We start from the raw sequence: 113,497 nt of genomic DNA on the forward strand, positions 1-113,497 counted from the left end.
GGGACACCCCCCCCCACCCCCAAAACACCCAACCAGCCAAAAGACCGCTCCCCCCGTGTGTTCCCCCCCCCCCCGCCCCCCCCCCCCCCCCCCCCCCTCTCCCCCCCCCCCCCCCCCCCCCCCACCGGCGTTCTGTTCCCCCTGGCAAGTAGCCGGCCCGCTCCGCGGCCCCGTGTCCGCGGTGCGGGCCGGCCCGTTCTTCCCCCGCCCCCAGTCTGCTGTTCGCGCAGGTCGGAGCCATCCGTACAGGTACTCATCCGTGCGCCTAGGTACGGATACTCAGTTCTACGCCCCCGCGCCCCACCGACGGCACCGCCGACCGGGGGTCACCGGTTCCCGCTCACCCGCCCCCGCAGCAGCAGCGACAGCGCCGAGTGGACGTCGTCCAGGGACCGCTCGCTCTGGAAGGCCTGCCAGTCGAGCGCGGCCACCAGCACCATCCCGACCAGCGCGGCCGCCGTCAGCGGCACATCGATCTCCGCGCTGAGTTCGCCCCGTTCCACGCCCTCCCGCAGCACCGATTCGACGACCGCGACCGCCTCGCCCCGCACCACCATCAGGGTGGACTGCCAGGCGCGGTTGGTGCGCCAGAGTTCGGCGACGTACAGCTGGGTGAAGGCGGGGTACCGGTCGATGAAGACCAGGCCCGCGCGGATCATCCCGTCGAGGGCCTCGATCCGGCTGCCGCCGCGCGCCTCGGTCTCGTCGGCCGCCGCCCGCAGCGAGGCGGTCAGCAGACCGACCCCGTGCCGCAGCAGCTCCTCGAAGAGCTCCGTCTTGCTGGCGAAGTTGTAGTAGACGGTGCCCTTGGCCACTCCGGCCCGCTCGGCGATCTCGTCGACCGTGGTCGCGGAGAAGCCCTGTTCGGCGATGAGCGTGACGGCCGCCTCGTACAGCTTCTGGCGCGTTGCCTGCCGCCTGGCCCCGCCGGCGGTGGTGCTGCTGCTTTCCATGGCGCTGATTCTCACAGGTCAACAGCCCCTTACAGGCTCAGTTCCGGGTGCAGTCGGTCCATGGTCCACACCTGCTTGCCGCGCGCGGCGAGGGCGGTGAGGGCCAGGGCGCCCGCGGTGAAGGCCACCAGGACGGCGCAGCCCTGCCACACCGGGGTGAGGTCGCCGCCGGTGATGAGGCGGCGCAGGCTCTCGACGATGTACGACATCGGCAGGTACGGGTGGATGTCGTTGAAGAACTCCGGGCTGGTCTGAACGGGGTACGTGCCGCCCGCCGAGGTCAGCTGGAGCATCAGGACGGCGAGGACCAGGATGCGCCCGGCCGCGCCGAACTTGGCGTTCAGCCACTGGATGATCGCCGCGAAGCAGCCGGTGACGAGGAACAGGAACCCGATCGTGAGGGCCGGGTAGGCCATCTTCAGGCCGAGGTCCGGGGCCCAGCGGAGTACGGACATCAGCGCGCCCACCTGCGCGGCGCCGAGGCCGACCACGGGCAGCCAGCCCGCGAGGGCGATCCGCCAGGGCGAGGAGCCCGCGGCCAGGGCCCGCTTGTTCATGGGGGCGATCAGCATGTACGCGACCATCGCGCCGACCCAGAGGGACAGCGGGATGAAGTACGGGGCGAAGCCGGTGCCGTAGTTGGGCGCCTTGTGCAGGGACTGGTTGGCGAGCTGGACCGGGTCGGCCATGACCTGCGTACGGGCGTCGCGCTGCCGCTGGTCGTAGTCCGGGATCTTGCCGACGCCGTCGTGCAGGCCGCCGGCGAGCTGCCCGCTGCCGTCGACCAGCTTGAACATGCCGCCGTTGAGCTGCTGGGCGCCGTCGCCGAGCTTGCCGACGCCCTCGCCCAGCTTGCCGGAGCCGCCGGTGGCGGTGCCGATGCCCTTGTGCAGCTCGACCATGCCGGCGGCGACCTTGTGGGCGCCGTCGTTGAGGGCGTTGGCCTTGGCGACGGCGGCGTCGAGGTCGCCGGCGAGGCCGGGGGCCTTGTCGGCGAGCTCGCGGGCCTTGTTCTCCAGGTCGGTCAGCTGGCCCTGGAGCTTGGTGATGTCGCCCTTGGAGTTGCCGAGGACGGTGTTCGCGTCGGCGGCGAGCAGGGCGGCCTCGGCCGCGCCGTCCTTGAGCTTCTTCTGCGTGTCGCAGAAGCCGGCGGGCAGCTGGGGATCGGGCTTGACGCAGTACTTGGTGTAGGTGGAGTCCGCGAGGGCCGAGACCTGCTTGGTGACCGCGGCGGCGGCCGGGGCCTTCTCGGCGGCCTTGCCGAGGTGGTTGTTGACGACCTTGGCGGTGTCGGCGACCAGCTTGGCGGTGTCCGCGAGGTTCTTGGGGTCCTTGACGAAGGGGCGGGCCTTGGCGGAGGCGCTGTTGGCCAGGTCGACGACCTTCTGGGTGCCCTCGGCGACCTGCCGGGAGCCCGTCTCCAGCTTGCCGGCGGCCTCGTTCAGCTTCTTCAGGCCGCCGGTGAGCTCGCCGGACTTCTCCTTGGCCGTGTCGAGGCCGTCGGCGAGTTCCTTCGCGCCCTGCTGGGCCTTGCCCGCGCCGTCCTTGAGCTTGTCGGCTCCGTCGGCGGCCTCGGCGGTCTTGTCGTGGAGGTCGGAGAAGGAGACGAAGATCTTGTCGAGGAAGCCGCGGGAGGCGTTGGTGGACGCCGCCGCGCGCACCTCGGAGAAGACGGAGCGGGAGATCGAGCCGACGACGTAGTTGTTCGCGTCGTTGGTGCGGACCTGGAGGGCTCCGGTGGTGGGGTCGTCGCCGGCGCTGGAGGCGATCCGCTTGCTGAAGTCGGCGGGCATGGTGAGCGAGAGGTAGTACTTCCCGTCCTCCAGGCCCTTGGCCGCCTCGGCGGCGCCGACCTCGCGCCAGTCGAAGGTCTTGCTGTCGCGCAGCTTGCGGGTGATCTCCGCGCCGGCGTCGAGCCGCTTGCCGTCCACGGTGGTGCCCTGGTCGGCGTTGACGAGGGCGACGGGCACCTTGTCGAGGCGGCTGTACGGGTCCCAGAACGACCAGAGGTACAGGGCCCCGTAGAGCAGGGGCAGCAGGAGCAGCGCGACGAGGGCGGCCCGGGGCAGCTTCCCCCGCCCGAACCGCTTCAGCTCAAGCGCGGCCAGTTTCGGCGAGCGCATCGTCCGCCCCCTTCGTGTCTTCGTCTTCGTCTTCGTCTTTGTCGGTGCCGGTGCCGCTGTCGCTGTCGGCACCCGTGGCGGGGGCGGTCGCGGGGGCCGCCTTGGTGAGCCTGACCGGCTCGGGGGCCGGTTCCGCGTCCTGCGTGGCGGGCTCGACCGGCTCGGCGTCCGGTTCCGCGCCGTCTTCGGGGTCCGTGTCGTTGCCCGGGGTCGCGCCGGCGGAACCGGCGGGGAGGCCCCAGGTGATCTTCGGACCGTCGGAGGGGGCGGCGGCCGGGCGGACGGCGGCCTTCGCGGTGTGCCTACCGGTCCCGGGTTCCGCTTCCGCAGGCTCCGCGGGCTCCGCGGCGTCCGGCCCGGCGGCGCCGGTACGCAGTACCGTCACGCCCTGCGGGGCCTCGCTGCACACCGCGAGGACGGTCGTCCCCCGCTCGGCGAGCGAGCGCAGCAACGCCCAGGCCTCGACGCGTTCGGCGTCGGAGAGCTTGATGTCGAGGTCGTCGAGGGCCAGCAGCCGGGGCCCGCCCAGCAGGGCGATGGCCAGGGACAGCCGTACGGCCTCCAGGCGCTCCAGGTCGCGTACGGAGGTCCGCTCGCCCTTGGGCAGGGTGGCGAGGTCCAGTCCGACGGCGGCCAGGGCCTGGTCGATCCGGGTCCGGGCGGTCGCGCGGCGGTCGCCGCGCGGGCGCAGCAGGGTCCGCAGGGGGGCGTCGTAGCGCCGCTGGAGCATGGCCCCCTCGCGCAGCTGCTCGGCGACGGTGAGGGCCTGGTCGAGGTCGTTGACCCCGGGGACCGGGCCGAGGGCGGTGATCCGGCGGACGGCGGCCATCTTCTTCGGCAGCCGGTGGCGGCCGATCTCGGCGTGGCCCTCGGTGGCCTTCATCCGGCCGGTGAGGGCGAGGAGGAGGCAGGTGCGGCCGCTGCCGGAGGGTCCCTCGATCGCGATGAGCGAACCGGGGGCCGCGTCGATCCCCACCCCCCGGAACACCCAGCCGCGCGGGCCCTTGAGTCCGAAGCCCTCGGCCTTGACGGCGGCGCCGTGCGGGCTGTCCACGCCCTCCCCCTCCTTTTGAACTGACCGGTCAGTTCAAAAGCTAGCAGGTTCGGGACCACCGGACGTGCACGAGCGGACTTCCGGCCCGGTCCCCACAGGCCCTCGGCGCACCCCCGACGGCACGCGGACAAGCCCCCCGAGAGGCCCCCGACAGACCGCCGAGAGGCCACCGAGCGGGCGAATCCGCAGGTCAGCGCGATTGTCAGTGGGGGCCGTCACGATGGACGCACGAACGGAAACACGAGCGGCACCGCCGAGCACCACGCAACGACAGGAGGTTCGTCATGGCCACACCGTCCCCGTCCCCTGTCCACCCCGTCCCGCGCAGGTCGGCCGCACCACCGGCCGCCCTCGACCTGCTCGCCAAGGCCCGCAGCGGCCTGGCCGAGGCGGCCCTGCTGCCCCGGCCCAACGAGCGGTACGCCACCGCCCACCTGGCCGCGCTGCGCGCCGCCGCGGCCGTGCTCGCCGCCCGCGGGCGGCCCGAGCCGGTCAACCCCCGGCGGCGGCCCCGGATCCGCAGCGCGTGGGAGGTCCTGCCGGAGATAGCGCCGGAGCTGACCGAGTGGAGCGCGCTGTTCGCCTCGGGCGCCGGCCGCCGGGCCCGGGCCGAGGCGGGGATACGCGACGCGGCCAGTGTCCGGGAGGCGGACGACCTCGTGCGGGAGGCGGGGATGTTCCTGCGGCTGGTGGAGCGGATGCTCGCGCTCCAGCCCGTGGCGCCTTCGCCGCAGCCGCTGCCGCCGCCCCGCCCGGAGCGTCCGAACGCCGGATGAGCTGCCGGGTCGGCCGAGGCAATAGGGTGGGGCACGCACCGCCCCACCCTTACGCGCCGAGGAGCCATCAGCCGTGTCGGACACTTCCCGCCCCCGCGCCTCCCTCCGCACAGCCGTGGTGTGGGAGGTCCTCAAGGAGGCCCTCGACCGCCGGGTGAAGGCGACCGGGCGGGAGTCGCTCGAGGTGCTCGACACCGGCGGCGGCACCGGAAAGTTCGCCGTGCCGGTGGCCCGGCTGGGCCACCGGGTCACCGTGGTCGACCCCAGCCCGAACGCGCTGTTCGGACTGGAGCGCCGGGTCGCCGAGGCCGGGGTCGCCGATCTGGTGCGCGGGGTCCAGGGCGACGCCCAGGGCCTGCTGGAGGTCGTCGAGCGGGACGCGTACGACGCGGTGCTCTGCCACGGCGTGCTGGAGTACGTGGACGACCCGGCCGAGGGCGTGGCCAACGCCGTCGCCGCCCTGCGCCCCGGCGGCGTCCTGAGCCTGCTCGGCGCCGGCGTCGGCGGGGCCGTGCTGGCGCGGGCCCTCGCCGGGCACTTCACCGAGGCCCGCACCGCCCTCACCGACCCGGCCGGGCGCTGGGGCTCCGGCGACCCGGTGCCGCGCCGCTTCACCGCCGAGCAGCTGAGCGCCCTGGTGAGCGACGCCGGCCTGGAGGTCGGCGCCGTCCACGGCGTACGGATCTTCGCCGATCTGGTCCCCGGCGTGCTCGTGGACACCGAGCCCGGCGCGGTCGAGGCGCTGCTGCGTCTGGAGGAGGCCGCCGCCGAGCTGCCCGCCTTCCACGCGGTGGCCACGCAACTGCACGTCCTGGGCGAGAAGCCCGCCTGATCTGCGGGCTTGCTCGGACGGGCTCCGGCGGATCCCCTCCCTTCCGGCGCGCCGACCCGTATGATCGGGTGCACCGGTCGGCATGGCGGACTGCTCATTGGGGAATAAGCGCCTCAATGGCCGCCTTGGCGACGGTACGTTCGAAGCTGCCGTTCGTTCGGCACCGGCACCGGGGCGTCGTCCGTCCGGACGTCTCTCCAGGCCGGTGGTTTGCAGAATGTGGCGTAGAGGGCGGGTATCACGGGGGCGATTCCCCGCCTATCCTGAAGGGGACCCCTGGTCGCTACCCCCCGCGACCGACGGATGAGGAGGACTCCCGTGCCGCTCTCGGAGCACGAGCAGCGAATGCTCGAGCAGATGGAGCGAGCGCTGTACGCCGAAGACCCCAAGTTCGCGACAGCGCTTGAGGGCAGTGGACTGCGCACGTACACCCGGCGACGGGTCTACCAGGCAGTCGTAGGCATTGTGGTGGGTATCGCGCTCCTCATGACTGGTGTGATCTGGCAGGAAGTGCTCTGGATCAGCGTGGTGGGATTCCTCGTCATGCTGGCCTGTACGGTCCTCGTGGTCACCGGTTGGCGCAAGGCACCCAAGCCCGGCGAGCAGCCCGTCTCCGGAAGTGCAGGCGGTTCGGCCCGTGGCCGAAACCGGCAGCGTCGGTCGATGATGACCCGCATCGAGGAACGGTGGCAGCGCCGCCGTGACGAACAGGGGCAGTAGGCCCCGCACACACTCCGTCGTCGAGGGACGGCCGCACGCCCGCGGCCGTCCCTCGACGTTTCTTCGCACCTGATCGCCCGCGCTGCGGCATGCTGATCAGATGAGTGTGCTCCCCCTGGTCTTCACCAGCGGCTGGGCCAGCGGGATCAACGCCTACGCCGTGGTCCTGCTGCTCGGCGTCTTCGGCGCGACCGGACTGTCCGACGAGGTCCCGGAATCGCTCCAGCGCACCGACGTGCTGATCGTCGCGGGCGTGCTGTTCCTGTGCGAGGCCGTGGCCGACAAGATCCCGTACGTGGACTCCCTCTGGGACACCGTCCACACGGTGATCCGGCCCGTCTCCGGCGCGGTCGTCGGCGCCCTCCTGGCGGGGCAGAGCGGTTCGCTGTCCGACCTCGCCGCCGGAGCCGTCGGCGGCTCCACCGCGCTGGCCAGCCATTTCGTCAAGGCCGGCACCCGGATGGCGGTGAACACCTCCCCCGAACCCTTCAGCAACATCGCCCTGAGCACGGCCGAGGACCTGGGCGTGGGCGGCATCGTCACCTTCGCCATGTTCAACCCGCAGGCCGCCGCGGTCATCGCCGCGGTCCTCCTGCTCATCGGCCTGGTCCTGATCGTCTACCTCTGGAGCCGGATCCGCCGCTTCCGGCGGCGGCGGGCCCAGCGGCGCGAGGAGAAGCGGCTGGCCGCCGCCCGGGCCGTCGGCGGGGCACCGCCCGGCTGACCTGCTGACCTCGCTCGATAGGCTCAGCGCCATGGCAAGAATTGCGGTGATCGGCGCCGGGATGGGCGCGATGGCGACGGCGGCCCGGCTGGCCGTGGCAGGCCACCAGGTGACGGTGTACGAACGCGGGGACACCTACGGGGGCTCCGTCGGCCGGTACGAGCGCGACGGCTTCGCCTTCGACACCGGGCCGGGGCTGCTGCACCTGCCCGCCGTCTACCGCGACCTCTTCGTGAAGACCGGCAAGCGCCCCCTTGAGGACTGCGTCGACATGGTCCAGCTGGACCCGGCCGTCCGGCACGTCCTGGACGGCGCCGCCGTCACCCTGCCCGGCGCCTCCCGGGGCGGGGTCGCCGCCGCCCTCGACGGGGCCTTCGGCGCGGGCGCGGGCGAGCGCTGGAACGCCCTGCTGGGCCGGGCCCGCGACACCTGGGACGCCACCCGCCGCCCCCTGCTGGAGGAGCCCCTGCGCCCCGACTGGCAGGTGCTGGGCCACGACCCCTACCCGGCGCTGCGCGGCAGCGGCCTGCTGCGCCGCCGCACGCCGACGCTGGCCGAGGTGGCCCGGCGCGAGCTCGGCGGCGGGCTCGGGGAGCTGCTGGCCGGCCGGGTCATGGCGTACGGGCTCGACCCGGACGCCGCGCCCGCCGCGGCGGCGGCGCTGCCGTACATGGAGCAGACCTTCGGCAGCTGGTACGTCCGGGGCGGCATGCGCGGGCTGGCCACCGCCGTCTACGAGCGCTGCCGCGAGCGGAAGGTGGAGTTCGTCTTCGGGGCCGCCGTCCGCGCGGTGCTGACCCGGGACGGCAAGGCCTCCGGGGTGCGGCTGGCCGACGGCACCGAGGCCGCCGCCGACCACGTCGTCTGCGGCATCGACCCGAGGCAGCTGCCGAGCGCCTCGGTGCCCCGGCCGCGGGGCGGCGTACCGGCCCAGGGCGCGGAGGTGCCCGGGCGGCTGACCCTGCTGCTGGCCCTGAGCGGGTCCCGCCCGGCGGACGCCGTCCACCGCACGCTGGTGCACTCCCCCGGCTCCGCGGGCGTCCAGCTGGTCACGGTGCTGCGCCCGGACGACCCGGCCACCCGGCCGGACGCGGACCACGAGGCGGTCACCGTGAGCGCCGTGTGCGGCCCCGCGGGCGGTGCGCCGGTGCCGGACCCGGAGAAGCTGCTGGACCTGGCCGCACGGGCCGTCCCGGGGCTGCGCAAGCGGCTGCTGTGGCAGAAGGTGCGCACCCCGGCGGACGTGGAGGCGGCCACGGGTGCGCGCGGCGGCTCGGTGCCGGCGCCCGCGCTGCCGGGCGACGGCGGGCGGCTGCTGTACCCGTCGAACACGACGGCGCTGCCCGGGCTGTACCTCGCGGGCGGCTGGGCGCACCCCGGCGGCGGGCTCGCGCACGCCGGGATGACGGGGGCCCTGGTGGCCGGCCTGATCGTGGAAGGGGCGGGGTTCCGGGGCTCGCAGTGAGCCCCGGACCGCCGGACCGGGCCCCGGACCGCCGGGGCCGGGCCGGGGGTCCCCGTCAGTGGCGGTACTGGCCGCCGTACTCCCCGTTGCCGGGGTACGGGTACGGGTACTCCTGCGGCTGCTGCTGCGGGTCCTGCTCCGGGTAGGGCTGCGCGGCGGCGTCCGTGGCGCGCTGCTGCGGGACCCAGACCCCGCCGGGCGGGGTGTCCATGGAGTACTGCTGCTGGGCGGGGTCCGCGTAGGGCTGGTAGGCCGCGCCGTCGTAGGGCGGGGCCGGGGAGACCTCGCCGCCGGTGCCGATGTACGGGTCCGAGTAGGCGGCGTAGACCTGCTGCTCGCCCCCGGGGTAGTAGCCGCCCTGGCCCTGCTGCTGGTCGTAGTAGGCCGCGTACTGGTGGGCGTCCTGCTCGGCCGTGGTGAACGGCGAGGCGAAGGGGGCCGTGGCACCGGGCTGCTGCTGCGGCGGCTGCTGGGGCTGCGGCTGCTGGGGGGCGAAGCTCTGTATCCCGTAGGTGCCGGTCTCGTCCGGCAGCGGCTGCGGGGTGAACACCGCGGCCCGGGCGCCGGTGTCCCCGGCCGGGTCCTGGTCGCCGTCGGCGTACTCCAGGCCGGTGACCTCCAGCGCGGGCTCCGGGACCGGTGCGCCCCCGGAGCGCCGGCGTCTGCTCTGCGGCTCCTCCGGTGCGGGGCGCCCGCCGCGGCGCAGGGCCCAGCCGGCGACGAAGCCCTTCCGGAAGGAGAGCGTGACCAGGGTCTGGCCCACGGCGAACGCGGTCGCCCCGACGGCGATCACGAGCACCGACGGCAATATCACCCCGGCCACCACCCCGACGAAGCCGGTGAAGGCGAGCAGGCGCCAGCGCAGCCGGGCCTTGTACTGCATCAGGACCTCGGCAAGCAGCCACAACGCGACGATGCCGAACGCGATGTAGAGGACCGTCATTCCCATGCAAGGCCCCTCTCGGTACGGCCGCCCGCGCGGGAAGGTGGAGACGGCCGGTCAGGCCCGCTGGTGCAGGCCCAGGTTCTCGTAGATTTCGAGGGTCGCCGTGGAGTTGTTCAGCGTGATGAAGTGCAGCCCCGGGACACCCTCGGACAGCAGCCTCGCGCAGAACTCCGTGGCGAACTCGATGCCAATGGAGCGTACAGCGGCCGGATCGTCCTTGACGGCGAGCATGCGCTCTTTGACGTCGTCGGGGAAGACCGCGGTGCTCAGTTGCGGGAGCCGGTCGAGCTGCTTGATGCCCACAACAGGCATGACCTCGGGGATGATCGGGGTTTCACAGCCCGCCTTCGCGACGCTGTCGCGCAGCCGCAGATAATTCTCGGGATCGAAGAACATCTGGGTGATGGCGTAGTCCGCTCCGGCGCGGCACTTGTCCACGAAGTGCCGGATGTCCGTGTCCCAGTCCTCCGAGCGGGGGTGCATCTCGGGGAAGGCCGCGACGCCGACGCAGAAGTCGCCGGACTCCTTGAGCAGGCGCACCAGGTCGGCGGCGTAGTCCACGCCCTCGGGGTGCTTGACCCAGGGGCCCATGGGGTCGCCCGGCGGGTCGCCGCGCAGCGCGAGCATGTTGCGGATGCCGGCGTCGGCGAACTGGCCGATGACGTGGCGCAGCTCGGCGACGGAGTGGTCCACCGCGGTCAGGTGCGCGACGGGCGTCAGCGTGGTGTCGGAGGCGATCTGCTGGGTGGCGCGGACGGTGCCGCCCCGGGTCGAGCCGCCGGCTCCGTACGTGACGGAGACGAAGCTCGGGGAGACCGCTTCGATCCGGCGGAGCGCGTTCCAGAGGTTGCGCTCGCCCTTCTCGGTCTTGGGAGCCCAGAACTCGAAGGAGTACGAGGTTCCGGACGCGAGGAGGTCGCGGACGGTGTGTGCACGGTCCGACCAGGTGGAAGCGGTGCCAAGGGCCATACCGGCAGGTTAGACGCGGCCCGGCGGACACCGAAGCGCTGTCCACACCCTGGACAGTTTTTTGGACACCCCTTCGCGGTCAGGTGAGCCGGGCGCGGACCCTCTTGGCGAGTTCGGCGGCCGCCGCACCCGGGTCGGAGGCCTCGGTGATGGCCCGGACGACGACGACGCGGGTGGCTCCGGCGTCCAGGACCTCGTCCAGATTTCCCCCGTCGATGCCGCCGATCGCGAACCACGGGCGGTCCTGGGCGAGGGAGGCCGCGTACCGGACGAGGCCGAGGCCGGGGGCGTAACGGCCGGGCTTGGTGGGGGTGGGCCAGCAGGGGCCCGTGCAGAAGTAGTCCACTCCGGGCTCGGCGGCCGCGGCGTCCACCTCGGACGCTGCGTGGCAGGAGCGGCCGATCAGGACCCGGTCGCCGAGGATGGCGCGGGCGGCGGGGACGGGGATGTCGCCCTGGCCGAGGTGCAGGACGTCGGAGCCGATGGCGTGCGCGACGTCGGCGCGGTCGTTGACGGCGAGGAGCTTGCCGTGGCGGCGGGCGGCCTCGGCGAAGACCTGGAGGTGTTCGAGTTCCTCGCCCGCCTCCATGCCCTTGTCGCGGAGCTGGACGATGTCCACGCCGCCCGCCAGGACGGCGTCGAGGAACTCGGGGAGGTCGCCCTGCCGCTTGCGTGCGTCCGTGCACAGGTAGAGCCGGGCGTCGGACAGCTGCTGCATGGGAGTACCCCCCTGGTGGTGACGGTGTGCGGGCGGGCCGAGGTTACCCGGCCCGCCGCATCCGTGGGTCAGCCGGTCACAGGGCGAGCGCCTGGGCGCGCCGCTTCACCTCCGTGCCGCGGTTCTCCCGCAGCGCCTGCACGGGGGTGCCGGGCAGGGAGGGGTCCTCGGTGAAGAGCCACTCCAGCATCTCCTCGTCGGAGAAGCGGTCGTCCCGCAGGACGGTCAGCAGGCCGACGAGGCCCTTGACGACCTTGTCGCCGTCGATGAACTGGGCCGGAACCTGCAGGGCGCGGTTCTCACCCCGGCGTACGGCGATCAGCTGCCCTTCCTTGACCATCTGGCGGACCCGCGTCACCTCGATGTCGAGCATCTCCGCGATGTCGGGGAGGTACAGCCAGGAGGGGACGAGGGCATCGATCTTTGCGTCAATCTCGGTCACGGGCACAAGCCTGCCACTTCGGACGGGCGGCCGGTACCCGGCCCCGTCCGTCCGGGGCCGGGGCCGGGTCCGGCGGCCCTCGCTCCGGCCCCCCGCAGGCCTCAGACCAGGGCCGACTTCAGCGGAACGGCCGGGTCCGCGACCTTGGCCGGGTCGACCGGCGCGGCGGTCTCGATCAGCTTGCGGCCCTGCGCCAGGTCCCGGGGACGGCCCACGGCCAGGACCGCGGCCAGGGCACCCCCGCGCAGCCAGCACACCGACCAGGCGGCACCGGCCGGGTCGCCGCGCCACACCAGGGTGTCGGCCCCGCCGTGGTGGCCCGCGTACTGGACGAAGCGGCCGAACTGCTCGGACCAGAAGTACGGCACGGGGTCGTAGGGCTGGACGGGCTCCCCGGCCAGGATGTTCGCGGCGACGGCCCGGGGGCCCTGGAGGGCGTTGTCCCAGTGGTGGACGAGCAGCCGCGTCCCGTAGCGGGCCGAGGGGAAGGAGGAGCAGTCGCCGACCGCGTACACGCCAGGCAGCGAGGTGCGCAGGTACGCGTCCGCGGTGACGGAGCCGTCGGCGCCGAGCTCGATCCCGGTGCCGGCGAGCCAGTCGGTGGCGGGCCGGGCCCCGATGCCGACGACGACGGCCCCGGCGGGCAGCTCGCGGCCGTCCGCCAGCAGGACCCGGCCCGCCTCGATCCCGGCGACCTTCGCGCCGGTGAGCAGGGTGGCGCCGGCCTCGGCGTACCACCGGGCCATCGGCTCGGCGACCTCGGCCGGCAGGGCCCCCGCCAGCACCCGGTCGGCCGCCTCGACCACCGTCACCGCGCAGCCGGCCTCACGGGCCGCGGTGGCGAACTCGGCGCCGATCCAGCCGGCCCCGACCACGACGGTCTCGGGGGCGGCGGCCAGGACCGGGCGCAGCCGGGCGGCGTCGTCGAGGGTGCGCAGCAGGTGCACGCCCCGGACGCCCTCGGTGCCGGGGAGGGTCAGCGGGAGGGCTCCGGTGGCCAGCACGAGGACCTCGTACGGGACCGGTCCGGCCTCGGTGTCGACCTCGCGGGCGCCGGCCCGCAGCCCGGTGACCTCGGTGCCGAGGCGCAGGTCGATGCGCAGGCCCTCGAAGTCCACCTCGAACGCCGAGTCCTCGGCCTTGCCGAGCAGGACCGCCTTGGACAGCGGGGGCCGGTCGTAGGGCTGGTGGGGTTCGGCTCCCAGCAGGGTCACGGGGCCCTCGTAGCCCTGTTCCCGCAGGGCCACGGCGGTCTGCACGCCCGCCATCCCGGCGCCCACGATCACGACGCCGGGGCTCGTCTGTTCCGTCTGCTGATCCGTCTGTTCCGTCTGCTCGCTCACGCGGCCCAGCCTAGTGAGCTGACACCCCGTCAGGAACAGTGGGCGGAAAGATCGGCAGGCCGGCAGCGGGGAGGCAGCCTTACCGGGCTCCCGGCCCGGGGTTAGTCTGGCCACCGTACCTATCGCGGGAGTCCGGGCGCACCGGGCTGAGAGGGAGGCTGGCCGGCCTCCGACCGTACGAACCTGATCCGGGTCATGCCGGCGAAGGGAGGGGCTGGACGCCCATGCACTCATCTCGGAAGGGATCCGACAAGGGATCCGACGTCCTCGTCATCGGGGGCGGCGTCATCGGCCTGGTCACGGCCTGGCGCGCGGCCCGCCGCGGGCTCACCGCCACCCTGGCCGACCCGGACCCCGGCGGAGGCGCCGCCCGCGTCGCCGCCGGCATGCTCGCCGCCGTCACCGAGCTCCACTACGGCGAGGAGACCCTGCTCGGCCTCAACCTCGCCTCCGCCGCCCGCTACCCCGAGTTCGCCGCCGAGCTCACCGAAGCCAGCGGCGGCATGGACCTCGGCTACCGCGCCTGCGGCACCCTCGCCGTCGCCCTCGACGCCGACGACCGCCTCCACCTGCGGGAACTCCACGCCCTCCAGCGCCGCTGCGGCCTGGAGTCCGAATGGCTCACCGGCCGCGAGTGCCGCCGCCTGGAACCGATGCTGGCCCCCGGGGTCCGCGGCGGGCTCCGCGTCGACGGCGACCACCAGGTCGACCCCCGCCGGCTCGCCGACGCCCTGCTGGCCGCCTGCGAGCGGGCGGGCGTGGTCATCCACCGCGCCCGCGCGCAGCGACTGCTCGTCACCGCCGACCGGGCCGCCGGGGCCCTGCTCGACGACGGCACCGAGCTGCGCGCCGACCAGGTCGTACTGGCCGCGGGCTCGCTCAGCGGCCGGCTGGCCGGCGTACCGGACGAGGTGCTGCCGCCCGTACGGCCGGTGAAGGGGCAGGTGCTGCGCCTGGCCGTACCGCCGGCGTACGCCCCGTTCCTGTCCCGGACCGTACGGGCCGTCGTACGCGGCAGCCACGTCTACCTGGTGCCGCGCGAGAACGGCGAGCTCGTCATCGGCGCCACCAGCGAGGAACTCGGCTGGGACACCACGGTCACCGCCGGAGGGGTGTACGAGCTGCTGCGCGACGCCCACGAACTCGTCCCCGGCATCACCGAGCTGCCGCTCGTCGAAACCCGGGCGGGACTGCGCCCCGGTTCCCCCGACAACGCGCCGCTGCTCGGCCCCACCGACCTCCCCGGCCTGCACCTGGCCACCGGCCACTACCGCAACGGGGTGCTGCTGACCCCGCTCACCGGCGACGTGATGGCGGACCTGCTGACCACCGGCACCATGCCGGAGATCGCCCGCCCCTTCACCCCCCGCCGCTTCTCCACCACGCGTCAGGAGTCGTTCGCATGACCATCTCCGTCAACGGCGAGCCGCGCGAGATCGCGGCCGGCACCACCCTCGACGCGGTGGTCGCCACCCTCACCACCGCCCCCTCCGGCGTGGCCGCCGCCCTCAACGAGACCGTCGTCCCGCGCGGGCAGTGGCCGGCCACACCGGTCGACGAGGGCGACCGGATCGAGATCCTCACCGCGGTCCAGGGAGGCTGAGCACATGGCTGACGACGTCTTCACCCTGGGCGGCCGCACCTTCTCCTCCCGACTGATCATGGGCACCGGCGGGGCGCCGAGCCTGGACGTCCTGGAACGCGCCCTGAGCGCCTCCGGCACCGAGCTGACCACGGTCGCCATGCGCCGCCTGGACCCCACCGTGCAGGGCTCCGTCCTGTCCGTCCTGTCCAAGCTGGACATCGCCGTCCTCCCCAACACGGCGGGCTGCTTCACCGCCGGCGAGGCCGTGCTCACGGCGCGGCTCGCACGGGAGGCGCTCGGCACCGACTGGATCAAGCTGGAGGTCGTCGCGGACGAGCGCACCCTGCTGCCGGACGGCGTCGAGCTGCTGGACGCCGCCGAGGTCCTGGTCGACGAGGGCTTCACGGTCCTCCCGTACACCAACGACGACCCCGTCCTCGCCCGGAAGCTGGAGGACGTGGGCTGCGCGGCGATCATGCCGCTGGGCTCCCCGATCGGCTCCGGCATGGGCATCCGCAACCCGCACAACTTCGAGCTGATCGTGGAACGCGCCGGGGTCCCGGTGATCCTCGACGCCGGGGCCGGGACGGCCTCCGACGTCGCCCTGGCGATGGAACTGGGCTGCGCGGCGGTGATGCTGGCCTCGGCGGTGACCCGCGCACAACAGCCGGTCCTGATGGCGGCGGCCATGCGCGACGCCGTCTCGGCCGGCCGCCTGGCCCACCGCGCGGGCCGCATCCCCCAACGCCGCTTCGCCGAAGCCTCGTCCCCGACGGAAGGCCGCGCAACCCTGGACCCGGAACGCCCGGCGTTCTGAGGGGGGCGGGGGGTACGGGGCTTGCGGCGCGGGCCCGCTATCACCCCCGCGAGGGGGTGGGGGCGGGTCGGTGTTTGCCCACCCGCCCCCGGGTGCGGGTGGGTGGGATGGGAGCCGTACCCCCTGGGGCCGTCTCAGGGAGGTGCTGGGGGCTTCCCGTCAGTCCCATCGTCCTTCCGTGTCGTGCCGGCCTGTCAAGGGCGCTCCCTTCGGTCGCGTCACTTCGTGATCGCCTTCGGCGACCCTTGACAGCCCGACCCGCCCCGGAAAGCCGAAAGACTGCCGGGAAACCCCCAAAAGAACGGTCACGGGGCAAAGGCAGGAGGGACGGGCCTGTCATGGACGAGACGAGAGGCCGGGGCCGGCCCGCCGGGCAGCCGGGCCCTTCGAGCCCCGGTCCAGGGCCGGGGGCCCGGCTACCCGCAGAAAAGGTTGATCAGAGCGACCTGCGGACCACCCAGGCGCAGCAGATCGCTACGCGCTCCTCCCGGCTTGGCGTCCGGCGACCGTCCGGGGCCGATACCCGCACTGGAGGACGAACAGGAGCTCCTCCGGCAGCGGCAGGCGCGGCAGATCGCTACACGCTCCTCTGATCTCGGCGACCGACCGCCGCCTGGGGTTGATCAGACCGAGGCGGGGGTCAGGGCTGTTCGCCCATGGCTGTGCGGAGCCGGTCCAGGGTTCCTTGGGCGAGGAGTTCGTCGGAAAGGCGCTGGCGGTTTCGATGGCCAGTCGGCTACGGCTGGTGTCGATCCAGCGTTGTTCGTTCGCGTAGCCCTGGGCCTTGTATTCGGTTCCTTGGAGCATGCACTCCAGCTTGTCGGCGTCCCGAGCTCAGCAGGAGGGCTCGGCCACGCTCTCGGGATGGTTGACACCAGTCATCCACCAGCCCGTACGGCGTGGGAGGAAGTGCGCCACTGCGGACAGGTCGTGAGCCACGTCTGTCTCCTTCTCATGCCTCAGCGAGGCGTACCAGATGCCTTCGAGCGTTGAGGCCCGCCATAGGCGGGCTGGATGTTATCGACGGCGGTGGTGAATTCGCGTCCGGATGCGTTGCGGATGTAGGCGAGCTCCACCCAGCGTTCGCAGGCGACGGAATCCGAGACGTTCTCGTTGATGACGGCCATCAGCACCCCCTCGGCACCAGAAGCGATGTCGCGGACACGGCGCTGTAGCAGCCGGTGGGGAACGTACTCGTAGCGTTCAGTCACCGGAGGCTCCTTCGAAAGTGCTGAGGAAGTGCTCCCAGCCCGCCTGAGCTCGGTCGAGCAGCTCCGTACTGGGTTCGAACGTGGCAACCCGCCTCTCGGCGGGCGCGTTTGGGGTCTTGGGCAGCTCGCAGACACAGCTGTGCACGATGCGGTCGGTCACGGGGCGGCTCCTCGAGAGGTGAGTGGTGTCACCTCATGAGCCTGGACTCGCACCAGTCACGCGGGAATGACCATTTGTTGCACTTCCGCTGCACTTGTGTCCCCCTCCTCGCTCTGGCGTGGTTCGATGACGGTGAGAAGGGAGCGGCGTGTGGCGACCGTGCACCACTGGACCGGGCTGGAGGCCAAGGCACTCCGGCTCGCGCTGCGGCTGAGCATCCGGGCATTTGCCGAGCACCTCGGCGTCAGCGTGCGGACCATCTCCAAGTGGGAGAAGCTCCAGGCGTCAACCGCGCCCCGCCCGGACACCCAGGCAATCCTCGACACAGCTCTGGCCCGTGCGAACACGGCCGCTCACCTACGGTTCGACACCTTCCTGTCCGAAGCCGGACGCCCCACGCTGGGGCGGGTGACACCCGCAGCTCCACTGGCCTGGGAGTACGAATCCTGGGCCGACGACCTGGACCGGGTCGTGGTGGCCCTCTCCCAGCAGAACTTCACGTTTGCCGACAGCCTGCTCAGCCGGTGGGTGGGCCGCTTCAACACCTCCGAGCTGGACGAGAAGGGTTTGTATCTGCACGCCCGATCGTCCGCCTTGCTCGGCGACCTCACGCGATACCGCGGAACTCTCGTCGGACTGCTGTCCGCCCAGCACTCCTATGCCAGTGCGCGCGCCGTCTTCACGCACCTCGGCATCCCCCGCCGTGTGGCCCAGCTGGATCTGTCTCTCGCGGTCGTGATGGAGATGTCCGGCAAGCTGGAAAGCGCTGCTCGCGCCTACGACAGCCTCGCTGTCGACGACCGGCTTTCGCCTCGCGATCGCGCGAGTGCCCGCTTGTGGGTGGGAACCGCCCTGAGCAAGGACGGTGAGCACGACTACGCGACGCGTGTCATGACGGCCGCGACTCGTGACTTCGAGGACCTCGCCGAACCCGACGACTGGTCGGTCGCGCACCAGAAACTTGCCCTCGCCCGCCGCGACGCGGGAGACCTCACTGCCGCTTTCCGGTTCCTGGACATCGCCTGTAGCACGGGCAGCGTGCGGTCCCCAATGCAACGGGTACAGCTCACCACCGCTCAAGCCCACATCTTGCGCACCGATCCAGCCACCCGTGACGACGGGCTCCGCCTTCTTGACGAAGCCGCGCTGATCGCCGCGCAATCCGACCTAGGTCATCAACTACGTAGCATCGAGGCCATCAGACGGACGTGCGAGGGAGCCTTCAAACCCCTACACCAGCGACCAGGGAGCAGGTAGTGGCAGACGGACGACCGCAGGAAATCACCGAGGATCAGCGGCAGGCCGCACAGTTGATCTGGGACTACCACCACATGCGCCACGAACTCCGCCCATGCGACGCGGCCATTGCGCTGGGCTGCAACGATCTCGGCGTCAGCACCTACGCGGCCGACCTGTACCAGTCCGGGCTTTTCCCCACCCTCGTGTTCACGGGTGGCAACAGCGCGGCCACCAGCAACGTTTTCCCACGTGGCGAAGCCGTGCACTTCCAAGAAAACGCCCTCGCACTCGGCGTCCCCGCCCACGCGATGCTGCTGGAGCCCAAGGCCGCCAACACCGGGCAGAACATCGCGTTCGCCCGTGAGGCGCTCGCCGCCGCCGGAGTCCAACCCCGTTCCGTGCTGCTGATCAGCATGCCGTACATGGAGCGACGTGCCTTCGCCACGTGCCGCGAGCAGTGGCCCGAGGTCGAAGTGGTCTGCGCTTCCGACCCATTGCCGTTCGATGCTTACTGCAAAGGCATGGGCGACGAGGAATCCGTAATCAACATGATGGTCGGCGACCTGCAACGAGTGATCGAGTATCCGAAGCAGGGCTTCGCCATCGCCCAGGACGTACCTGCCGATGTCCTCGCCGCATACGAGTCCCTCATCCGCGCCGGCTTCATCAGCTGCCTTCTCAGCCCTTGAGCAACTTATGGATTCACCCCTGGCGGTCGGTCGCCGAGATCAGAGAAGCGTGTAGCGATCTGTCGCGTCCATGTGCTTCCCGCGCTGCTCTGTTCGTCCTCTACTGCGGGTATCAGCCCCGGACGGTCGCCGGACGCCAAGCCGGGAGGAGCGCGTAGCGATCTGCTGCGTCCGGGTGGGCCGCAGGTCGCTCTGATCAACCTTTTCTGCAGGTAGCCGGGCCCCCGGCCCTGGACCGGGGCTCGAAGGGCCCGGCTGCCCGGCGGGCCGGCCCCCGGCCTCTCGTCTCGTCCATGACAGGCCCGTCCCTCCTGCTTTTGCCCCGTGACCGTTCTTTTGGGGGTTTCCCGGCAGTCTTTCGGCTTTCCGGGGCGGGTCGGGCTGTCAAGGGTCGCCGAAGGCGATCACGAAGTGACGCGAACGCAGTGAGCGCCCTTGACAGGCCGGCACGAACCGGAAGGACGATGGGACTGACGGGAAACCCCCAGCACCTCTCTGAGACGGCCCAAGGGGGTCCGGCTTCCATCCCACCCACCCGCACCCGGGGGCGGGTGGGCAAACACCGACCCGCCCCACCCCCTCGCGGGGGTGATAGCGGGCCCGCGCCGCAAGCCCCGTACCCCCCGCCCCGCCCCCTCATGTCACGGCTGCGCTGCAAGCGTGGACACCCCGAACGGCTCAAAGTCACCGGCTCGTAGAATCGCCGGGTGGATACGACCCTGGATGACCCCCTCGTCGGGCGCGTGCTCGATGGCCGCTACCGTGTCGACGCCCGTATCGCGGCCGGCGGCATGGCCACGGTCTACCGGGCCGTCGACACCCGCCTCGACCGGGTCCTGGCGCTGAAGGTCATGCACCCGGACCTGGCGGCCGATGCCGCCTTCGTCGACCGGTTCATCCGTGAGGCGAAGTCCGTGGCGCGCCTCGCGCACCCGAACGTCGTCGCCGTCTTCGACCAGGGCACCGACGGGCCGTACACGTACCTCGCCATGGAGTACGTGTCCGGCTGCACCCTGCGCGACGTCCTGCGCGAGCGCGGTGCGCTCCAGCCCCGGGCCGCGCTGGACATCCTCGAACCGGTCCTCGCCGCCCTCGGCACCGCGCACCGTGCCGGTTTCGTGCACCGGGACATGAAGCCCGAGAACGTCCTGATCGGCGACGACGGCAGCGTCAAGGTCGCCGACTTCGGTCTGGTCCGCTCCGTGGACGCCGCCACCAGCACCACCGGCTCCGTCCTCGGCACGGTCTCCTACCTCGCTCCCGAGCAGATCGAGGACGGGGTCACCGACACCCGCGCGGACGTCTACGCCTGTGGTGTCGTCCTGTACGAGATGCTCACCGGTTCCAAGCCGCACACGGGCGGAACCCCCGCCCAGGTGCTGTACCAGCACCTCAACGAGGACGTCCCGCCCCCGTCGGCCGCCGTGCCGGGCCTGCCCGTCGCCCTCGACGGGCTGGTGGCGCACGCCGCCGCCCGCAGCCCCGAGCTGCGCCCGTACGACGCCGCCGCGCTGCTCGGGCTGGTCCGGGAGGCCCGGGCGGGGCTGAGCGAGGCCGAGCTGGACGTCGTACCGCCGCAGGCGCGGGCGCAGGAGCGGTCCGCCACCGAGGACCGCACCAGCGTGATCCCGCGGCCGGTCGGGCAGAGCCGGCCCGTGCACCACACCTCGCGGCTGGAGCGTCCGCCGGCCGCCGCGCAGCAGCCTGCGGCTCCGGCGCGGCGGGCGCCGCAGCGGGGGGTGCTCCTGGTCATCGCCGCGGTGCTGCTCGTCCTGGGTGTCGGCGGCGGGGTCTGGTACATCAACTCCGGCCAGTTCACGAAGGTGCCCAACCTCCTCGGCAAGACCGAGGCCCAGGCCCGCGACGATCTCTCGGCCGCAGGTCTCGGCGTCAAGAAGGTCGAGCGGAAGTTCAGCGAGGCCTTCGACCGGGGCACGGTGATGGAGACGAGCCCCGGCGGCGGCAAGCAGATCCGGGGCAACGGGGCGGTGGTCCTCACCGTCTCGCGCGGCCCCGAGGTGGTCAGCGTGCCCGACCTGAAGGGCAGGCCGCTGGAGGAGGCGCAGGCGGAGCTGACGAAGGCGGGGCTGGCGCCCGGCATCGTCACGCACGCCTTCAGCCAGGACGTGGCGCAGGGCTCGGTGATCAGCACCGACCCGGCGGGCGGCCAGAAGCGGGCCCCCGACACGGCGGTCGCGCTCCTCGTCAGCAAGGGCCGTCCAGTGCAGGTCCCGAACGTCACCGGACAGCCGGCCGAGCAGGCACGGGCAGCGCTGGAGGCCGTCGGCCTGAAGGTGGCGACGGCGCCCGAGCAGGTGAATTCCCCCTCGCCCGCCGGTACGGTCGCCAACCAGTCGGCCGCCGCGGGCAGCCAGGCCGCGGCGGGTGACACGGTCACGCTGACCCTGTCCAAGGGGCCCCGTCAGGTCCCGGTTCCCGCGGTCACCGGCCAGGACGTGGACGTGGCCCGCAAGGCCCTGGAGGCCCTGGGCTTCAAGGTGAAGGTGGACCGTCCGTTCCTCTCCTTCAGCAGCACGGTGGAGACCCAGTCGGTACCCGCCGGGCAGAGCGCCCCCGAGGGCTCCACGATCACCATCAAGACCAAGGGGCTCTGACGGCCGTGATGCGCAATCCCGTGGGCGGGCACGTACCCGTCGCCGGCGGGCTGGCTTCGGTCGGCCTCGCCTATGCCCGTGAGATGGGTGCCGAGGCCGTCCAGGTCTTCGTCGCCAACCCGCGCGGCTGGGCCACTCCGACCGGCAATCCGGCGCAGGACGAGTTGTTCCGCGCCCAGTGCGCCGCGGAGTCGATCCCCGCGTACGTGCACGCCCCGTACCTGATCAACTTCGGCTCCCACACCGACGCCACCGTCGAGAAGTCGGTGGAGTCGCTGCGCCACTCGCTGCGCCGGGGCCGGGAGATCGGTGCGCTCGGGGTGGTCGTGCACACCGGTTCGGCCACCGGGGGACGCCCGCGCGAGGAGGCGTACGCGCAGGTCAGGCAGTACATGCTGCCGCTGCTGGACGAGCTGACGCATGACGACGACCCCTTCCTGCTGCTGGAGTCCACGGCCGGGCAGGGTTCCTCGCTGTGCTCGCGCACCTGGGACTTCGGCCCGTACTTCGAGGCGCTCGACCACCACCCGAAGCTCGGGATCTGCCTGGACACCTGCCACGTCTTCGCGGCGGGGCACGACCTGGCCGAGCCCGGCGGCACCAAGCAGACGCTGGACCTGCTGGTGGAGACGGTGGGCGCGGGCCGGCTGAAGCTGGTCCACGCGAACGACTCCAAGGAGGGGGTCGGCGCCCACAAGGACCGCCACGCCAACATCGGCCAGGGCCACATCGGCCGGGACGCCTTCGCCGAGCTGTTCTCGCACCCGGAGATGGACGGCGTGCCGCTGATCATCGAGACGCCGGGCGGCAAGGAGGGGCACGCGGCGGACGTGGCGCTGCTCAAGGAGCTCCGCGACCTCCTCTGACGCCCCTGAAGATCTGTTGAGGAATACCCCAGGGGGGTATACGGTTCTGTCCTGTAGACGGGACCGCTACCCGGCGTTTTCCTCAAGCCTTCAGGGGGTTGCCATGGAGCACGCACACGGGAACCACGAGCACCACCAGCACCACGCAGAGCACGACCCCCACCAGGGGCACGAGAACCACCAGACCCACGCCACGCCCGCGGGGCACACGGCCCACACGGGCCACGGCCAGGACCACCCGGCACACGAAGCCCATGACGCACACGGCGGTCACGGCCACGCCCACGGCGGCAAGGTCAGCTGGGCCATGGCCGCCCGGGCCACCCTGCACTGCCTGACCGGCTGCGCCATCGGCGAGGTGCTCGGCATGGTCATCGGCACCGCGCTGGGCTGGGGGAACGTCCAGACAATGGTCCTCGCGATCGTCCTGGCCTTCTTCTTCGGCTACGCGCTCACCCTGCGCGGGATCCTCGCGGCCGGAGTGGACTTCCGTTCGGCCATCCGGGTGGCGCTGGCCGCCGACACCCTGTCGATCGCCGTGATGGAACTGATCGACAACGGCGTGATCGCCCTGTGGCCGGGTGCGATGGACGCGCACCTGTCGGCTCCGCTGTTCTGGATCGTCCTGGCGATCGCCCTGGTGGCCGCCTTCGTGATCACCACCCCGGTCAACAAGTGGATGATCGGCCGCGGCAAGGGCCACGCCGTCGTCCACCAGTACCACCACTAGAGGGGCCGGCGGCGGCTACAGCTCCGGGCCGTCGCCCGGTTCCTCCTGGTACGAGTAACGCTGCTCGCGCCAGGGGTCGCCGATGTTGTGGTAGCCGCGCTCCTCCCAGAAGCCCCGGCGGTCGGCGGTCATGTACTCGACGCCGCGGACCCACTTGGGGCCCTTCCAGGCGTACAGGTGCGGGACCACGAGCCGCAGCGGGAAGCCGTGCTCGGCCGTCAGCAGTTCGCCGCCCATATGGGTGGCGAAGACGGTGCGCTCGGAGGCGAAATCGGCCAGCCTCATGTTCGAGCTGAAGCCGTACTCGGCCCACACCATCACGTGCGTGACCTGCGGGGCCGGCGGCGCCAGCGCCAGGACGGTACGCGCCAGCACACCGCCCCATTCGGCGCCCAGCATGCTGAACTTGGTGACGCAGTGGAGGTCGGCCACGACCGAGTCGAACGGCAGGGCCGCGAACTCCTCGTGGTTCCAGCAGTGCTTCTCGCCGTCGGCGGTCGCGCCGAATACGCGGAACTCCCAGCGGTCCGGCTTGAACTTGGGCACGGGACCGTAATGGGTGACGGGCCAACCCCTCTGCAACCGCTGCCCCGGAGGGAGCTCGAGCTGCTCTGCTCCCGGAGATTCCCGGCTTTCCGGCTGACCCATGCCTCCATGGTGACAGACGTGGCGGGGTGGTCACGACCAGGTATGACCCGATCCGGGCAACTCCCGGCAACTCCCACTAAGGAGGCACTTACTGGACGCCCCAGGACGGCAGTGCAAGGATGCGCGCACTGCCCAGTCACTAGCTGACATTGCTTGGAAGGAGCCTCTGCGATGCAGGGCGACCCCGAGGTCCTCGAATTCCTCAACGAGCAGCTGACCGGCGAGCTCACGGCCATCAACCAGTACTGGCTGCACTACCGCATCCAGGACAACAAGGGCTGGACCAAGCTCGCCAAGTACACGCGTGAAGAGTCCATCGACGAGATGAAGCACGCGGACAAGATCACCGAGCGCATCCTCATGCTCGACGGTCTGCCGAACTACCAGCGCCTCTTCCACGTGCGCGTCGGACAGACGGTCACGGAGATGTTCCAGGCGGACCGGCAGGTCGAGGTCGAGGCGATCGACCGCCTCAAGCGCGGCATCGAGGTCATGCGCGGCAAGGGTGACATCACCTCCGCCCGCCTCTTCGAGGACATCCTGGAGGACGAGGAGCACCACATCGACTACCTCGACACCCAGCTGGAGCTCATCGAGTCCCTCGGCGAGGCGCTGTACCTCGCGCAGCTCATCGAGCAGCCGAGCTAGCCGACGGCCTCCGGGCGGGCACCCGGGCGGGCGCTCGGCCAGGCCCTCAGGCGGCTTCCGCCAGCTCCGGAGCGGGCGCCGTGCCGGGGTCGGCCGCCAGGACGGCCGTGGCCTCGCCCTTCTCCAGCAGCTCCCGGCGGGGGCACGTCCCGCGGCCGAGTATGCCCTGGATGGTGCGCACGCAGGAGCCGCAGTCGGTGCCGGCCTTGGTGGCCGAGGCGATCTGGCGGGGGGTACAGGCCCCGGCAGCCGCGTGTTCCTTGATCTGCTTGTCGGTGATGCCGAAGCAAGAGCAGACGTACACGCGGTTCACCTCCCTGGAGCGGAACGGTTCGGCAGGCCATCCCCTATTCGGTGAGGCTTACCTAACCGTACCCAAAGTTAGGGTCCCCTAAAAGACCCGGAATCGACGATGGGGCGCGGATCACATGGATCCGCGCCCCATCGTCGTAGGAAGGCACCTACTGATCGCGACTACTGGTCGCGGTACATCTCCGCCACCAGGAACGCCAGGTCCAGGGACTGGCTGCGGTTGAGCCGCGGGTCGCAGGCCGTCTCGTAGCGCTGGTGCAGGTCGTCGACGAAGATCTCGTCGCCGCCGCCCACGCACTCGGTGACGTCGTCACCGGTGAGCTCGACGTGGATGCCGCCCGGGTGGGTGCCCAGCGCCTTGTGGACCTCGAAGAAGCCCTTGACCTCGTCGAGCACGTCGTCGAAACGGCGCGTCTTGTGGCCGGAGGCCGCCTCGAAGGTGTTGCCGTGCATCGGGTCGGTGACCCAGGCGACGGTCGCACCGGACGCCGTGACCTTCTCGACCAGCTCGGGGAGCTTGTCGCGGACCTTGTCGGCGCCCATGCGGACGACGAAGGTCAGCCGGCCCGGCTCACGCTCGGGGTCGAGGCGGTCGATGTACGTCAGCGCCTCGTCGACCGTGGTGGTCGGGCCGAGCTTGATGCCGATCGGGTTGGCGATCTGCGAGCAGAACTCGATGTGCGCGTGGTCCAGCTGGCGGGTGCGCTCACCGATCCAGACCATGTGGCCGGAGGTGTCGTACAGCTTGCCGGTACGCGAGTCCGTACGGGTGAGGGCGCCCTCGTAGTCCAGCAGCAGCGCCTCGTGCGAGGAGTAGAACTCCACCGCCTTGAACTCGGCCGGGTCGGTGCCACAGGCCTTCATGAAGTTCAGGGCGTTGTCGATCTCCCGCGCGAGCTGCTCGTAGCGCTGCCCGGACGGGGAGGACTTCACGAAGTCCTGGTTCCAGGCGTGCACCTGGCGCAGGTCGGCGTAGCCACCGGTGGTGAAGGCGCGCACCAGGTTCAGCGTCGAGGCCGACGCGTGGTACATGCGCTTGAGCCGCTCCGGGTCCGGGACGCGGGCCTCTTCGGTGAAGGCGAAGCCGTTGACGGAGTCGCCGCGGTAGGTCGGCAGGGTGACGCCGTCGCGGGTCTCGGTGTCCTTGGAGCGCGGCTTGGAGTACTGGCCCGCGATGCGGCCGACCTTCACGACGGGCACGGAGGCCGCGTACGTCAGGACGGCGCTCATCTGGAGCAGGGTCTTCAGCTTGGCGCGGATGTGGTCGGCGGAGACGGCGTCGAAGGCCTCGGCGCAGTCGCCGCCCTGCAGCAGGAACGCCTCGCCCTTGGCGACGGCTCCCAGGCGGGCGCGCAGCTGGTCGCACTCGCCCGCGAAGACGAGCGGAGGATACGACTCGAGGTCCGCGACGACAGCGCGCAGGGCCTCGGCATCGGGGTACGAAGGCTGCTGCGCCGCGGGAAGGTCTCGCCAGGTCGCCTTGGCGGCGAGGGCGTGGTTTTCAGCGTTCACGGTCACCTCGTACACATTACGTCGTCATTCGCCGTGTCCGGCCGGACGCCCACCTGGTGAGACGGTGTCGTTCGAAGGTCCGGAGCCCGCGGATGAACGGAATGCAAGGTTCACATGTCGGAAAAGGTCAGATGCAGCGGGACGCGGCCGCCGTGGGCTAGGGTGCCTCCCATGTACGCGCACGCAACCCTGAACTGGTGGTGGTCCGCTCCCGGCGGCCCACCTCTCTCGCGTACCCACTGACACGAGCGAAGCGAAGGCCGCCCCCGAGGGGCGGCCTTTTCCGTACGTGCACACGGGCCGTCCCTCCCCCTCCGACCACCGGAAGGACACCCCGTGACCCACCCCGCACCCCAGCCGGATTTCGACCTCTCCCGGCTCCTCGACGACTCGGCCCCGCCCTTCGCGCTGCTGCGCCGGCGCACCCCGGGCCGCGACCACGACACCGTCGAGGTGCTGCTCGGCCCGGTCCGCGAGGCCGCCCGCCTCGCCGACCTGCCCGTCGGGCCGCTGCCCGCCCTCGCGCTGGTCCCGTTCCGGCAGATCCGCGAGCGCGGGTTCGACGTCCGCGACGACGGCACCCCGCTGGCCGTGCTGGCCGCCGAGGAGGCGTACGAGATCCCGCTCGCCGCCGCGCTGGCCGCCCTCCCGGAGCACCCCGTCCGGGTGACGGGCGGCGGCTTCGACGTCCCCGACGAGGAGTACGCGGCCATCGTCGACCGGGTGATCCGCGAGGAGATCGGCCGCGGCGAGGGCGCGAACTTCGTGATCCGGCGGACCTACGAGGGCCGGATCGACGGCTTCGGCCGGGCCGACGCGCTGGCCCTGTTCCGGCGGCTGCTGGAGGGCGAGCGGGGCGCGTACTGGACGTACGTGGTCCACACCCCGGACCGCACCCTGGTCGGCGCCAGCCCCGAGGTGCACGTGCGGATGTCCGGCGGCACGGTCGTGATGAACCCGATCAGTGGCACGTACCGCTACCCGGCCTCCGGCCCCACCGCCGAGTCCCTCCTCGCCTTCCTCGCCGACCGCAAGGAGACCGAGGAGCTGTCCATGGTGGTCGACGAGGAACTGAAGATGATGTGCACGGTCGGCGACATGGGCGGGGTGGTGGTCGGCCCCCGCCTCAAGGAGATGTCCCACCTCGCGCACACCGAGTACGAGCTCCGCGGACGCTCCTCCCTCGACGTCCGGGAGGTGCTGCGGGAGACCATGTTCGCGGCGACCGTGACGGGCTCGCCCGTACAGAACGCCTGCCGGGTGATCGAGCGGTACGAGAGCGGCGGCCGCGGCTACTACGCGGGCGCGCTGGCGCTGCTCGGCCTGGACGGGGCGGGCGCGCAGACCCTGGACTCCCCCATCCTGATCCGCACCGCCGACATCGCCCCGGACGGCCTGCTGCGGGTGCCCGTCGGGGCCACCCTGGTCCGCCACTCGGACCCGGCGGGCGAGGTCGCCGAGACCCACTCCAAGGCCGCCGGGGTGCTGGCGGCGCTGGGCGTACGGCCGGCCGCGCCCCGGCCGGCCTCCGGCGGGGCGGCCGGACTGGCCGACGACCCCCGGGTGCGGGCGGCCCTCGCGGCGCGCCGGGCGGACCTGGCGCCGTTCTGGCTCCGGATGCAGGAGCGGCCGGCGGACACGGGCGGGCACGCGCTGGTGATCGACGCGGAGGACACCTTCACGGCGATGCTGGCCCACCTGTTGCGGGTGGCCGGGCTGGAGGTGACCGTACGCCGCCACGACGACCCCGGGCTGCGGGCCCTCGCCCTGGCCTGGGACGGCCCGGTCGTCCTCGGCCCGGGGCCCGGGAACCCGGCGGACGCGGCCGATCCCAGGATGCGGATGCTGCGCGGGCTGGCGCGGGAGCTGCTCACCTCCCACCGCGGCGGGCTGCTGGGGGTGTGCCTCGGGCACGAGCTGATCGCGGCGGAGCTGGGGCTGCCGCTGGTGCGGAAGGCCTCGCCGGCCCAGGGGGCGCAGGTGACGGTGGACCTCTTCGGCACGCCGGAGGTGGTGGGCTTCTACAACACGTACACCGCCGCCTGTGACGGGGAGGCGGAGGCGGAGCTCGCCGCGCACGGGGTGGAGGTGTCCCGTGACCCCCTCACGGGCGAGGTCCACGCCCTGCGGTGCGCCGGGCGGGGCTTCGCGGGGGTGCAGTTCCACCCGGAGTCGGTGCTGACCCTGCGGGGGGCGGAGCTGGTGTCCGCCGCTGTCCGCGCGGTGACGGGGGCCGCGGCCGGGCCGGCGTAGCGGGTTGCCCTGCGGGGCCGGTCCCCTACCCGCCCTTCCACCGTTCCCCGGGCTCCGCCCGGACCCGGGCGGAGCCCGTACGGGGTCCGGGGCGGAGCCCCGGTTTCGGGAAGGGGCGGGGTGGGGGAATGCCCGCCGCAGGCGCCCCGCGCCCCGCACGGATCAGTCCCCGGGAGGAACAAGGGTGTTTTCGGACCGGCACCCCGCCAAGTAATCCGCCACGTTCCGGACGGTGGCGTCCACGATCTGCCCCACCGCGTCCAGCGTGTAGTACGCCTGGTGGGACGTGACGACCACGTTCGGGAAGGTGACCAGCCGGGCGAGGGTGTCGTCCTCGACCGCCTCCAGGGAGCGGTCCGTGAAGAAGACCCCGGCCTCCGCCTCGTACACGTCCAGGCCCACCCCCGTGAAGCGGCCCGCCCGCAGCTCCGCGACCAGGGCCTCCGTGTCGATCAGCCCGCCCCGGCTGGAGTTCACCAGGACCGCGTCGTCCCGCATCGCCTTCAGCGCGGCCGCGTCGACGATGTGGTGCGTGGACTCCAGCAGCGGCACGTGCAGGCTGATCAGGTCGGCGGTCGCGAACAGCTCGTCCTTGTCCACGTACGCCATGCCCAGCTCCACGCACGCCGGGTTGGGCGCGAGGTCCCAGCCCAGCAGCTTCATGCCGAAGCCGTGGGCGATCCGGGTGAAGGCCTCGCCGATCCTGCCGGTGCCGCGGACCCCCGCCGTGCGTCCGCGCAGGTCGCGGCCCATCAGCCCGTTGAGGCGGAAGTCGAAGTCCCGGGTGCGGTTGGAGGCGCGGACGATCCGCCGGTTCACGGCCATGGCCAGGGTCCAGGCGAACTCGGCCACCGAGTAGGGGGAGTAGTACGAGACGCGGCTGACGGTCATGTGGAGCTGCCGGGCCACGTCCAGGTCGATGTTGTTGAAGCCGGTGGAGCGCTGCGCGATCATCCGGGTGCCGCCGGCGGCCAGGGTGCGCAGGACCCTGCCGTGCAGCTGGGCGTTGACGCTGGAGGAGACGACCTCGTACCCGGCGGCGATCGGCGCGGTGTCCTCGTCGAGGAAGACGTCGAGGCAGCGGACCTCGTGGCGCCCGTCGAAGTGTTCCTCGAAGGCGCGTTCCAGGAGGGGCTTCTCGTCGGCGGTCACGCCGAAGGCCAGGATCTCCACGCTCGCTCCCCACAGGTCGGCCACGGGTCGTTTCGTCACGATACGACCCGTGGCCCGGGTCCGCTCGGGTCCGCTCGGGTCCGCTCGGGTCCGCTCGGGCGTGCCGGGGGGCGTCAGCCGAAGAAGACCCCGGCCTCCTGGTACAGCGCGGGGTCGACCGTCTTCAGCTTGGCGGTGGCCTCCGCGATCGGGACGCGGACGATGTCCGTCCCCTTGAGGGCGACCATCTTGCCGAAGTCGCCGTCGCGCACCGCGTCGATCGCGTGCAGCCCGAAGCGGGTGGCCAGCCAGCGGTCGAAGGCGCTCGGGGTGCCGCCGCGCTGGATGTGCCCGAGGACCGTCGTACGGGCCTCCTTGCCGGTCCGCGCCTCGATCTCCTTGGCCAGCCATTCGCCGACGCCCGACAGCCGGACGTGCCCGAAGGAGTCACGGGAGACGGAGTCCTTGAGGACCAGGTCGCCGTCCTTGGGCATGGCCCCCTCGGCGACGACCACGATGGGCGCGTAGCTCGCCTTGAAACGGGAGGTCACCCAGGAGCAGACCTGCTCGACGTCGAAGCGCTGCTCGGGGATGAGGATGACGTTGGCGCCGCCGGCCAGCCCCGAGTGCAGGGCGATCCAGCCGGCGTGCCGGCCCATGACCTCGACAACCAGGACCCGCATGTGGGACTCGGCGGTGGTGTGCAGCCGGTCGATGGCCTCGGTCGCGATGCCGACGGCGGTGTCGAAGCCGAAGGTGTAGTCGGTGGCGGAGAGGTCGTTGTCGATGGTCTTCGGCACACCGACGCAGGGGACGCCGTACTCCTCGTAGAGCCGTGCGGCCACGCCGAGGGTGTCCTCGCCGCCGATCGCGACGAGCGCGTCGACCTCGAACTTCGCGAGGTTGTCCTTGATGGCGCGGACGCCGTCCTCGGTCTTGAACGGGTTGGTGCGGGAGGAGCCGAGGATGGTGCCGCCCCGGGGGAGGATGCCCCGGACCGCGGGGATGTCCAGCGGGACGGTGTCCCCCTCGATCGGCCCCCGCCAGCCGTCCTTGAAGCCGACGAACCCGTATCCGTACTCCTGCGTGCCCTTGCGGACGACGCCCCTGATCACCGCGTTGAGTCCGGGGCAGTCGCCGCCGCCGGTGAGCACTCCGACCTTCATGGAATCTCCCTTCGCCATGACCGTCACGCTAGTGGTGACGCAGGTCACGACAAGGGGCCCGGAGGGCTCAATTCCGGTGAAAACACGGGGTGTTGCGTACACCCCGTTCACTCGTACGGGGAACCGGGGTGGAAGTAAGTACGACGTACGAACGGGTTACGCGTCGTCGAGCCCGCGCTCTATCGCGTACCGGACGAGCTCCACCCGGTTGTGCAGCTGGAGCTTGCCCAGGGTGTTCTGCACGTGGTTCTGGACCGTGCGGTGGGAGATGACCAGCCGCTCCGCGATCTGCTTGTACGAGAGCCCCTTGGCCACCAGCCGCAGCACCTCGGTCTCCCGGTCGGTCAGCTGCGGCGCCTTCGGCTCGTCGGCGGCGGCCGGCGCCGGGTCCGTGGCCAGGCGCCGGTACTCGCCGAGGACGAGACCGGCCAGGCCCGGGGTGAACACCGGATCCCCGGCCGCCGTGCGGCGCACCGCGTCGATCAGCTCCTGCGCCCCGGCCGACTTCAGCAGGTAGCCGGTCGCCCCGGACTTCACCGCCTCCAGGACGTCGGCGTGCTCACCGCTGGCCGACAGGACGAGCACGCGCAGCGCGGGATCGGCGCCGACCAGCTCCTTGCACACCTGCACGCCGGGCATCCCCGGCAGGTTGAGGTCGAGGACCAGCACCTGCGGGCCGGCCGCGCGGGCCCGCCGTACCGCCTCCGGGCCGTCACCGGCCGTGGCGACGACGTCGAAGCCGGCGGCGGACAGGTCGCGGGCCACCGCGTCCCGCCACATCGGATGGTCGTCGACGACCATCACCTTGATGTCCCCGAGCTCGCTGCGGTCGTCGTTCACTGGGTCCTCCCCCTCGGTACTTTCAGTTCCACTTCGGTGCCCTGTCCGGGGACGGACACCAGCTCGGCGCTGCCGCCGAGGTCCCGCAGGCGGCCGCGGATGGACAGGGCCACGCCCATGCGGCCCTCGCCCTCCGCCTGGTCGAGCCGGCCGGCCGGGATGCCCGGGCCGTCGTCCCGTACGGTCACGATCACCTCGTCGCCCCAGTCCTCGACCAGGATCCAGGCGCTGGCCCCTTCCCCGGCATGCTTGCGCACGTTGTCCAGGGCCGCGCCGACCGCCGCCGCCAGTTCCCGCGCGGCGGGCGCCGGCAGCACCACCGGGGTGCCCGGCTCGGCGAAGCTCACCCGGGAGCCGGCGTGCGGGGCGAGCAGCGAGCGCAGGTCCAGCTCGGCCTCGTCCGCGCCGGGCTCGTCCACCTCGTACGTGTCCACCAGCGCGCCCAGCGACCCGTCGCGCGAGACCCGGGAGGGCTGGACCAGGCCGCTGGAGACCAGCGTGCGCAGCGCCACCTCCTGCTCGCCCGCCAGCCGGCCGAGTTCGGCGGCCTCGCCGCCCAGCTCGGTGCCGCGCCGCTGGACCATGGCGAGGACCTGGAGGACCCCGTCGTGGATGTCGCGGGCGAGGCGCTCGCGCTCGCGGGTGGCCGCCTCGATCTCCAGGGCGCGGGCGAGGGTGGCCTCACTGGCGCGGGCGACCTCGACGACGTAGCCGATGGCGATGGAGGCGACCCACACCAGCAGGACGTTGTGCAGGGCGTCCCGGGTGGGGTCGCCGCCGTGGACGACGAGGTTGGCGGCGGCCACGAAGGTCGAGGCGAAGCCGGCCCAGCGCCAGCCGCCCTTGAGGGCGAAGGCCAGGACCGAACCGGCGGTCCAGATGCTGGGGAGGGTGGGGCCGCCGTCCGTGATCCGCTCGTGGGTGTCCGCGAGCGGGGTCAGCAGGATGCCCACCAGCGCGACGGCGAGGTCGGCGACGAGGAAGCCCTTGGTGCAGCTGGCCGCGTTCGCCACCCGGCGGTGGGTGGCCAGCGTCCAGACGGCGAGGAGGGCGAGGTAGCCGGCCGCCGTCCAGGGCTGGTCGAACTTGCGGTACGCGGCGGCGAACAGCAGCCCCGCGTAGACCATGGTGAGCAGCCGGTACGCGGTCAGGGCCTGCCACAGCGGCTGCTCGACCGACATCCGTACGACGCGCTCGCGCTTCGCCATCTCCCCCACCCACCCCGTTCTCGCGGGCGATCCGCCCCGCGCGCGCCCTATTCGGCGCCGTTCTCTCTCTTGGCCTTCTCGGCCTCGGCCTGCTCCGCCTTCTCGGCCTTCTCGGCCTCGGCCTTCTCCGCCTTGGCCGCCTTGTCGGCCGCCTTGACGCTCTCCTTGGCGGCCTTCTCGGCCTCCGCGATCTGCCGCTTGGCGGCCGTCGCGTAGATGTCCACGTACTCCTGGCCGGAGAGCTTCATGATCTCGTACATGACCTCGTCGGTCACCGAGCGGAGGATGAAGCGGTCCCCGTCCATGCCCTGGTAGCGGCTGAAGTCCAGCGGCTTGCCGATCCGGATGCCCGGACGCATCAGCTTCGGGACGACCTTGCCGGGGGGCTGGATCTTCTCGGTGTCGATCATCGCGACCGGGATCACGGGGGCGCCGGTGGCGAGCGCCACCCGGGCCAGACCGCCGGGCTTGCCCCGGTACAGGCGGCCGTCGGGTGAACGCGTCCCCTCGGGGTAAATACCGAACAGCTCCCCGCGCTCGATGACCTCGATGCCGCTCTTGATGGCGGCCTCGCCCGCACCGCGCGCGCCGGAGCGGTCCACCGGAAGCTGGCCGACGCCCTTGAAGAAGGCGGCCGTCAGCTTGCCCTTGACGCCCGGGGAGGTGAAGTACTCCGCCTTCGCGATGAAGGTCACCTTCCGGTCCAGTACGGCCGGCAGGAAGAAGGAGTCCGAGAACGACAGGTGGTTGCTCGCGAGGATCGCCGGCCCCTCGGCGGGAATGTTCTCGAGGCCCTCCACCCACGGCCTGAAGGCGAGCTTCAGGGAACCCCCGATGGAGAACTTCATTGCGCCGTAGATCAACTCGAAAGCCTTCCTGTGTCTGTCGAACAGACCTTATCCCCTGGCCCGCTCCGGAGGGCCCGACGGCCCTGGTCGGTGTCATCCCGGTCGCGTACGGTGAAGTCACACAGCGCAACGCACCCCCCACCCTTCGAAGGAGACCCTGGTGCCCGTCCTCCCTGGAGCAGAGCCGTTCCGCCACGAGGGCGGAGAGGTCGGCGTGCTTCTCTGCCACGGCTTCACCGGTTCGCCTCAGTCGCTGCGCCCGTGGGCCGAGTACCTGGCCGAGCGTGGGCTGACCGTCTCGCTGCCGCTGCTGCCCGGGCACGGTACGCGCTGGCAGGACATGCAGCTCACTGGCTGGCAGGACTGGTACGCGGAGGTCGACCGCGCGCTGCGCGAGCTGCTGGAGCGGTGCGAGCAGGTCTTCGTCTTCGGGCTCTCGATGGGCGGCGCGCTGACGCTGCGGCTGGCGGCCAGGCACGGGGACGCGATCAGCGGGATCGTCCTCGTCAACCCGGCCAACAAGGTCCACGACCCGCTGGCCGTCGCCCTTCCGGTGGCCAAGCACTTCGTCCGGTCGACGGCGGGCATCGCCAGCGACATCGCGAAGCCGGGCTCGGTGGAGGTCGGCTACGACCGGGTCCCGACGAAGGCCGCCCACTCGCTGCGGAAGTTCTTCCAGCTGGTGGACACCGAGCTGCCGCAGGTGACGCAGCCCGTACTGCTGCTGCACAGCCCCCAGGACCACGTGGTCCCGCCCGTGGACTCGGCACGGATCCTGGCGCGCGTGTCCTCGACCGACGTCACCGAGACCCTGCTGGAACAGAGCTACCACGTGGCGACGTTGGACCATGACGCGGAGCGGATCTTCGCGGACAGCTACGCGTTCATCGGGCGGCTCGCGAAGAGTGTCGGCAGGGAGGGGGCGGCCAGCGGTGGCTGAGCACGAGGAGTCCTCCGGGGGTGTTCCTCCGCTGGACGAGGAAGCGGCGTGGGCCGCGATCGTCGCCGGGTACGGGCAGGAACCACCGGACCCGCCGGGGGCGAGGCCGTTCCGGCCGATCGAGAACCTGATGCTGCCGGAGGAAGACGTGAAGCCGGAGCCCCCGGCGGCCGAGCCGAAGCCGGAGCCCAAGCCGGAGCCCAAGCCGAAGCCGGACCTGGGCAGCTCGGTGACGTTCGCCCCGGGCGTGGGGGCCGGCGTGCCGGTCCCGGTACCCACGGCGGGCACGGGCCCGAGGGACCACACCCCGGCGGACGAACCGGACGAGGGCCACTTCGTCCCACCGGAACCGGAACTGCCGGAGGCGGACACCACGGCGAAGTTCGCGTGGCTCGCGGTGATCGGCGGGCCGGTACTGCTGCTGCTGGCGGTACTGCTCCAGTGGGACATGACGTGGTGGCTGACCACCCTGGGCATCGGCGGCTTCCTCGGCGGCTTCGCCACCCTGATCGCCCGCATGTCGCACGGCGACGACGAGGACGACGACGACCCGGGGCGCGGCGCGGTGGTGTGAGCCGCTGCCGGCGGGATCACGCCGCGCGGGGGCTGCTGCGGGCCGGTGGTGCGGGGGGCGGTAGCCCCTTGGGCCGTCTCAGAGTGGGGCTGGGGGGTTCCCGTCAGTCCCATCGTCCTTCCGGTTCGTGCCGGCCTGTCAAGGGCGCTCACTGCGTTCGCGTCACTTCGTGATCGCCTTCGGCGACCCTTGACAGCCCGACCCGCCCCGGAAAGCCGAAAGACTGCCGGGAACCCCCCAAAAGAACGGTCACGGGGCAGAAGAGGGAGGGACGGGCCTGTCATGGACGAGACGAGAGGCCGGGGGCCGGCCCGCCGGGCATCCGCGCCCTTCGAGCCCCGGTCCAGGGCCGGGGGCCCGGCTACCCGCAGGAAAGGTTGATCAGAGCGACCTGCGGACCACCCGGACGCGACAGATCGCTACGCGCTCCTCCCGGCTTGGCGTCCGGCGACCGTCCGGGGCTGATACCCGCAGTAGAAGACGAACAGGAGCTCCTCCGGCAGCGGCAGGCGCGGCAGATCGCTACGTGCTGCCCCGGTCTCGGAGACCCATCCGGTCGTCCTCAAGTGCGGGTATCAGCCCCAGGTGGCCTGCGGACGCTGAGAAAAGAGGAGCGCGTAGCGATCTGCTGCGCCTGGGTGGTCCGCAGGGTGCTCCTGTCGTCCTTCCGTGCAGGTAGAGCCCCTGTGGCTCCGGATCATGGCCTCTGGGGGGCCGGATGCCCGGCGGGCCGGCCCCCGGCTCCTCGCCTCATCACTGAGGTGCCGCTCCTGCCTCTCTTGCCCCGTGACCGTTCTTTTGGGGGTTTCCCGGCAGTCTTTCGGCTTTCCGGGGCGGGACGGGCTGTCAAGGGTCGCCGAAGGCGATCACGAAGTGACGCGACCGAAGGGAGCGCCCTTGACAGGCCGGCACGAACCGGAAGGACGATGGGACTGACGGGAAACCCCCAGCACCTCTCTGAGACGGCCCAAGGGGGTCCCGCCCCCCGGCCACCCACCCCCACCCGGGGGCGGGTGGGCAAACACCGACCCGCCCCGGGGGGTCGCGGGGGTGATAGTCGGCCCCCACCGCCCCCGTCAGCCCGCCGGCACCCGCAGTGCCGCCAGGACCGGGAGGTGGTCCGTGGCCGCGCGGAGGTCGGGGGTCGTCACGCCCGGGTGTCCCTCTGGGACGCCGCAGGCCAGCACCTGCACCCCCGGCGAGGCGAAGACGGCGTCGATGCGCCGGTCCGGTGCCGTCGAGGGGAAGGTGTTCCCGCCGCCCCACGGGGACACCGTCCAGCAGTCCTGCAGGGGCCCCGAGAGCCGGCCGAAGGCGGGGCCGCCCGCCGCCTCGTTGACGTCCGCGGCCGCGATCACGTGCGGCGTCCCCAGCGCGGCGGCCCGCTCCAGGAGCAGCTCCGCCTGCGCCCGGCGTTCCCGCCCGTCCAGTGACAGGGTGCGCTGACGACCCCGACGCGGGCCGCGCCGAAGCGGACGACGGCCGTCGCGAAGCCGCGGCGGTGCAGGCCGGGAGTGCGCGGGAGCAGGACGTCCTCGGTGCGTTCCACGAAGGCCCGTAGCGAGCACAGCAGCAGCGGCCCGGCGGCCGTCGCTCCGCCGCTCAGCACCACGAGGTCCGTCTTCGCGGCCAGCCTCGCCGCGTGCTTGCGCCAGCGGAAGAAGCGGGGTGCCTCCTGGACGAACACCAGGTCGGGGGCGCAGGCGCGGATGACGCGGGCCAGTGCCTCCTCGTCGTCGCGCAGCGAGCGGATGTTGTAGCTGAGTGCCCGGATCACGGCTGATCCGTCGGGCTCGGTCACGGACTTCGGCAGCGTGTGCAGCGTGTGCGGCATGCCCTCGAACATACGCAGCTGCCCGCCGCTCCCACAGGGGGCGCGGCGGGCAGTCGCGGCCGAAAGGGGTGGGTGTCAGCCCTGGCGGGCCAGGTCCGCCGCGCCGACGAGTCCGGCCTTGCCGCCGAGCTGCGCGGCGAGTACTTGCGCGTGGGGTCGCCAGGCGCCGCCGACGAGCCAGCGCTTGAAGGACTTGCGGATCGGGTCGAGGACGAGGTCGCCCTCGTCGGAGACGCCGCCGCCGACGATGAAGGCCGACGGGTCGAAGAGGGAGGCGAGGTCGGCGAGGCCCGCGCCGGCCCAGCGGGCGAGTTCGCGGAAGGCGTCGATGGCGACCAGGTCGCCGGCCCGGGCGGCCTCGCTGATGTGCTTGCCCTCGATGCCCTCGGCGGTGCCGTCGCCCAGGCCGAGGAGGATCGCCGCGTTCTCGGGGGTGGCGTTGGCGCGCTGCTTGGCGTACCGGACGAGGGCGCGGCCGGAGGCGTACTGCTCCCAGCAGCCCTGGCTGCCGCAGCCGCACAGCAGGCCGTCGGGGACGACCCGGATGTGCCCGAATTCGGCGGCGACGCCGAAGCGGCCGCGGCGCAGCTTGTTGCCGATGATGATGCCGCCGCCGAGGCCGGTGCCGAGGGTGATGCAGATGACGTCCTCGTGGCCCTGGCCGGCGCCGAAGCGGTATTCGCCCCAGGCGGCGCAGTTCGCGTCGTTCTCGACGACGACGGGCAGGCCGATGCGCTGCTCGACCTTGTCCTTGAGCGGTTCGTGCCGCCAGTTGATGTTCGGCGCGAAGAGCACGGTCGCGCGCTTGTCGTCCACGTATCCGGCGGCGCCGATGCCGACGGCGTCGATGGTGTGGTTGCTGCTGACCTCGGAGACGGCGGCGCAGATCGCCTCCGTCACGCCGTCCGCGGTCGGCGGGGTGGGCACCTTGTACGTCTCAAGGATGGTGCCCTCTTCGTCGACCACGCCGGCCGCGATCTTCGTGCCGCCGATGTCGACGCCGATGGTGAGTCCCATTAGTCCCTCGGTTTCCGGTCAAACCCCGCCACGGCCAACCGTACACGGGCCCGGCAGAGGTTCAGTCGAGATCGATCCGCTCGGCCGGGCCCGTACCGGGGCCTTCGTCGCGCCGGTCGGAGGGCCCTCGCGGGGCGGGCGGCTCGTCCCGGGTCCAGCGGCGTTCGTGGCCTTCGACGGCCGAGCGGTAGGCGGCGAGGAGTTCGGAGCCGGCCGCCGCGAGGTGGCCGAAGACTTCCGGGTTGCGTTCGATGAGGGGTTTGGCGGCGGTCTTCGCCTGGTTGACGAACTGGCGTACGGCGTCCTGGGCGGCGGCGCCGATGAGCGGGTTGTCGAGGGAGGAGACCTTGTCGGCGACAGCCTCGAAGAGCTTGAACAGTTCTTCGGCGGCGGTGCCCGTGCCGGTGCTCGGGCCGGCGTCCTGTCCGGTGCGGCGGTGGCGCTCCTTCTCGGCGGCGAGGTCCTCGGCGCAGGCCCGCGCCCAGGCGTCGTCGTCGGTGGGGTGGTCGGTGGCCTCGCTCATGGCGGACTCTCCTGGCGGCAGCTGCGGTAGGTCTGCCTTCGACGTTACCCGAACGGCGGTACGGGTCTCAGCGCTCCCGGGGCCACAGTCGCGGGTCCGGGGTGAAGCGGACGCGGAGGAAGCCGTCGGCGAGGGCGGCTCCGGAGACGGTGCAGCGGCGCAGGGCCGAGGGCAGCGGAACGATCCTGCGGTGCGGGCCCGCGGCGACGAGCAGCTCGTCCCCGCGCCGGATGAGGTCGAGCTCGCTCTTGCGGGCGCGGGGCAGCGGGATGGCCCAGACGAGCACCCCGTCGGCGGCGAGCCGGTCCTCGACGGTCCAGCCGGGGCCGGGTACGGGCGCGGGCGCGGGGCCGGGGGTGATCCCCCGGGCGGCTCCGAGGACCTCCAGGTCGTCGGTGTCCCGGGGGTCGCGGCCGAGGTGGGCCAGTTCGCGGACGGGGAGGGCCTGGTCCCAGTCGGCGAGGAAGGCCCGCTGCTGGGCGGCGATCCCCGCGGCCCAGGGGCCGGCTTCGGCGGCGGCCGGCGGGACGAGCCGGTTGGCGACGAGGGCTTCGGTCCGCAGCTCGTGCAGGGCCAGTCCGAGCAGCCCGGTGCGCAGGGCGGCGTCGGCGGCGGGGCCGGGTTCGGCGACGAGGCGGACGCGGGTGGTGGGGGCTTCGACGACGGCCTGGACGGCGGCCAGCTCCTCGTCCCAGCGCGCGGTGGTCTCGTACAGCCACTGCGCCGGCATCGGCACCCCGGCGAGCTGGGCCAGTACGGGGCGCAGGGCGCGGGCCGCCTGCCGTTCGGCGGGGAGCAGCCGGGCGAGGTAGCGGCGCAGCTGGGCGGGGAGGGCGAGGGTGGCCACGGCCTGGTGCAGCGGGGGCATGTCCACGACGACGAGGTCGGTGGCGGGTGCGGCGGCGGCCCGGCGCAGGGCGCGGAGCAGGGCGAACTGTTCGGCGCCGGGCAGTTCGGTGAGTTCCTCGGCGCCGAGGGGGCGGCCGCCGAGCATGCCGAGGACGGCGGCGCCGCGTTCCTGGAGGGCGGCGAGTTCGGTGCGGAACTCCTGGCCGGAGTCGACGAGCGCGAGCCGCAGCCGCGGGTCGGGGGCCGCGCCGGCGAAGGGGTCCTCGCCGCACAGCAGCAGCACCCGCTGCCCCTCGCGCGCTGCGGCGAGTGCGGTGGCGGCGGCGACGGTGCTGCGCCCCGCCCCTCCGGGGCCGGTGACGAGGAGGGTCTGCATGTGGTGGTGCCGTTGCCTTTCGATGTCCGACGCGGCTCCTGGTGGGCGCCGCGCGGGCGCCCCGCCAGGGGGGCCGCCGCGTCAGGAGCGGGTTTCGACCCGCTTCTTGAGGCCTGCCAGGGCGCGGTCGATGATGACCTTCTCGGCCTTGCGCTTGATCATGCCCAGCATGGGGATCTTGACGTCCACGGTCAGCTGGTAGGTGACCTCGGTGCGCCCGCCGTCGAGCGGCGCCAGCCGGTAGGAGCCGTCCAGCTGCCGCAGCATCTGGGACTTGTCGAGGGTCCAGCTGACCTCGTCCGCGCCCTTCCAGGTGTACGCGAGCGTGTGGTCGTCCTTGATCGCCCCGGCGTCCAGCAGGAGGCGGACCTTCTCCGCGCGGCCCTCGGCGTCGGTGGCCAGTACCTCGGCCTCCTTCACCTCGCCGGTCCACTCGGGGTAGCGGGCGAAGTCGGCGATCACGGCCATCACGTCGGCCGGGGAGGCGTCGATCGTGATGCTTGAGCTGGTGTGTTCCGCCATCGCGGTTGCTCCTCCGGGGAGTATTCGAGGAAGTGTGCGGCCCGCGGCCGCCGCGTGCAGGCTACCGCGCGTGTGGAGCTCACCACTCCAGGGGAGTCGCTCAGCGGTCACCGCCCGGCCACGCCCACGGTCACCGCCCGGCCACGCCCACGGTCACCGCCCGGCCGCCGAGCGGCGGCCGTCCCGGTCACCGAGTCGCGGCCGTCCCGGTCACCACTCCAGGGCCCAGGGCCTTCCGGTGGCGGCGAAGTGCCCGACGTTCACGCACTCGGTGCCGCCGATCCTGACCCGCCGCGCCAGCGGCTGGTGGACGTGCCCGAAGAGGGCGTACCGCGGTCTGGTCCGGCGGATCGCGGCCAGGAGTGCCTCGCTGCCGCGCTCGAAGCGGCGCGCGACGGTGTCGTAGCAGAGCTCGGGGACTTCCGGCGGGATGTGCGAGCAGAGCACGTCGACCTCGCCGAGGGCCTCCACCTTGGCCGCGTACTCCTCCTCGTCGACCTCGTACGGCGTGCGCATCGGCGACGGCAGCCCGCCGCCGACGAAGCCGAAGACGCGGCCGCCGATCTCCACGCGCTGCCCGTCGAGGACGGTGGTGCCGGGGCCGGCGTACTCGTTCCACAGGCCGGGGACGTCGACGTTGCCGTACGTGGCGTACGTCGGGGTGGGGAAGGCGGCGAACATCTGCGCGTACTGGCGGCGCACCGCTTCCTCGATGAGCCGGTCCCTGTCGAGCCCGTCCCACAGGCGGCGGCCGAATTCGCGTGCTTCGGCGAAGCGGCGCGCCGTGCGCAGTTCGACGATGCGGTGGGCGTTCTCGACGCCGAAGAGGTCGGGGAAGATGCCGCGCGAGTGGTCGGCGTAGTCGAGGAAGAGCACCAGGTCACCGAGGCAGACGAGCGCGTCGGCGCCGTCGCCGGCCCGTGCGAGCGCTTCGGTGTTGCCGTGTACGTCGCTGACGACGTGGACCCGCGTACGCCTCTTCCTGCCACCCATGCCGCTCACCCTAGGGGGGCCCGGCCACGGCCGGGTAGAGGGAGGGTCGCAGGCGGCCGGACCTGCGGTTACTTCCGAGTCGCGAACACGGTCGACTACTGTCGGCAGCGTATTGGCGGGTCCTGCGGCGCATCGCGATGTACAGAATGTGACGCACGGAACATCTGGCCGGTTCCCTCTATCGGGAACCCACTACCGGTGGGTAACGTCCGGTCGGTCCACACGGTGGCGATGGCGCCCAGAGGAGCAGCAGTCTTGCGCGAGTTCAGCCTTCCGGCCCTGTACGAGGTCCCGTCGGACGGGAACCTGACGGATCTCATCCGCCGCAACGCCGCCCAGCACCCAGACACCGCAGTCATCAGCCGCAAGGTCGGCGGCCGGTGGCAGGACGTGACCGCGGTGGAGTTCCTCGCCGAGGTGCGGGCCGCCGCCAAGGGCCTGATCGCGGCGGGCATCCAGCCCGGCGACCGGGTCGCCCTGATCTCCCGCACCCGCTACGAGTGGGTGCTGTTCGACTTCGCGATCTGGACCGCGGGCGGCGTCACCGTCCCCGTGTACGAGACCAGCTCCCCCGAGCAGGTCCAGTGGATCCTCAGCGACTCCGGCGCCGTCGCCGCCATCGTCGAGAGCCCCGGGCACAGCGCCGCCGTGGCCTCCCTGCGGGACCGGCTGCCCGAGCTGCGCGAGGTCTGGGAGATCGAGAAGGACGCCCAGGGCGTGCTGAAGGCCGCCGGCGCGGAGGTCACCGACGCCGAGGTGGACGCCCGCAGCACCCTCGCGGTCGCCGACGACCCGGCCACGATCGTCTACACGTCGGGCACCACCGGCCGCCCCAAGGGCTGCGTGCTGACCCACCGCAACTTCTTCGCCGAGTGCGGCAACGTGGTGGAGCGGCTGAAGCCGCTCTTCCGCACCGGCGAGTGCTCCGTGCTGCTGTTCCTCCCGGCCGCGCACGTCTTCGGCCGCCTGGTGGAGGTGGCGGCGGTGCTGGCGCCGATCCGGCTGGGCTGCGTACCGGACATCAAGAACCTCACCGACGAGCTGCAGTCCTTCCGCCCCACGCTGATCCTGGGCGTGCCGCGCGTCTTCGAGAAGGTCTACAACTCGGCGCGCGCCAAGGCCCAGGCCGACGGCAAGGGCAGGATCTTCGACGCGGCGGCCGACACGGCGATCGCGTACAGCCGGGCGCTGGACACCCCCTCGGGCCCGTCCTTCGGCCTGAAGCTGAAGCACAAGCTGTTCTCGAAGCTCGTCTACTCCAAGCTGCACGCCGTCCTCGGCGGGCGCGGCGAGTACGCGATCTCCGGCGGCGCCCCGCTCGGCGAGCGGCTCGGCCACTTCTTCCGCGGCATCGGCTTCACGGTCCTGGAGGGCTACGGCCTGACGGAGACCTGCGCGGCCACCGCCTTCCTCCCGTGGGACAAGCAGAAGATCGGTACGGTCGGCCAGCCGCTGCCCGGTTCCGTGCTGCGCATCGCGGACGACGGCGAGGTGCTGGTGCACGGCGAGCACGTCTTCAAGGAGTACTGGAAGAACGAGGCGGCCACCGCCGAGGCGATGACGGACGGCTGGTTCCACACCGGTGACGTCGGCACCCTCGACGAGGACGGCTACCTCAGGATCACCGGCCGCAAGAAGGAGCTCATCGTCACGGCCGGCGGCAAGAACGTCGCCCCCGCGGTGATCGAGGACCGGATCCGGGCGCACGCGCTGGTCGCGGAGTGCATGGTGGTCGGCGACGGGCGGCCGTTCGTGGCCGCGCTGGTCACGATCGACGAGGAGTTCCTCGGCCGGTGGGCCGCGGAGAACGGCAAGCCGGCCGGGGTGACGGCGGCGGAGCTGCGCGAGGACGCGGAGCTGCTCGCCGCCGTCCAGAAGGCCGTCGACGACGGCAACGCGGCGGTGTCCAAGGCGGAATCGGTGCGGAAGTTCCGCATCCTGGGCTCCCAGTTCACGGAGGAGTCCGGCCACATCACGCCGTCGCTGAAGCTCAAGCGCAACGTGGTGGCGAAGGACTTCGCGGACGAGATCGAGGCGCTCTACCGGGGCTGACGCCCCGGACTACGGCTGGGCGAGGATCCGGTCCATGTTCCGCTCGGCGAGAGCTGTGATCGTGACGAACGGGTTCACGCCGAGCGAGCCGGGTACCAGTGAGCCGTCCAGCACGTAGAGCCCCTGGTGGCCCTTGACCCGGCCGTAGGCGTCGGTGGCCTCGCCGAGGACGCAGCCGCCGAGCGGGTGGTAGGTGAAGGTGTCGGCGAAGGCCTTGTTCTCGCCGAAGAGGTCGTAGCGGTAGATGGTGACGTTGCGGCGGTTGATCCGGTCGAAGAGGCTCTTGGCGGCCGCGACCGCCGGGGCGTTCTGGTCCCGGGTCCAGTTGAGCCGCGCCGTGTCGCTCGCGGCGTCGTAGGTGAAGCGGCCGCGCTCGGGGTTCTTGGTGATGGCCAGGTACATCGAGATCCAGTGCTCGATGCCCATGGGGAGCGGGGCGATCTCCGCGAAGACGGGGTGGGCCGCGTTGTCCCAGTCGTCGATGCCGAGGGCGGGCATGGTGGCCTGGTTGCAGCCGACCGTGTCCCAGAGGTGGTTGGCGCGGGCGGTCATGACGTTGCCGTTGGGGCCCCAGCCGAGCCCGACCTTCTCGCTGAGCGCGGGCAGTGCGCCGGTCTCGCGGGCGCGCAGCAGGATCTCGGTGGTGCCGAGGCTGCCGGCGCCCAGGAAGAGCTGCTTGCAGCCGAGTTCGCGGACCTGGGTGACGCGGCCGGTGAGGTCGCTGGTCCGCACGGTCAGGACGTAGCCGCCGGCCGGGTCGGGGCGTACGGCGACCACGTGCTGCATGGTCTCGATGGTGACGTTGCCGGTGCCGAGGGCGGCGGCGAGGTAGGTCTTGTCGACGCTCTTCTTGCCGTGGTTGTTGCCGTAGATGACCTCGCCGGCGAGGGCGGATCGGGGGGCGGTGCCGGCGGCCTCGCGCTTCATGTGCTCGAAGTCGTAGACGTTGGGTACGAAGGTGGTCTTCAGGCCCGTGTGGTGGGCGTGTTTCCTGGAGATCCGGGCGAAGCGGTACCACTCGGTGGACTCGAACCAGGCGGGGTCGATGTCGTTGACCCCGAGCATGGAGCGGGCGCGGGGGTAGTAGGTGCCGTACATCTCCCCGGCGTCCACGCCGGGGAACACCTCGGTGAAGTAGGAGCGTCTGGGGGTCGGGGCCATGCCGCCGTTGACGAGCGAGCCCCCGCCGACGCCGCGGCCGACGTAGACGGACATGTCGCCGTGGTTCACGCGGTCGAGGACCCCGGGGTAGGGGCTGATGTCGCGGTTGACGACGTCGAGCCAGAGGAACTGGGCGAGCGGGGCCTCGGTGCGGTTGCGGAACCACATGGAGCGGTGGTCGGGGGCGGAGGTGGAGGGGAACACCTTGCCGTCGGGCCCGGGGGCGTCCCAGAGCCGCCCCATCTCCAGGACGACGGTCCGGACGCCGGCCTGCCCGAGGCGCAGCGCGGCGACGGCGGCCCCGTATCCGGAGCCGACGACGATGGCGGGCGCGTACCGGGCGGCGGGGGGTTCGGCCGCGGCGGCGGCGCCGAGGCCGATGCGGGTGATGCCGAGGGCGGCGGCGGCGCGGAGGGCGTTGAGGCCCAGTTGACGGCGCGTCAGGTTGGGTGTCATGGCCGCATCATGAGCGGATTCCGCCCAACCGGCCATAACTCGCACTGCCACGCATGTGAGTAACAGTCAGACATGTGTGGACCGTAGCCGGGCGGGAGGTTTGGGCGACCGTTCTGACGGAGTCCGGCCGGGAATGACCGCACCTGACCGCCCATGCCGCCGTTTGTCGCTCGTTGTCGACACTCCGCTCACGCGGGGCCGGGGCGGTGCCCTTGGCCGGGGGCGGTGGGTCGTCTGCGGGCGGGCTGACCGCTGCGCGGGGCGAGGTCCCCTACCCGCCCTTCCACCGTTCCCAGGGGCTCCGCCCCTGACCCGGTACGGGCGCTACGCGCCCGTCGCCTCAATCGCCGGCGGGGCTGGATTTTCCAGCCCCGCCGGCGATTGAGGCGTGGGGGTCTGGGGGCGGAGCCCCCTGGGAACGGGCGAAGGGCGGGTAGGGGACGGCCCCGCGCAGCGGCCCACCACCCGCACACGACCCACCGCCCCCAGCCCGAGCGACCGGCCCCGCCCCGCACCCGCCGGCCGGAGGCCGGCGCAGCGGCGCGAAGCCGGAGAGGCCGGCCACGGCCGAGCCGCGCGAGCGACGCGTCAAAGAGGCGTGGCCGGCCACGGCCGAGCCGCGCGAGCGGCGCGTCACAAAGGCGTGGCCGGCCACGGCCGATCCGCGCGTCAGGAAGGAGCGCGGAGCGTTCTAAAGGAGGGCGCGGAGCCCCTCGGCCAGGTGGTCCCAGCGCCACTGGCGCTCGACCCACGCCCGGCCCGCTTCGCCCATGCGGGCGCGGAGTTCCGGATCCCGGAGCAGCGCGACGACGCGGTCCGCCGCGTCGTCGGGGTCGCCGCCCCGGACCACCCAGCCGGTCTCACCGTCCAGCACCGCGTCCGGCGCCCCGCCCGAGTCGCCCGCGACCACCGGCAGGCCCGTCGCCGAGGCCTCCAGGTAGACGATGCCGAGCCCCTCCACGTCCAGCCCGCCCCGCCGGGTCCGGCACGGCATCGCGAAGACGTCCCCCGCGCCGTAGTGGGCCGGGAGTTCCTCCCATGGGACCGCTCCCGTGAAGACGACGGAGTCCGCGACCCCCTTCGCGGCGGCCAGCGCGCGCAGGTCCGCCTCGTACGGGCCGCCGCCGACGATCAGCAGCGCCGCGTCCGGCACCGCCGCCAGGATCCGCGGCATCGCCTCGATCAGGGTGTCCTGCCCCTTCCGGGGGACGAGACGGGACACGCAGACCACCACCGGGCGGTCGGACAGGCCCAGCCGTGCCCGGACCTCCGCGCCGCCCGACCCGGGGTGGAAGGTCTTCTCGTCCACCCCCGGCGGGAGCTGGACCATCCGCGCCGCCGCCCGCTCCGTCACCGCCGAGGCGATCCGCGAGCGCGTGTACTCCCCGAGGTACGTCAGCGTGTCCGTGCCCTCGCCGATCCGCCGCAGCAGCTGCCGCGCGGCCGGCAGCTGTGCCCAGCCGGCCTCGTGCCCGTGGGTGGTGGCGACGATCCGCCGCGCGCCCGCCCGGCGCAGCGCCGGGCCCATCAGTCCGAGGGGGGCCGCCGCGCCGAACCACACGGACTCGCAGCCGTGTTCGCGCAGCAGGGACACCGCGCGCCGGGTCACCCGGGGTGTCGGCAGCAGCATCGTCGTGCGGTCGCGCACCACGGGGAACGGCTGCTCCGCGTCGAAGGCGGCCGTCGCCTCGCGGCCCTCTGCGCTGTGCTTCCAGGTGGAGGCGTAGACGACGACCCGCTCGGGGTCCAGCCGCAGCGCCATGTTGTGCAGGAAGGCCTGGATACCGCCCGGGCGCGGCGGGAAGTCGTTCGTCACGATCAGCGTCTTGTGCATCCCCGCCAACGTACCCGACGGTTACCCCAGGTCCGCCCTCAGCGCCTGCCGCCAGGCCTCCGTCAGCCCGGGGAGGTCCGTCCCGAGGGTCTGCTCCAGTGCCGCCGGGAGCGGTTCGCGGCCGGCCGACTCGTAGAGGCGCACCAGGGCGGGCTCGCCCCAGCGGGCGGCGATGAGCCGGCAGGCCAGCCAGGCCCCCTCGTAGGCCCGGGCCGCGGTGCGGGGGTCGGCGCCGAAGGCGAAGTCCCCGTCGGCCGGGAGCGCGCCCGGCAGTTCGCCCCGCCGCACGGCGCGCGCCAGCTCGGGGGCTCCGTCGGCGGGAATGGTGCCGGTCTCCCGGTACGCGGCCCAGTCGGCGAAGCCCTCGGACAGCCACTGCGGGGTCCGGGCCGAGGTGGCGGCGCGGGTCGCGACGTGGGTGACCTCGTGGGTGAGGACGATTCCCCGCCCGGCCTCCGAAAGCTCCGCGTACCCCTCCGGGTTGACCACCACCCGGTCGGCCGGGGCCGGACCGTCGCCGGTGCTGCCGGTGGTGACGGCCCCCAGGCCCCGGTAGGTGTCGGCCGGCCGGCCCAGCAGCGCGGCCATGCCGTCCAGTGTGCCGGGGGCGAGGACCACCACCCGCCGCGCCCACGGCCCCGGCCAGGCGGCGTTCACCGCCGGCACCGCGCGGTCGGCCCCGGCGGCGAGGGCGGACAGTTCCTGCGGGCTCCGGCCGGCCCCGAGGACCAGGCTGTGCGCGCCCCGTACGGCCGCGACCTCGCCCTGGTCCCACAGCTGCGCCGGCGCCCCGGGGGCGGGCCGGTCGGCGGTGACCCGCCAGCCGGTGCCGTCCGGGGCCAGTTCCACCTCGCGGGCCGAGGAGGCGGGGGCGCGGTCGTAGCCGGCGAGCCGGTAGCGCAGCTCCGCGCGCGCGAAGGCCCGTCCGCCCTCGAACCGGACGGAGTCGACCCGGTACGCCCAGTCCGCCAGGGGGATCGCGGCGAGCCGCCCGGGCGGGGCGGCCGCCCAGCCGGCCACGGCCCGCCGCACCGCCGTGTCGTCGGGGGCGGCCGGCTCCGGGCCGGCGCAGCCGGCCGCCGCCGGGAGGGGGCACAGCGCGAGGGCGAGGAGGCGTACGGCGGTGCGGCGGCGGACCGGGATCATCCGCCGATCGTACGCACGGCCGGGTTCAGGGCCGGGTCACCGAGGACACCGGCATCATCCCGACGGGGTCGTACCGCACCCGCGCGCCCGGGTACGGGGCGTGCACCACCTGGCCGTTGCCGACGTACATGCCGACGTGGCTGGCGTCGGAGCGGTACGTCACCAGGTCCCCGGGCTGCGCCTGCGACAGCGGGACCTGCCGGCCCGCGTGCCGCTGGGCCTGCGAGGTGCGCGGCAGGGAGACCCCGGCCTGGCGGTACGACCACACCATCAGCCCGGAGCAGTCGAAGCCGGAGGGGCCGGTGGAGCCCCATACGTACGGCTTCCCGACGGCCGCTCGGGCGGCCATCACGGCGGCCATGGCGCGGCCCGAGGCCCGGCCGCCGGAGGGCGGGTCGGGGAGGACGTCGGCGCGGCCGCCGGAGCGGGAGGCGCGTTCGAAGTCGGCGCGCTCCTCGGAGGGCATGGCGTTGAGCAGCCTGCGCGCGGCGGCGAGCTTGGCGGTGACGGAGCGCTTCTGGGTGGCGACCTCGGTGCGCAGGGCTTCGAGTTCGGCGAGTTTGCGGGAGGCTTCCTGGCGCTGCCGTCCGATGCGCCGCTGTTCCTCGCGGAGTTCGCCCAGCTGCTGGGCCTGGCGCCCGCTGAGCCGGTTGAGGACGGCGGCCTTGTCGAGGTAGGCGCCGGGGTCGTCGGAGAGCATCAGCTCGACGGTGGGGTCGAGGCCGCCGGAGCGGTACTGGGCGCCGGCGAAGGTTCCGAGGACCCCGCGCATGGTGTTGATGCGGTCCTGGCCGCGGGCGACGGCGTCCTGGGCGCGGCTGATCTCGGTGCGCAGCGCGTCGGCCTTCTCGCCGGCCTCGTTGTACCGCTCGGTGGCCTGCTCGGCCTCTTCGAAGAGGCGGTCGACCTGGGCGCGGGTGCCGCCGGGCGGTTCCTGGGGGAGTCCGGGGGAGGCGAGCGCGGGGGCGCCCGTCATGGCCACGGCGGCGCTGGCCGCGGCGGCGGTGAGGACGGTGACCTTGGTGTTCCGGTCGAGGCCGCTGAGCCCGGGCCGGCGGTGGGACGCCATGGGGAACCGCTCCTTCCGCTGCGCGCGGCCCGGGTCCGCCCCCCGTGGACGGCCGTGTTCCGGATTCCGCGCTGGCAGACAGTAGCCGTGCGGCCACGCACCGGCCAACGACCGGCGGCGGGCGCGCGTGCGGGCGCCCGGCCTCAGGCGCAGGTCATGGGCGGGGCGTGCGGTCAGACCCGGTCCGCGCAATTCGCCCGGATGGGCGGTGTACGGCGCGTCTCCCCCGGGTCGCCCCCGGAGGTTCCCCGCCCTCCTCCCCGAGCCCTCGCGGTCAGACGCGGACGCCGAACCGGAACGGCATGTTGTCCATGGACTCGTACTTGACCCCGCCGCGCGGGTTGGAGGCGTGCAGGGTCAGGTTGTTGCCGGCGTACAGGCCGACGTGGTGCAGGTCGTCGTAGAAGAAGACCAGGTCACCGGGCTGGAGCTGGCTGCGTCCGATGCGCGTGCCGTCGTTCGCCTGGGTGTAGGTGGTGCGGCTGATGCCGACGCCGGCCTGGCCGTAGGCCCACTGGGTCAGCCCCGAGCAGTCGTAGGCGCCGGGGCCGGTGGCGCCCATGACGTACGCGCTGCCGAGCTTGGTCTTCGCGGCGGCCAGCGCGGCGCCGGCGCGGCCGGAGGCGCTCACGGCGGGGGCGGCCTTCTCACCGGCCCTGCTCTGCCTGGCCTCCTCCTCCTTGAGCCGGCTGCGTTCCTGTGCGGTCAGCGTGTTGAGGAGGGCCCGGGCCTCGGCGAGCTTGTCCTGGGCGGCCTTCTTCTTCTCGCCGAGCTCCTTGCGGGTGGCGTCGAGGTCGGCGAGCTTGCCGGCGGCCTCCTGCCGCTGCTGGGCGAGGGTGCGCTGCTTGGCCTGGATCCTGGCTGCCGCCTCCAGCTGTCTGCCGCTCAGCCGCTGGAGGGTGGCGGCCTTGTCGAGGTAGGTCTCGGGGTCGCCGGAGAGCAGGAGCGCGACGGAGGGGTCGAGGCCGCCGCCGCGGTACTGGGCCGCCGCCATCGAACCGAGCGTGTTGCGCAGGTCGTTGAGTTCGTCCTGGCCGCGCGCCATCGCGTCCTGGAGCCGGGCGATCTCCTTCTCCAGCTCCTCCTGGCGCTCGCGGGCCCCGTTGGACTTCTCCGCGGCCTGCTCGGCCTCCTCGTAGAGGGCGTCGACCTTGGCCTTGACCCCGTCCTTGTCCGGCGCGCCCGGGGCGGCCGCGGCGGAGTGCGAGGAGAGGGCGACCGCCGCGGCGGCGGTGGCGGTGAGCACGGTCACGCGCGTGCGGGCCGGCTGCTTGGGTCGACGGTGGAACGCCACGGGAGCGAGCTCCTTCTTCCTGGAGCCGCCGGAAGCGGACGGGGACGCGCCGGCGACACCTCCGCCCGCACCCGAACGGGTGATCTGCCGCACGAAGGTTTGGGCAGACCCTAGTGACGTGCCCATGATCACTTCAAACCCCGCGCACCAGAAACCCCCCGGGATTCCGCTTCTTTTACCGAGAGCCCACGCTGCGTGCCGAAGGGCTGACGGTACGTCTTCCGCTTGCACCCCCGGTCCCGGCATTGCGGGCGCCGCTCACGAAACGCGCGAAAGCCTCTTGAGCAGCAGTGCGGACGTCACCGGACGGGCGCCCGCCTTCGCGACCCCGTCGGCCACCTCACGGTCGGTGGAGACCACGACCACCGGCCGGCCCGGCGGCTCGGCGCGCACCAGCTGGCGGATCAACTCGTCGGCGGTCACACCGGCCTTGGAGAACAGCACGCGCACCCCGCGCGGGGGCGCGAGCAGCACCGGCGCCGCGAGCTCCGCACCGTCGAAGACGCACGTCATCTCGGCGCCCGTCTGGGCGGCCAGCATCGACAGCCCGCCCAGCAGGCGCAGCCGCTGCTTCTCCAGCGGCATGGTCGGATAGCCGGTCTTCGTCACGTTGTAGCCGTCGACCACCAGATGCGCCTGCGGCAGTGCCAACAACTGGTCCAGCAACGCCGGATCGGTCTCCGACAGCGCCCGCGCCGCGATGTCCTTCGGCGTCATGCGCCCCGGCTCCACCGCGTCCACGGTGTCGGCCGGCCGCGTCGAGACCGGCGGCAGCGCCAGCTCGCGGCGCAGCCCCGCCGCCGCGTCCAGCACGGTGTCCAGCAGCAGCCGCAGCCGCATGTCCTCGGTGCTGCGCCCCTCACGGGCGGCCCGGCGCGAGGTCTCCAGCGCCGACTCCACCTCCGCGAGGCGGGACTTGAGCCGCCGGGACTCGCTCTCCGCGGCGGCCACCTGCGCGGCCGCCTCACCGCGGATCCCGTCGATCTCGGCGCCCAGCTTCCGCAAGGCGGCCTCGCCCCGCTTGACGTCGCTCAGGGCACTGCGCAGCTTGCGCTGAAGCGATTCCGCTTCCTTGCGGGCGGCCTCCAGCTCGGCCCGCACCTGCTCGCCCCCGGAGCGCTGGGCCTCCTTCAGGTGGGCCAGCTCCTCGCGCAGCCGCTCCAGCTCGCGCCGGGTCTCGTCGCCGACCCGCTCGGCGTCGGCGCGCTGCGCCTCCTCGCCCGCGGAGGCCACCAGCTTGACCCAGCCGGCCGGGCGCAGCACGTACGCGGCGGCCGCCACGTCCAGCGGGTCGGCGGCGGCGGGCGGCGCCCCCGACTCCAGGGCCCCGGCCAGCTCCGGCTGCGCCTCGCGCAGCTTCTCCGCGATCCGGCTGCGGAAGACCCCGTCGGTCTCCACGGCGGCGGCCATGGCGTTGCCCGCGAACTTGGCGCGCCGGGTCGGGGTGAAACGGGCGTACTGGCGCAGCTGCGCCGGGAGGTCCGCGACCGTCAGACCGCCGAAGGCGTCCGAGACGATCGCGACGACCCGGCGCCGCACGCCTTCCGGCAGCGGGCGGTCGAGGACCTCCGCGGCGTCGCCGGCCGCGTCGGCCGGCCTCGCGCCGCTTGCTGGCTCCACAATCCGTCACCCCTACCGTGATCTACTGTGGGCCCGGCTCCGTCAGGAGTCGGTGCCCGGCCTGTCCACGAGCTCGATCTGGTCCACAGCGTTGCACCAGCGGCAGCGGACCGACTCGATGGTCTCACTGAGCACCTCGCGCTCCTCGACCTTGGGCTCCCCGGCAAGATCGAGGTGGACGTACTCCACGACCTTCGACGATCGGGTGACATCGAACCGCGTGAGGTTGCCGCACAGGGTGCAGCGCCACCGGGTGGTGTCGGTCGGCAGGGGAACCGTCATCAGGCCGCTCTCTCCTTCGTAGCTCATTCAATTAAAGCCCTACGCCACGGTCGTCGGACCGCAGCACGTAACCCTACGGCCTGGCACCACCCTCAGGTGGGTCCACCTGCGTCATGCTCTGTCGCATGATCGTAAAGTGGCGGACCCTGTGCGAGGCCGCCCGGGGCCCCTTGGTCACGTACGCGCTGATCGCCGCCTGCTGCGTGGTGTTCTTCCTCGGCCCGGCTTCCGGCCTGAACCCGTCCTTCGGGACGGGCGACCTGCTCTTCACGACGGGGACGGCGTACTTCCGGCACTGGGGCGTCGTCCCGGACGAGCTGTTCTCGGGCGCGGTGCGCCCGCTGCTGACCCCGCTGACCGCGCTCTTCGTCCACGGCAGCTGGCTGCACCTGCTGGGGAACATGCTGTTCCTCTACGTCTTCGGCGCGATGACGGAGGAGCGGATGGGCCGCGTCCCGTTCCTCGTGTTCTACGTCTGTACGGGATACCTCGCCCTCGCCGCCTACGCGGCGGCCAACGCCTCCTCGGACCAGACCCTGGTCGGGGCGTCCGGGGCGATCTCGGCGGCGCTGGGGGCCTTCCTGTGCCTCTTCCCGCGGGCCCGGGTGACGAGCCTGTTCCCGTTCCTCCTCTTCCTGCCGCTGCGGTTCCCGGCGTGGATCGTGCTGCTGTTCTGGTTCGGCCTCCAGTGGCTGGCCGCGCACCGTGCGGAGAGCGGTCCGGGAGTGGCCTACCTGGCCCATGTCGTGGGCTTCTCCCTCGGGTTCCTCTACGCGTGGGGGCGGTATCGCCGTGCGACTAGAGTGAGGAGACCAGTGACTGCCGGCGAGGGAGACAGCCAACCGTGATCACCGCGATCGTGCTCATCAAGACCAGCGTGGACCGCATCCCCGAGATCGCGGAGTCCATCGCCCAGCTGGACAGCGTCAGCGAGGTCTACTCCGTCACCGGTACGTACGACCTGATCGCGCTGGTCCGCGTGGCCCGTCACGAGAACCTCGCCGACATCATCCCCGGGCGCATCAGCAAGATCCCGGGCGTGGAGGCGACCGACACGCACGTGGCGTTCCGTACGTACTCCCAGCACGACCTGGAAGCCGCCTTCGCCATCGGCCTCGACGCGTAGCCCTCTCACCGGGCCGGTACGCCGGGTTCCCGCCGCGCGGGGCCGGAAGGTCCGGCCCCCACGGGTGTCGGGGCCGACCGGCGCGCGGCCGCCGCCCCGGTGCGGCACTACACGGCCGGGACGCAGCGGCCCTCTTCGGTGCGGTACTGCCACTTCGCGCCGTCCTCGACCAGCTCCCGCACCGCGCGGACGAAGCGCTCCACGTGTTCGTCCGGCGTGCCGGCCCCGAAGCTGACCCGGATCGCGTTCAGCGAGCGCTCCCCCGGCGCCGCCTCCGGCGCCCCGCACTCCCCCTGGGCCTGCGGCTCGCTGCCCAGCAGGGTCCGTACCAGAGGGTGCGCGCAGAAGAGCCCGTCCCGCACCCCGATCCCGTACTCGGCCGACAGCGCCGCCGCGAAGTGCGAGCTGTTCCAGCCGTCGACCACGAACGAGATGACGCCGACGCGCGGGGCGTCGTCCCCGAACAGCGACAGCACCCGCACCGCCGGGACCTCCGCCAGACCCTCCCGGACCTTCGCGATGAGGTGCTCCTCCCGGGCGACGAGGTTCTCGAAGCCGGCCTCCTCCAGCGCGCGGCAGGCGGAGGCGATGGAGTAGACGCCGATGACGTTCGGGGAGCCGGCCTCGTGGCGCGCGGCGGTGGTGTGCCACTCGACGTCGACGCCGCCGTCCTCGCGGCGGGCGACCTTGCGGGAGGCGCCGCCGCCCGCGAGGTACGGCTCCGCCTCCTGGAGCCAGTCGGCGCGGCCGGCCAGCACGCCCGAGCCGAAGGGGGCGTACAGCTTGTGCCCCGAGAAGGCGACCCAGTCCACGTCGAGCTCCCGGACGGAGACGGGGTGGTGGGGGGCCAGCTGGGCGGCGTCCAGCACGATCCGGGCGCCGTGGGCGTGCGCGGCGGCGGCGAGCTCCTTCACCGGCCACAGCTCTCCGGTGACGTTGGAGGCGCCGGTGACGCAGACCAGCGCCGGACCGTACGGCTCGCGGTCGGCCAGGGCGCGCTCCAGGGTGGCGACGGCCTCGCCGGGGGTGCGCGGGGCGTCGAGGCAGGTGACCCGGGCGTCGCCCCAGGGCAGCAGCGAGGCATGGTGCTCGGTCTCGAAGACGAACACCCGGCAGTCGGCGGGCAGCGCGGCGGCGAGCAGGTTGAGGGAGTCGGTGGTGGACCGGGTGAAGACCACCTGGTCGGAGGGCCGGCAGTCGAGGAACCGGGCGACCGTGGCCCGGCTCTGCTCGAAGAGGTCGGTGGACAGCTGCGAGAGGTAGCCGGCGCCGCGGTGGACGCTGCCGTAGTACGGGGCGTACGCGGCGACGTCGTCCCAGACCCGCTGGAGCGCGGGGGCGCTCGCCGCGTAGTCGAGGGCGGCGTACGTGACCTCGCCGCCGGTGACCAGCGGGACGGTGACGTCCCGGCCCAGAACGGCCAGCGGCTCGGCGCAGGCAGGGGCGTCGGCGCAGGCGGAGGAGGAGGCGGCGGTGGCGGCGGCGTTCAGGGATGCGGACATGGCGGTATCTCCCGGCAGGCAGGGCTGAATGGCTTCGGTGTGCCCGTACGCGGGTACGGCGGCGCGTGACGGCGGCCGTCGGGGGTACGGGAAATGCCTCGGACTGATCGGGGGTACGCGGAAACGACCCTGATCCGAGGGTGGAAGAAGGGGCGGAGTCGCCCTATCGCATTCGCTTGCTCACGGAAAACGCTCCTCGAGAGACCAGGACCCCTGGTGTCGAGGGATCCGCGCTTGCCGTAGACCTCTCTGCCTACGACCTGGTCATCACCCGGGGCACCCCGCCACGGAAGGAGGGTTGCCGGACAGCAAGCCGGGGCCAAAACGCTGTCACTCGTGACCTTGGAGAGCATCCTGCCACAAGATCCCGCACGCGCAAGACCCCGGTCCACATCGTGGACCGGGGTCTCCTTCTCTCACGCCGCTCTCGCACCGCTCGGCCGCGGGCGGCCTCCGGGGCTTCGACCGGCTGCGCCGGCCTCCGGCCGCCGGACCCGGGACGGCTCCCGTGCACCCGACGCCCGGCCGGGGTTACGCGTTGCTGGCCGCCACCCAGCGCTCCAGCGCCGCCCGGGCGGAACCGGAGTCGATGGCCTCGGCCGCACGGGCCATGGCCGCCGCGAGCTGCTCCTCCAGCGTGCCCGTGCCGGGGTCCAGGGCCACCAGGGCCGACGCGGAGTTCAGCAGCACGGCGTCGCGGACCGGGCCCGTCTCCCCCGCCAGCAGGCGGCGGGCGACGTCCGCGTTGTACGACGGGTCGCCGCCGCGCAGCGCCGAGATGTCGACCGTCTCGATGCCGACGTCACGCGGGTCGAAGGCGTGCTCCGTGACCTCGCCGTCGCGGACCCACCACACCCGGGAGGTCCCGGTGGTGGTCAGCTCGTCCAGGCCGTCGTCACCGCGGAAGACCAGGGCGGAGGTGTTCCGTTCGGCGAGCACCCCGGCCATGATCGGGGCCAGCCTCCCGTCCGCGACACCGACCGCCTGCGCCTTGACCCGGGCGGGGTTGGTGAGCGGGCCCAGGCCGTTGAACGCGGTGCGCACCCCCAGGTCCCGGCGGGCCGAGGCCGCGTACCGCAGGGCCGGGTGGAAGACGACGGCGGCACAGAAGGTGATGCCGGCCTCCTCCGCCACCTGCGCCACCCGTTCCGGGGTCAGGGCGAGGTTGACGCCCAGCTTCTCCAGCACGTCCGAGGAGCCGCTGGCGGAGGAAGCGGCCCGGTTGCCGTGCTTGACGACCTTGGCGCCCGCGCCGGCCGCCACGATGGCGGACATGGTCGAGATGTTGACCGTCTTGGCACCGTCGCCGCCGGTGCCGACGATGTCCACGGTCCGCCCGGGCACCTCGATCAGGTTGGCGTGGGCGTACATCGTCCGGACCAGCCCCGTGTACTCCGCCACGGTCTCGCCCTTGGCCCGGAGGGCCAGCGCGAAGCCCGCGATCTGCGCGTCCGTGGCCTCGCCGCGCATGATCCGTTCCATCGCCCAGGCGGTGTCCTCGCTGGCGAGGTCCTGACGGCTGACCAGCGCTTCCAGGATGCCCGGCCAGCTGCGGGCCGCCACGCTGTCGCCGCCTGCCGGGGTCGCAACGTTCATGGTCCGCTCCTGCTGCTCACATGGGTTTCCACGCCGAATGGGAAGGATCTCAGCCTATCCAGCCCCGGAGACCGCGAAGAGCCCCGTCCAGTGTCTGGACGGGGCTCTCGCTGTGGCGACACCAGGATTGGCCGGAACCGATCCCTCAAGCGGTCATGCCGGAGATCAGTGGTGGCCGTGTCCGGCCTGGATCTCCTTGTACTCCTCCACCGTGGGCTTCGGAATCTGGTTGTTCTCCGCGTAGAAGCCCTTGCTGAGCTTCGCGCGGAGCTTCTCGCTGCGCGTCACCTTGCGCTCGACGCCGTTCTCGTCGACCGTCGGGCCGATCTCGACCGGCTTGTACTGCTCGTGCGCGGTGAGGGTGTGCAGCTTGCCCTGCGACAGCGGCTCGTGGACCTCGACGAACTCACCGTGCGGCAGACGCTTGATGATGCCGGTCTCGCGACCGTGCAGCACCTTGTCGTGGTCCCGGCGCTGCAGGCCGAGGCAGATCCGCTTGGTGACGATGAAGGCCAGGACCGGGACGACGAAGAAGCCGATCCGGACGAACCACGTGATCGCGTTGATCGACAGGTGGAAGTACTGGGCGAACATGTCGTTGCCGCCGCCGATGAGGAGCACGATGTACTCCGAGATCCAGGCGACACCGAAGGCCGTACGGGTCGGGACGTTGCGCGGGCGGTCCAGGATGTGGTGCTCGCGCTTGTCGCCGGTGACCCAGGACTCGATGAACGGCCAGACGGCGATCGCACCGAGGACCAGCGGGAAGAGGATCAGCGGGATGAACACGCCCAGGACGAGCGTGTGGCCCCACAGGTTGATCTCCCAGCCCGGCATGGCTCGGATGAGGCCTTCCGGCATACCCATGTACCAGTCGGGCTGCGCACCGGTGGACACGTGGTCCGGGCGGTACGGGCCGAGCGCCCAGATCGGGTTGATCGAGGCGATCGCCGCGATGGCCGCGATGACACCGAAGACCAGGAAGAAGAAGCCTCCGGCCTTGGCCATGTAGACCGGCAGCAGCGGCATGCCGACGACGTTGTTGTTCGTCTTGCCGGGGCCGGCGAACTGGGTGTGCTTGTGGAAGAACACCAGGATCAGGTGCGCGACCAGCAGACCCATCATGATGCCGGGCAGCAGCAGGATGTGCACCGAGTAGAAGCGCGCGACGAAGTCGCCGCCCGGGAACTCCCCGCCGAAGAGGAACATCGACAGGTAGGTGCCGACGACCGGGACCGACAGGATGGCGCCCTGCATGAAGCGGACACCGGTGCCCGAGAGCAGGTCGTCCGGCAGCGAGTAACCGGTGAAGCCGGTGAACATGCCGAGGACCAGCAGCAGGAAGCCGAAGATCCAGTTGATCTCACGCGGCTTGCGGAACGCGCCGGTGAAGAAGACGCGCATCATGTGCACGACCATGGCCGCGACGAAGATCAGCGCCGCCCAGTGGTGGATCTGGCGGATCAGCAGACCACCGCGGACGTCGAAGCTGATGTCCAGGGTCGAGGCGAAGGCCTCGGACATCAGGACGCCCTGCATCGGCACGTACGAGCCGTGGTACACGACCTCGTTCATGCTCGGGTGGAAGAACAGCGTCAGGTACACACCCGTGAGGATGATGATGATGAAGCTGTAGAGGCAGATCTCACCCAGCATGAAGGACCAGTGGTCCGGGAAGATCTTGCGCATGTTGGCCTTGGCGAGGCCGTAGATGCCCAGGCGGCCGTCCGCCCAGTCGGCTACGCGCTCACCGCGCGACGCGTTGCGCGCCGGGCCGGCCGAGGTGTTCGTGGAGGTGCTCATCCGCGCTCCCAGAATGCAGGACCGACGGGCTCTTCGAAGTCGCCGTGCGCCTCGAGGAAGCCTTCGCTATTCACGCCGATCCGCAGCTGCGGAAGCGCGTGACCGGCCGGGCCGAAGATGACACGGGCGCCGTCGGAGAGGTCGAAGGTGGACTGGTGGCACGGGCACAGCACGTGGTGCGTCTGCTGCTCGTACAGGCTGATCGGGCAGCCGACGTGGGTGCAGATCTTGGAGAAGGCCACGATGCCGTCGTGGGACCACTCCAGCTCCTGCTTGTCCTTGATGTCCTCCGGCTGGATGCGGACGATCATCAGGGCGGCCTTGGCGATCTGCGTCTGGAAGTCGTGCTGGTCCTCCTCCAGGCCTTCCGGCATGGCGAAGGTCAGCGAACCGACCAGGACGTCCTCGGGACGCAGCGGCTCCATCGTGTTCTGGTTGATGAGCAGCTTGCCCTTGGACCACAGGGTCTTGCGCAGCTTGTCCTCGGGCAGCGGGCCCAGGTCGCGCAGGATCACGACGGCGGAGAGCGGCAGCAGGGCCAGGGCGCCGAGCATCGTGTTGCGGATCAGCGGGCGGCGGCCGATGCCGGACTCGTTCGCACCGTCGGCGAAGTCCTGCATGACCTTCGCCTTGACCTCCGGGGAGGCGGCGATCTCGTGGCGCTCGTCGGCGACCTCGACGTCGGACATCAGGGTGCGGGCCCAGTGGACCGCGCCGGCGCCGATGCAGAACAGGGCCGTGCCCAGCGTCATGCCGAGCGCGAAGTTCAGCGCGCTGACCTTCCCGATGGGGAAGATGTACACGATCTTGTCGACCGGGATGGTCACGAACGAGGCGATGAAGCCGATCGTGGCCAGCATCGACAGCGTGAACAGCATCGCGACCGTGCGCTCGGAGCGCTTGGCCGCCCGCTCGTCGATGTCCTGGATGCGCGGCTTGTGGACCGGGAGGCCCGGGTCCGCGAACGGGTCGTCCGCGACCGCTACGGCACCGTGGTGCGCGTCGCCCTGCTCGCTCGGCAGGTGCTTGTCTTCGGGAATGTCTTGGCTACTCATGACTTCTTGGCCTTAGCGGTGTGGGCCGCGACCCAGACGGCAACAGCGATCAGCGCACCCAGGCCGAAGATCCAGCCGAACAGACCCTCGGAGACGGGACCGAGGCCGCCGAGCTTGAGGCCACCGGGGCTGGTGGACTTCTCGCCGTTGACGTTCTCGAGGTACGCGATGATGTCCTTCTTCTGCTTCTCCGGCATGGTGGCGTCGGGGAAGGAGGGCATGTTCTGCGGGCCGGTGAGCATGGCCTCGTAGATGTGCTTCGGCGAGACGTCCTCGAGGTTCGGGGCGTACTTGCCGTTCGTCAGCGCGCCACCCTCACCGGTGAAGTTGTGGCACTGCGCGCAGTTGTTGCGGAACAGCTCGCCACCTGCGGCGATGTCGGCACCGGCCGGGTCGTACTGCTTCTTGGTCGGCGTGATCGGGCCGGCACCCAGCGAAGCGATGTACGCCGCGAGCTGGTCGATCTGGGGCTGGGTGTAGATGTTCGGCTTCTTCGGCACCTGGGCGCCGGGCTGCTGGGCGGGCATGCGGCCCGTGCTCACCTGGAAGTCGACGGCCGCGGAGCCGACGCCGACCAGGCTGGGGCCGTCAGTGGAACCCTGACCGCCGGTTCCGTGGCAGCTTGCGCAGCCCACGGCGTAGAGCTTCTTGCCCTCCTCGATGGCGAGGGACTGGGCGGTTTCATCGGCCTGCGCCTTGCCCGCGGGCGCGAAGGCGGCGTACAGCCCCCCCGTGACCGCCAGCGCGAAGAGTAGAACGACGACCGCCGCCAGCGGATGGCGTCGTCGTGCGGAGAGCTTTTTCACGGATTACCCCGGTGTCAGGATCTTCTGCGTCGGTGTTTCTGGATGGTGTGCCGAGCCGGGCCCGGCGACGTGATCGCTACTTGATCAGGTAGATCGTGGCGAAGAGGCCGATCCAGACGACATCGACGAAGTGCCAGTAGTAGGACACGACGATGGCCGACGTGGCCTGTTCGTGGGTGAACCTCTTGGCCGCGTACGTCCGGCCGAGGACCAGCAGGAAGGCGATGAGACCGCCCGTCACGTGCAGACCGTGGAAGCCGGTGGTCAGGTAGAAGACCGTGCCGTACGGCCCGGACGAGAGGGACATGCCCTCGTGCTTGACCAGCTCGGTGTACTCGAACACCTGGCCGCCAATGAAGATCGCACCCATGACGAACGTGATGATGAACCACGTCCGGAGCTTCTTCACGTCACCGCGCTCGGCGGCGAACACGCCGAGCTGGCAGGTGAGGGAGGAGAGCACCAGGATCGTGGTGTTCGTCGCCGAGAAGGGCAGGTTCAAGGCCGAGGCCTCTGCTGTCCAGTACTCGGCGCCCGTCACGGATCGCAGGGTGAAGTACATCGCGAAAAGGGCCGCGAAGAACATCAGCTCGGAACTCAACCAGATGATGGTTCCGACGCTGACGAGGTTCGGCCGGTTGACCGTCGGGTGCGCGTGCCCGGTATCTACTGTCGTTGCTGTCGCCACGACCGACATTATGTCGGTCGCTTATCCCGCCCTCACCCCGGGGGGTGCCGTTCGGAGTGTCAGGGGGGTGTGCAAGGCCCGAACGGCCCATCAGATGCCCGGAGGCGAGGCTGCCGGAACCGATGTTGACAGCCGGTCGGACGGAGTAGCATCCCGCGCATCATCAGCGTGATTCACGGCCAGGTGGAGGACGAAATGCGGGCGACTGCGCGGGTTCTGGTCTACAGCGACGACGCGGGTACCCGGGAGCAGGTGCGGCTGGCCGCCGGGCGCAGGCCCGCGCCGGACCTGCCGCCGGTGGAGTTCCTGGAGTGCGCCACGCTTCCAGCCGTCCTCAAGGAGCTGGACGCGGGCGGCGTCGACGTCTGCGTGCTGGACGGGGAAGCGGTTCCGGCCGGGGGCATGGGCGTGTGCCGGCAGATCAAGGACGAGATCTTCCGGTGTCCCCCGGTGCTGCTGCTGATGGGGCGGCCGCAGGACGCCTGGCTGGCCACGTGGAGCCGGGCCGACGCGGCGGTCACCCTTCCGGTGGACCCGGTGGACTTCCCGGAGACCCTCGCGGGGCTGCTGCGGCCGCGGCTGTCCCTGGACGCCTGAGGCGCCGCGAGGGCGGCGCCCGGTACGCGCGGGGCGCCCGGGACGTGAACACGGGCCCGCGGGACGGCTCTCCGGCCGCCCGCGGGCCCGTACGGGCTTCTGCGGGGCTCTCAGACGGTGGGACGCAGTCGGGCCTGGTCGACGGGGCTGCGGCCTTCCTGGGTGCCCTTGAGGAGGGCGCTGCCCTCGCGCCACTCCTTCCACTCCATGTTCCAGTCGCCGAAGCCGTTCCCGAAGGTGTCCATGTCGTCGCCGATGCTGTTGATCACCTTGACGATGTCGCCCTCGGTGATGTTCTCGTAGAACCACGCGGCGTTGCCGGTGCTCATGCCGGTGCAGCCGTGGCTGACGTTCGCGTAGCCGTGGGAGCCGATGGACCACGGCGCGGCGTGCACGTATTCACCGCTCCACGTCACCCGGGTGGCGTAGTAGACGGGCAAGTTGTAGTACTCGCTGCCGCCGATTCCGACGGTGTCGCCGCGCATCCGTACGTAGTACTGCTTGCCGAGCACCACCTTGACCCCGTTGCGGGTGGAGAAGCCGGGCTTGCCGGTGGTGACCGGGATGGTGTTGATCACTTCTCCGTTGCGCTCGAACGTGAGGTAGTGCGAGGCGGCGTCGGTGGTGACCTCGACCCGGTCGCCGATCTCCAGCTTCAGGGGCTTGGAGGCGGCTCCGTGGAGCTCGTCGGAGACCTTGATGCCCTCCAGGTTGCTCCGTACGGAGACGGTGGTGTGGGCGGGCCAGTAGTCCTTCGGGCGGTAGTGCAGGTTCTTGTCGTCCACCCAGTGCCAGGCGCCCTCGACCCCGGGCGGCGCGTCGACGACCAGGGCCCGTTCGACGACGGCGCGGGCGGCCTTGTCCTTGACGGGCTCGTTGAGCTCGGCCGTGAGGGGCTGTCCGACGCCGTACTTGCCCTCGTCCGGGCCGAATTCGACCTTGAGGACCTTCTTGGCCGGGGTGGTCTCGAAGGTCATCGTGCGCTGGCCCGGGGCCCCTCGCTGGTCCTCCGTGCTCACGGTGACGGTGTAGCGCACGCCGGCCGCCATCGGGACGGTGCTGTGCCAGCGGTCGCCCTTGGCGGAGAGTTCGCCCGCCAGGCGGCGTCCGTGGGTGTCCACGGCCATCACGTCGGTGATCCGCGCCTCGGCTCCCTTGAGGGTGACCTCCAGGGCCTTGTCGGGGTCGGCGGCGCGGCCGCCGGGGGGCTGGTTGAAGACGACCTGGTCGCCCGCGTCGTACGGGCGGGCGGACAGCGGGTTGTTGTCGCCGGACCCGCATGCGGTGGCGCCGGCCCCGAGGGACGCGACCAGCAGGGAGCAGCTGAGTACCGTCCAAAGACGCGGTGAGTGCTTCATGCGCCCAACGCTATGAAGGTATGACAAATCCAGCGCGCGGGGTGACTGCAAACGAGGGGCCCGGACTCCTCCGAAAAGGTGTCCGGGCCCCTCAGGCACCGCGGCGGGCCGCGGTGCGGTGCCGCATGCCGGCGTTACTGGTTCTGGTTCTCACCGCGGTAGTACTCGTACACCCAGCCCCACAGGCCGATCAGGATGATCGGGGCCGAGAAGTACATGAGCCACCAGCCGAAGATGACGCCCATGAACGCGAGCGCGCCACCGATGGCCAGCGAGAGCGGCTGCCAGCTGTGCGGGGAGAAGAACCCCAGCTCGCCCGCCTCGTCGGCGACGTCGGCCTCCAGGTTGTCCTGGGCCATCTCGTCCACGCGCTTGGCCGTGAAGGCCAGGTAGTAGCCGATCATGGCGCTCAGGCCGAAGGACAGCGCGAGAGCGGTGGTTCCGACCGGCTCCTTGGACCAGACGCCGTACACGACGGTCATGATCAGGATGAAGACGGAGAGCCAGAGGAACATCTTGCCCTGGATCTTCACTTGCCGGCCTCCTTGCCACCGGTGACGGCCTTCGCCGGGGCGTGGTCCTCGAGGTGGTCGAGGGCCGCGATCTCCGGGTGGTGCAGGTCGAACGCCGGCGATTCACTGCGGATGCGCGGCAGGGTGAGGAAGTTGTGCCGCGGCGGCGGGCAGGACGTCGCCCACTCGAGCGAACGGCCGTAGCCCCACGGGTCGTCGACCTCGATCTTCTTGCCGTACTTCGCCGTCTTCCAGACGTTGTACATGAAGGGAAGCATCGACAGGCCCAGCAGGAACGAGCTGATCGTGGAGATCGTGTTCAGCGCGGTGAAGCCGTCGGCCGCGAGGTAGTCCGCGTAACGACGCGGCATGCCCTCGGCGCCCAGCCAGTGCTGCACCAGGAAGGTGCCGTGGAAGCCGATGAACAGCGTCCAGAAGGTGATCTTGCCGAGGCGCTCGTCCAGCATCTTGCCCGTGAACTTCGGCCACCAGAAGTGGAAGCCGGAGAACATCGCGAAGACCACGGTGCCGAAGATGACGTAGTGGAAGTGCGCGACGACGAAGTACGAGTCGGAGACGTGGAAGTCCATCGGGGGCGAGGCCAGGATGACGCCGGTCAGACCACCGAAGGTGAAGGTGATCAGGAAGCCGACGGCCCAGAGCATCGGGGTCTCGAAGGACAGCGAGCCCTTCCACATGGTGCCGATCCAGTTGAAGAACTTCACACCGGTCGGGACCGCGATCAGGAAGGTCATGAAGGAGAAGAACGGCAGCAGCACACCGCCGGTGACGTACATGTGGTGGGCCCACACGGTCACCGAGAGGCCGGCGATCGCGATCGTCGCGGCGATCAGACCGATGTAACCGAACATCGGCTTGCGCGAGAAGACCGGGATGACCTCGGAGATGATGCCGAAGAACGGCAGCGCGATGATGTACACCTCTGGGTGTCCGAAGAACCAGAAGAGGTGCTGCCACAGCAGTGCGCCGCCATTGGCCGCGTCGAAGACGTGCGCGCCGAACTTGCGGTCGGCCTCCAGCGCGAAGAGCGCGGCGGCGAGGACCGGGAAGGCGAGCAGGACCAGGACACCGGTCAGCAGCACGTTCCAGGTGAAGATCGGCATGCGGAACATCGTCATGCCCGGAGCGCGCATGCAGATGATCGTGGTGATGAAGTTGACCGAGCCGAGGATCGTGCCGAAGCCGGAGAAGGCCAGACCCATGATCCACATGTCGGCGCCGATGCCCGGCGAACGGACGGCGTCCGACAGCGGGGAGTAGGCGAACCAGCCGAAGTCGGCGGCGCCGTTCGGCGTCACGAAGCCGGCCACCGCGATGGTCGAGCCGAAGAGGTACAGCCAGTACGCGAACATGTTCAGCCGCGGGAACGCCACGTCGGGCGCGCCGATCTGCAGCGGCATGATCCAGTTGGCGAAGCCCGCGAACAGCGGGGTGGCGAACATCAGCAGCATGATCGTGCCATGCATGGTGAACGCCTGGTTGAACTGCTCGTTCGACATGATCTGCGTGCCCGGACGGGCCAGCTCGGCGCGCATGAAGAGCGCCAGCAGACCGCCGATGATGAAGAACACGAACGAGGTGACCAGGTACATCGTGCCGATGGTCTTGTGGTCGGTGGTGGTGAGCCACTTCACGACCACGTTGCCCGGCTGCTTGCGCCGCACCGGCAGCTCGTTCTCGTACGAGTCAGCTGCGGCGGCACCCTGGGATTCGTTGAGGATGCTCACAGTTTGTTCGTCTCCGCATTCCGGGCGGGGTCAGTCTGCTTGATGCCGGCCGGCAGGAAGCCGGTCTGCCCCTTCTCCGCCAGCTGCTTCAGGTGAGCCTTGTACTCCGCGGGGGAGACGACCTTCACGTTGAAGAGCATGCGGGAGTGGTCGACACCGCAGAGCTCGGCACACTTGCCCATGAAGGTGCCTTCCTGGGTCGGGGTGACCTCGAAGACGTTGGTGTGACCGGGGATGACGTCCTGCTTGAACAGGAAGGGCACCACCCAGAACGAGTGGATCACGTCGTTCGACGACAGGATGAAGCGGACCTTCTCGCCCTTGGGCAGGTAGAGGGTCGGCCCCGGGTTGTTGGTGTCCGGGTTCCGGTCGCCGGGAACGCCCTTCTCGTAGACGCCCTCGGCGCCCGCGGGGAAGGCCTTGATGAAGCGGTCCGGGAGGGAGGCGAGTTCCTTCGGGGTCTCGCCCGCCTTCGGGGTCGCGGCATCGCCGTCGACGTTCTCCACGTAGTTGAAGCCCCAGCTCCACTGGTAGCCGATCACGTTGATCGTGTGCGCCGGCTTGGCGGAGAGGGAGAGCAGCTTCGACTCATCGCGCGCGGTGAAGTAGAAGAGCACCGAGACGATGATGAGCGGGACCACGGTGTACAGCGCCTCGATGGGCATGTTGTACCGGGTCTGCGCGGGGACCTCGATCTTCGTCCGGCTACGCCGGTGGAAGATGACGCTCCACATGATCAGGCCCCACACCAGGATGCCCGTGATGAGAGCGGCCGCCCAGGATCCCTGCCACAGGGAGAGGATGCGAGGCGCCTCCTCCGTGACCGGGGTGGGCATTCCGAGGCGGGGGAAGTCTTTCCAGGTGTACGAGCAACCAGTGGCGGTCGCCAGGACCACGCCCGCAGTCAGCGCCTGCAGCAGCTTCCGCCGCATCGGGCGCCGCGGCGAGCGGTCGGAGCCGTAGGGACTCACGTAGCGCCTTCCCGAGAGTCTCGGCCCGCGCGGCCGGCCGCGGCCGTGTTCGGGTCGGTCGCCGGCCCTGACGCAGGCAGGGGTTTGGATGTTTATGCGGACCAAACCCTACTGGACGCTATTTGGGGTCGCGCGGGGAGGGTGCCCAACGCGCCGCTACTGCCCCCGAAGGGATGGATCCGCCGTACGGGGGACGGGCCGAACGGCCCTGAACGGCTGGCTCCGGGCGGCATCTGACGGTCCCTGAACGGGGCGGGGCCGGGGCTGAGACGGGCGGGCCGGGGCGCGCTCGCGGGGCGGGGTCCCGCCCCCGGCCGGGCCACCATCTACCGTGGCCGGATGCCGTACTTCGACACCGCGTCCGCCGCTCCCCTCCATCCCGTCGCCCGGCAGGCGCTCCAGGCCGCCCTGGACGAGGGCTGGGCGGACCCCGCCCGGCTCTACCGGGAGGGACGGCGGGCCAGGCTGCTGCTGGACGCGGCGCGCGAGGCGGCGGCCGAGGCGGTGGGATGCCGCGCCGACGAGCTCGTATTCACTCCTTCGGGGACGCACGCGGTTCACACGGGCATGGCGGGAGTGCTCGCGGGGCGCCGGCGCGTCGGCGGCCATCTGGTCGTATCCGCGGTGGAGCACAGCTCCGTCCTCCACGCGGCGGACGCCCACGCGGCGGCCGGCGGCACGGTGACGGAGGTCCCGGTGGACCGGCTCGGCTCGGTGTCGTCCGCCGGATACGAAGCCGCGCTCGGCTCGACCACGGCTCTGGCGTGTCTCCAGTCGGCCAATCACGAGGTGGGCACCGTCCAGCCGGTGGCGGAGGTGGCCGAGGTCTGCGCGGCCGCCGGGGTGCCGTTGCTGGTGGACGCCGCCCAGTCGCTGGGCTGGGGCCGGGTGGAGGGCGCGTGGTCCGTCCTGGCGGCCAGCGCCCACAAGTGGGGCGGCCCGCCCGGGGTCGGCCTGCTCGCCGTCCGCAAGGGGGTCCGCTTCTCCCCCCAAGGCCCCGCCGACGAAAGGGAGTCGGGCCGCTCCCCCGGCTTCGTCAACCTCCCCGCCGTCGTCGCGGCGGCGGCCTCGCTGCGGGCGGTGCGGGCGGAGGCGGACGCGGAGGCCGCGCGGCTGCGGATCCTGGTGGACCGGCTGCGCCGGCGGGTGGTCCGCCTGGTGCCCGACGTCGAGGTGGTCGGTGACGCGGACCGGCGCCTGCCCCACCTGGTGACCTTCTCCTGCCTGTACGTCGACGGCGAGACCCTGCTCCACGAGCTGGACCGGGCGGGGTACTCCGTCTCCTCGGGCTCCTCCTGCACCAGCTCCACGCTGACCCCCAGTCACGTGCTGCGGGCGATGGGCGTGCTGTCGGAGGGGAACGTACGGGTCTCCCTGCCGCCGGGCACCTCCGCCGACGAGGTCAACGGCTTCCTGGAGGTACTGCCGGGCGCGGTGGCGGGGGTCCGGGAGAAGCTCGGCGTCTCGGAACCGGCCCCGGTGGCCCCGGTGGCCGACGCCGTGGAGGTCGACGCGCTGGGGCTGCGCTGTCCGCAGCCGGTGATCGAGCTGGCCCGGGCCATCGCCACGGTCCCGGTCGGCGGCACCGTCACGGTCGTCTCCGACGACGAGGTGGCCCGCCTGGACATCCCGGCGTGGTGCGCCATGCGCGGCCACACCTACCTGGGCGAATCCCCCCGCGACGCGGGGGTGGCGTACGCGGTCCGCCGCGACGCGTGATCCCTCCGGAACGCCGCCGGGGACGGGGCTGGGGATTCCAGCCCCGCCGGCGATTGAGGCGACGGGCGCGAAGCGCCCGTACCGGGGGGCCAGGGGCAGCGCCCCTGAGAACGGGTGAAGGGCGGGCAGGGGCCAAGCCCGCGCAGCGGCCCACCACCCGCACCCGGCCCACCGGGCTCAACCAGGGAAACCGGCCCCGCCCCGCACCCGACGGCCGGAGGCCGGCTCAGCGGCGCGAAGCCGGTAGGGCGGCGCCCCGGCGCCGCACCGCGCGAGGGCTGCGTTAAGCAGCGGCCAGGTGCGCGCGGACCTCGGCGGCAGCCTCTTCGCCGTAGGCCTTCGTGAAGCGCTCCATGAAGTGGGCGCGGGCCAGCGTGTACTCCTGGGTGCCCAGCGTCTCGATGACCAGCGTGGCCAGCATGCAGCCGATCTGCGCGGCCCGCTCCAGGCCGACGCCCCAGCCGAGGCCCGTCAGGAAGCCCGCGCGGAAGGCGTCGCCGACGCCCGTCGGGTCGACCTTCGCGGTCTCCTCGGGGCAGCCGACCAGGATCGGCTCGTGGCCGACCCGCTCGATGCGGACGCCCTGCGCGCCGAGGGTGGTGACGCGGGTGCCGACCTTGGAGAGGATCTCCTCGTCGGTCCAGCCGGACTTCGACTCGATGAGGCCCTTCTCGTACTCGTTCGAGAAGAGGTACGTCGCGCCCTCCATCAGGGTGCGGATGTTCTCTCCGTCCATCCGGGCGATCTGCTGCGAGAAGTCCGCCGCGAAGGGGATCCCGCGGGTGCGGCACTCCTCCGTGTGGCGGAGCATCGCCTCGGGGTCGTCGGCGCCGATGAGGACGAGGTCCAGGCCGCCCACGCGGTCGGCGACGGCCTTGAGCTCGATCTGGCGGGCCTCGCTCATCGCGCCCGTGTAGAAGGAGCCGATCTGGTTGTGGTCGGCGTCCGTCGTGCAGACGAAGCGCGCGGTGTGCAGCACCTCGGAGATCCGGACGGACTCGGTGTCGACCCCGTGGCGGTCCAGCCACGCGCGGTACTCGTCGAAGTCCGAGCCGGCCGCGCCGACGAGGATCGGGCGGCTGCCCAGCTGGCCCATGCCGAAGCAGATGTTCGGGCCGACCCCGCCCCGCCGCACGTCGAGGTTGTCGACGAGGAAGGAGAGGGAGACCGTGTGGAGCTGGTCGGCGACGAACTGGTCGGCGAAGCGGCCCGGGAAGGTCATGAGGTGGTCGGTGGCGATGGAGCCGGTGACTGCGATGCGCACGGCGTGGATGCTCCTGCGGATGACGGCGGGTGACATACAAAGCTACCCGGTCCGCGCCCCCTGTCCGACCCCCCGAAACTACCCCGTAGTAGGACTTCCTTCGCCCAGGATGGCGACCATACGGTGCCCCCATGACCTATACCGATGGCTTCGGGTACACGGACCACGCCTCCGACGCGCGGCCCGGCTTCGCACGGCTGCTCGGCGACTGCGCGCGGATGGCCCCGCACTGGGCCGTGGAACGGGAGCCCCGGCCGGGCCGGGTGGCGCCCTCGCAGATCCACGGCGTGCGCGTCCCGCCCTCCTCCGCCCGGCTGATCGCCGCCACCGCCGCGTACGGCGACTAGTGCCACAGCACTAGGGGAACCGAGGGAACCGGTTTCGCGGCCGGCGCGTCACACCCGCATCACGTAGGGCGGGACACGCTAAGGAGCGATGCGGTGACCAGCGAACAACCCGACACATCACGCGCCACACGACGGCGGCCCGCCTGGGCCGTCGGATCGATCGCGGCCGCCGTCCTGCTGGCCGGCGGCGGTACGGCGTACTGGGCGTCGACGGCGTACGGCGACGCCTCGGGCGGCGGCGCCCGTACGGGTGACCGTGCGGCCGTCGCGCCGCGCACGGCGGGGTCCCCCTCGGGCCCGGGCATCGCGCCCGGGGAGCCGGACCCGTCCGGCGGGCCGGTGACGTACCGGGCCGACGTGAAGCTGCCCGACGGTCCGGCCACCGCGCCCTCCTTCGCCGCGTCCGGGGAGGTCACCTCCGACGAGGCGGCCCGGCTGGCGAAGGCCCTCGGCATCTCCGGGGTGCCCCGGCTCGTCGGCGACTCCTGGCAGGCCGGTGAGGCGGCCGACGGCTCCGGGCCCCGGCTCACGGTGACCCGCAAGGCCCCGGGCACCTGGACCTTCTCCCGGTACCAGGCCGGCGGCGGCGTCGGGGACGACTGCGTGCGCGGCAAGGACACCTGCGGCCCGGCCACCCTCCCCCGGGAGGGCGGGGGCGCCGGTGCCGCGGAGCCGGTGTCCGAGCAGGCGGCGAAGGCCGCGGCCGCGCCGGTGCTCGCGGCGGCCGGGCAGGGCGACGCCAAGGTGGACGCCCGGCTCACCCAGGGCTCCGTCCGGGTGGTGAGCGCCGACCCGGTGGTGGGCGGCCTGCCGACCCAGGGCTGGTCCAGCAAGATCAGCGTCGGGGCCGACGGGGCGGTCGTGGGGGGCAGCGGGGAGCTGAAGGCCCCGGTCCGCGCGGGCGAGCAGGCGGTGGTCGGGGCCGCCGAGGCCCTGGAGCGCCTCAACGCGGCGGCCAAGGGCGGCGGCGACGGCACGGGCCCGGGCCCGAGCGGCTGCGCGACGACGGTGCCGCTGACGCCGGACACCCCGACGGGGGCCACGGACACCCTGCCCTGCAATCCGGAGCCGCGGCCGATGAAGCCGCCGCGGACCGAGAGCGTGCGGGGGGCCGTACTGGGGCTGGTCGCGGGGACGGTCGACGGCGGGCGGGGTCTCGTACCGGCCTGGCTGTTCGAGGTGGCGGGCTCGCAGGGCAAGCCGGCCCGTACGGTGGTCCAGCCGGCCGCGGCCTCCGACACCGGCACCCCGGCGGCGCCGAAGCCGCACACGGTGCCCGGGTTCTCGTACGCCCAGGCCGACCGGACGCTGACCGTGAACTTCTGGGGCGGGGTGTGCAGCACCTACACCCTGGAGGCGCGGGAGGAGGCGGCTTCGGTGATGGTGAAGATCACGGACACGCCGAACAAGCCGGACCAGGCCTGCATCATGATCGCGCAGGAGATGGCCCTGACGGCGACGCTCCGGCAGCCGCTCGGCGACCGCAAGGTGGTGGACGCCACGTCGGGCAAGCCGCTCCCCCGCCAGTAGCGGAAGGCGGCGGCAGGACGCGCGAGGGCCCGGGCCCGGTCGGAAACGACCGGGCCCGGGCCCTTCGACGTCAAGCCGTACGGCCTGGCCGTGCGGCTTAGCTGAACGAGTCGCCGCAGGCGCAGGAGCCGGTGGCGTTCGGGTTGTCGATCGTGAAGCCCTGCTTCTCGATGGTGTCGACGAAGTCGATGGAGGCGCCGCCCAGGTACGGGGCGCTCATGCGGTCGGTGACGACCTTGACGCCGTCGAAGTCCTTGACGACGTCGCCGTCGAGGGAGCGCTCGTCGAAGAAGAGCTGGTAGCGCAGGCCGGAGCAGCCGCCGGGCTGGACGGCGACGCGCAGCGCGAGGTCATCGCGGCCTTCCTGCTCCAGCAGGGTACGGACCTTCTCGGCGGCGGCGTCGGACAGGAGGATGCCGTCGCTCACAGTGGTCTTGTCGTCCTGTACGGACATCTGCATTCACTCCCGAAGTGGGCGGCTCCCCGCCGGTGGCTGGGGAAACGTCGGACTCTTGCCGTCGGTGGCAACCAGCGGGACCACGGTTTCATTCCGGGTCCGGCGCCTCGTTTTCTCAATTCATGCTCGCACACCCCGGCGGGCCGGTGGACCCCGCGACGAGGAACGGTGGAGTGGCGTGCCCCGCACGGGGCGAATTCGTCACATCGACACTATCGGCATCGTCAAAGTGACGTGAAGCAGTTATGATAGATAGCGTCAAATAGACGAGAAGTGTCGATCACACCCCCCGCAGTCCCAGAAATCCTTGTCGCAGAACAGAAAGGGTGCGTGTCGTGACCACCGCCCAGCCTTTGGACGTCCAGCCGACGCCCCTTGCCCTGCTGCTGCTCGGCCGTGAGGCCGACCCGAAGAGCGAGCGCGGGGTGGAGTGCCCCGGCGACCTTCCCTCGCCGTCCGACCCGGACCTGGTGGCCCGTGCCCGCGCCGCCAAGGAGAAGCTCGGCGACAAGGTCTTCATCCTCGGCCACCACTACCAGCGTGACGAGGTCATCGAGTTCGCCGACGTCACCGGCGACTCCTTCAAGCTGGCCAAGGACGCGGCCGCCAAGCCGGAGGCCGAGTACATCGTCTTCTGCGGCGTGCACTTCATGGCCGAGTCCGCGGACATCCTGACCTCGGACGACCAGAAGGTCGTCCTGCCCGACCTCGCGGCCGGCTGCTCGATGGCCGACATGGCCACCGCCGAGCAGGTCGCGGAGTGCTGGGACGTGCTGACCGAGGCCGGGATCGCCGGCAAGACGGTCCCCGTCTCGTACATGAACTCCTCCGCCGACATCAAGGCCTTCACCGGCAAGCACGGCGGCACGATCTGCACCTCGTCCAACGCGAAGAAGGCCCTGGAGTGGGCGTTCGAGCAGGGCGAGAAGGTCCTCTTCCTCCCGGACCAGCACCTGGGCCGCAACACCGCCGTCCGCGACATGGGCATGTCCCTGGACGACTGCGTCCTCTACAACCCGCACAAGCCGAACGGCGGCCTGACCGCCCAGCAGCTGCGCGACGCCAAGATGATCCTCTGGCGCGGCCACTGCTCGGTCCACGGCCGGTTCTCGGTGGACTCGGTGAACGACGTGCGCGAGCGCATCCCGGGCGTGAACGTCCTGGTCCACCCCGAGTGCAAGCACGAGGTCGTGGCGGCCGCGGACTACGTCGGCTCGACGGAGTACATCATCAAGGCGCTGGAGGCGGCCCCGGCCGGCTCCAAGTGGGCCATCGGCACCGAGCTGAACCTGGTCCGCCGTCTGGCGAATCGATTCGCCCCGGAGGGCAAGGAGGTCGTCTTCCTCGACAAGACGGTCTGCTTCTGCTCGACGATGAACCGCATCGACCTCCCGCACCTGGTGTGGACCCTGGAGTCCCTGGCCGAGGGCAACCTCGTCAACCAGATCCAGGTCGACAAGGAGACCGAGAGCTTCGCGAAGCTCGCGCTGGAGCGCATGCTCGCCCTGCCGTAGCGGTCGCACCGCGCGGAGCGGAGCACGAAGGGGCGCCCCCGGGTGGGGGCGCCCCTTCGGCGTACGCGGACCCGCGCGCGCCGGGCCGCGGGTCAGACCGTGACGGGGTCGTCGTCCGGGGTCGAGGCGGCGGCCGGGACCACCGTCAGGCGGGACTTCCGCCTGTCGCGGCGGCGCTCCTTGCGGAGCTCGATCATCGTGTAGAGGGTCGGCACCAGGAGCAGGGTCAGCAGGGTCGAGCTGACCAGACCGCCGATGACCACGACCGCGAGCGGCTGCGAGATGAAGCCGCCCTCGCCGGTGACGCCCAGCGCCATCGGGAGCAGGGCGAAGATCGTCGCCAGGGCCGTCATCAGGATCGGGCGCAGGCGGTGGCGGCCGCCCTCGACGACCGCTTCGACGACGCCGTGGCCCTGGGCCCGGTACTGGTTGACCAGGTCGATCAGGACGATCGCGTTGGTCACCACGATGCCGATGAGCATCAGCATGCCGATCATCGCGGGGACGCCCATCGGGGTGCCCGTGACGATGAGCAGGCCGAGCGCGCCGGTGGCGGCGAAGGGGATGGAGACCAGCAGGATCAGCGGCTGGACCAGCGAGCGGAACGTCGCGACCAGGAGCATGAACACGATCGCGATGGCGGCGAACATGGCCAGGCCCAGCGACGCGAAGGCCTCGTCCTGGTCCTCGGAGACACCGCCGATGGAGGCGGTGGCCCCTTCGGGCAGGTCCAGGGCCTTGAGCTTGGACTGGAGCTCCGCGCTGACCGCGCCCGTGTTGTCGCCGACCGGCTTGGCGGTGACGGTGGCGGCGCGGGCGCCGTCGATGCGGGTCATCGCGACCGGGCCGGGGACGACCTTGACCTCGGCGATGTCGCCGAGCTTGGCGGGGCCGACCGGCAGCGCCTGGAGCTCGGCCAGGGTGGCGGCCGGCTGCGCGGAGCGGACGACGATGTCCCGCTCGGTGTTGTCGAGTACGGCCTTGCCCACCGGGTTGCCGCGGACGGCCTGGGCGACGATCGCGCCCAGGGCGGCCTGACCCAGGCCCGCCTCGGCGGTCTTCGGGGTGGCGGTGACCGAGATGCGGGGCACGGACTGGGCCAGGTCGCTCTGGACGTCGGTGACGTCCTTCAGGGTGGCGACCTCGGCGCGGACCTGTTCGGCGGCCTGGGCGAGCACTCCGGCGTCACCGGCCTTGACGACCACGCTCAGGTTCTGGCTGCCGAAGCCGCCGCCCGCCGAGATGGAGGTGTCGCCGATGCCGTCGAGCTTGCCGAGGGCGTCCTGGATCCGCTGCTTGACGGCGTCGGACCGGCCGGCGTCGTCCAGGGTGACCTGGAAGGAGGCCTGGTTGGTGCCCGTACCGCCGCCGAAGGCCGCGAGGAAGCCGGAGGAGCCGACGGTGACCTGGTGGTCCTTGACGCCCTCGACGGAGTCCAGGGCCTTCTCCACCTTGCGGCTCGCCGCGTCGGCGGCGGCCAGGGAGGTGCCGGCGGGCAGTTCCTGCTTCACCGTCAGGACGTCCTGGTCGCCCTGGTCGAAGAAGTTGGTCTTCAGCAGCGGGGTCATCCCGAAGGTGGCGACGAGGACGACGACCGCGATCGCGACGCTGGTCAGCCGGCGGCGGGTGGCGAAACCGAGGACGCGTACGTAGAGGCGCTGGAGGCGGCTGTTGGCCTCCTTCTCCTCCGCCTCGCGACGGGCCTTCGCGCGGCTCTCGGCGTCCGCCGACGAGACGCCCTTGGGGGCGCGCAGGAACCAGTAGGACAGCACCGGTACGACCGTCAGCGACACCAGCAGCGAGGCCAGCAGGGCGGCGGTGACGGTGAGCGAGAAGGAACCGAAGAGCTCGCCGATCATGCCGCCGACGAGGCCGATCGGCAGGAAGACGGCGACGGTGGTGAGGGTGGAGGAGGTGACCGCGCCGGCCACTTCCCTGACCGCGGTGGTGATCGCGGCCTCCCGCTCCTCGCCGTAGCCGAGGTGGCGCTTGATGTTCTCCAGGACCACGATCGAGTCGTCGACGACGCGGCCGATGGCGATGGTGAGGGCGCCCAGCGTCAGCATGTTGAGGGACAGGTCGCGGGTCCACAGCACGATCAGGGCGAGGACGACGGACAGCGGGATGGAGACCGCGGTGACCAGGGTCGAGCGGATCGAGGCCAGGAAGACCAGGATCACGATGACCGCGAAGACGAGGCCGAGCAGGCCCTCGGTGGTCAGGCCCGAGATGGAACGGGCGACGGCCGGGCCCTGGTCGCTGACGACGGTCAGCTCGGCACCGGAGCCGAGCTGCGCCCGCAGCTCGGGGAGCTTGTCCTTGACGGCGTCGGAGATGGCGACGGCGCTGCCGTCCTTGTCCATGGTCAGGACGAGGGCGAGGCTGGGCTTGCCGTTGGTGCGGGTGATGGAGTCGGCCCGGGCCTGCTCCTGCTTGACGGTGGCCACGTCGCCGAGGCGGGCCACGGGCTTGCCGGGGCCCGCGGTGAGCCGGAGGTCCTCCAGCTGGGCGAGCGAGGTGTAGCCGGATCCCACGCGGACGGTCCGGTTCTTGCCCTCCTCGTCGAAGGAGCCGGCGGGCAGGGTCGTACCGCCCGCCCTGAGGCCTTCGGCGAGGGCGGCGCCGTCGAGGCCGGCGGCGGCGAGCTTGGCGTTGTCCGGGGTGATGGTGACCTGGAGGTCGCGCACGCCGTCCACGCTGACCTGGCCGACGCCGTCGATGTCCTCCAGGACGGGGACGACGGAACGGTTCAGCTGGTCGGCGAGGGCCTGCTGGTCCTTGTCCGAGGTGACGGCGAGGACGACGGTCGGGATGTCGTCGGTGGAGCCGGCCACGACCTGCGGGTCGACCTCGGCGGGCAGCCGGACCCGGGCCCGGTTGACGGCCTGCTGGACGTCGGCGACGAGCTGCTTGGTGCCGCTGTCGCCGTAGTCGAAGGAGGCGCGGATGAGGGCGTTGCCCTCGCTGGCGGTCGAGGTGATGCCGGTGATGCCGTCGACGCCCTTGAGCGTGTTCTCGATCGGTTCGACGACCTGCTTCTCGACCACGTCGGGCGAGGCGCCCTGGTACGGCGCGAGCACGGAGACCATCGGGAGCTCGATGGAGGGCAGCAGCTGCTGTTTGAGCTGCGGGATGGCTATGGCGCCGAAGAGGAGGGCCACGATCGACACGAGGCCGACCAGCGCTCTCTGGGCGAGGCTGAAGCGGGACAGCCAGGACATGGGTGTGGGATCTCTCTGCTGGGTCGTTCGCGAGGGGGCCCTTCAGCCTTTCGCACCCGGCGAGCGCGCTGCGTCGCTCCCAGGTGCCGTCCTTGTGTGCGGCATACCGCGTCCGCAGTAGTCCGCCCTACTGCGCTCCGCCGCAGGTCAGTCGGCGCGGGGCCGGACCAGTCCCGATTCGTACGCGATGACCACCAATTGCGCCCGGTCGCGGGCTCCGAGCTTGGCCATGGCCCGGTTGACGTGGGTCTTCACGGTCAGCGGGCTGACCTCCAGGCGGGCGGCGATGCCGTCGTTGGACAGTCCCCCGGCGACGAGTACGAGGACCTCGCGCTCGCGGCCGGTCAGCGCGGCGAGCCGTTCGGCGTGGGCGGAGCCGGCGGCGGGGGCTTCCGTGTGGCAGCCCTGGGCGAGGAAGCTGGCGATGAGCCCCTTGGTGGCGGCCGGGGAGAGCAGCGCCTCGCCGGCGTGGGCGACGCGGATGGCGTTGAGGAGTTCCTCGGGTTCGGCGCCCTTGCCGAGGAAGCCGGAGGCTCCGGCGCGCAGTGCCGCGGCGACGTACTCGTCCACCTCGAAGGTGGTGAGCATGACGACGCGGACGTCCGACAGCTCCGGGTCGGCGCTGATCATGCGGGTGGCGGCGAGGCCGTCGGTGCCGGGCATCCGGATGTCCATCAGGACGACGTCGGCCCCCCGCTCGCGCGCGAGGGCGTAGGCCTGGGCCCCGTCCGAGGCCTCGCCGACGACCTCCATGTCGGGCTCGGAGTCGACGAGCACCTTGAACGCGCTGCGCAGCAGCGCCTGGTCGTCGGCGAGCAGGACTCGGATGCGGGCGGGGCCGGCGGCGGGCGCGGTCATACGGTCAGGGTAGGTCGTGCCCCGGGGCACGGGCCGCCGGGGTTCAGCCGAGGGCGAGGACCACCAGGGCGGCGGTCGCGGCGGCCTCGCACAGGGCGCCGAAGACGTCCCCGGTGACCCCGCCGAAGCGGTGCAGGCAGCGGCGCAGCAGGAGCTCGGCGGTGAGCAGGCCGGCGAGGGCGGCCGCCGCGTACTGGGCGGCGGCGAGCGGGCCCGCCGGGAGTGCGGCGAGGGCGGCCCCCGCGACGACGGCGGCGGTGACCGAGGCGGCGGCCCGGCGCGGGACCACGCCGGCGACGGCCGCGCCGAGTCCCTCGGGGCGGGCGGCGGGGACGCCGTCGCGGGAGGCCAGCGTCATGGCGAGGCGGGCGGTGACGGCGGCGAGTACGGCGGCGGCCGCGCCGCGGATCCAGCCGTCGGCGTACGCGTCGGCGACGGCGGCGACCTGGATCAGCAGGACGAACAGCAGGGAGATGACGCCGAAGGGGCCGATGTCGGACTGCTTCATGATCCGCAGGGCGTCCTCGGCGGGCTTGGCGCTGCCCAGGCCGTCGGCCGTGTCGGCGAGGCCGTCGAGGTGGAGGCCGCGGGTCAGGGCGGCCGGTACGGCGACGGTGACGGCCGCGGCGAGCAGCGGGCCGCCGCCGAGGAGGAGCAGGAGCGTGCCGGGGACGGCCGCGAGCAGGCCGACCGCGAGGCCGGCGAGCGGGGCGCAGGCCATGCCGGTGCGGGCGGCGGGCCGGTCCCAGCGGGTGACGCGTGCGGGGAGCACGGTCAGCGTGCCGAAGGCGAACCGGATCCCGTCGGCGAGGGAGGCGCGTTCCGCGGGAGGCAGCGGCAGTGGATCATCGGTCGAATCTGTCATCGGCGCGAACGCTACCCGCTTACGGTGAGCGGTAAATTGCTCATTACGTGTCAAATCGGGAGCTGGTGTCGTGGGTCACTGGTGGGAGCGCAACATCATCGAGCCGGGCAAGCTCCCCTTGCTGCTCGCCCTGTTGTCCTTCGTGCTGTCGTTCCTGGTCACCCGGGTGATCACGCGGCTGATCCGGGCCGGCCGGGGCCCCTTCAAGAACATCACTCCGGGCGGACTGCACGTCCACCACGTGGTCCCCGGCGTGGTGCTGGTGATCATCGGCGGGTTCGGGGCGGTCGGCAGCGGCGGGCACAGCTTCGGGGCCGGCCTCTCGGCGGTGCTGTTCGGGCTGGGCGCGGGCCTGGTGCTGGACGAGTTCGCGCTGATCCTGCACCTGGACGACGTCTACTGGAGCGAGCAGGGCCGCAAGAGCGTGGAGATCGTGGTGCTGACGGCCGCGGTGGTGGCGCTGGTGCTGGGCGGCTTCCTGCCCCTCGGGGTCAACGAACTGTCGCCGGAGGAACGGCACAGCCGCGGGCTCGTCGTCATGAACACCGCCACCAACTTCTTCCTCGCCCTGGTGGCCCTGTGGAAGGGGAAACCGCGAACCGCGATATTCGGCCTGGTGATCCCCTTCGTCGCGCTGATCGGGGCGGTACGCCTGGCCCGGCCCGGATCCCCGTACGCGCGGCGCTTCTACGCGAACCGTCCGCGCGCGCGGGCCAGGGCGGGGCTGCGGGCCTTCCACCACGACCGGCGCTGGGCGCGGCCGCGACGGAAGTTCGAGAACTTCATCAGCGGGCTCTCCGACCCGGAGAAGCACCCCGCCGAGAAGCACCCGGCAGAACGCGAGTGACGGCGAAGGGCCCGTCCCCGTGCGGTACGGGGGCGGGCCCTTCGCCGTGCCGGTGCCGGTGCCGGTGTCGGTGGGCCCTGGGCCCTGGGCCCTGGGCGCCGGGTCAGCCCGGGATGAGGCCGTCGTCGCTCAGCATGCTCCGCACCTCGTCGAGCGTGGCGTCGGGGGCGGGCAGGATCAGCTCGGACGGCTCCAGCGCCTCGTCGGGCAGCGGGCTGCCGAGGCGCCGGACGGCGTCGAGCAGTGCGCCCAGCGTCCGCCGGAAGCCCTCCTCGTCACCGCTCTCCATCTCCTCCAGCAGCTCGTCGTCCAGCTTGTTCAGCTCGGCGAAGTGCGCGTCGGCCAGCCTGACCTGGCCCTCCCCCATGATGCGGACAATCATGACGGGCCCCTGTCCTACTGCTTGTCGAACCGGTGCTGGGTCTGCTGCGGCTGCGCGGTGCCCGGGGCGCCGCCCTCGATGGCCTGCTGCTGGGCGGACGGGCCGCCGGCCAGCTCGGCCTTCATCCGCTGGAGCTCCAGCTCGACGTCGGTGCCGCCGGAGAGGCGGTCCAGCTCGGCCTGGATGTCGTCCTTGGAGCCGAGGCCGCTCTGGTCGTCCAGGGCGCCGGAGGCCAGCAGCTCGTCGATCGCGCCGGCGCGGGCCTGGAGCTGGGCCGTCTTGTCCTCGGCCCGCTGGATGGCCAGGCCGACGTCGCTCATCTCCTCCGAGATGCCGGAGAAGGACTCGGCGATGCGGGTCTGCGCCTGGGCGGCCGTGTAGGTGGCCTTGATGGTCTCCTTCTTCGTGCGGAAGGCGTCCACCTTGGCCTGGAGGCGCTGCGCGGCCAGCGTCAGCTTCTCCTCCTCGCCCTGGAGCGTCTGGTGCTGCACCTCCAGGTCGCTGACCTGCTGCTGGAGGGAGGCGCGGCGGGACAGGGCCTCGCGGGCCAGGTCCTCGCGGCCGAGGGCGAGCGCCTTGCGGCCCTGGTCCTCCAGCTTGGCGGACTGGCCCTGGAGCTGGTTCAGCTGCAGTTCCAGGCGCTTGCGGGAGGTCGCCACGTCGGCGACACCGCGCCGTACCTTCTGAAGCAGCTCCAGCTGCTTCTGGTACGAGTAGTCGAGGGTCTCGCGCGGGTCCTCGGCCCGGTCCAGGGCCTTGTTCGCCTTCGCGCGGAAGATCATCCCCATACGCTTCATGACACCGCTCATGGGCTTCGCGCGCCCCCTTCTAGACGGACTGTGCTCCAGGTCACCGACAGGACCCACAGTACGGGCCCTGTCTCTATTACCGCACTGTTCGAGTACGGATGCGCTCCTCCTCCAGGACGAGTACCCCGGTGCCGTATCAGGCGTAAGGAGTAGGTGATCCCCGAGACCCGGCAGCCCGGAACCCCCGGCACCGGAAGAGGCCCGCACTCGGTAGACGCCCGCCGTTGCCGGATCGTTCCCCGCCGGGGTGGGGCCCGTGGCCCCGACCACGTACGCTTGGGTTTTGTGTTTGGTAGCCGCTCCTCCAAGGAAGAGAAGGCCTCCGCCACCGACAAGGTGAGCGCCGGCCCCTCGCAGCCCCGTGACCCGCAGGCCCCGAAGGGCCGCCCGACGCCGAAGCGTGCTGTGGCCCAGTCGCAGCGCAAGGCCGTGGTGGCCTCGACCGGCAACCGCAAGGAGGACGCCAAGCGAGCCCGCGAGCGTCGCCGCGAAGAGATGGCCAGGCAGCGCGAGGCGCTGGCCAACGGCGACGAGCGCTATCTGCCCGTCCGAGACAAGGGGCCGGTGCGCCGCTTCGTCCGCGACTTCGTGGACTCCCGCTTCTCCATCGCCGAGATGTTCCTGCCGCTGGCAGTGGTCATCCTGGTGCTGAGCATGATCCGGGTCCCCTCGATCCAGAACATCGCGCTGATGCTGTGGCTCGGCGTGATCGTCCTGATCATCCTCGACTCCATCGGCCTGTGGTTCCGGCTCCGCAAGGCGCTGACCGAGCGCTTCCCGAACGAGCCCCGCCGCGGCGCCGTCGCGTACGGCCTCATGCGCACCCTCCAGATGCGCCGCCTGCGCCTGCCCAAGCCGCAGGTCAAGCGCGGAGAGCGACCCTGACCGGAGCGACGCCCGGAGCAACAGGGGCATCGTCGGGGGAGGGCTTCTCGGGGGGAGCCCGGCTGTGGCTGGAGGGACTGGGCGGACTGCGCAACGCCGTCCGCCAGGAACTCGTGGGCCGTCAGGTCGAGGAACAGATCACGCACCGCTTCCCGGTCGGGCAGCGGCTGCGGGTCCTCGACGTCGGCATGGGCCAGGGCACCCAGGCGCTGCGCCTGGCCCGGGCGGGACACCGCGTCACCGGCCTGGAGCAGGACGCCGCCATGCTGGCGGTCGCGCACGCGGCGCTGGCCGCCGAACCCGCCGGCATCCGTGACCGGGTCGAGCTGGTGGAGGGCGACGGCCGCGAGACGGGCGCGCACTTCGGACCGGGCAGCTTCGACGTCGTGCTGTGCCACGGCGTGCTGATGTACGTGTCGGAACCCGACGCGATGCTCGCCGGGCTGGCCCGCATGCTGGCCCCCGGCGGGCTGCTGTCCCTGCTGGTCCGCAACGGCGACGCGCTCGCGCTGCGGCCCGGGCTGGCGGGCGACTGGGCGGGGGCGCTGGACGCCTTCGACACCGTCGACTACACGAACCGGCTCGGCCTGGACGTGCGCGCCGACCGGCTGGCCGACCTGACGGCGACGCTGTCGGGGATCGGCGCGCCGCTGCACACCTGGTACGGGGTCCGCGTCTTCACCGACGGCACGGAGGCCGCGGCGGAGCTCCCGCCGGACGAGGAGCTGGAGCGGCTGCTGGCCGCCGAGGAGCGGGCCGGGCGCACCGACCCCTACCGGGGGGTCGCGGCGCTGCTGCACCTGTGCGGGGTGCGCGGGTAGCACCGACCGGACGTGCGGACCCCGGGGGGACTCCCCCGGGGTTCCGGCGTTTCCCGAGCGCCGACCGGGCGGGGCGTCGTGCCGGAGCCCGCACCCCGCCCGGCCGAGGGCAGGGGCCGGGGCTCAGGCCTCCGTGGCCGCCCTCAGGCTCATCGGGTAGATCTGCGTCCCGTCCTCGAACAGGGTCACCTTCTCGGCCCCGCCGTCCAGGAGCTCCTTCCAGACCTCGCCGATCCAGGACTCGGCGTCCCCCTGCGTGGTGAACTCCTCCGGCTCCACCGCCGGGGCCACCTCGCTGCCGTCGGCCGCCTCGAACCGCCACGTCCACGCCATGTCCGCCTCCGTTGCTCGTCCGCGATCTCACGCTTCTCGTCATGAAGTGTGCCCGCAGAGTAGCCGGGCGCGCACCACTCCCGGCGACGCGGGAGGATCTCTGTGTGGAACTCACTCTGCTCGGCACCGGTACGCCCGAAGGACTGCCCCGCCCCGGCTGTCCCTGCTCCGCCTGCGCGGTCTCCGTGGGCACCCTGGCCCGCGGCGCGACCTCCGTCCTCGTCGACGGGGCGCTGCTGCTCGACCTGACCCCCGGGGCGGTGCTGGCCGGTGCCCGTGCGGGGCATTCGCTGGCCGGCGTACGGCAGGTGCTGCTGACGCACCCGCACGACGGGCCGGCCGTAGAGCTGCCGCCCGGGCTGCCGGCCGCCGGGCGGGTGCCGGACGGGCGGGAGCTCGCGGTGATCAGCGGGCACCGGGTGCGGGCGGTGCCGATGGACGCGCCCGGTACCGGGTACGAGGTCACCGGCCCCGATGGCGGCCGGCTGCTGTACCTCCCGCCCCAGGGGGCCCCGGCCGGCAGCGCAAACGGCGAGCCGCAGCGCCCGTACGACGTGGTACTGGCCGACGTGCTCGGCCGGCCGGAGGCGCTGGCCCGGCTCCGCGCGAGCGGCGCCGTGGGCCCCGCCACCGACGTCATCGCCGTCCACCTGGACCACGACACCCCACCGGGGCCCGAGCTGGAGCGCCGCTGCGCCGCGGCCGGGGCGCGGGCCGTGCCCGACGGCACCACGGTGGTGGCCGGCGACTACCGGGCGGTACCGGACGTGCCGCGCCGCACCCTGGTGCTGGGCGGGGCCCGCTCCGGCAAGTCCTTCGAGGCGGAACGCCGCCTCGCCGGCTTCCCCGGGGTGGTGTACGTCGCCACCGGCGGCACCCGCGACGGCGACGCGGAATGGGCCCAGCGGGTCGGCCTCCACCGGGAGCGGCGCCCGGCCACCTGGCGGACGGCGGAGACCTGCGAACTGGTGCCGCTGCTGGAGGCGGCCGGACCGCCCCTGCTGATCGACTGCCTCGCGCTGTGGCTCACCGACGCCATGGACCGGGCCGGGGCCTGGGACGACGCGGTATGGGCCGGGGAGGGCCGCAAGCAGCTGCGCGCGCGGGTCGACGAGCTCGTGGCGGCGGTCCGCGCCACCCGCCGCACGGTGGTGCTGGTCAGCAACGAGGTCGGGGCCGGAGTGGTCCCGGCGACCGCGTCGGGACGGCGGTTCCGCGACGAGCTGGGCCGCCTCAACAACGCGGTGGCGGGCGAGTGCGAGCACGTACTCCTGGTGGTCGCGGGGCAGGCGCTCGTGCTCAGGGGACAGCCCGGCTGAAACGGAGCCGGCGCACCCCCTGAGGGAGGGTCTGGACGGCTGTAATCTCTGGCAGATGACCACGCTGAATCTCGACGACTTCTCCGATCTGATCGAACGTCCCGACGGGGGCGTCCGGCGTGACGCCGAAGAGCGTCGTGAACGGCTGGCCGTGCCGCCCGGCGCCCTGGGCCGGCTCGACGAGCTCGCCGAGTGGCTGGCCGCCGCGCAGGGCCGGGTTCCGGTCCGGCCGATCGAGCGGCCGCGCGTCGTCCTGTTCGCCGCCGACCACGGGATCGCCGCGCAGGGCGTCTCCGCCCGGCCCGCGGGCAGCGCCCACGAGCTGGTGCGCGCCGTCCTCGACGGGACCAGCCCGGTGTCCGTGCTGGCCGGCCGCTTCGGCGCCGGGGTGCGCGTCGTCGACGCGGGCCTGGACTGCGACCCCGCCCTGCTGCCCGAGGACGTGGTACGGCACCGCGTACGGCGCGGCAGCGGCCGGATCGACGTCGAGGACGCGCTGACCGCCGAGGAGGCCGAGGACTCGCTGCGGCTCGGGATCCAGATCGCCGACGAGGAGGCCGACTCCGGTACGGACCTCGTCGTCCTCGGCGACCTGAGCGTCGGCGGCACCACCGTGGCCGCCACGCTGGTGGCCGCGCTCTGCGGGACCGACGCCTCCGTGGTCACCGGCCGCGGCGGGCAGCCCATCGACGACCTGGCCTGGATGCGCAAGTGCGCCGCCATCCGCGACTCCCTGCGCCGGGCCCGCCCGGTACTCGGCGACCAGCTGGCGCTGCTCGCGGCGGTCGGCGGCGCGGACGTCGCCGCGATCACCGGCTTCCTGCTCCAGAGCGCGGTGCGCCGTACGCCCGTCATCCTCGACGGGGTCGTCTCGGCGGCCTGCGGGCTGGTGGCCCAGCGGGCCGCCTTCCGCGCCCCCGACTGGTGGCTGGCCGGGCAGTCCAGCGGGGAACCGGGCCAGGCGAAGGCCCTGGACCGGATGGCACTCAACCCCGTGCTCGACCACGGCGTCACAGTAGGAGAAGGAACCGGAGCCCTGCTGGCGCTCCCCCTGGTCCAGGCGGCCGCCGCGCTCGCGGCGGACCTCCCGGAGAGGGCAGCCGCGAAGCAGCCGACGGACTGAGACACCGGGCACTACGGGCCTGACCAGTCCGCGGTGCTCGCACTGCGCTGCGGACCGGTGACGCCCCATATCATCGCTTTTCATGGGAGAGGTCCGCTTGACCAGCGTAGAAACCGACCGGAGCCCCGACCAGGCTTCCGGCAAGGGGTCCAACCACAAGAAGGGACAGGGAGGGGAGACCGCCGCGAAGCCGGAGAGCCCCCGGGGCACTCCGAGGTCGCGGCGGAGCGCCGCCTTCGCGGTCTGGTACCTGCGGGCCGTCACCTTCATCAACTTCCTCAGCGCGGTGTGGCTTTCGCTCGGGCAGGACCTGCGCCGGCACAACACCGCCGACTTCTACACCCCGTACCTGCTGACGGCCGGCTTCGCCTCCGGCCTGTTCTCACTGCTGCTCGCCGTCACCATGGGCCGCCGCAAGCGGGCCGCCTGGATCCTGAACCTGGTGGTCAGCGGCATGCTGCTGCTGGCCTTCGCGGTCGCCGCCTTCGCGCCCTGCACGGGCGGCGAACTGAGCATGTGCTACCCCGAGTTCCGCCAGCACGCGCAGAACTGGGTGTCCCTCGCCCTCACCGCGGCGTTCGTCGTCGCCCTGCTGCTGGGCCGCCACGAGTTCTACGCCAAGGGCGACCGCTCCAACCCGAAACTCGCCACCGCCGTGGCCGCCGTCGGCCTGCTGCTCACCTCGCTGATCGCCGCCCTGCTCGTCGGCGCCACCAACACCGACGCCGACCGCGCCGACGCCACGTTCCTGGCGCGCTGGCGGTACGGCGTCATGCGGCTGATCACGCTGGCGCCCGACGACGAGGCGTACCGCGCGATCACCACACCCGCCTGGGTCGACGTGGCCGTCAACATGATGTCGATGCTGCTGCTGCTCGCCGTGCTGTTCGCGGCGTTCCGCTCGCGGCGCGCCGTCGACCCGATCACCCCCGAGGACGAGGAGCGGCTGCGGGCGCTGCTCGCCAAGCAGGGCGACCGCGACTCCCTCGGCTACTTCGCGCTGCGCCGCGAGAAGTCCGTCATCTGGTCCCCGACCGGCAAGGCCGCCGTCACCTACCGCGTCGTCGGCGGGGTCTCGCTGGCCTCCGGCGACCCCATCGGCGACCCCGAGGCCTGGCCGGGCGCGATCGAGCCGTGGCTGGCCGAGGCCCGCGAGCACGGCTGGGTGCCGGCCGTGATGGGCGCGAGCGAGGAAGCCGGGCAGATCTACGCCCGGCACGGCCTGGACGCCCTGGAGCTCGGCGACGAGGCCATCGTCGAGACCGACGATTTCACGCTGGAGGGCCGCGCCATGCGCACCGTCCGGCAGGCCTACAACCGGGTCAAGCGGGCCGGCTACACCGTCCGCATCCGCCGCCACGCCGACATCCCGGCCGACGAGATGACCGTCCTGCTGGAGCGGGCCGACGACTGGCGCGACGGCGCGACCGAACGCGGGTTCTCCATGGCGCTGGGCCGGCTGGGCGACCCGGACGACGGCCAGTGCGTGATGCTGGAGTGCACCGACGGCAACGGCGACCTGCGCGCCGTCCTGTCCTTCGTGCCGTGGGGCCCCAAGGGCCTGTCCCTGGACCTGATGCGCCGCGACCGGGACTCCGAGAACGGCCTGATGGAGTTCATGGTCATCGAGCTGCTGGAACGCTCGAAGGAAATCGGCGTCACGCAGGTCTCGCTCAACTTCGCGATGTTCCGTTCCGTCTTCGAGCGGGGGTCCAAGCTCGGAGCGGGGCCGGTGCTGCGCATGTGGCGCTCGCTGCTGAGCTTCTTCTCCCGCTGGTGGCAGATCGAGTCCCTCTACCGGGCCAACGCCAAATACCGCCCGATCTGGGAGCCGCGGTTCATGCTCTTCGAGAAGAGTTCGGACCTGCTGCGGATCGGTATCGCGGCGGGTCGGGCCGAAGGCTTCCTGGAAGCCCCCGGCCTGCCCAAGTGGCTGCACCGCAAGCACCTGGAGACGATTCGTTGACGTCGTGGAAGACGGAGGTCCGGCAGTTCGCCCGCCGTGAGTGGGGGCCCCTGCTGCGGACCGTGCGGGACGCGCTCGTCCGCGACACGTGGCGGGCCGTCCCGATGACCCTCGGGGCGGTCGCCCTGACCTCCGTCTTCCAGATCGTGCAGAACACCTCCTGGGGGTTCCAGCCCGTCCAGAACCTCGGGTCCGTCAAGGCCGTCGACCCCCTGTGGCTCGCACTGCTGCGGACCCCGCTGTCCCTGTTCGTACCCGCCCTCGACCTGCCCGTGTGGGGGGCGCTCGCGCAGATCCTGCTGGTCTTCGGGATCGCCGAGATCTGCATCGGCTGGTGGCGCACCCTGCTCGTCGGCTACGTGGCCACCATCGCCGGGACCACCTACGCCCGCATCGGGCTCTCCCTGGGCCCCGACCACCCCTTCGGACTGCCGGTGTCCGACCGGATCGTCAACGACACCGGGCCGTCGGCGGCCGTGGTGGGCCTCGCCATCTACGTGTGCTGGCGCTACCGGGCGTACCTCACCGGGGCCCTGGTCATCCTCGCGATGACCGGGGAGGTGCTGGTCAAGAACAACCTCGCCGGCAAGGAGCACCTGGCGGCCATCGCCACCGTCATGGCGGTGTGCGTCGTACGCGCCGCATGGGGGCCGGCCCGCTCCCGGGCTCCGCTCACCCCCCGGCCACCCGCGCCACCGTCGCCGCCCGCGCCGCCCGCGCCACCGTCGCCGCCCGCGCCGCCGTCGCCGCCGTCGCCACCTGCGCCACCTGCGCCGCCGGGCTCGGCGCGGCTCTAGGGGCAGCCCGTACCGTATCCGGGTGACGACAGACCTCGGGCCCTTCGCCCCCACCCGGCAGTGGATGCGGACGCATCCGCTCGCCACCGACGCCGTACTCGCGTTCGGGGCGCTGGTCTCCATGGTCGTCGGCTCCTTCGCCGACCCGCACGGACCGCACGGCCCCACCTTCGGCACCCGTACGCCCGAGCCGTTCTCCCTGCTGCTGATGCTGCTCGGCGCGGCCGCCCTCGTCCTGCGGCGGCGCCGGCCCCGGACCGTGCTCGCCGTCACCTGCGGGCTGTCGCTGCTGGAGCTGACCACCGGGGAGCCGCGGGCACCCGTCGCCATGAGCGCGGTGATCGCCCTGTACACGGTCGCCGCGGTCACCGACCGGCCCACCACCTGGCGGATCGGGCTGCTGACCATGGCCGGGCTCACCGGGGTGGCGATGCTGGCCGGGCCGATGCCCTGGTACGCGCAGGAGAACCTCGGGATCTTCGCCTGGACCGGCATGGCCGCCGCCGCCGGCGACGCGGTGCGCAGCCGGCGGGCCTTCGTCGACGCGATCCGGGAGCGGGCCGAACGCGCCGAACGGACCCGCGAGGAGGAGGCCCGGCGGCGGGTCGCCGAGGAACGGCTGCGGATCGCCCGGGACCTGCACGATGTGGTGGCCCACCACATCGCCCTGGTCAACGTCCAGGCGGGGGTGGCCGCGCACGTCATGGACAAACGGCCCGACCAGGCGAAGGAAGCCCTCGCCCACGTACGGGACGCCAGCCGCTCGGCACTGAACGAGCTGCGCGCCACCGTCGGGCTGCTGCGCCAGTCCGGAGACCCGGAGGCGCCGACGGAACCCGCGCCGGGGCTGGCCCTGCTCGACGAACTGCTGGACACCTTCCGCCACGCGGGCCTGCCGGTGTCGGCGACCGTCCAGCTGGGGGCCGGTACCGAACCGCTGCCGGCCGCCGCGGACCTCGCGGCGTACCGGGTGATCCAGGAGGCGCTGACCAACGTCCGCAAGCACGCCGGCCCGGGCGCGCAGGCCGAGGTCAGCGTGGTGCGCGTCGGGGCCTCGGTGGAGGTGACCGTACTGGACGACGGAGGCGACTCGGCGGACTCGGCCCCGGCCCAGACCGACCCGGGCGGCGGCCACGGCCTGCTCGGCATGCGCGAACGCACCGCCGCCCTGGGCGGCTCCTGCTACGCGGGCCCCCGCTACGGGGGCGGGTACAGGGTGCACGCGATCCTGCCGGTGTGAGGGGTGGGGGCTGCTGCTCACGGTTCGGGCCGGCTATCTCCCCCTTGAGGGGGCGGGGCGGGGCGGTGGTTGCCCACCCGCCTCCCCGGGTGCGGGGCGGGGGTGCGGGGGCGGTGGCCCCTTGGGCGGGGTCGGGGAGGGGCTGGGGGTTTCCCGTCAGTCCCATCGTCGTTCCGTGTCGTGCCGGCCTGTCAAGGGCGCTCCTTCGTCGCGTCACTGCGTGATCGCCTTCGGCGACCCTTGACAGGCCGTCCCGCCCCGGAAAGCCGAAAGACTGCCGGGAAACCCCCAAAAGAACGGTCACGGGGCAGAAGAGGGAGGGACGGGTCCCTCAGGGATGGGCGAGGGGCCGGGGGCCGGCCCTCCGGGCATCCGGGCCCCAGATCCCCGCCGCCAGGGCCGAGGGGCCCGGCTACCTGCAGGGAAGGTTGATCAGAGCGACCTGCGGCCCACCCAGGCGCGGCAGATCGCTACGCGCTCCTCGAATCTCGGCGTCCGGCGGCCGTCTGGGGCTGGTCATAGGCGGGTTCGACGTTCTCGACGGCGGTGGTGAACTCACGGCCCGAGGCGCCACGGATGTAGGCCAGTTCCATCCAGCGCTCGTAGGCGACGGAGTCGGAGACGTTCTCGTTGATCACGGCCATCAGCACGCCCTCGACGCCGGAGGCGATGTCGCGGACCCGCTGGTGGAGGAGGCGGTTGGGGACGTACTCGTACTGGTCACTCATCGGATACCTCGTCGAAGGTGTCGAGGAAGCGCTCCCAGCCGACAAGAGCACGGTCGAGAAGTTCCTGGCTGGGCTCGGTCACGGCCTCCGGCTGTGACCAGGCGGCGTCTTGCACGACGGCCGGCTCTTCCAGTGAGGTGATCCGGTCAGGTGGGGACAGCACGCCCCCATCTCTGACCGCTCGTGTCCATCAGACCCTCCTGCAGTCGGTTGCTGACGGACTCAGCCTGCTTCCCACGTATGGACGTATCTGGCCTTATCCAAGGACGGTTGGGTCGTTCCGCGCCATGTTCCGGAGAACGCCCAAATGTCCCGTGGAGGACTCTTGAACACGGCCTTGAGTTCAGTTATGGCCGGCGCTGACGTGAGAGCGCATCAGCTGGCCGATCGGGTGGGGGTATCCGGGAAAACCGTCAGTCGCTGGTTAGCGGATCCCGCTCTGGTGCCGCATGCTCGAAACCGTGCAGATGTGGCTCGGGTGTTGGGAGTTGAAGAGCGCATGATCTGGCCGGAAGCAGTGACCAGCCGCGTGAAAGTCGGACAGGACAAGGAGCTGGTCCACTCCTACCCTTATCGCTCCGCATGCCCTTCCACGACGTGGGCGAAGCTCATCGCTGAGACGACCAGCGAGATGCTGCTGTCCGGGTACACGAACTACTTCTTCTGGACCATGATCCCCGACTTCGCCGGGATCATCCGGAAGAAGATCGAGAGCGGATGCCGGGTCCGCTTCCTCGTGGGAGACCCAAACGGCGAAACCACTCGACAGCGCGAGGCGATCGAGGACGCGGCACTGACCGTCTCCACTCGCATCCGCACGACCCTCGAACAACTGGACCGGCTGGGATCCCTGGATGGCCTGGAAGTCCGCGTCAGCGCCCCGGAAGACGCCACGAACCACGTCGGCCTCAGCGTGTTTCTCTTTGATGCCAACGCCCTCGTCACGCCGCACCTCGCTCGCGTCATCGGACACGACTCACCCATGTTCCACCTGCGCCGACAGAGCAAGGAGGGCATGTTCGAACGCTTCGCCGGCCATGCCGAGGAGTTGTGGGAGCGAGGCACGCCGCACGCGTTCGGCCAGCCCAAGACGGCCGTCGGCCGCTGAAACATGAATAGCAATCTGCCTCGCATGGAGAGCGCGTCTTTCCTGTTCTGGAAAGGGTCAGTGCTTGACCCCACCGCAACCGGCTGGAGAGCATCGAACACGACAGGCGTACGCCGACATGTGGGGGCGAAGATGCTGCGAAAGCTGTCCGGTGATCCTGAGTGCAGGAACGGAACGTGCCCGACGTTGTGGGCCACTGAGGACGCTGCGGACTATGTGGTCCAGGGCTACGTGATCACCGACCCCGAGCGGCTCGCGCAACTCGACCTGCCTGAGGGCGAGACGGCTGTCATGGTCCCGGCTGCGGTGCTGGAGGAGTACTTCCGTGCTCAGCGGTGAGGAGTTCGGCAGGCTCTTCGAGATCTTCGAGCAGACCGCCTTCCGCCTGGAGACGCTCAGCGTCTACGACGTGGAGGAGGAGCGCGAGGAGTTCGAATGCTTTCAGGCCGGCGGGGACATGGGTCCTGAATGGAACGACAACCCGTGGGTGCGGTCGATGACCGACAAAGGCAAGCAGGTCTCGCGGGTCCATGTGCTGAGGTCGCCGCTAAGCGACTACCTACGGTACGAACTGGCCGCGTATCCCGGCAACATCACGGCTGGTGAGCGCATCGGCGTCATCGACCTGAGCGAACAGACAGTGCCCGGCCTGCCCGATCACGATTTCTGGTTGTTCGACGACCAGTCGGTATACCGGATGCACTACACGTCCGAAGGCGCCTTCATCGGAGCGGAGCTGCTCCCCCCGCACAGGCTGGGCGAGTACCAGGACTACCGGGACCGCGCTCTGGCCGAAGCAGTGCCGTTCGTGGAGTACTGGGAGCGGCACCGCTGACCGCCGATTCGATCGGGAAAGCCCTGCGGGAGCTGCGCGACGCATCCGGACTCACGGGTGACTCGGTGGCCCGCAGGGCTTCCATGTCTGCGGGGAAGCTGTCAAAGATCGAAACCGGCAAGGTGCGTCCGACAGTTCAGGACGTGGATCTCATCCTCACCGCCATAGGCGTGAGTCAGGGAGTCAAGGAAGAGTTCCTGGCGACAGCCCGCGCTGAAGCGACCGAGGCCACCGCATGGCGCCTGCTGCGTCGCATGGGCCCGTGGAAGCACCAGAGGACCATTCGAGCGATTGAAGCCGGCACCGCCACGCTCAGGCTCTTCCAGGGCCAGCTCATCCCCGGCCTCCTCCAGACACCCGAGTACGCCTCTGCCGTCTTCTCTCTGCCACCGGCCCTGCCGGAGGAGACCAGGGCCAAGACCGTGGCGGCCCGCCTCGAAAGGCAATCCGCCCTGTACGAGCCAGGCCGGTCGTTCCACTTCCTGATCTGCGAGCACGTGCTCCGGTGGCGCATCAGCGAGCCCGTGATCATGGCACTCCAAATGGACAGGCTCGTCTCCGTGTCCCGCCTCCCCAATGTCTCCCTGGGCGTTGTGCCGTCCGGCCGTCGAATGCCCGACTTCCCGATGACCTGCTTCAGCCTCCACGACGACCGGCTCGTCATCGTGGAGACCTTCCACTCCGAGGTCACGACCCGCGACCCGAAGGACGTACAGCTCTACCTCGATACGTTCGAACGGTTCGCCTCCGTGGCGGTCTACGACGATGGCATGAGAACCCTGGTCGAAGGCGTCCGCGACGGGTTCTTGCCCCAACGGGAAAGGTCCTAGAGCGAGCCGCTCAACCGGTGAAACATCGTCGGTGCCGACACCCGAGGGAGGAATCCCAGTGAGCAGCCCCCGCACCACGATGGACCCGCCGGTTCAACTGTCCCTCCCAGGTACACCCCCTGGACCTGCACCCGGTTGTGGCGTGTGCGCTGCACTCGCGAAGCAACGCACGGCGGCGCACGGCGACGGGGACCTGTCCGCCGTCTCGGACTGCAACGTCGAATTGGCCGCGCACCCCGAGAAGCACTCCTACGCCTTGGGCCTGCCGGAGTACTCCCCATGAGACCCATCCGAATGAAGGAGGACCAGATGACCGACCTCTACAGCATCGACATCAACGGCGCCCGGTTCAGCAGGGCGTGTGGAGGCAACACGCACCCGGACGGCGAGGCGTGCGTGACCCTCGCGAAGATCGGCCCGGACGCATGGGCCATGGGCGACAGCAAGCGCCCGCCGAGCCGCTGCGCTTCACCACGGCCGAACTCGACGCGGCGGGCATCGACCCCCTCCGGTTCGACCTCTCCGCCTGATCCATACCACCACCTGAACTGACGGCCCCGCCCTCACACCGACGGGCGGGGCCGTCGTCATCTCTCGGAACGGAGCAGCGGTGCACCACCACGGTTACGCCTGGATCGGGGAAAAGTCGACGTTCGACAGGGAGAGCATCCGCAGACCACCCGGTCAGACCCCAGCAGCGACGAGCGGGCAAGAGGTACACGACCGGTACCGCGAAGCCGTGGCAGCGTTCCCGACTGTCGACGTGCCCCCGATCCAGACAGTCCACTGGCTGATGAAGCCGCCCTCACTGATCAGAGGGACATGGCAGGAGCCCAAGGAAGCCGGCCAGTGGCTGGGGCTTCAGCTCGCCGAGTTCGCACCTCGCTTCAGCTCTTCTCAAGATCGGGAAGTCACCAGGCTGGATCTCCTGGTGAGGAGTGCCATCGAACGGCTGGCGTGGGGCGGAGACGTATCCCTCGGCCACTATCTGACGGGCACCGTCTTCCACTCCGTCGCCCTTGTCACATGCTCGCCGAACCGCACTGCCCCCAACCTGCCCTGCCCCGTGAGGGCAAAGCGTGAGTGAAACCCCGGTGCACACCCCTCTGGCACGCGCCCATCCGCTGCCCACAGCGCCCTGATCAACCTCTGGTGCAGGTATCAGCCCAAGGCGGGCTGCGGACGCCAAGAAAAGAGGAGCGCGTAGCGATCTGCTGCGCCTGGGCGCTCCGCAGGGGGCTCTGATCGTCCTTCCGTGCAGGTAGAGGCCCTGTGGTCCCGGATCTGGGCTGTTGAGGGCCCGGATGCCCGGCGGGCCGGCCCCCGGCCCCTCGCCTCATCGCTGACGGACCCGTCCCTCCCTCTTCTGCCCCGTGACCGTTCTTTGGGGGGTTTCCCGGCAGTCTTTCGGCTTTCCGGGGCGGGACGGCCTGTCAAGGGTCGCCGAAGGCGATCACGAAGTGACGCGACCGAAGGGCGCCCTTGACAGGCCGGCACGACACGGAACGACGATGGGACTGACGGGAAACCCCCAGCACCTCCCCGAGACGGCCCAGGGGCCACCGCCCCCACCCCACCCACCCGCACCCGGGGGCGGGTGGGCACACACCGACCCGCCCCCCGGGGGTCGAGGGGGAGATAGTGGGCCGAGGTGTGGGACCGGCCTCAGCACGCCCTGCGCCACGGGCCCAGTTCCAGTTTCTTCTCCAGCGAGCTGAGGTTCAGGCGGCGGGACTGTTTGCAGAAGCGGGACGTCGGGAGTTCGTATTCCGCGTGGAAGACGGCCTTGCCCGCTTCGATGAAGGGGGTCAGTTCCTCGCACTCGTCGTACTGGGCGCACTGCTCGTTGACGGCGAAGTCGTAGTCGCCGACCAGCTGCGGGATCTGGTCGAGGTCGTTCTTGAGGCCGACTGCCAGGCCCCGGTCGTGGGCGAGCTTCGCGATGAAGCGGTTGAACTTCAGCTGGTCCTCGGCGGTGACGGGGAAGCCGGAGTCGTTGCGGTAGGCGTCCATGTTGTCGGGCTCCACCGCGTCGAAGCCCTTGTCGCGGCACATGTCGAAGCGCTTGGCCATCAGCGGTTCCAGGTCGGCGGTGCGGCGGATGTCGATCCAGCGTTCGCCCTTCCAGCCGTTGCCCTTGCCGAGCATCGAGTCCGGGAAGTCGTCCTTGTCCGGGCGGAAGTCCTCCCAGGCGCCGGTGGAGATGTAGCAGATGGTGCGGCGGCCTTCGGCCTTCAGGGCCGCGACTTCCTCCTTCGTCGTGTTGAACCCGTCGACGTCGTACACCGGTACGTCCACCGAGGTGTCGAGCTTGCCGCTGAGCTGCCACTGCCAGGGCGTGCCGGGGCGGGGCTGCCAGCGCTCGCCCGGTTTTTGGGCGGGCCAGGTCGGGCCGGGGCCGGGGCCCTCGTCGTCGTCCGGTCCGGCGGTGCAGGCCGTGAGCAGCAGCAGTGCGGCGGCGCCGCTCGCGGCCAGGACGGTGGTGAAACGCTTCATCCGGCGGCCTCCAGTGCGTACGGGAGGGTGCCCCACGGGTGCGCCCCGGTACCGGGGACCGCGCAGTGCACCCCCGCGTGGCGCTTGGCCGCGAGTTCGGCGGCGGGCGCGTCCGGCGGTACGGCGTACACGAGGTGGCAGAACCGCAGGGCGGGGTGGTCGGCGGTCCACGGCGGCGGGGTGGCGGCCTCGTCGCGGTAGGCGTCCCAGGGGCCCTCGAAGGTGACGAGCAGGTCGGCGAGCCCGGTGTACCCGGGGTGCGGGTGGACACCGTGGTTCAGGACGAGGGTACGGGCCCCCGCCGCCCGGGCGGCGACGGCCAGCCGCCCGTAGTGCGGCAGGAGTTCGGGGCCGGCTGCGGCCTGGTCGAGGAAGGCGCCGTCGGCCCCGTACCAGTCGCGGTGGCGCAGCAGGTCCTGGACGACGGCGGCGTGCGGGCGCCTCCCGTAGTCGGTGTCGGTGTAGCCGAGTACGGGCACGCCGGCGTCCCGCAGCCGGGCGGCGACGGCGGCGAACCGTTCGTCGGGGGCCCGGCCGGGGCCGCTGTCGGGGTTGAGCACCACCGAGTGCAGCTGTCCGGCGGAGCGGATGAGCCGCTCCCACTCCTCGGGCCGGTCGGCGGGGTGCTCGTAGAGCGGCACCAGCAGCATGGGGTCCTTCGTCTTCTCTCACGGGCGGTCGAGGAGGCTCAGCGGTGTGCCGTGGCCCGGCCGAGGAGCAGGCAGACCAGTACGGTCAGGGCGGCCGCGGCCGCGCCGGCGACGGCCGGCTGGACCAGGCGGGGCTGTCCGATCCCGGCGAGCAGGGCCAGGCTCTGGGCGAAGGCGGCCCCGGAGCAGACCACGGCGGCGGGCCGGACGGCGCCGAAGGACTGGAGCAGCAGGCCGGTCCACATGACGGTGCCGAGCAGGAGCAGGGTGGCGACGCGGAGTCCGGTCAGGCCGGGGGCGTGCGGCCACAGCAGGGTTCCGGTGACGCCCAGCGCGAGCAGTACCAGCAGGTACGCGGCGAGGCACCGGGCCAGGGTGACGAGCATCCGGCGCCGGAACGCGCCGGGTGAGCGGGCCGCCCGCAGCCCGGCGAGGCTGCCGCTGCGGAAGCGGTGGAGGAGCCAGGCGGCGGGGCCCATGCTGAGGGTGAGGGCCACCGCGGAGGGTGCGGCGACCGCCTCGGCGGGGCCGCCGCTGAGCACCTCCCCCAGCGCGGCGTACAGCACCAGCAGGCCGGTGCCGAGGCCGAACACCCCGTAGGGCACCGAGTCGCCGATGCGGGGTCCGCGCCGGGCGTGGTCCTCCTCGGCGCCGCGCAGCATCCGCCAGCGCACGGGGCCGCCTTCGCCCGGGCGGCGTTCGGCCCACCGGTGGATCCTGCCGACCCCGGCCCGTACCCCGGCGGCCAGCGGCAGCTCCCGCAGGGCGAGGGTGCACGCGGCGAGCAGGGACACGGTGAGCAGGGTGATGCGTACCGGTACGGGGAGGTCGGTGAAGAGCGCGAGCACCGCGCCGGCGGCCATGGGGCCGAGTGCCGCGAGCAGGACCCGTTCGCGGCCCAGGACCAGCAGGACGGTGGCGGCGCCGACGTACACGGCCTGGCCCGCGGCGAAGGCGTACGAGAAGGGCGGCCCGCCGGGTACGGCGAAGGCGGCGGCGGTGCCGAGCAGGGCTCCTGCGGGGGCTCCGACGAGGAGGGTCCGACCGGCGGCGGCGCGGTCGCCGAGGCCGAGCCAGGAGTAGGCGCGGTGGGACAGGCTCTGGTCCCAGACCCAGCCGATGAGGGCTCCGGCGAGGAGGGTCAGGGTGCCGGCGGGCAGTCCGAGCCGGTCGGGCGGGCCTTCCAGCAGGGGTGCGCCCAGGACGTAGGCGAGGCCGGGGAGGGCGAAGATCAGCCCGCGGAGCAGGCAGGCGGTGAGGGAGACCTTCCAGGGGTCGGGGAGCCGGTCGGGCTCGGGGAAGGAGCGGGGGACGCGGGCGTAGAGCTCTTCGGCGAGGGCGAAGGAGTCGGGGCGCCCGTAGGTGAGGCGGATGTGTTCGTCGGTCATCCCGTCGGATTCGAGGATGGCGGCGATCTCGTCGGGGTGGACGGCGGCGGCGACGAACCCGTCGAGGCGTTCGGCGAGTTCGTCCATGGGGTCGGCGGCCGGGGCCCCGGGCCCGCCGGGGCGGGGCCGGGGCAGGTCGGGCAGGGTGTCGGTGCGGCCGGCGGGGGCCGGCCGGCCGACGTGGACCCAGGTTCCTTCGGGGCCGGGGGGCTTGAGCCAGAGGGATCCGCTCACCACAGGCTCCCGTCGGCCGCGAGTTCCTTGTGCCAGGGGTCCTTGTGCCAGGGGTGGGCGAGCGGGCGGGTCCAGTCGTCGCCGGGGCGCAGGGTCGGTGCGGCTCGGCCGGCGCGGGTCTGGTCGGCGAGTTCGCGGTAGATGTGGCGGAAGCCGTCGACGGACTGGTGGAGGGTGAACTTCTCGACGACGCGTTTGCGTGACATCCGGCCGAGTTCGGCGCGGCGTTCGTCGTCGCGGAGGAGGGCGAGGGTGGCGCGGGCCATGGTTTCGGGCTCGCGGGGCGGGACGACGAGGCCGGTGTCGCCGACGGCTTCGCGGACGCCGCCGACGTCGGTGGAGACGGTGGTGCGGCCGCAGGACATGGCTTCGATGATGCTGAAGGGGAAGCCTTCGCTGATGCTGGAGAGCATGACGACGGAGCCGGCCGCGTAGGCCTTGGCGACCTGGTCGATGCGGCCCTCGTACGTGATGCCGTCGGTGACGCCGAGTTCGGCGGCGAGTTTCTCCAGGCGGAGTTTGTAGTCCTCGCAGCCGGCCGGGACGGGGCCGAAGAGGCGCAGGCGCAGGGCGGGCAGTTCCTCGCGCATGAACGCGTAGGCGCGGATCAGGGTTTCGAGGTCCTTGATCGGGTCGATGCGGCCGCACCAGCTGAGGGTGGGCACGTCCGGTTCGGGGCCGGCTTCGGGGAAGGCGTGCGGGTCGACGCCGTTGTAGACGGTGCGGATCCGTTCGGAGTCGGCGCCTCCGCGTTCTTCCCAGCGCCGGTTGTACTGGTTGCACGGGGTGATGAGGTCGGCCTGCCGGTAGCCCTCGGTGTTCAGCTCGCGGTAGAAGCCCAGCATGAGGGCCTTGACGGGCCAGCGCTGGGCGGCGGTGCGGTAGCCGAGGTAGCGCTCGCGGAGGTAGATGCCGTGCTCGGTGAGGAGGAAGGGCACTCCGTCGAGGCGTTTGGCGGCGAGGGCGGGGAGGGTGGCGAGGCCGCTGCTGACGGCGTGGGCGACGGAGTCGGGCGGGATCCGGACCGAGAGCGGGCGCAGGGCGTGTTCCAGCAGGTCGGTGGCGGTGAGCGCGTCGTGGATGGTGGGTTCGGCCGCGGCGGTGACGAGGCCGGGGCGGGTCCATGCGGCCATCAGCAGGCGCAGTACCGATTCGGAGCGCAGGGCCGGGGCGAGGCGGCCGGCCCGGGCGAGGCGGGCGAGTTCGCCCAGGGCCTCGGAGAAGCCGCCGTGCCCGGGGTCCATGAGGGAGAGCAGGAAGGCTTCGTAGGTTTCGGTGAAGCGGCGGCGGGCCTTGCCCCGCAGGGCGGACCGGCGGGTGCGGGCGGGCGGCGGGCCCCAGAGCGGGACGGAGGTGTGCCGGTAGACGTTGCGCGGCAGCTCCCAGGTGACCGGCTCGCGTCCGGAGCCGGTCAGGGCTATGACGTTGAAGTCGACCTCCGGCATGCCGCGTACCAGTTGGTCGCACCAGGTGCTGACGCCCCCGTGGACGTGCGGATAGGTGCCTTCGGTGAGCATGGTGACGTGACGCCCATGGCTCATGCGGTGTGTCCCCCCAGGACGGAAAAGGGGCCGGCGCCCGTGGTGCGTTCGCGGAGCGCCGGCTCTGGGTGTTGCGCGTGCTGCCGGCCGTACGGGCAGTACGGGCAGGACGGGTCGTGCGGTGGTGCGGTGGTGCGGGCCGGGGTCAGCTCGGCAGCCGGAGCGTGACCGCGGTCTGGAGCAGGTCGGGAGAGGTCCAGGCGGACCGGGTTCCGGCGTAGGCGGTGCCGAAGTCGGTGGTGCCGAGGAGCATCTGCTTCTTGGTGCCGTTGGGCGCGGTGACCGGGGCGACCACACCGGCGGGGGCCTTGACGACGACGTCCTTGCCGATCTTGTAGGCGGTCACCTTGCCGGCGGCGATCGCCTTGTCCCAGGCCGAGCGGCGCTGGAGCTCGACGCCGGTCTCCTTCATGCTCTGGTTGACGATCGGGGTGCTGGGCGCGTAGAGCGCGCGGTAGGTGTCGAGGACCTGGTTGAGCACCGGGTACAGGGTGCGGTCCTCGGCGAGGTTGGACTGGTGGACGTAGTGCGGGCGCGGGTCGTTGGCGAGCACGTGGCGCAGGGCGGTGCGGGCTTCGGCGGGGACGATGTAGTCCAGGTAGCCGGTGTTGACGTCGAGCGGGGCGGGCAGGCAGGTGGAGGTGGCGGGGTTGTCCTCGCAGATTCCGCTGCCGCCGTCGGCCCGGCTGGTGTAGATCCAGTTGTACTCGTCGGCCATCTCCGCGTTGGTGCCCGTGTTGTAGTACACGTTCATCGGGTGGCGGGGGACGGTCAGGGCGGCCCCGACGGCGCGCTGGTCGGGTTCGCGGGAGTTGTCGCTGCCGGCCCACTTGACCCCGTTGTCGGCGAGGGCGCCGGCCAGGTTGGGGTTGTCCTGGGGCTGCTGCGGGAGGGTCTTGAGGCCGGAGTGCTCGCCGGTGACGAGTTCGGAGCGGTCGAGGGTGATGCCCTTGGACGCGGCCCAGTTGTTGTTGTCGCGGATCTGCGCGGAGATCTCGGCGCGGCTCATGTAGGTGGTCGCGCCCTGGGCGTTCTTCGTGCAGGTCCAGGGGCTGGCGCTGGTGTCCTGGACGCAGCCGAGGAAGGGGTGGGTGTAGGTGTGGTTCATCCAGCGGTACTTGGCCCGGTCGGCGACGAGCTGGGCGGTCAGCGCGTCGGTGCCGCCGTTCTCGGCCTTCCACTCCTCGCCGGCGCCCCCGTTGAAGAGCATGTCCAGCTTGAAGTTCTTGGACGTCTGCCACTGCGCCGCGTACACGGCGTCGGCGGCGCTCATCCGGATGCTGCTCTCCTTGCCCTCGCCGCCCGCGCAGGCGTAGTCGCCGGGCGTGCAGTTGAGCTCCTTGTTCCAGCGGGCGTCGGGGGCGAAGACGTCGTCGACGTGGACCGCGAAGTAGTTGCGCTCCTGGCCGAGGTGGACGCCCTGGGTGAGCCATTCGACGATGCCGCGGGCGAGCAGCCGGAACTGCTGCTGGTACTGGTTGTAGCCGAAGGTGACCACGAGTTCGCTGCGGCCGTCGTGGGTGTACTCGCCGACGAGCGAGGCGCGTCCGCCGGCGACGGGGGCGTCCACGTAGCTGGTGTAGCCGGCGCGCGGCTTGCCCATGAACCCGTAGCTCTCCGGAACCAGGGCGGAGTTGTCCTCGAAGGTGACCTGACCGCCGAGGTAGCCGAAGGGGCCCGTCTTGCCGGCGTCGGTGACGGCGGCCCGGGTGCCGTCGAGCTCTCCGCTGTAGCCCCCGTTGTCCGTGTACTCGAGCCCGACCCCCGGGTGGGCCCAGGTGTACGCGTCGACCTGGCGGATCCCGTACGCCGTCTCGTACGCGGTGAGCGCCGCCATCTCGGCGGAGCCCTCGCCGAAGGGGTTCTCGTTGGGCAGGACGACGCCCTGGTACTTGGCCCGGGGCCGGCCGTCGACGGTGTCGGCGAGGAACGCCGCGTTGATGACGGGGCGGCCCGCACTGGCCAGGTCGATCCGGGTGTAGGGGACCCCGGTGTCCTTGAGCTGGGCGGTGATCGCCCCGACCGAGCTGCCGCCGTCGTCGACGACGAGCACCTTCAGGTCGATGCGGGGCGTCACGGTCGCCGCGTGTGCGGTCGCGGCGGGTACTGCCACGGACATCAGGGCTGCCGCCGCCATCGCCGCGGCGGCCCTGTTCATCCGGTTCTTGTTGACCATTTCGGCCTTCCCCCCGCAGGCACCCCTCGACGTCGGCCCGTGGCGGACGGCCGGGCCGGGGAGGCACTGTGGAAATCATGCAAAAGGACCCCACGTCCTCTTGCGAGAGTGACTCGAGTCTCTCGGACCTCGTCAGGTCTAAAGGGCAAACCTGGAGCAGAGTCCACAGATGGGTGAACCTGGTGGCGCATTGATCGAACAACTTGACAAACCTTGGAGTGACGTACGGACGAGTACGTGCGCGTAGGCTCATTTCCGGCGGCCGCCGGGCCCGAATACGATCGCTGCGGAGCGGCCGGTGACCCCGACGCGACCAAGCGCCCACTAACACAAAACGGAAGCGAGACTTCACCACCGTGACTGCTCTGACTCTCAGCACTGCCGGCGCTGCGACGCTGCGCGCCGACGCCCTCGTGGTCGGCGTGGCGAAGGGCCCCAAGGGGCTCGTCGTGGCCGCCGGCGCCGAGGCCGTGGACAAGGCGTTCGACGGAAAGCTCGCCGCCGTGCTCGACTCGCTCGGCGCCACCGGCGCGGAGGGCGAGACCACCAAGCTGCCCGCCCCGGCCGGCCTCAAGGCCCCCGTGGTGCTGGCCGTCGGTCTGGGTGCGGCCCCGGAGCAGGACGAGTCCTTCGACGAGGAGGCCCTGCGCCGCGCCGCCGGCTCCGCGGCCCGCGCGCTGCACGGTGCCAAGAAGGCCGCCTTCGCCCTCCCGCTGGACGACGCCTCCGCCGTCACCGCCGTCGCCGAGGGCGCGCTGCTCGGCGCGTACGCCTTCACCGCCTACCAGGGCGGCGAGAAGAAGTCCGGCGACGGCGGCAAGCACGCCGGCCCCAAGCAGCCGCTGGCCGAGGTGGCCCTGCTCGGCGCCAAGCCGCGCGACAAGGAGCACAAGGCCGCGGCCGAGCGCGCCACCGTCGTCGCCACCGAGGTCAACGTCGCCCGCGACCTGATCAACACCCCGCCGAACGACCTGACCCCCGAGGCCTTCGCCGCCGTCGCGTCCGCGACCGCGAAGGAGAACGGCGTCAAGGTCCAGATCCTCGACGAGAAGGCCCTGGTCAAGGGCGGCTACGGCGGCATCATGGGCGTCGGCAAGGGCTCCGAGAACCCGCCGCGCCTGGTGAAGCTCACCTACACCCACGCCAAGGCGGAGAAGACCCTCGCCTACGTCGGCAAGGGCATCACCTACGACTCGGGCGGCATCTCCCTGAAGCCGGCCGGCCACAACGAGACGATGAAGTGCGACATGTCCGGCGCCGCCGCCGTGTTCGCCGCCGTCATCGCCGCCGCCAAGCTGAACCTCCAGGTCAACGTCACCGGCTGGCTCGCGCTCGCCGAGAACATGCCCTCCGGTTCCGCCACCAAGCCGGGCGACGTGCTGCGCATGTACAGCGGCAAGACCGTCGAGGTCCTGAACACGGACGCCGAGGGCCGCCTGGTCCTGGGCGACGCCCTGACCAAGGCCTCCGAGGACAACCCGGACGCGATCGTCGACGTCGCCACCCTCACGGGTGCGATGGTGCTGGCGCTCGGCGACCGCACCTTCGGGATCATGGCCAACGACGACGCCTTCCGCACCTCGATCCACGAGATCGCGGAAGAGGTCGGCGAGGCCTCCTGGCCGATGCCGCTCCCCGAGGACCTGCGCAAGACCATGGACTCCCCCACCGCCGACATCGCCAACATGGGCGTGCGGATGGGCGGCGGTCTGGTGGCCGGCCTGTTCCTCCAGGAGTTCGTCGGCGAGGGCATCACCTGGGCGCACCTCGACATCGCGGGCCCGGCCTTCCACGAGGGCGCCCCGTACGGCTACACCCCCAAGGGCGGCACCGGCTCCGCCGTGCGCACCCTGGTGCGGCTGGCCGAGCGCACCGCCACCGGTGACCTGGGCTGACGTACCCGCCCCCGCCGCACCGGCGCCCGCGTACCAGCACGTGAGACGCCCTCTGTGACGCGCGCCGCGCCCCGGGACACCGATCATGGTCCCGGGGTGCGTTCGCTCTGGAAGAAATCTCAAGGATCAGTAGGTTTCTACGCACGGGTAACCCGGATGTCGGGCAGAACGACGGTCCACACCCGGGGCCCGGCGTCCCGCGTTCCCCCGACAAATGCGAAGATGGGTTCTCGGCAGGACAGGGCCCCCACCACAGGGCCGAAGAAACAAGCGGCCGATTACCAGCCGCCGCCCGGTCACAGAGGACCGGTGCCCGGCGCACATGCATGGAGGACGTGACGTGGCGAACGACGCCAGCACCGTTTTCGACCTAGTGATCCTCGGCGGTGGCAGTGGCGGTTACGCCGCGGCGCTCCGCGCATCCCAGCTGGGTCTCGACGTTGCGCTGATCGAGAAGAACAAGCTCGGCGGCACCTGCCTGCACAACGGCTGCATCCCCACGAAGGCTCTGCTGCACGCCGGCGAGATCGCCGACCAGGCTCGCGAGGCCGCGCAGTTCGGCATCAAGGCCTCTTTCGAGGGCGTTGACATCGCGGGTGTGCACAAGTACAAGGACGAGGTCATCTCCGGCCTGTACAAGGGCCTGCAGGGGCTGGTCGCCTCCCGCAAGGTGACCTACATCGAGGGTGAGGGCCGGCTGTCCTCCCCGACCTCCGTCGACGTGAACGGCCGGCGCATCCAGGGCCGCCACGTCCTGCTGGCGACCGGCTCCGTGCCGAAGTCGCTGCCGGGCCTGAACATCGACGGCAACCGGATCATCTCCTCGGACCACGCGCTGGTCCTGGACCGCGTGCCCCAGTCCGCGATCATCCTGGGCGGCGGCGTCATCGGCGTCGAGTTCGCCTCGGCGTGGAAGTCCTTCGGCACCGACGTCACCGTCATCGAGGGCCTCAAGCACCTCGTCCCGGTCGAGGACGAGAACAGCTCCAAGATCCTGGAGCGCGCCTTCCGCAAGCGCGGCATCAAGTTCAACCTCGGCACCTTCTTCGACAAGGCCGAGTACACCGAGACCGGCGTCCGCGTGACGCTGGCCGACGGCAAGACCTTCGAGGCCGAGGTGCTGCTGGTCGCCATCGGCCGCGGTCCGGTCTCCCAGGGCCTGGGCTACGAGGAGCAGGGCGTCGCGATGGACCGCGGCTACGTCCTCGTCAACGAGTACATGCAGACCAACGTGCCGACCATCTCGGCCGTGGGCGACCTCGTCCCCACCCTGCAGCTCGCGCACGTCGGCTTCGCCGAGGGCATCCTCGTCGCGGAGCGCCTGGCCGGTCTGAAGACCGTCCCGATCGACTACGACGGTGTCCCGCGCGTCACGTACTGCCACCCCGAGGTCGCCTCCGTCGGCATCACCGAGGCCAAGGCCAAGGAGATCTACGGCGCGGACAAGGTCGTCGCCCTGAAGTACAACCTGGCGGGCAACGGCAAGAGCAAGATCCTGAAGACCGCGGGCGAGATCAAGCTCGTCCAGGTCAAGGACGGTGCCGTGGTCGGCGTCCACATGGTCGGTGACCGGATGGGCGAGCAGGTCGGCGAAGCCCAGCTGATCTACAACTGGGAGGCCCTGCCGGCCGAGGTCGCGCAGCTCATCCACGCGCACCCGACCCAGAACGAGGCCCTCGGCGAGGCCCACCTGGCCCTGGCCGGCAAGCCGCTTCACGCACACGACTAATCGTCACGGGCGCGACGACCACTTCCGCACTTTCGTTAGGAGCAACTGAAACCATGTCGGTTTCCGTAACCCTTCCGGCGCTCGGCGAGAGCGTCACCGAGGGCACTGTCACCCGTTGGCTCAAGGCCGAGGGCGAGCGCGTCGAGGCCGACGAGCCGCTGCTCGAGGTCTCGACCGACAAGGTCGACACCGAGATCCCCTCCCCCGTCTCCGGCATCCTGGCCTCCATCAAGGTCGCCGAGGACGAGACCGTCGAGGTCGGCGCCGAGCTGGCCGTCATCGACGACGGCTCCGGCGCCCCGGCCGCCGCTGCCGCCCCGGCCGCCGCCGAGGCCCCCGCGGCTCCGGCCGCTCCGGCCCCCGCCGCCGAGGCCCCGGCCGCCCCCGCACCGGCCGAGACCCCGGCTGCCCCGGCCGCCGCTCCGGCGGGCGCCGCCTCCGGCACCGACGTCGTGCTGCCCGCGCTGGGCGAGTCGGTCACCGAGGGCACCGTCACCCGCTGGCTGAAGGAGGTCGGCGAGTCCGTCGAGGCCGACGAGCCGCTGCTCGAGGTCTCCACGGACAAGGTCGACACCGAGATCCCCGCGCCGGTTTCCGGCACCCTGCTGGAGATCCTGGTCGGCGAGGACGAGACCGCCGAGGTCGGCGCCCGTCTGGCCGTCATCGGTGTCGCGGGCGCTGCTCCGGCCGCCGCCGCTCCGGCTCCGGCCGCCCCGGCCGCCCCGGCTCCGGCCGCCCCGGCCGCTCCGGCCGCCGCTCCGGCTCCGGTCGTGGCCGCCCCGGCCGCCGCCGCCCCGGCTCCGGCCGCCCCGGCCGCTCCGGTGGCCGCTCCGGCTCCGGTCGCCGCCCCCGCGGCCGCCCCGGCCCCCGTCGCCGCTCCGGCTCCGGCCGCCCCGGCCGCCGCTCCCGCCGCCATCTCCGGCGACGAGGGCGCGTACGTGACCCCGCTGGTGCGCAAGCTCGCCTCGGAGTCCGGCGTCAACCTGTCCACGGTGACGGGCACCGGTGTCGGTGGCCGTATCCGCAAGCAGGACGTCCTGGCCGCCGCCGAGGCCGCCAAGGCCGCCGCTGCCGCCCCGGCTCCGGCCGCCGCCCCGGCCGCCGCCAAGGCTCCGGCCGCGGTGTCCGAGCTGCGCGGTCAGACGGTCAAGATGACCCGCATGCGCAAGGTCATCGGCGACAACATGATGAAGGCCCTGCACTCGCAGGCGCAGCTCAGCTCCGTGGTCGAGGTGGACATCACCAAGATCATGAAGCTGCGCGAGAAGGCCAAGGCCGGCTTCCTCGCCCGTGAGGGCGTCAAGCTGTCCCCGATGCCGTTCTTCGTCAAGGCCGCTGCCCAGGCGCTGAAGGCCCACGCGGTCGTCAACGCCCGGATCAACGACGACGAGGGCACCATCACCTACTTCGACTCGGAGAACATCGGCATCGCCGTGGACTCCGAGAAGGGCCTGATGACCCCGGTCATCAAGGGTGCCGGTGACCTCAACCTGGCGGGCATCTCCAAGGCCACCGCCGACCTGGCCGCCAAGGTCCGCGGCAACAAGATCACCCCGGACGAGCTGTCCGGCGCGACCTTCACCATCAGCAACACCGGTTCGCGCGGTGCGCTGTTCGACACGGTGATCGTCCCGCCGAACCAGGTCGCGATCCTGGGCATCGGTGCCACGGTCAAGCGCCCCGTGGTCATCGAGACCGAGGAGGGCACCGTCATCGGCGTCCGCGACATGACGTACCTGACCCTGTCCTACGACCACCGCCTGGTGGACGGCGCGGACGCGGCCCGGTACCTCACCGCCGTCAAGGCGATCCTGGAGGCCGGCGAGTTCGAGGTCGAGCTCGGCCTGTAAGGCCCTGCGCACGGCCCCGGCCGTCGCTTGCGGCGCCCCCGTCCGGATTCGTCCGGGCGGGGGCGCCGTCGTTGTAACGAGCCTCACCCTGCGTCCCTCAGCGCGAACGCATCGCAGCAGGCCACGGCGGCCTTATTGTCTAGGCATCAGGCCCCGCGTGTCCGCACACACAGGAGTTGAACCCCGATGATCACCCCACCCGTCGTGCACTCGCTGCGCGAGCAGATCCGCGAGCACATCGTGGAGGGGATCGTCAGCGGCCGCTGGAAGCCCGGTGAGCGGATCGTCGAGCGGCGGATCGCCGTCGAGCTGGAGGTCAGCCAGACGCCCGTGCGCGAGGCGCTGCGGGAGCTGGAGACGCTGCGGCTGATCGAGTCGGCGCCGAACAAGGGTGTCCGTGTGCGGAACCTCTCCGCGGCGGACCTGGAGGAGATCTACCCGGTGCGGGCCGGCCTGGAGCAGATCGCGGCCGAGCTGGCCGCCCCGAGGCTGGCGGCCGACTGTTCGGCGCTGGAGCCGCACGTGGCGGCCCTGTGGGAGGCCGACCGCGTCCAGGACGGCACGGCGCAGGTGCGGCACACGGTGGGCTTCCACCGGGAGATGGTGCGGGCGGCCGGGAACAGCGTGCTGCTGCACACCTGGGAGAGCCTGGGCATCGAGGTCTTCACCGCCTTGTCCATCAGGTGGCTGGGAACCGTCCAGAAGTCCTACGCGGAGGAGCACGAGGCGCTCGTCGCCGCGTTCCGCAGCCAGGACCCGGACATCGGCGTGCTGGTGAAGCGGCATGTTCTGGGATGCGCACCGCGTAGCGTCTGACCTGCGGTTTTGAGCGATCCTCCAGGGGATCGCCAGCGGCTTGGCCTGTACTGATGAAACAGGCACCGCGTGCCTGGGTTCATGGCACCGGGTGCCGACTTTCGTCACAGCGTCGATTATTCGTCACTTTTATTTGATCGATCATCGATCAGGGATTTACAGTCACTGCGGGCCCCACCCGGGTCCATCGACCCTGTCCTGCCCGTCAGGGTTTTCTTCACCACCTCCTCTCCTTTGTCCGGAAGGCGGCGCACACCGATGTCCGACCCCGTAGGAAAGCTTCCGAGCGAGCTCGACCAGCTCCCGGACCGCGACACCGAGGAGACCGCCGAATGGGCGGCCTCCCTCGACGCCGTCGCCAAGGCCGCCGGTACGCGCCGCGCCGAATACCTGCTCCGCCGCACCCTCCAGCACGCCGAGGCCGCCGGCCTCGCCCTGCCGAAGCTGCTGGAGACGGACTACGTCAACACCATCCCCACCTCCGCCGAGCCGGCCTTCCCCGGTGACGAGGAGATGGAAGCCAGGATCACCGCCTGGAACCGCTGGAACGCGGCCGCCATGGTGACCCGCGGCTCGAAGTACGGCGTCGGCGGCCACATCGCCACCTTCGCCTCCGCCGCGTGGCTGTACGAGACCGGCTTCCAGCACTTCTTCCGCGGGAAGGAGGCCGACGGATCGGGCGACCAGCTCTACATCCAGGGCCACGCCTCCCCCGGCATCTACGCCCGCGCCTTCCTCGACGGGCGCGTCTCCGAGCAGCAGCTCGACAACTTCCGCCAGGAGTCCGGCGGCAACGGCCTGCCCTCCTACCCGCACCCGCGGCGCCTGCCGTGGCTGTGGGAGTTCCCCACGGTCTCCATGGGCCTCGGCCCGCTCTCCGCGATCTACCAGGCGCGCTTCAACCGCTACCTGGAGAACCGCAAGATCAAGGACACCTCCAACTCGCACGTCTGGGCCTTCCTCGGCGACGGCGAGATGGACGAGCCCGAGTCGACCGCCGCCCTGGCCCTGGCCTCCCGCGAGCAGCTCGACAACCTGACCTTCGTCATCAACTGCAACCTGCAGCGCCTCGACGGCCCGGTCCGCGCGAACTTCCGCGTGGTCCAGGAGCTGGAGGCCCAGTTCCGCGGCGCCGGCTGGAACGTCATCAAGACCCTGTGGGGCAGCGCCTGGGACGAGCTGTTCCAGCTCGACACCACGGGCGCCCTGGTACGCCGCCTGCGCGAGGTACCCGACGCGCAGTTCCAGACGTACGCGACCCGCGACGTGGCCTACATCCGCCAGCACTTCTTCGGCGCCAACGCCGAGCTCGCCGCCCTGGGCGCCCTGCTCTCCGACGCGAAGATCGCCGAGTGCTTCCACACCTCCCGCGGCGGCCACGAGCCCCGCAAGGTCTACGCCGCGTACAAGGCCGCCCTGGAGCACAAGGGCGCTCCGACGGTCATCCTCGCGCAGACCGTCAAGGGCTACACGCTGGGCGCCGGGTTCGAGTCGAAGAACGCGAACCACCAGATGAAGAAGCTGACGATCGACGAGTTCAAGGACATGCGTGACCTCCTTGGCCTCCCGATCCCGGACAGCGCCTTCGCCGACGGCAAGGTCCCGTACGGCCACCCGGGCGCGAACAGCCCCGAGGTCCGGTACCTGAACGAGCGCCGCGCGGCCCTCGGCGGGCCCGCCCCGGCCCGCAAGGTCCACCACGTGGCCCTGCCCGCGCCGGCCGACCGCTCCTTCGCCCCGCTGATCAAGGGTTCCGGCAAGCAGGAGATGGCCACCACCATGGCCTTCGTCCGCCTCGTCAAGGACCTGATGCGGGACAAGGAGACCGGCAAGCGCTGGGTGCCGATCGTCCCCGACGAGGCCCGTACCTTCGGTATGGAGTCGCTCTTCCCGTCGGCCGGCATCTACTCGCCGCTGGGCCAGACGTACGAGCCGGTCGACCGCGACCAGCTGATGTACTACAAGGAGGCCAAGGACGGCCAGATCCTCAACGAGGGGATCACCGAGGCCGGCGCCATGGCCGACTTCATCGCCGCCTGCACGTCGTACGCGACGCACGGCGAGCCGATGATCCCCTTCTACATCTTCTACTCGATGTTCGGCTGGCAGCGCACCGCCGACCAGATGTGGCAGCTCGCCGACCAGCTCGGCAAGGGCTTCATCGTCGGCGCCACCGCCGGCCGCACCACGCTGACCGGTGAGGGCCTCCAGCACGCGGACGGCCACTCGCACCTGATCGCGTCCACGAACCCGGCGTCGCTGAACTACGACCCGGCGTTCGCGTACGAGATCGCGGTGATCGTCAAGGACGGTCTGCGGCGGATGTACGGCGAGCAGCCGGAAGACGTCTTCTACTACCTGACGGTCTACAACGAGCCGAAGGTCCAGCCGGCCATGCCCGAGGGCGTGGAGGAGGGCATCCTCAAGGGCCTGTACCGCTTCAACACGGCCGCCGCCCTGGAGGCCGCCCCGGCCGCCGACGCCCCGAAGATCCAGCTGATGGCCTCGGGTACGGCGATCCACTGGGTGCTGGAGGCGCAGAAGCTGCTGGCCGCCGACTGGAACGTGGCCGCCGACGTGTGGTCCGCCACCTCGTGGGGCGAGCTGCGCCGCGACGCGCTGGAGTGCGACGAGGCGCTGCTGCGCGGCGAGGAGCGCACCCCGTACGTGACCCGCGTGCTGGAGGGTGCCCCGGGCCCGGTCCTGGCGGTCTCCGACTGGATGCGCCAGGTCCCGGACCAGATCAGCCAGTGGGTCCCGCAGGACTACACCTCGCTGGGCACGGACGGCTTCGGTCTGTCCGACACCCGTGAGGGCGCCCGCCGCCACTTCGGCGTCGACGCGCAGTCGATCACCGTGGCCGCGCTGGCCCAGCTCGCCCGCCGCGGCGAGGTCCCGGCGTCCGCCGTCAAGGAGGCCCGGGAGCGCTACGGCCTCTGAGCCGTCCGCGTCCGGAGCGTGTAAGGCGCCGAAGGCCGGTGTCCACCCCCAAGGGGGGTCGGGCACCGGCCTTTGGCCGTATGAGCGGTGGCGGCCCGGGGACGCACCCGTGATGCTGGAGCGGTGATGGACGAGACGGAGTTCTGGGAGATCGTCGACCGTACCCGCGAGGCCGCCGAGGGCGACCCCGAGGAGCATGCCGAGCTGCTCGTGGAGCGGCTGGCCCAGCTCGACCCCGACTCCGTGCTGGACTTCGCGCGGCATTTCGAGTCCCGCTACAACCGGGCGTACACCTGGGACCTGTGGGGCGCGGCGTGGGTGCTGCTGGACGGGGCGAGCGACGACGCGTTCGACTTCTTCCGGTGCTGGCTGATCGGGCAGGGCCGGGAGGTGTTCGAGGGCGGGGTGCACGATCCGGACCGGCTGGCGGAGCTGCTGGGCGAGTTCGACGAGGAGGTCGACGGGGACGGCGAGGAGCTGGGGTACGCGGCCGACGAGGCGTACGAGCAGCTCACCGGGACGGTGGCGCCGGACCTGGGGATCCCGTTGCAGCCGGAGGAGCCGGAGGGCACCCCGCTGGACTTCGAGAACGAAGCCGTGCTGGCGGAGCGCTTCCCCCGGCTCTGGGAGCGGTTCCGGCCCTAGGGCCTGTCGTCAAACTTCCGTCTGCCCCGCGACGCCTTGCACGCGCTCTCGCCGCACCGGGCGGAAGCCCGAGTACGTCCAGTACGAGGGCTCCCGCCCGGCACGCCGAGAGCACGCACCAGACGCCGCGGGGCCGCCCTCCGGGCGACGACGGCAGTTTGACGACAGGCCCTAGTAGTGCGTGCCGCCGTCGATCCGGATCTCGGTGCCGGTGATGAAGGCGCCGTCCTCGGAGCCGAGCATGGCGACGACGCCGGCGACGGTCTGCGGGCCGGCGAAGCCCTGGCCGATGGCGGGGGCGAGCTTGGCGAACAGGCTCCAGTCGGTGTCCTCGGGCAGGCCGGGGCCGGTGCCGGTGGTCATGCCGCTCTCGATGGAGCCGGGGGCCACGGAGACGAAGCGCAGGCCCTGCTTGCTGTATTCGGCGGCGAGGGCGTGCGTCATGGACTGGATGCCGCCCTTGCTGGCCGCGTAGGCGGACATGTAGGGGTGGGCGAAGCTCGCCGAGGTCGAGCTGAAGTTGACGACGACGGGCTGCTCGCCGGCCAGCAGGGCGGGGAGCGACTCGCGGATCATCAGGAAGGTGCCGGTCAGGTTGACCGAGATCACCTGGTTCCAGAGGTCGAGCGTGGTCTGGTGGGTGTGCGCGGAGCGCAGGATGCCCGCCGCGTTGACCAGTACATCGACGCCGCTGCCGCCGAGGGCGTCGACGGCGGCGGCGACGCCCGTCTTGACGGCGGCCTCGTCGGATATGTCGAGGACGGCGGTGGTGAGCCGGCCGGCGTGGCCTGCGGCGGCGGCCTGTTCGGCGGTGGCCTTCAGGCCGGACTCGTTCACGTCGACGGCGTGGACGCGGCCGCCCTCGGAGAGAATGCGGTGGACGGTGGCCTGGCCGATGCCCGATCCGGCGCCGGTGATGAGGACGCGACGTCCTTCGTAACGGTTCATGGGGCGAGCGTACCGAGAGCGTGACACGCTTTGCCAGACTGGCATGGAATGCATTCTTCGGCTAGTGCTGGCGTAGTCTTCACCCGTGAGATCTCCCCGCCCGTACTCCCCCCAGAGCGGCCCCGGAACCCAGTCGCTGACCGAGCGGCGCAAGGCGGCCACGCAGATGGACATCGCCCGCGCCGCGTGCGAGCTCTTCGCCGCGAACGGCCCCGACGGCACCACCGCCGAGGACATCGCCCACCGCGCGGGAGTCGCGCTGCGGACCTTCTACCGCTACTTCCGCAACAAGCAGGAGGCCGTGGCCCCGCTGCTCGCGGGCGGCGGTGAGGCCTGGCGCGCCCTGCTCGCCGAGGAGCACCCCGGCACTCCCCTCGCGGAGGCCCTGGAGCGGGCGGTGACCCGCTCGCTGAGTGATTCCCGGACCGTCGAGGAGGGGCTGGAGGTCACCCGCGGCCTGCTCCGCGCGGCCGCCTCGGACGAGGCCCTGCGGGCGGTCTGGTACCGGGTGAACCAGGACTCGGAGGAGCGGCTGGTCCCGGTGGTGGCCCGGCTGGCGGGCCCGGAGGCGGACCCGCTGTCCGTACGTCTGCTCGCGGCGGCCGCCACGGACGCGATCCGGGTCTCCCTGGAGCTGTGGTCCACCGGCGACGGCCCGGTCTCGGGCCCCGGTTCCCCGGCGGACCTCGCCGTCCGCGCCCTGCGGGAGCTGACCGGCGCGATGCCCCTGCTCCGCTGAACCGCGGAACAGGGGCACCGGAGGGGGGTGCGTCAGGTGCGAGGGTCAGCGCCAGCCGCCCCAGTCGTCGTGCCAGCCGCCGTGGCCGTGCCAGCCGGCATTGTCCCAGCGGCCCCGGTCGTCGTCGTACCAGCCGTGGTCGTGGTCGTTCCAGCGACCGTTCCCACCGCCGTACCCACCGCAGTCGTCGTCCCAGTTGTGGGAGTGGCGGTAGTCCGAGCGCGAGTCCCAGCCACCGTCGTGGGCGGAGGCGTTCGTGACCGGCAGCAGACCCAGGGCGAGTCCGGCGGCCCCGGCGACGACGGCTCCAACGATCCTACGGCGCATCTTCATGCACCTCCGAACATGTCTGGCTTATCGGGCTTTTACTGGTATCCACCGTTACCCGGGCGGAGCGGACTGTCAAAAGCAGAAGGCCCCCGCCGCTCTCCGGAAGAGAGCGGCGGGGGCCTTTCCCGCCTACGCTGACCTGGGCTTCTTACAGGTCGAAGTAGAGCTCGAACTCGTGCGGGTGCGGACGCTGCGCGATCGGGGCGATCTCGTTCGTGCGCTTGTAGTCGATCCAGGTCTCGATGAGGTCCGGGGTGAAGACACCGCCGGCGAGGAGGTACTCGTGGTCCTCCTCCAGGGCCTTGAGGACGTCCTCGAGGCTGGTCGGGACCTGCGGGACGCTCGCGTGCTCGTCGGGCGAGAGCTCGTAGAGGTCCTTGTCGATCGGCTCCATCGGCTCGATCTTGTTCTTGATGCCGTCGAGGCCCGCGAGCAGCAGCGCCGCGAAGGCGAGGTACGGGTTCGAGGACGGGTCCGGCGCGCGGAACTCGACGCGCTTGGCCTTCGGGTTCGAGCCCGTGATCGGGATGCGCATGGCGGCGGAGCGGTTGCGCTGCGAGTACACCATGTTGACCGGCGCCTCGAAGCCCGGCACCAGGCGGTGGTACGAGTTCACCGTCGGGTTGGTGAAGGCCAGCAGCGACGGGGCGTGCTTCAGGATGCCGCCGATGTAGTAGCGGGCGGTGTCCGACAGGCCCGCGTAGCCGGCCTCGTCGTAGAAGAGCGGCTCGCCGCCCTGCCACAGCGACTGGTGGACGTGCATGCCCGAACCGTTGTCACCGAAGATCGGCTTCGGCATGAAGGTCGCGGTCTTGCCGTTGCGCCAGGCGACGTTCTTCACGATGTACTTGAAGAGCATCAGGTCGTCGGCCGCGGCGAGCAGCGTGTTGAACTTGTAGTTGATCTCGGCCTGGCCGCCGGTGCCGACCTCGTGGTGCTGGCGCTCGACCTGGAGGCCCTGGGCGTCCAGCTCAAGGGAGATCTCGGCGCGCAGGTCGGCGAAGTGGTCGACCGGGGCGACCGGGAAGTAACCGCCCTTGTAGCGGACCTTGTAGCCGCGGTTGTTCTCCTCGGAACCGGTGTTCCAGGCGCCGGCCTCGGAGTCGATGTGGTAGAAGCCCTCGTTCGCCGAGGTGGCGAAGCGCACGCTGTCGAACACGTAGAACTCGGCCTCGGGGCCGAAGAACGCGGTGTCGGCGATGCCGGTGGAGGCGAGGTAGGCCTCGGCCTTCTTGGCGATGTTGCGCGGGTCGCGGCTGTACGCCTCACCCGTGATCGGGTCGTGGATGAAGAAGTTGATGTTGAGCGTCTTGTCCTTGCGGAACGGGTCCAGACGCGCGGTGCTGATGTCGGCACGCAGCGCCATGTCGGACTCGTGGATCGCCTGGAAGCCGCGGATCGAGGAACCGTCGAAGGCGAGCTCCTCCGCCGGGTCGAACGCTCGCGCCGGAATG

Annotated in this window: 104 protein-coding genes, 3 pseudogenes and 2 riboswitches (1 of these 109 cut by a window edge); of the genes and pseudogenes, 47 read left to right on the forward strand and 60 right to left on the reverse strand. The window is 71.7% G+C overall.

Features of this window, described 5'->3' with window-relative positions; all coding sequences use genetic code 11:
• Nucleotides 1-326 precede the first annotated feature (326 nt).
• The 3 genes from AC069X_RS12415 to AC069X_RS12425 are packed head-to-tail and all read right to left on the reverse strand — an operon-like array spanning nt 327 to nt 4,130.
• Complete coding sequence (locus AC069X_RS12415; protein WP_478727803.1) at nt 327-953, reverse strand: TetR/AcrR family transcriptional regulator; 627 nt, start codon at nt 951-953, stop codon at nt 327-329.
• Between the two features lie 29 nt (nt 954-982).
• Nucleotides 983-3,076 carry a YhgE/Pip family protein gene (locus tag AC069X_RS12420; protein WP_478727804.1) on the reverse strand — a complete coding sequence of 698 codons (2,094 nt, stop codon included), beginning with the start codon at nt 3,074-3,076 and terminating at the stop codon, nt 983-985.
• Nucleotides 3,048-4,130, reverse strand: coding sequence for an ABC transporter ATP-binding protein (locus AC069X_RS12425; protein ID WP_478727806.1), 1,083 nt, complete (start codon nt 4,128-4,130; stop codon nt 3,048-3,050). Before AC069X_RS12425 ends, AC069X_RS12420 begins: the two co-directional genes overlap by 29 nt.
• 284 nt (nt 4,131-4,414) lie before the next feature.
• Here AC069X_RS12425 and AC069X_RS12430 point away from each other — a divergent pair, with 284 nt between their 5' ends.
• The 5 genes from AC069X_RS12430 to AC069X_RS12450 all read left to right on the forward strand — a co-directional run bounded on the left by AC069X_RS12430 (nt 4,415) and on the right by AC069X_RS12450 (nt 8,647).
• A complete protein-coding gene (locus AC069X_RS12430; RefSeq protein WP_478727808.1) occupies nt 4,415-4,906 on the forward strand; it encodes an SAV_6107 family HEPN domain-containing protein in 492 nt (163 codons plus the stop codon).
• Between the two features lie 73 nt (nt 4,907-4,979).
• Complete coding sequence (locus AC069X_RS12435) at nt 4,980-5,738, forward strand: methyltransferase (RefSeq protein ID WP_478727810.1); 759 nt, start codon at nt 4,980-4,982, stop codon at nt 5,736-5,738.
• Nucleotides 5,739-6,056: 318 nt separating this feature from the next.
• Entirely contained in the window at nt 6,057-6,458 is a 402-nt protein-coding gene (locus AC069X_RS12440; protein ID WP_401252724.1) for a DUF3040 domain-containing protein, read from the forward strand.
• 100 nt (nt 6,459-6,558) lie between these two features.
• Complete coding sequence (locus AC069X_RS12445; RefSeq protein WP_478727812.1) at nt 6,559-7,182, forward strand: DUF4126 domain-containing protein; 624 nt, start codon at nt 6,559-6,561, stop codon at nt 7,180-7,182.
• A gap of 31 nt (nt 7,183-7,213) precedes the next feature.
• Complete coding sequence (locus tag AC069X_RS12450) at nt 7,214-8,647, forward strand: phytoene desaturase family protein (protein WP_478727814.1); 1,434 nt, start codon at nt 7,214-7,216, stop codon at nt 8,645-8,647.
• Nucleotides 8,648-8,702: 55 nt separating this feature from the next.
• Here AC069X_RS12450 and AC069X_RS12455 read toward each other — a convergent pair whose 3' ends face one another.
• The 5 genes from AC069X_RS12455 to AC069X_RS12475 all read right to left on the reverse strand — a co-directional run bounded on the left by AC069X_RS12455 (nt 8,703) and on the right by AC069X_RS12475 (nt 13,065).
• Entirely contained in the window at nt 8,703-9,596 is an 894-nt protein-coding gene (locus AC069X_RS12455) for a hypothetical protein (RefSeq protein WP_478727816.1), read from the reverse strand.
• 51 nt (nt 9,597-9,647) lie between these two features.
• Nucleotides 9,648-10,562, reverse strand: coding sequence for a methylenetetrahydrofolate reductase [NAD(P)H] (gene metF, locus AC069X_RS12460; RefSeq protein ID WP_478727818.1), 915 nt, complete (start codon nt 10,560-10,562; stop codon nt 9,648-9,650).
• Between the two features lie 79 nt (nt 10,563-10,641).
• A complete protein-coding gene (gene thiE, locus AC069X_RS12465; protein WP_478727820.1) occupies nt 10,642-11,280 on the reverse strand; it encodes a thiamine phosphate synthase in 639 nt (212 codons plus the stop codon).
• A 76-nt stretch (nt 11,281-11,356) separates the two neighbouring features.
• Nucleotides 11,357-11,722 (reverse strand): Rv2175c family DNA-binding protein, encoded by a 366-nt coding sequence (locus tag AC069X_RS12470; RefSeq protein ID WP_042803199.1) that lies wholly within the window; start codon nt 11,720-11,722, stop codon nt 11,357-11,359.
• Between the two features lie 101 nt (nt 11,723-11,823).
• The gene (locus AC069X_RS12475; protein WP_478727823.1) at nt 11,824-13,065 is read right to left on the reverse strand and encodes an NAD(P)/FAD-dependent oxidoreductase; all 1,242 of its coding nucleotides are present in this window, start codon (nt 13,063-13,065) and stop codon (nt 11,824-11,826) included.
• A gap of 114 nt (nt 13,066-13,179) precedes the next feature.
• Nucleotides 13,180-13,292, forward strand: a riboswitch (TPP riboswitch).
• Here AC069X_RS12475 and thiO point away from each other — a divergent pair.
• The 3 genes from thiO to AC069X_RS12490 all read left to right on the forward strand — a co-directional run bounded on the left by thiO (nt 13,290) and on the right by AC069X_RS12490 (nt 15,467).
• Entirely contained in the window at nt 13,290-14,471 is a 1,182-nt protein-coding gene (thiO, locus tag AC069X_RS12480; protein ID WP_478727825.1) for a glycine oxidase ThiO, read from the forward strand. (Overlaps the previous riboswitch by 3 nt.)
• On the forward strand, nt 14,468-14,668 hold the full coding sequence (gene thiS, locus AC069X_RS12485) for a sulfur carrier protein ThiS (RefSeq protein WP_125816826.1): 201 nt from the start codon (nt 14,468-14,470) through the stop codon (nt 14,666-14,668). Before thiO ends, thiS begins: the two co-directional genes overlap by 4 nt.
• A 4-nt stretch (nt 14,669-14,672) precedes the next feature.
• Nucleotides 14,673-15,467, forward strand: coding sequence for a thiazole synthase (locus tag AC069X_RS12490; protein ID WP_478727827.1), 795 nt, complete (start codon nt 14,673-14,675; stop codon nt 15,465-15,467).
• 640 nt (nt 15,468-16,107) lie between these two features.
• On the opposite strand, the pseudogene AC069X_RS12495 reads toward AC069X_RS12490, so the two are convergent.
• From AC069X_RS12495 to AC069X_RS12505, 3 genes and pseudogenes are all read right to left on the reverse strand, one after another.
• A pseudogene (locus tag AC069X_RS12495) lies at nt 16,108-16,301 on the reverse strand (HD domain-containing protein); the annotation flags it as partial.
• 125 nt (nt 16,302-16,426) lie between these two features.
• Entirely contained in the window at nt 16,427-16,678 is a 252-nt protein-coding gene (locus AC069X_RS12500) for a hypothetical protein (protein ID WP_478727829.1), read from the reverse strand.
• Nucleotides 16,671-16,838, reverse strand: a complete 168-nt coding sequence (locus AC069X_RS12505; protein ID WP_478727831.1) for a hypothetical protein — start codon at nt 16,836-16,838, stop codon at nt 16,671-16,673. Before AC069X_RS12505 ends, AC069X_RS12500 begins: the two co-directional genes overlap by 8 nt.
• 150 nt (nt 16,839-16,988) lie before the next feature.
• On the opposite strand from AC069X_RS12505, the gene AC069X_RS12510 reads away from it, so the two are divergent.
• The 5 genes from AC069X_RS12510 (at nt 16,989) to AC069X_RS12530 (ending at nt 22,977) form a co-directional block, all read left to right on the forward strand.
• Entirely contained in the window at nt 16,989-18,095 is a 1,107-nt protein-coding gene (locus tag AC069X_RS12510; RefSeq protein WP_478727833.1) for a helix-turn-helix domain-containing protein, read from the forward strand.
• Nucleotides 18,095-18,766, forward strand: a complete 672-nt coding sequence (locus tag AC069X_RS12515) for a YdcF family protein (protein ID WP_478727835.1) — start codon at nt 18,095-18,097, stop codon at nt 18,764-18,766. The genes AC069X_RS12510 and AC069X_RS12515 overlap by 1 nt, the downstream gene beginning before the upstream one ends.
• A 707-nt stretch (nt 18,767-19,473) precedes the next feature.
• Nucleotides 19,474-21,381 carry a Stk1 family PASTA domain-containing Ser/Thr kinase gene (pknB, locus tag AC069X_RS12520; RefSeq protein ID WP_478727837.1) on the forward strand — a complete coding sequence of 636 codons (1,908 nt, stop codon included), beginning with the start codon at nt 19,474-19,476 and terminating at the stop codon, nt 21,379-21,381.
• A gap of 8 nt (nt 21,382-21,389) precedes the next feature.
• On the forward strand, nt 21,390-22,247 hold the full coding sequence (locus AC069X_RS12525; protein WP_478727839.1) for a deoxyribonuclease IV: 858 nt from the start codon (nt 21,390-21,392) through the stop codon (nt 22,245-22,247).
• Between the two features lie 103 nt (nt 22,248-22,350).
• Complete coding sequence (locus AC069X_RS12530) at nt 22,351-22,977, forward strand: DUF4396 domain-containing protein (RefSeq protein ID WP_478727841.1); 627 nt, start codon at nt 22,351-22,353, stop codon at nt 22,975-22,977.
• 15 nt (nt 22,978-22,992) lie between these two features.
• Here AC069X_RS12530 and AC069X_RS12535 read toward each other — a convergent pair whose 3' ends face one another.
• Nucleotides 22,993-23,625 carry a sulfite oxidase-like oxidoreductase gene (locus tag AC069X_RS12535; RefSeq protein WP_478727843.1) on the reverse strand — a complete coding sequence of 211 codons (633 nt, stop codon included), beginning with the start codon at nt 23,623-23,625 and terminating at the stop codon, nt 22,993-22,995.
• A gap of 171 nt (nt 23,626-23,796) precedes the next feature.
• Here AC069X_RS12535 and bfr point away from each other — a divergent pair, with 171 nt between their 5' ends.
• A complete protein-coding gene (bfr, locus tag AC069X_RS12540; protein WP_478727845.1) occupies nt 23,797-24,273 on the forward strand; it encodes a bacterioferritin in 477 nt (158 codons plus the stop codon).
• Between the two features lie 46 nt (nt 24,274-24,319).
• Here the strand turns inward: bfr and AC069X_RS12545 are convergent, their stop codons facing one another.
• A complete protein-coding gene (locus AC069X_RS12545) occupies nt 24,320-24,586 on the reverse strand; it encodes a (2Fe-2S)-binding protein (protein WP_478727847.1) in 267 nt (88 codons plus the stop codon).
• 161 nt (nt 24,587-24,747) lie between these two features.
• The gene (locus AC069X_RS12550) at nt 24,748-26,112 is read right to left on the reverse strand and encodes a class II 3-deoxy-7-phosphoheptulonate synthase (RefSeq protein WP_362055387.1); all 1,365 of its coding nucleotides are present in this window, start codon (nt 26,110-26,112) and stop codon (nt 24,748-24,750) included.
• Between the two features lie 321 nt (nt 26,113-26,433).
• Here AC069X_RS12550 and AC069X_RS12555 point away from each other — a divergent pair, with 321 nt between their 5' ends.
• On the forward strand, nt 26,434-28,350 hold the full coding sequence (locus AC069X_RS12555) for an anthranilate synthase family protein (protein WP_478727849.1): 1,917 nt from the start codon (nt 26,434-26,436) through the stop codon (nt 28,348-28,350).
• Nucleotides 28,351-28,512: 162 nt separating this feature from the next.
• Here AC069X_RS12555 and AC069X_RS12560 read toward each other — a convergent pair whose 3' ends face one another.
• The 5 genes from AC069X_RS12560 to AC069X_RS12580 form a co-directional block, all read right to left on the reverse strand.
• Nucleotides 28,513-29,523: a 2-hydroxyacid dehydrogenase gene (locus AC069X_RS12560; protein WP_478728177.1), complete on the reverse strand. Its 1,011-nt coding sequence runs from the start codon at nt 29,521-29,523 to the stop codon at nt 28,513-28,515.
• Nucleotides 29,524-29,636: 113 nt separating this feature from the next.
• Complete coding sequence (locus AC069X_RS12565; RefSeq protein WP_478728179.1) at nt 29,637-30,668, reverse strand: 6-phosphofructokinase; 1,032 nt, start codon at nt 30,666-30,668, stop codon at nt 29,637-29,639.
• 156 nt (nt 30,669-30,824) lie between these two features.
• On the reverse strand, nt 30,825-31,469 hold the full coding sequence (locus AC069X_RS12570) for a response regulator (RefSeq protein ID WP_478728181.1): 645 nt from the start codon (nt 31,467-31,469) through the stop codon (nt 30,825-30,827).
• Nucleotides 31,470-31,504: 35 nt separating this feature from the next.
• On the reverse strand, nt 31,505-32,716 hold the full coding sequence (gene macS / locus AC069X_RS12575) for a MacS family sensor histidine kinase (protein WP_478727851.1): 1,212 nt from the start codon (nt 32,714-32,716) through the stop codon (nt 31,505-31,507).
• A 47-nt stretch (nt 32,717-32,763) separates the two neighbouring features.
• Nucleotides 32,764-33,564 carry a lysophospholipid acyltransferase family protein gene (locus tag AC069X_RS12580; RefSeq protein ID WP_478728183.1) on the reverse strand — a complete coding sequence of 267 codons (801 nt, stop codon included), beginning with the start codon at nt 33,562-33,564 and terminating at the stop codon, nt 32,764-32,766.
• Between the two features lie 160 nt (nt 33,565-33,724).
• Here AC069X_RS12580 and AC069X_RS12585 point away from each other — a divergent pair, with 160 nt between their 5' ends.
• Complete coding sequence (locus AC069X_RS12585) at nt 33,725-34,504, forward strand: alpha/beta hydrolase (RefSeq protein WP_478727853.1); 780 nt, start codon at nt 33,725-33,727, stop codon at nt 34,502-34,504.
• On the forward strand, nt 34,497-35,078 hold the full coding sequence (locus AC069X_RS12590; protein ID WP_478727855.1) for a hypothetical protein: 582 nt from the start codon (nt 34,497-34,499) through the stop codon (nt 35,076-35,078). The genes AC069X_RS12585 and AC069X_RS12590 overlap by 8 nt, the downstream gene beginning before the upstream one ends.
• A 1,076-nt stretch (nt 35,079-36,154) precedes the next feature.
• Here the strand turns inward: AC069X_RS12590 and AC069X_RS12595 are convergent.
• The 6 genes and pseudogenes from AC069X_RS12595 to AC069X_RS12620 all read right to left on the reverse strand — a co-directional run bounded on the left by AC069X_RS12595 (nt 36,155) and on the right by AC069X_RS12620 (nt 41,192).
• A pseudogene (locus tag AC069X_RS12595) lies at nt 36,155-36,912 on the reverse strand (endonuclease/exonuclease/phosphatase family protein).
• Between the two features lie 75 nt (nt 36,913-36,987).
• Nucleotides 36,988-37,929, reverse strand: coding sequence for an ROK family glucokinase (locus tag AC069X_RS12600; protein ID WP_478727857.1), 942 nt, complete (start codon nt 37,927-37,929; stop codon nt 36,988-36,990).
• A gap of 61 nt (nt 37,930-37,990) precedes the next feature.
• Nucleotides 37,991-38,452: a DUF5304 domain-containing protein gene (locus tag AC069X_RS12605; RefSeq protein WP_478727859.1), complete on the reverse strand. Its 462-nt coding sequence runs from the start codon at nt 38,450-38,452 to the stop codon at nt 37,991-37,993.
• A gap of 67 nt (nt 38,453-38,519) precedes the next feature.
• The gene (locus AC069X_RS12610; RefSeq protein ID WP_478727860.1) at nt 38,520-39,677 is read right to left on the reverse strand and encodes an ArsA family ATPase; all 1,158 of its coding nucleotides are present in this window, start codon (nt 39,675-39,677) and stop codon (nt 38,520-38,522) included.
• Nucleotides 39,678-39,758: 81 nt separating this feature from the next.
• Nucleotides 39,759-40,199 carry an SRPBCC family protein gene (locus AC069X_RS12615; protein WP_478727862.1) on the reverse strand — a complete coding sequence of 147 codons (441 nt, stop codon included), beginning with the start codon at nt 40,197-40,199 and terminating at the stop codon, nt 39,759-39,761.
• Nucleotides 40,200-40,409: 210 nt separating this feature from the next.
• On the reverse strand, nt 40,410-41,192 hold the full coding sequence (locus AC069X_RS12620; RefSeq protein WP_478727864.1) for a metallophosphoesterase family protein: 783 nt from the start codon (nt 41,190-41,192) through the stop codon (nt 40,410-40,412).
• Nucleotides 41,193-41,447: 255 nt separating this feature from the next.
• Between AC069X_RS12620 and AC069X_RS12625 the strand changes: the two genes are divergently transcribed.
• A complete protein-coding gene (locus AC069X_RS12625; protein ID WP_478727865.1) occupies nt 41,448-43,244 on the forward strand; it encodes an AMP-dependent synthetase/ligase in 1,797 nt (598 codons plus the stop codon).
• Between the two features lie 9 nt (nt 43,245-43,253).
• Here AC069X_RS12625 and AC069X_RS12630 read toward each other — a convergent pair whose 3' ends face one another.
• The 7 genes from AC069X_RS12630 to AC069X_RS12660 form a co-directional block, all read right to left on the reverse strand.
• Entirely contained in the window at nt 43,254-44,861 is a 1,608-nt protein-coding gene (locus tag AC069X_RS12630; protein WP_478727867.1) for a GMC oxidoreductase, read from the reverse strand.
• A 691-nt stretch (nt 44,862-45,552) separates the two neighbouring features.
• A complete protein-coding gene (locus AC069X_RS12635) occupies nt 45,553-46,695 on the reverse strand; it encodes a glycosyltransferase family 4 protein (protein WP_478727869.1) in 1,143 nt (380 codons plus the stop codon).
• A 21-nt stretch (nt 46,696-46,716) separates the two neighbouring features.
• Entirely contained in the window at nt 46,717-47,841 is a 1,125-nt protein-coding gene (locus tag AC069X_RS12640) for a hypothetical protein (protein ID WP_478727870.1), read from the reverse strand.
• A 25-nt stretch (nt 47,842-47,866) separates the two neighbouring features.
• Nucleotides 47,867-48,910 carry a C40 family peptidase gene (locus tag AC069X_RS12645; protein WP_478727872.1) on the reverse strand — a complete coding sequence of 348 codons (1,044 nt, stop codon included), beginning with the start codon at nt 48,908-48,910 and terminating at the stop codon, nt 47,867-47,869.
• A gap of 274 nt (nt 48,911-49,184) precedes the next feature.
• Nucleotides 49,185-50,204, reverse strand: a complete 1,020-nt coding sequence (locus AC069X_RS12650) for a C40 family peptidase (protein ID WP_478727874.1) — start codon at nt 50,202-50,204, stop codon at nt 49,185-49,187.
• 258 nt (nt 50,205-50,462) lie between these two features.
• Complete coding sequence (locus AC069X_RS12655) at nt 50,463-51,827, reverse strand: NYN domain-containing protein (RefSeq protein ID WP_478728185.1); 1,365 nt, start codon at nt 51,825-51,827, stop codon at nt 50,463-50,465.
• Between the two features lie 39 nt (nt 51,828-51,866).
• Nucleotides 51,867-52,106, reverse strand: a complete 240-nt coding sequence (locus tag AC069X_RS12660; RefSeq protein ID WP_478727876.1) for a hypothetical protein — start codon at nt 52,104-52,106, stop codon at nt 51,867-51,869.
• A 125-nt stretch (nt 52,107-52,231) separates the two neighbouring features.
• Here AC069X_RS12660 and AC069X_RS12665 point away from each other — a divergent pair, with 125 nt between their 5' ends.
• Nucleotides 52,232-52,954 carry a rhomboid family intramembrane serine protease gene (locus tag AC069X_RS12665; RefSeq protein WP_478727878.1) on the forward strand — a complete coding sequence of 241 codons (723 nt, stop codon included), beginning with the start codon at nt 52,232-52,234 and terminating at the stop codon, nt 52,952-52,954.
• Complete coding sequence (locus AC069X_RS12670; protein ID WP_007263678.1) at nt 52,951-53,232, forward strand: Lrp/AsnC family transcriptional regulator; 282 nt, start codon at nt 52,951-52,953, stop codon at nt 53,230-53,232. Before AC069X_RS12665 ends, AC069X_RS12670 begins: the two co-directional genes overlap by 4 nt.
• A gap of 107 nt (nt 53,233-53,339) precedes the next feature.
• Here AC069X_RS12670 and AC069X_RS12675 read toward each other — a convergent pair whose 3' ends face one another.
• The 6 genes from AC069X_RS12675 to ctaE all read right to left on the reverse strand — a co-directional run bounded on the left by AC069X_RS12675 (nt 53,340) and on the right by ctaE (nt 60,691).
• Nucleotides 53,340-54,734, reverse strand: coding sequence for an aminotransferase class V-fold PLP-dependent enzyme (locus tag AC069X_RS12675; RefSeq protein WP_478727880.1), 1,395 nt, complete (start codon nt 54,732-54,734; stop codon nt 53,340-53,342).
• Between the two features lie 225 nt (nt 54,735-54,959).
• A riboswitch (SAM riboswitch) is annotated at nt 54,960-55,076 on the reverse strand.
• Between the two features lie 189 nt (nt 55,077-55,265).
• A complete protein-coding gene (trpD, locus tag AC069X_RS12680; RefSeq protein WP_478727882.1) occupies nt 55,266-56,330 on the reverse strand; it encodes an anthranilate phosphoribosyltransferase in 1,065 nt (354 codons plus the stop codon).
• A gap of 165 nt (nt 56,331-56,495) precedes the next feature.
• Complete coding sequence (qcrB, locus tag AC069X_RS12685; protein WP_478727883.1) at nt 56,496-58,133, reverse strand: cytochrome bc1 complex cytochrome b subunit; 1,638 nt, start codon at nt 58,131-58,133, stop codon at nt 56,496-56,498.
• Nucleotides 58,130-59,188, reverse strand: coding sequence for a cytochrome bc1 complex Rieske iron-sulfur subunit (gene qcrA, locus AC069X_RS12690; RefSeq protein ID WP_478727885.1), 1,059 nt, complete (start codon nt 59,186-59,188; stop codon nt 58,130-58,132). The genes qcrB and qcrA overlap by 4 nt, the downstream gene beginning before the upstream one ends.
• Nucleotides 59,185-59,994, reverse strand: a complete 810-nt coding sequence (gene qcrC, locus AC069X_RS12695; RefSeq protein WP_478727886.1) for a cytochrome bc1 complex diheme cytochrome c subunit — start codon at nt 59,992-59,994, stop codon at nt 59,185-59,187. The genes qcrA and qcrC overlap by 4 nt, the downstream gene beginning before the upstream one ends.
• Nucleotides 59,995-60,070: 76 nt before the next feature.
• Nucleotides 60,071-60,691 carry an aa3-type cytochrome oxidase subunit III gene (gene ctaE / locus AC069X_RS12700; protein WP_478727888.1) on the reverse strand — a complete coding sequence of 207 codons (621 nt, stop codon included), beginning with the start codon at nt 60,689-60,691 and terminating at the stop codon, nt 60,071-60,073.
• A gap of 186 nt (nt 60,692-60,877) precedes the next feature.
• On the opposite strand from ctaE, the gene AC069X_RS12705 reads away from it, so the two are divergent.
• Nucleotides 60,878-61,279 (forward strand): hypothetical protein, encoded by a 402-nt coding sequence (locus tag AC069X_RS12705; RefSeq protein ID WP_478727890.1) that lies wholly within the window; start codon nt 60,878-60,880, stop codon nt 61,277-61,279.
• A gap of 110 nt (nt 61,280-61,389) precedes the next feature.
• Here the strand turns inward: AC069X_RS12705 and AC069X_RS12710 are convergent, their stop codons facing one another.
• The 4 genes from AC069X_RS12710 to ctaC all read right to left on the reverse strand — a co-directional run bounded on the left by AC069X_RS12710 (nt 61,390) and on the right by ctaC (nt 65,868).
• Nucleotides 61,390-62,637: a L,D-transpeptidase gene (locus AC069X_RS12710; protein WP_478727891.1), complete on the reverse strand. Its 1,248-nt coding sequence runs from the start codon at nt 62,635-62,637 to the stop codon at nt 61,390-61,392.
• A gap of 134 nt (nt 62,638-62,771) precedes the next feature.
• A complete protein-coding gene (locus AC069X_RS12715; protein WP_385769071.1) occupies nt 62,772-63,170 on the reverse strand; it encodes a cytochrome c oxidase subunit 4 in 399 nt (132 codons plus the stop codon).
• Entirely contained in the window at nt 63,167-64,897 is a 1,731-nt protein-coding gene (gene ctaD / locus AC069X_RS12720) for an aa3-type cytochrome oxidase subunit I (RefSeq protein WP_478727893.1), read from the reverse strand. Before ctaD ends, AC069X_RS12715 begins: the two co-directional genes overlap by 4 nt.
• Nucleotides 64,894-65,868 (reverse strand): aa3-type cytochrome oxidase subunit II, encoded by a 975-nt coding sequence (ctaC, locus tag AC069X_RS12725; protein ID WP_478727895.1) that lies wholly within the window; start codon nt 65,866-65,868, stop codon nt 64,894-64,896. The genes ctaD and ctaC overlap by 4 nt, the downstream gene beginning before the upstream one ends.
• 339 nt (nt 65,869-66,207) lie before the next feature.
• Here ctaC and AC069X_RS12730 point away from each other — a divergent pair, with 339 nt between their 5' ends.
• Nucleotides 66,208-67,587: an aminotransferase class V-fold PLP-dependent enzyme gene (locus tag AC069X_RS12730; protein ID WP_478727897.1), complete on the forward strand. Its 1,380-nt coding sequence runs from the start codon at nt 66,208-66,210 to the stop codon at nt 67,585-67,587.
• A gap of 283 nt (nt 67,588-67,870) precedes the next feature.
• Here the strand turns inward: AC069X_RS12730 and AC069X_RS12735 are convergent, their stop codons facing one another.
• Nucleotides 67,871-68,851 (reverse strand): carbohydrate kinase family protein, encoded by a 981-nt coding sequence (locus AC069X_RS12735; RefSeq protein ID WP_478727899.1) that lies wholly within the window; start codon nt 68,849-68,851, stop codon nt 67,871-67,873.
• Between the two features lie 131 nt (nt 68,852-68,982).
• Here AC069X_RS12735 and AC069X_RS12740 point away from each other — a divergent pair, with 131 nt between their 5' ends.
• Together AC069X_RS12740 and AC069X_RS12745 are read left to right on the forward strand one after the other, a co-directional pair.
• A complete protein-coding gene (locus AC069X_RS12740; protein ID WP_478727901.1) occupies nt 68,983-69,198 on the forward strand; it encodes a hypothetical protein in 216 nt (71 codons plus the stop codon).
• A gap of 93 nt (nt 69,199-69,291) precedes the next feature.
• The gene (locus AC069X_RS12745; RefSeq protein ID WP_478727902.1) at nt 69,292-70,728 is read left to right on the forward strand and encodes a hypothetical protein; all 1,437 of its coding nucleotides are present in this window, start codon (nt 69,292-69,294) and stop codon (nt 70,726-70,728) included.
• A gap of 97 nt (nt 70,729-70,825) precedes the next feature.
• Here the strand turns inward: AC069X_RS12745 and AC069X_RS12750 are convergent, their stop codons facing one another.
• Nucleotides 70,826-71,182: a HesB/IscA family protein gene (locus tag AC069X_RS12750; RefSeq protein WP_030029080.1), complete on the reverse strand. Its 357-nt coding sequence runs from the start codon at nt 71,180-71,182 to the stop codon at nt 70,826-70,828.
• 338 nt (nt 71,183-71,520) lie between these two features.
• On the opposite strand from AC069X_RS12750, the gene nadA reads away from it, so the two are divergent.
• On the forward strand, nt 71,521-72,699 hold the full coding sequence (gene nadA / locus AC069X_RS12755) for a quinolinate synthase NadA (protein ID WP_478727904.1): 1,179 nt from the start codon (nt 71,521-71,523) through the stop codon (nt 72,697-72,699).
• Nucleotides 72,700-72,791: 92 nt separating this feature from the next.
• Here the strand turns inward: nadA and AC069X_RS12760 are convergent, their stop codons facing one another.
• From AC069X_RS12760 to AC069X_RS12770, 3 genes are all read right to left on the reverse strand, one after another.
• The gene (locus AC069X_RS12760) at nt 72,792-75,920 is read right to left on the reverse strand and encodes an efflux RND transporter permease subunit (protein ID WP_478727905.1); all 3,129 of its coding nucleotides are present in this window, start codon (nt 75,918-75,920) and stop codon (nt 72,792-72,794) included.
• Between the two features lie 147 nt (nt 75,921-76,067).
• The gene (locus AC069X_RS12765; protein WP_478727907.1) at nt 76,068-76,778 is read right to left on the reverse strand and encodes a response regulator; all 711 of its coding nucleotides are present in this window, start codon (nt 76,776-76,778) and stop codon (nt 76,068-76,070) included.
• A 43-nt stretch (nt 76,779-76,821) separates the two neighbouring features.
• Nucleotides 76,822-77,643: an adenosylcobinamide-GDP ribazoletransferase gene (locus AC069X_RS12770; RefSeq protein ID WP_478727909.1), complete on the reverse strand. Its 822-nt coding sequence runs from the start codon at nt 77,641-77,643 to the stop codon at nt 76,822-76,824.
• Nucleotides 77,644-77,713: 70 nt separating this feature from the next.
• Between AC069X_RS12770 and AC069X_RS12775 the strand changes: the two genes are divergently transcribed.
• Nucleotides 77,714-78,490 carry a hypothetical protein gene (locus AC069X_RS12775; RefSeq protein WP_478727911.1) on the forward strand — a complete coding sequence of 259 codons (777 nt, stop codon included), beginning with the start codon at nt 77,714-77,716 and terminating at the stop codon, nt 78,488-78,490.
• Between the two features lie 103 nt (nt 78,491-78,593).
• Here AC069X_RS12775 and pspAA read toward each other — a convergent pair whose 3' ends face one another.
• Together pspAA and AC069X_RS12785 are read right to left on the reverse strand one after the other, a co-directional pair.
• The gene (gene pspAA, locus AC069X_RS12780) at nt 78,594-78,872 is read right to left on the reverse strand and encodes a PspA-associated protein PspAA (RefSeq protein WP_478727913.1); all 279 of its coding nucleotides are present in this window, start codon (nt 78,870-78,872) and stop codon (nt 78,594-78,596) included.
• Between the two features lie 14 nt (nt 78,873-78,886).
• Nucleotides 78,887-79,681, reverse strand: a complete 795-nt coding sequence (locus AC069X_RS12785) for a PspA/IM30 family protein (RefSeq protein ID WP_478727914.1) — start codon at nt 79,679-79,681, stop codon at nt 78,887-78,889.
• 276 nt (nt 79,682-79,957) lie between these two features.
• Between AC069X_RS12785 and AC069X_RS12790 the strand changes: the two genes are divergently transcribed.
• Both AC069X_RS12790 and AC069X_RS12795 read left to right on the forward strand, forming a co-directional pair.
• Entirely contained in the window at nt 79,958-80,566 is a 609-nt protein-coding gene (locus AC069X_RS12790; protein WP_478727916.1) for a DUF3043 domain-containing protein, read from the forward strand.
• 113 nt (nt 80,567-80,679) lie between these two features.
• Entirely contained in the window at nt 80,680-81,387 is a 708-nt protein-coding gene (locus AC069X_RS12795; RefSeq protein WP_478727918.1) for a class I SAM-dependent methyltransferase, read from the forward strand.
• A 123-nt stretch (nt 81,388-81,510) separates the two neighbouring features.
• Here AC069X_RS12795 and AC069X_RS12800 read toward each other — a convergent pair whose 3' ends face one another.
• Complete coding sequence (locus AC069X_RS12800; RefSeq protein ID WP_125594516.1) at nt 81,511-81,720, reverse strand: hypothetical protein; 210 nt, start codon at nt 81,718-81,720, stop codon at nt 81,511-81,513.
• A 104-nt stretch (nt 81,721-81,824) separates the two neighbouring features.
• Between AC069X_RS12800 and AC069X_RS12805 the strand changes: the two genes are divergently transcribed.
• From AC069X_RS12805 to AC069X_RS12825, 5 genes are all read left to right on the forward strand, one after another.
• Nucleotides 81,825-83,039 carry a bifunctional adenosylcobinamide kinase/adenosylcobinamide-phosphate guanylyltransferase gene (locus AC069X_RS12805; RefSeq protein WP_478727920.1) on the forward strand — a complete coding sequence of 405 codons (1,215 nt, stop codon included), beginning with the start codon at nt 81,825-81,827 and terminating at the stop codon, nt 83,037-83,039.
• A 55-nt stretch (nt 83,040-83,094) separates the two neighbouring features.
• Nucleotides 83,095-84,162, forward strand: a complete 1,068-nt coding sequence (gene cobT / locus AC069X_RS12810; RefSeq protein WP_478727922.1) for a nicotinate-nucleotide--dimethylbenzimidazole phosphoribosyltransferase — start codon at nt 83,095-83,097, stop codon at nt 84,160-84,162.
• Between the two features lie 82 nt (nt 84,163-84,244).
• Entirely contained in the window at nt 84,245-86,128 is a 1,884-nt protein-coding gene (locus tag AC069X_RS12815; protein WP_478727924.1) for a phosphatidylglycerol lysyltransferase domain-containing protein, read from the forward strand.
• On the forward strand, nt 86,125-86,925 hold the full coding sequence (locus AC069X_RS12820; protein ID WP_478727926.1) for a hypothetical protein: 801 nt from the start codon (nt 86,125-86,127) through the stop codon (nt 86,923-86,925). Before AC069X_RS12815 ends, AC069X_RS12820 begins: the two co-directional genes overlap by 4 nt.
• 64 nt (nt 86,926-86,989) lie before the next feature.
• On the forward strand, nt 86,990-88,165 hold the full coding sequence (locus tag AC069X_RS12825; protein ID WP_478728187.1) for a sensor histidine kinase: 1,176 nt from the start codon (nt 86,990-86,992) through the stop codon (nt 88,163-88,165).
• Nucleotides 88,166-88,635: 470 nt separating this feature from the next.
• Here the strand turns inward: AC069X_RS12825 and AC069X_RS12830 are convergent, their stop codons facing one another.
• Nucleotides 88,636-88,893 (reverse strand): hypothetical protein, encoded by a 258-nt coding sequence (locus AC069X_RS12830; RefSeq protein ID WP_478727928.1) that lies wholly within the window; start codon nt 88,891-88,893, stop codon nt 88,636-88,638.
• Nucleotides 88,886-89,056, reverse strand: a complete 171-nt coding sequence (locus tag AC069X_RS12835; protein ID WP_478727930.1) for a hypothetical protein — start codon at nt 89,054-89,056, stop codon at nt 88,886-88,888. Before AC069X_RS12835 ends, AC069X_RS12830 begins: the two co-directional genes overlap by 8 nt.
• 336 nt (nt 89,057-89,392) lie before the next feature.
• Between AC069X_RS12835 and AC069X_RS12840 the strand changes: the two genes are divergently transcribed.
• The 7 genes and pseudogenes from AC069X_RS12840 to AC069X_RS12870 all read left to right on the forward strand — a co-directional run bounded on the left by AC069X_RS12840 (nt 89,393) and on the right by AC069X_RS12870 (nt 92,753).
• Nucleotides 89,393-90,001: an XRE family transcriptional regulator gene (locus AC069X_RS12840; protein WP_478727932.1), complete on the forward strand. Its 609-nt coding sequence runs from the start codon at nt 89,393-89,395 to the stop codon at nt 89,999-90,001.
• Nucleotides 90,002-90,187: 186 nt separating this feature from the next.
• The gene (locus AC069X_RS12845; RefSeq protein WP_478727934.1) at nt 90,188-90,340 is read left to right on the forward strand and encodes a hypothetical protein; all 153 of its coding nucleotides are present in this window, start codon (nt 90,188-90,190) and stop codon (nt 90,338-90,340) included.
• On the forward strand, nt 90,327-90,836 hold the full coding sequence (locus tag AC069X_RS12850; RefSeq protein WP_478727935.1) for a DUF6879 family protein: 510 nt from the start codon (nt 90,327-90,329) through the stop codon (nt 90,834-90,836). The genes AC069X_RS12845 and AC069X_RS12850 overlap by 14 nt, the downstream gene beginning before the upstream one ends.
• Before the next feature lie 23 nt (nt 90,837-90,859).
• Complete coding sequence (locus tag AC069X_RS12855; RefSeq protein WP_478728189.1) at nt 90,860-91,666, forward strand: helix-turn-helix domain-containing protein; 807 nt, start codon at nt 90,860-90,862, stop codon at nt 91,664-91,666.
• Nucleotides 91,667-91,808: 142 nt separating this feature from the next.
• Complete coding sequence (locus tag AC069X_RS12860) at nt 91,809-91,949, forward strand: hypothetical protein (protein ID WP_478727937.1); 141 nt, start codon at nt 91,809-91,811, stop codon at nt 91,947-91,949.
• Between the two features lie 26 nt (nt 91,950-91,975).
• A pseudogene (locus AC069X_RS12865) lies at nt 91,976-92,196 on the forward strand (DUF397 domain-containing protein).
• A gap of 80 nt (nt 92,197-92,276) precedes the next feature.
• Complete coding sequence (locus tag AC069X_RS12870) at nt 92,277-92,753, forward strand: hypothetical protein (RefSeq protein WP_478727939.1); 477 nt, start codon at nt 92,277-92,279, stop codon at nt 92,751-92,753.
• A gap of 578 nt (nt 92,754-93,331) precedes the next feature.
• Here AC069X_RS12870 and AC069X_RS12875 read toward each other — a convergent pair.
• From AC069X_RS12875 to AC069X_RS12895, 5 genes are all read right to left on the reverse strand, one after another.
• Nucleotides 93,332-94,162, reverse strand: a complete 831-nt coding sequence (locus AC069X_RS12875) for an endo alpha-1,4 polygalactosaminidase (protein ID WP_478727941.1) — start codon at nt 94,160-94,162, stop codon at nt 93,332-93,334.
• A complete protein-coding gene (locus AC069X_RS12880; protein ID WP_478727943.1) occupies nt 94,159-94,812 on the reverse strand; it encodes a spherulation-specific family 4 protein in 654 nt (217 codons plus the stop codon). The genes AC069X_RS12875 and AC069X_RS12880 overlap by 4 nt, the downstream gene beginning before the upstream one ends.
• Nucleotides 94,813-94,850: 38 nt before the next feature.
• On the reverse strand, nt 94,851-96,434 hold the full coding sequence (locus AC069X_RS12885; protein WP_478727945.1) for a hypothetical protein: 1,584 nt from the start codon (nt 96,432-96,434) through the stop codon (nt 94,851-94,853).
• Nucleotides 96,431-97,975, reverse strand: a complete 1,545-nt coding sequence (pelF, locus tag AC069X_RS12890) for a GT4 family glycosyltransferase PelF (protein ID WP_478727947.1) — start codon at nt 97,973-97,975, stop codon at nt 96,431-96,433. Before pelF ends, AC069X_RS12885 begins: the two co-directional genes overlap by 4 nt.
• Nucleotides 97,976-98,120: 145 nt before the next feature.
• A complete protein-coding gene (locus AC069X_RS12895) occupies nt 98,121-100,151 on the reverse strand; it encodes a hypothetical protein (RefSeq protein ID WP_478727949.1) in 2,031 nt (676 codons plus the stop codon).
• A gap of 356 nt (nt 100,152-100,507) precedes the next feature.
• On the opposite strand from AC069X_RS12895, the gene AC069X_RS12900 reads away from it, so the two are divergent.
• From AC069X_RS12900 to AC069X_RS12925, 6 genes are all read left to right on the forward strand, one after another.
• Entirely contained in the window at nt 100,508-102,046 is a 1,539-nt protein-coding gene (locus tag AC069X_RS12900) for a leucyl aminopeptidase (protein WP_478727951.1), read from the forward strand.
• Between the two features lie 340 nt (nt 102,047-102,386).
• Nucleotides 102,387-103,775 (forward strand): dihydrolipoyl dehydrogenase, encoded by a 1,389-nt coding sequence (lpdA, locus tag AC069X_RS12905; RefSeq protein ID WP_478727953.1) that lies wholly within the window; start codon nt 102,387-102,389, stop codon nt 103,773-103,775.
• A gap of 53 nt (nt 103,776-103,828) precedes the next feature.
• Nucleotides 103,829-105,625 carry a 2-oxoglutarate dehydrogenase, E2 component, dihydrolipoamide succinyltransferase gene (gene sucB / locus AC069X_RS12910; RefSeq protein ID WP_478727955.1) on the forward strand — a complete coding sequence of 599 codons (1,797 nt, stop codon included), beginning with the start codon at nt 103,829-103,831 and terminating at the stop codon, nt 105,623-105,625.
• 189 nt (nt 105,626-105,814) lie between these two features.
• Nucleotides 105,815-106,441 carry a GntR family transcriptional regulator gene (locus AC069X_RS12915; RefSeq protein WP_478728191.1) on the forward strand — a complete coding sequence of 209 codons (627 nt, stop codon included), beginning with the start codon at nt 105,815-105,817 and terminating at the stop codon, nt 106,439-106,441.
• Nucleotides 106,442-106,699: 258 nt separating this feature from the next.
• A complete protein-coding gene (gene aceE, locus AC069X_RS12920) occupies nt 106,700-109,381 on the forward strand; it encodes a pyruvate dehydrogenase (acetyl-transferring), homodimeric type (protein ID WP_478727957.1) in 2,682 nt (893 codons plus the stop codon).
• A gap of 126 nt (nt 109,382-109,507) precedes the next feature.
• On the forward strand, nt 109,508-110,026 hold the full coding sequence (locus tag AC069X_RS12925) for a DUF4240 domain-containing protein (protein ID WP_478727959.1): 519 nt from the start codon (nt 109,508-109,510) through the stop codon (nt 110,024-110,026).
• Nucleotides 110,027-110,197: 171 nt separating this feature from the next.
• Here AC069X_RS12925 and AC069X_RS12930 read toward each other — a convergent pair whose 3' ends face one another.
• Nucleotides 110,198-110,974 (reverse strand): SDR family NAD(P)-dependent oxidoreductase, encoded by a 777-nt coding sequence (locus AC069X_RS12930; RefSeq protein WP_478727960.1) that lies wholly within the window; start codon nt 110,972-110,974, stop codon nt 110,198-110,200.
• 85 nt (nt 110,975-111,059) lie between these two features.
• Here AC069X_RS12930 and AC069X_RS12935 point away from each other — a divergent pair, with 85 nt between their 5' ends.
• Entirely contained in the window at nt 111,060-111,713 is a 654-nt protein-coding gene (locus tag AC069X_RS12935) for a TetR/AcrR family transcriptional regulator (protein ID WP_478727962.1), read from the forward strand.
• Nucleotides 111,714-111,758: 45 nt separating this feature from the next.
• Here the strand turns inward: AC069X_RS12935 and AC069X_RS12940 are convergent, their stop codons facing one another.
• Nucleotides 111,759-112,040, reverse strand: coding sequence for a hypothetical protein (locus tag AC069X_RS12940; RefSeq protein ID WP_478727964.1), 282 nt, complete (start codon nt 112,038-112,040; stop codon nt 111,759-111,761).
• A 151-nt stretch (nt 112,041-112,191) separates the two neighbouring features.
• Nucleotides 112,192-113,497: the 3' portion of a type I glutamate--ammonia ligase gene (gene glnA / locus AC069X_RS12945; protein WP_478727966.1), read on the reverse strand. Its footprint extends 104 nt past the window's final position; only the last 1,306 of its 1,410 coding nucleotides appear in the window; its start codon lies beyond the right edge, outside the window — the gene reads right to left on this strand; its stop codon occupies nt 112,192-112,194.

The organism is Streptomyces sp. NPDC043896 (genome assembly GCF_056435605.1).

Excerpts from the sequence above, each read along its gene's own strand:
- pelF (WP_478727947.1), bottom strand. The coding sequence starts at position 97,975 with ATGAGCCATGGGCGTCACGTCACCATGCTCACCGAAGGCACCTATCCG.
- AC069X_RS12605 (WP_478727859.1), bottom strand. The coding sequence starts at position 38,452 with ATGAGCGAGGCCACCGACCACCCCACCGACGACGACGCCTGGGCGCGG.
- AC069X_RS12615 (WP_478727862.1), bottom strand. The coding sequence starts at position 40,199 with ATGGCGGAACACACCAGCTCAAGCATCACGATCGACGCCTCCCCGGCC.
- AC069X_RS12785 (WP_478727914.1), bottom strand. The coding sequence starts at position 79,681 with ATGAGCGGTGTCATGAAGCGTATGGGGATGATCTTCCGCGCGAAGGCG.
- thiS (WP_125816826.1), top strand. The coding sequence starts at position 14,468 with ATGACCATCTCCGTCAACGGCGAGCCGCGCGAGATCGCGGCCGGCACC.
- aceE (WP_478727957.1), top strand. The coding sequence starts at position 106,700 with ATGTCCGACCCCGTAGGAAAGCTTCCGAGCGAGCTCGACCAGCTCCCG.
- qcrB (WP_478727883.1), bottom strand. The coding sequence starts at position 58,133 with ATGAGCACCTCCACGAACACCTCGGCCGGCCCGGCGCGCAACGCGTCG.
- AC069X_RS12940 (WP_478727964.1), bottom strand. The coding sequence starts at position 112,040 with ATGCGCCGTAGGATCGTTGGAGCCGTCGTCGCCGGGGCCGCCGGACTC.
- AC069X_RS12455 (WP_478727816.1), bottom strand. The coding sequence starts at position 9,596 with ATGGGAATGACGGTCCTCTACATCGCGTTCGGCATCGTCGCGTTGTGG.
- qcrA (WP_478727885.1), bottom strand. The coding sequence starts at position 59,188 with ATGAGTAGCCAAGACATTCCCGAAGACAAGCACCTGCCGAGCGAGCAG.
- thiE (WP_478727820.1), bottom strand. The coding sequence starts at position 11,280 with ATGCAGCAGCTGTCCGACGCCCGGCTCTACCTGTGCACGGACGCACGC.
- AC069X_RS12570 (WP_478728181.1), bottom strand. The coding sequence starts at position 31,469 with ATGGTCGTCGACGACCATCCGATGTGGCGGGACGCGGTGGCCCGCGAC.
- AC069X_RS12765 (WP_478727907.1), bottom strand. The coding sequence starts at position 76,778 with ATGACCGCGCCCGCCGCCGGCCCCGCCCGCATCCGAGTCCTGCTCGCC.
- sucB (WP_478727955.1), top strand. The coding sequence starts at position 103,829 with ATGTCGGTTTCCGTAACCCTTCCGGCGCTCGGCGAGAGCGTCACCGAG.
- AC069X_RS12730 (WP_478727897.1), top strand. The coding sequence starts at position 66,208 with ATGCCGTACTTCGACACCGCGTCCGCCGCTCCCCTCCATCCCGTCGCC.
- metF (WP_478727818.1), bottom strand. The coding sequence starts at position 10,562 with ATGGCCCTTGGCACCGCTTCCACCTGGTCGGACCGTGCACACACCGTC.
- AC069X_RS12760 (WP_478727905.1), bottom strand. The coding sequence starts at position 75,920 with ATGTCCTGGCTGTCCCGCTTCAGCCTCGCCCAGAGAGCGCTGGTCGGC.
- AC069X_RS12420 (WP_478727804.1), bottom strand. The coding sequence starts at position 3,076 with ATGCGCTCGCCGAAACTGGCCGCGCTTGAGCTGAAGCGGTTCGGGCGG.
- AC069X_RS12430 (WP_478727808.1), top strand. The coding sequence starts at position 4,415 with ATGGCCACACCGTCCCCGTCCCCTGTCCACCCCGTCCCGCGCAGGTCG.
- AC069X_RS12610 (WP_478727860.1), bottom strand. The coding sequence starts at position 39,677 with ATGCAGACCCTCCTCGTCACCGGCCCCGGAGGGGCGGGGCGCAGCACC.
- AC069X_RS12830 (WP_478727928.1), bottom strand. The coding sequence starts at position 88,893 with ATGAGTGACCAGTACGAGTACGTCCCCAACCGCCTCCTCCACCAGCGG.
- AC069X_RS12665 (WP_478727878.1), top strand. The coding sequence starts at position 52,232 with ATGATCGTAAAGTGGCGGACCCTGTGCGAGGCCGCCCGGGGCCCCTTG.
- AC069X_RS12875 (WP_478727941.1), bottom strand. The coding sequence starts at position 94,162 with ATGAAGCGTTTCACCACCGTCCTGGCCGCGAGCGGCGCCGCCGCACTG.
- AC069X_RS12525 (WP_478727839.1), top strand. The coding sequence starts at position 21,390 with ATGCGCAATCCCGTGGGCGGGCACGTACCCGTCGCCGGCGGGCTGGCT.
- AC069X_RS12895 (WP_478727949.1), bottom strand. The coding sequence starts at position 100,151 with ATGGTCAACAAGAACCGGATGAACAGGGCCGCCGCGGCGATGGCGGCG.
- ctaE (WP_478727888.1), bottom strand. The coding sequence starts at position 60,691 with ATGTCGGTCGTGGCGACAGCAACGACAGTAGATACCGGGCACGCGCAC.
- AC069X_RS12840 (WP_478727932.1), top strand. The coding sequence starts at position 89,393 with ATGATCTGGCCGGAAGCAGTGACCAGCCGCGTGAAAGTCGGACAGGAC.
- bfr (WP_478727845.1), top strand. The coding sequence starts at position 23,797 with ATGCAGGGCGACCCCGAGGTCCTCGAATTCCTCAACGAGCAGCTGACC.
- AC069X_RS12880 (WP_478727943.1), bottom strand. The coding sequence starts at position 94,812 with ATGCTGCTGGTGCCGCTCTACGAGCACCCCGCCGACCGGCCCGAGGAG.
- AC069X_RS12600 (WP_478727857.1), bottom strand. The coding sequence starts at position 37,929 with ATGGGACTCACCATCGGCGTCGACATCGGCGGCACGAAGATCGCGGCC.
- AC069X_RS12815 (WP_478727924.1), top strand. The coding sequence starts at position 84,245 with ATGGGAGAGGTCCGCTTGACCAGCGTAGAAACCGACCGGAGCCCCGAC.
- trpD (WP_478727882.1), bottom strand. The coding sequence starts at position 56,330 with ATGAACGTTGCGACCCCGGCAGGCGGCGACAGCGTGGCGGCCCGCAGC.
- AC069X_RS12580 (WP_478728183.1), bottom strand. The coding sequence starts at position 33,564 with ATGAAGTTCTCCATCGGGGGTTCCCTGAAGCTCGCCTTCAGGCCGTGG.
- AC069X_RS12630 (WP_478727867.1), bottom strand. The coding sequence starts at position 44,861 with ATGACACCCAACCTGACGCGCCGTCAACTGGGCCTCAACGCCCTCCGC.
- AC069X_RS12645 (WP_478727872.1), bottom strand. The coding sequence starts at position 48,910 with ATGGCGTCCCACCGCCGGCCCGGGCTCAGCGGCCTCGACCGGAACACC.
- AC069X_RS12565 (WP_478728179.1), bottom strand. The coding sequence starts at position 30,668 with ATGAAGGTCGGAGTGCTCACCGGCGGCGGCGACTGCCCCGGACTCAAC.
- cobT (WP_478727922.1), top strand. The coding sequence starts at position 83,095 with ATGACCACGCTGAATCTCGACGACTTCTCCGATCTGATCGAACGTCCC.
- pspAA (WP_478727913.1), bottom strand. The coding sequence starts at position 78,872 with ATGATTGTCCGCATCATGGGGGAGGGCCAGGTCAGGCTGGCCGACGCG.
- AC069X_RS12415 (WP_478727803.1), bottom strand. The coding sequence starts at position 953 with ATGGAAAGCAGCAGCACCACCGCCGGCGGGGCCAGGCGGCAGGCAACG.
- AC069X_RS12925 (WP_478727959.1), top strand. The coding sequence starts at position 109,508 with ATGGACGAGACGGAGTTCTGGGAGATCGTCGACCGTACCCGCGAGGCC.
- AC069X_RS12635 (WP_478727869.1), bottom strand. The coding sequence starts at position 46,695 with ATGCACAAGACGCTGATCGTGACGAACGACTTCCCGCCGCGCCCGGGC.
- macS (WP_478727851.1), bottom strand. The coding sequence starts at position 32,716 with ATGGCGAAGCGCGAGCGCGTCGTACGGATGTCGGTCGAGCAGCCGCTG.
- AC069X_RS12710 (WP_478727891.1), bottom strand. The coding sequence starts at position 62,637 with ATGAAGCACTCACCGCGTCTTTGGACGGTACTCAGCTGCTCCCTGCTG.
- AC069X_RS12530 (WP_478727841.1), top strand. The coding sequence starts at position 22,351 with ATGGAGCACGCACACGGGAACCACGAGCACCACCAGCACCACGCAGAG.
- AC069X_RS12640 (WP_478727870.1), bottom strand. The coding sequence starts at position 47,841 with ATGATCCCGGTCCGCCGCCGCACCGCCGTACGCCTCCTCGCCCTCGCG.
- AC069X_RS12750 (WP_030029080.1), bottom strand. The coding sequence starts at position 71,182 with ATGTCCGTACAGGACGACAAGACCACTGTGAGCGACGGCATCCTCCTG.
- AC069X_RS12535 (WP_478727843.1), bottom strand. The coding sequence starts at position 23,625 with ATGGGTCAGCCGGAAAGCCGGGAATCTCCGGGAGCAGAGCAGCTCGAG.
- AC069X_RS12660 (WP_478727876.1), bottom strand. The coding sequence starts at position 52,106 with ATGACGGTTCCCCTGCCGACCGACACCACCCGGTGGCGCTGCACCCTG.
- AC069X_RS12490 (WP_478727827.1), top strand. The coding sequence starts at position 14,673 with ATGGCTGACGACGTCTTCACCCTGGGCGGCCGCACCTTCTCCTCCCGA.
- AC069X_RS12770 (WP_478727909.1), bottom strand. The coding sequence starts at position 77,643 with ATGACAGATTCGACCGATGATCCACTGCCGCTGCCTCCCGCGGAACGC.
- AC069X_RS12445 (WP_478727812.1), top strand. The coding sequence starts at position 6,559 with ATGAGTGTGCTCCCCCTGGTCTTCACCAGCGGCTGGGCCAGCGGGATC.
- AC069X_RS12620 (WP_478727864.1), bottom strand. The coding sequence starts at position 41,192 with ATGGGTGGCAGGAAGAGGCGTACGCGGGTCCACGTCGTCAGCGACGTA.
- AC069X_RS12930 (WP_478727960.1), bottom strand. The coding sequence starts at position 110,974 with ATGAACCGTTACGAAGGACGTCGCGTCCTCATCACCGGCGCCGGATCG.
- AC069X_RS12825 (WP_478728187.1), top strand. The coding sequence starts at position 86,990 with ATGCGGACGCATCCGCTCGCCACCGACGCCGTACTCGCGTTCGGGGCG.
- AC069X_RS12450 (WP_478727814.1), top strand. The coding sequence starts at position 7,214 with ATGGCAAGAATTGCGGTGATCGGCGCCGGGATGGGCGCGATGGCGACG.
- AC069X_RS12675 (WP_478727880.1), bottom strand. The coding sequence starts at position 54,734 with ATGTCCGCATCCCTGAACGCCGCCGCCACCGCCGCCTCCTCCTCCGCC.
- AC069X_RS12740 (WP_478727901.1), top strand. The coding sequence starts at position 68,983 with ATGACCTATACCGATGGCTTCGGGTACACGGACCACGCCTCCGACGCG.
- AC069X_RS12800 (WP_125594516.1), bottom strand. The coding sequence starts at position 81,720 with ATGGCGTGGACGTGGCGGTTCGAGGCGGCCGACGGCAGCGAGGTGGCC.
- thiO (WP_478727825.1), top strand. The coding sequence starts at position 13,290 with ATGCACTCATCTCGGAAGGGATCCGACAAGGGATCCGACGTCCTCGTC.
- AC069X_RS12705 (WP_478727890.1), top strand. The coding sequence starts at position 60,878 with ATGCGGGCGACTGCGCGGGTTCTGGTCTACAGCGACGACGCGGGTACC.